Below are 114,466 nucleotides of genomic sequence, written 5' to 3' on the forward strand. Positions count from 1 at the left end.
ACAGAGCACGCTCCCGTCGTAAACGGTCCAGGTCTCGATCACCTCGTGGGGCTCGCCGGGGAAGGAAACCCGCTCCCAGTCCCGGCCGAAGTTCGTCGATTCGAACAGCGCGACCTCGTGGGAGTCGTCGACCCACGCCGGAGGCGCCTCCTCGCCGCCACAGAACAAGAGGGTTCCGTCGTGGACGAACACCCGGCGGACGTAGGAGTAGTCGTTCCCACGGTCGATGCGCTGCCAAGACCCGCCGGCGTCGGTCGTCCGCCAGAGCCCGCCCTCGCCGACCGCGTGGCCCAGCCCGAGGTTCTCGAGGTCGAGGTCGAGATAGCCGGTCGTCGCGAGCCAGACGTCCTCCGAGATCGGACGCACCTGGTGGACGTCGTCGACGATCGCGTCCCGGCCGTCGCGCCAGGTCCGTCCGCCGTCCCTGCTGACGTGGATCCCGCCGGCCTCCACGCCGGCGATCAGGTGGTCGGGCCGGCCGGGGACGGTCTCGAGGGCGCGAAGCCGGGCGTAGTGGGGATCGATCGGCGACTCCCAGTGGCCCCGGGAGGGGAGTTCTCGAAAGCCCTTCAGCTCCGACCAGGTCTCGCCGTCGTCGGTCGAACGATAGAGGTAGGGGTCGTTCGTGCCGGCGTACAGCGCCTCGCGGGTGGCGAGGATCGACCAGACCTCGCTCTCGCCGGCGTGCCAGAACCGATCGCCAAGCGGGACCTCCAGGTCCGCCCACGTCTCGCCGCCGTCGGTCGAGCGGTAGGCGCCGGTTTCGCTCGCGACGAACGTTCCTTCGGTATGCTCCCAGGACCGGACCGCCGTCACGACCCCGCAGTCGAGGGCTTCCTCGACCTCGTCGCGCTCGAATGGCACCTCGTCGACCCGGTGGAGGCCGTCGTCCGTCCCGATCAACAGTGACATACAGGTGTGTGACCGGGGCGCATAATAAGGTTTACCGCGCTGTAAAACACACCGTCGCGACGAGACCACGGACGGGCGATCCGACGGCCACGCCGCCACCGGACGCCGATCCATTCGAACACCGACTCCACCATGACCCCATCACAGCCGACGAGGCGCCCGACGGACGCAGCGTACGGAGACCGCGAGACGAAGTATCCCACCGAACTCCTGAACCTCCCCTGGATCGACGTCCACAACCACGCCCACACCCTCTCCTGGGACGACCGCGAGCGCTACGCCCTCGCGGGCTGTCGGGCGATGGTGATGGTCGCCTCGGGCTACCACTGGACCCCCTACAAGCCCGTCCGGGCCGCGGACGTCCGGTACCTCTGGGACGACGCGATCAACCGTCGCCCGGCGATCGAACGCGACCACTTCGTCGAGGCCAAACTCGGCCTGGGGATCCACACCGGCGTCCGGATCGAGAACCCCGACGAGTTGCTCGGGGCAATGGGGGACTATCTCGAACTCGAGGAGGTCGTCGCCGTCGGCGAAACCGGCGTCACGCCCAGCCAGCACGTCAGCCGCTGGGAACTCGACGAACAGCGCGCCGTCGTGGAGGCCCAGATGGAACTCGCGGCCGACCACGACCTCCCGGTCATCCTGCACACGCCCAACCAGTCGAGCGATTCCGGGCGGTCGTACCGCCCCGAACTGGGGACTCCCGGCTACGAGAAGAACCCGGGACTGGGCCAGGACCCCGTGATCGACGGCGAAAATCCGGCGCTAGAGGCGGTGAAGGTCGACGTCGAGGCCGCCCGGGACGCGGGCCTGGCCGAGAAGCGGGTGGTCGCCTCCCACGCCGATCCCAACAACACCGCATACCTGATGGAAGAGACCGACTGCTATCTGAGCTACACGATCGGCCACTCGTGGCTGATCGGCGTTGACGCCGGGGACGTCGCCGACGCCATCGAGGCGTACGGCCCCGACCGGATCATGGTCGACACCGACTGTGCGAACGTGCTCCGGACGGACCCGCTTGCGCTGAAGCGGGCGATCCTCGAGCTCTACCGCTACGGGATCGATCCCGAGGCGATCCGGACGGTAGTGCTCGAAAACCCCCGCGAGGTCTTCGGTATCGGGGGATGACACGGACCGCCGTCCGTCGGTGTCGGGGAGCCACGGCCTCGGAGTAGCCCCGGGAGGGAGGGAGGTCGGACCCGTGCGACCGGAAACGAGGTCGGTCCGCTCGCCACCGGGACCCCGACTGGCGCCTCCCGGCGCGTCGATCCTCGAGCGGAGGACACTACTCCCGGCAATCGGTCGCCGGCGATAGGCTGGTGACTCTCGCCGTTCAATGCCCCACCATTCACACGCACGTCTACTGAGCCGGGGTCGGAAACCGGTCTCGACGGTCGAGATGGGACCAAACGGACGGGGCGCGAGTGAGACTGCGTTTGCCATCCAAAACACTCACATGCGACCGACCGTCGTGAGCAACGAAAAAACGGATACCGGCTCGACTGCAAGCCGACAGCGGGTAGAGACTCGTGGATGACTCAGGATCCGATCGGGTCGCGGTCATGGAACAGATACCGACGCGAGACGTTCTCGATTCGTTGATCGAGGACGGGCTCCACGAGATCAATCGCGAGAGATCCGGGCTGTTGCTCTCGGGCTTTTCGGCGGGCCTCGATATCGGGTTCGGCCCGCTTCTGATGGCGGTCGTCCTGACCCTCTCGGAGGGATCGTTCGGCGACCTCACGACCGAGTTGGTGGTGGCGAGCATGTATGCGGTCGGCTTCATGTTCGTGATCCTGGGCCGGTCGGAACTGTTCACAGAACACACCACCCTGGCCGTGGTCCCGGTCCTCGACCGGAAGGCGTCGCTCGGCGAGTTGACCCGTCTCTGGGGGTTGGTGTATCTCGGAAACATCGGCGGCGGCCTCGTGTTCACCCTCCTCGCCGTGGTCTTGATGCCCGGACTCGGCGTCGTCTCGCCGGAGGCGTTCGAAACGATCGCGTTGAAACTCGTCACGCACGACTTACACTGGCTGTTCGTCGCCGGCGTCTTCGCGGGATGGCTGATGGGGCTGCTGGCGTGGCTGATCACGGCCGCACAGGGGACGCTGGCCCGGGTGGTGCTCATCTGGATCGTGACCGCTACGATCGGACTCCTCCACCTCCCTCACTCCATCGCGGGCAACGTCGAGGTGCTGTTCGGGGTGTTCATCTCCCCGGAGATCACGGTGCTCCAGTATCTCGCCTTTCTCGCCCTGTCGACGGCCGGAAACGCGTGTGGCGGCGCAGTGTTCGTCGGCCTGCTCAAATACGGTCACGTCGTTCGCGGGGCGAATTGAGACTCTCTCGCGCCTACAGAAACGGGAATCCACGATGTGCATAGTCAGGTCGCGCGTTTCCTCGGTTCACAAGTACGCTTTCGCGTGGAACGTCGGTGACCGCCACCGGTTGTGACCAACTGTATGCTGTTCGGCGCGTATAGCCTGTCATTGGGACCGTCCTCCCTGTCGACTACAGGCGTCAACGACGACGAGCCCTTCTCCCGAGGACGCCCCGGGGAGGGCCTCAGTAAAAACGGTCGTCGCTCGTCGAGTCGCCGATCCGGAACCGGGTCTCGATCGGATAGCTCTCGTAGCGCGCGAGCGCGACGTGGAGCGCGACTGCTACGGCAAGCAGCCCGAAGTTCCAGACCGGGGAGTCGTAGTAGATGACGTCGACGATCACCGGTTGGTTATAGATCGGCCAGAACGGGGTCAGCGGCGCCGCAATGTCGGGCGCCGAGAGGATGTCCGCGAACAGGTGGCTGAAACCGCCGACGAGCATCCCCAGCGTCGCGAACGCGAACGTCGTATCGCGGGTGATCGTCGTGCTTCTGATCCAGCGGTTCTCGTTGAATCGAACGGTGAGCCATCGGGAGGCGACCGCGCCACTGAGGACGCTTACGGCCCCGACGAACACGATCGTATGGGTCACCCCGTGGTGGGTAATCGGAAGCACCTGCCGGAGCACCAGATCGAGGTCGGGGAGCATCGCAGTCACCAGCGCAAACGCCGTGAACCCGAGGGCACCGCGCCGGCCCCAGAGGAGCCACGCCGGCGTCGCAAACAACAGCGCCATCGCAAAATGTCCGCTCACGTCGACCATCACGGTGGACGACTATAGGGACGATGATAGCCCTTGTGGCTCGGCCCCTGGGTTGTGGCCGGGTCACGTACAGCGAACGGAGAGCGACACGACCAGCGGCTCGTTCGACGTGGAGCGTACCCGGTCCTCGAGATCCCCGGACGACCCCCGGTCTCCGGTCGTCAGCGCCCGCCGGCGACAAGTTTATTACCATTGGAAACCACAGCTTCGATGTCGACCCCTCCGTTGGTCGACGCCACCGTTGCCAACTCACGTCACCCGCCCCCGATATGCTCACGCAGGGGGCGGTGATTCCGTCTCCGACCGGTTCTCGCCGAGCACCCGCCGTCGACGCCGGACCGACGGGTCACCGGTCGCGCCGTAATATCGAAGTGGGGCCGGCGAGAACGGAAAACGATGCCGTCACTGCTCGAGCGCTTACTGGGGACCGAGACGCCCGACGAACAGGTCGACCTCGAAGCCCGGCAAAACACGGCGGACGAGACGCTCGGCGATCTCCTCGCGCCCGGGGACTCCGGGGTCGAGGACTGTGGCGTGACCGGCGTCGCGGTCGTCAACGAGGGGCCCGATGGCGAGCCGGTCGTCGTCCCCATCGTTCGCTTCTCGCTGGGCGAGGACGTCGAGACCCCGGACATGGACCTCGTCTGGGAGCTCGTCGGCACCGCGATCGATGCCGTCGAGGCGGCCGACGACATCGACGACGAGATCGCGCCCGTCGCCTGGGGCGAGTGTACGGACTACCTTTCAACAGCGAGAGAGTCCCGCCGTTCACGGCGGGCGTGAATCGCGTAAGCTCCGGTAAGAAACCGCCGAGTTACTGCTGATCTTGAGTCTCCAACGCTTCAAGACCGGCTTCTAACACTTCTACATAGGCTTCTGACAAGTCCACATCATTCGCTTCTGCGTAGTCTTTGAGCCGTCCGTGCAAGCCGTGCGAAATGTCGATTGCTGGCCTCATTGGTATTTCCCGTATTTCTCGTAAGAGTTCTCGGCGTGGTGGGGATTCTCATCTTCACACTCTGAGCAGACGAACAGGTAACTTTCCGGTTCCGTGTCGTGCTTTTCTTTGAAGCGTTCGCGGGCCGCCTCTTGGTCCTCAAACAATCCAATCATGTCCACGGTCATCCAGTCGTCGCTGGTCTGCCCACAGATGTAGCAGGTTAGTGGCGTTTCAGTCGTCATGTCTCATAAGACTTATTTGACGTAGAGACGTAAAAAGAATTGTGGCATGAAGCGCACTAACACGTTCACCGTGCGACCGCTCTCTGACGATGGAGAGCAACTGCTACGGGACCTGTTGGACGCTTCCGCCGCTCTTTGGAACGAAGTCAACTACTAACGCCTCATGCGGTACAACGACGAGGACGAATTCGAGGGCGACGTATGGGACGCCGATACAGGCAGTCTCGAAGGCAAGTACAAAGGCGTTCTTGGCGCGTCCACCGCCCAACAAGTGATACGGAAGAACAGCGAAGCGTGGCGTGGGTTCTTCCAGAACAAGAAGAAGTTTTACGACGAGTCGAACACGTCGGTTACAGAACACCCCGAACCGCCGGGTTTCCGTGGCAACGAGGACGATGGACGCCAACTCAAGACTGTCATTCGCAACACGTCGTACACCGTTGAATGGGGCGACCGCTCCCGGCTTGAGATCCTTATCGGGAGCGAGTTGAAAGACCAATACGACCACACCGGACGTCTCCGGCTCGAAATCGCTGGCGACCCAAACTGGCCTGAGTACGACAAACAGGGTCGATTGGCCTGTGGTACGACGAGACTGGTTGCACGTTCAGGGCTTCGCAACCCGTGACTGTTTCTGCCGATACACGGGACACTCCACTGGCCTCAGAGAAGGCCGCTCTGGATATTGGTACAAACAATCTCGTCGCCTGTACCACCACGACCGGCGACCAATACCTGTACGAGGGTCGCGAGTTGTTCCATCGGTTCCGCGACACAACACGAGAAATCGCCCGGTTACAGTCGAAACTCGAAGAAGGTCGATACAGTAGCGAGCGTATTCGGCGTCTGTACCGCAAACGAACTCGTCGCCGCGACCACGCTCAAGAAACACTGTGTCGTGACCTGCTCGAACGACTGTACGATGAGGGCGTGGACACAGTGTATATCGGTGGCTTGACCGACGTTCTGGAAACCCACTGGTCGGTCGAAACCAACGCTAAGACTCACAACTTCTGGGCGTTCAAGCAATTCACCGAACGACTCGCCTGTACTGCCGAGGAATACGGTATCTCGATAGAGGTTCGGTCGGAAGCGTGGACGAGTCAGGAGTGTCCACAGTGCGGTTCGACAGACCGAACGACACGGCATCAAGACACGCTCACCTGTCCGTGTGGGTTCGAAGGTCACGCCGACCTTACAGCGTCAGAAACGTTCCTGAAGCGGCATACAGAGAAAGCAGTCAGGCCGATGGCACGGCCCGTGCGGTTCGAGTGGGACGACCACGAATGGTCGGGGAGACCACACCCTCACGAAAGTCCCGAAGAACAGCGCACAGACTCGAGTACCGTCCACCGCGACGGGAATGTTGCCTTCGAGGAATCGGCATAGCCGAGACTCCCACGGAGGAAACCCCGTCGTGAACGACGGGGAGGATGTCATAGCCGGACGACCAACGCGGCCCTCGTCGTCGGGGGGACGGCCGCCGCCGCGGGCGCCAGTGCGAGCGCCGCGAGCTGTGCCGGCGCCGGCGCGGCCGGTGGGACGTGCTGATACGGCTGACTACGAGGACGGAGATCCGTCCTCGGGACCGGTGACCCCGGCGAGATAGCCGAAGAACGCCTTCTTGCGGGCAGTATTAGGATCCCACCGGACCGGCGGCGACTGGTAGCCGTGCCAGTAGTCGTTGTGACCGGGGTCGAAATACCCCCACGAGGCTCCCGACTCGATGGCGGCGTCCAGATTACTGACCGAGCCGAACCCGAAGTGGTCGTCCTCGTTAAACACGATCGGCAGGGGCTCGTAGGACGGCCGGTCCCGTACCTCAGCAACCATCTCGCGGATCCGAGCCGGGTCATCGACGCCGTTGCCGTGCAACAGGACGACGTCCGAGGCGGCGACGACGTCGTCCGGTGGCACCGTTCCGCCACTGAAACTCGTCCCGACCGGGTAGCTGAATCCATCCCGTTCGATGGTACGGACGCGCTCGATCAGCTCGGCGACCCGTCCGACGTCGATGACGTCGTGGTCGTAGTGGATATCGCACTCATTGGCTACCTCGATCACGACGTTCGTGTATCCCTCGTCGAGGAGCCACTCGATGGCGCTGTCGACGGCGTTCGTTACCGCCGTCTCGTCTTCTAGCACGTCATCCTGGCCGAAGTAGAACAGCCCGAGGATCACGACCATGCCCAGCCGGTCCGCCCGGTCGAGCACCCGCCGCAACCGGTCGAGCCAGTCGGGTTTCAGGCTGCCGTCTGGCCGATAGGCCGAGACGACCCAGGGCTGGTCGCTCGAGTAGCCCTCCGGGCTGCCACACTGCAGATTGATGGTGACCGCCCGCAGTCCGTGGGCGTACCACTCCGGCATCGCGGCCAGAAACTCGCCGACGTTTCGCTCGGGATCCCAGGTGTCCGTGTCCGGATACGCCCAGTTGTCGACCGTCTCCGGGTTCGAATCGTCGAACAGGGCCTGAATCATTCGAGAGTTAAACAGGCGACCCTCGATCGATCGTCCCTCGTGGGTCCGTCCCTTGTAGGTCGGCGCGTCGTTGATCGTGACCGTCTCGCCCTCGATCCCGACTCGCGTGTGGCGGCCAGATCCGAACATACGTCTCGTCTCCCCGGGACCGTTGTATAGTTGTGGTCGGCCCGAGCACGGACTCGCCACGAACGCCCGTCGACCACGCGCGTATCGACGCGAGGGAAGGCACCGATGGGCGGGAGAACCGGCTAGCATCGATCGCAGCACTCGCCGGGCGGTTTCAGGCCGAGAAACTCCGCCAGCGGGTTTTCCTCGTCGTCCTCCCAATCGCGAACTGCCAATGGACGGAACTGATGACTCGACGCAGTGTGGAGTCGGCATCCGGGGCGTCGCGATGGCAATCGATACAGTCGTCTGGTTCCTGCTCTTCATCGCCGCCATCACCCTCGTCGGACTCATCGCCGGCCAGGCGGAAACCAGCGCGAACGGCGTCGATACGGAACTCGGCGGCAGCCTTGCTCTCGTGGCGCTGGTCCTCTGGCTCGGGTTGTCGGTCGGCTACCACACGCTCCTCGAGTGGCGCTTCGGCAAAACGATCGGCAAATACCTCGTCAGCGTCCGGGTGACGGCCAGCGACGGGTCGGCGCCGTCGTTGCGGGCGTCGTTCGTCCGGAACGTCCTGCGGCTCGTCGACTGGCTGCCCGCGTTCTACCTCGTGGGCATCGGGGCGCTCGTCCTCTCGGAGCAGCCGACGCGACTCGGCGACCGCCTCGGGAACACGCACGTCGTCCGCTCATGACATCCTCCCCGGGGTGAACGCCGGGGTTTCCTCGCGCTGGGAGTCTCGGCTATGCCGAGTCCACGGAGGCAACTTGCGGGTCTGTGTGCTCCTCGTTGGGACGGGGAGAGCGTGGTGGCTCCAGCCAGTCGTGGCTGTCCCACTTGAGGCACACGGGCCGTGCCATCGGCCGTGGTACGTCTGCTTCGTGGCGTCGGAGGAACGTCTCCGACGCGGTGAGGTCCGCGTGACCTTCGAAGCCGCAGGAACACGTTAGCGTGTCTTGGTGCCGAGTCGTGTCCTCCGTCGAACCGCACTGGGGACACGTCTGCGAAGTCCACGCTTCCGTCCGCACTTCGACGGTGATGCCGAACTCCTCGGCTGTACACGCCAGCCTCTTCACGAACGCACGGAACGCCCAGAAGTTGTGCAGCTTGGCGTTCGTCCGAACCGACCAGTGCGTGTCGAGTACGTCGGTGAGGTCGCCGACGTACACGATGGAAACACCCTCGTCGTACAGCCGTTCGGTCAGGTCTCGACAGAGCGCGTCCATCACGTGGTCGCGTCGTCGGGTCCGTCGACGGTACAGCGAGTCGATTTGCTTCGAACTGTACCGCCCTTCCCGAAGCTTCGACTGGAGTTCGGCAATCCGTTGGGTGGTCTCGCGGAACCGTTCGAACAGGCCGCGGCCTTCGTACAGGTACTGCTCGCCGGTCGAAACCGTACAAGCGACGATATTGTTCGCGCCGATGTCCAGAGCGGCGGTTTCGTCCGCCAGTGGTTGTGCCAGTCGAGAATTGTCGATTGTGACTGGCTGAAAGGCCCTGAACGTCTCGCTCACGTCGTCGTAATACAGTTCCAACCGGCTCTGTTTGTCGTACTCGTTCCAGTTCGGATTGCCCCGAACTTCGAGCCGGAGCCGCTCTTGGCGTCCAAGACCGTACTCCTCTTTCAGGTCCTGGCCGACCAGGATTTCGAGACGGGAGTATTCCCCCCACTCGACAGAGTACGACGTGTTGCGGATGTACGTCCGCAGTTCGCGGCCATCGTCTTGGTTGCCCCAGAAGCCGGGCTTGCCGTTGGCTTCGCCCTTCTCACGGAGTGCGAAGAACGAGTTCCACGCTTCGCGGTTCTTGCGTTCGATCTGTTGAACGGTCGAAGCGCCGAGCGTACCGCCATACCGTCCGCGGTACTCGTCGATCTCCCACACGTCGCCGTCCGGATCGTCGAAGTTGGTTCGGCGCTGGTAATTGATCTCGTTCCAGAGTGCGGCTGAAGCGTCCAACAGGCGGCGAAGTAACTCCTCGTCCGCGTCGGACTGAGGGACCACTTCGAACTCGTTGGTGCGCTTCATCGCTACTTCTGTGTACGAGCGAAACTAACATAAATATACGGGTTCTCGTAGGTACTGTGTCGAACCACGTTAACATCGAAGTGTCCGACGACGAACAGTACGAGCGCATCAAACGTGTAAAGAACGAACACGGTCTGACGTGGCGAGGGATGTTGATCCACGCCACCGACGACTTGGAGACTCCGGCCGGCGAGTAACCGGTGGTTTGTGTCGTCAAGTGACGCGATTCACGCCCGCCGTAAACAGTAGACGCCGATTCAAACTGAAAGCGGACGAAGTTCGACCTTCCCGCTACCCTCATTGAGGAAAACCGGAACAGACCCTCACAGAACGGATTCGAAAATTGAGGGATCGCCGCCGCTCGGCGGCGATCCCGAGCGTTACCACTCATCGGAGGCGTTTTGACCGGTTATCCCGGTCAGTGTGGCTCAGCCGCTATCCGTAGTCTGTCGAGAGAATAAACGTACGGAAGATTCGTGTCGAGAGTGGCGGTTTCTTCGGAATAGAACCGTTCACCAGGAGGACGTTCGCTAACACCCACAGGTTGTACAACGCAACGGCGAACAGGAAGTAGAACAACCGAACCGAGAACGTCGGCGCCGACGTTCTCGGCAGGAAATCACCGATCTGGCGATACGACGTTTCGATGCCCCAGCGGCGGCGGAACGCCGCCGCGTACGCTCTTGCTGTCTCAGGTTCTACGTCGAGGTTTGTGACGAACCAGACGTGATCGTCCTCGCTCGTTCGATGTGGCACAGCGAACACGGTGACATCAACCACTGCTGTCGGTGGCCGTTTTCGCTGCATTCGGTAGGCATCGACGACCGTCTCAGCGCCGGCGCTGAGACGGTCTTTCATTCCCTTACTTGGCCGTGCACGGACGATATAGTCGATCTCTAACTGTTCCAGTTCTGTAACGACGTGCACCTGGTAGAAGCCTCGATCGAGATAGACGTGTCTGATCGACACGTACTGGCGCGCTTCGACGATGAATGAGCGAACGGCTTCCTGCTTCGCACGGAAGCCGTTCGCGTCCAACGGGATTACAGCGAGAGTAAATCGAACACTGGGAGCGACGATACACAGCGTCGCAAAACAGTACGCTCGGGTCGTTCCATGATCGGGATAGGTAGTGAGAACGTGATCAGTAGCAGCTGAGCCGTAAAACTGCCACTCGTGAAGGTCGATCGCAACGTCAACACGAGAGGGAAGCAACCGGCGTGAGCGAAGAACCTCACAGAGACGGTCGCGGACGCCATCGAACTGAGCGTCGATGGCGCCCGCGGTGAGGCGTCGAAGATGATAGAGCAGCGATTTCGCGAGCGGGTTCCGAGCCGTCGACGTCACGTCGACCGGCTCGGATCGATCCAACTGGACAGTCTTGGCACCCGTGTTAGCGAATTCTTGAGTGAAGGCGATTCGAGAGAGGACTTGCTGGAAGTCCTCTCTCGAGTAGGATCCACAGGGATTGATACCAAAATCCAGTTCCGGATAGACGACGCGTGAGGCGGCACGACAGACCTGTTTTGCTTCGTCGGTGTCGACCATGCCGACGACTACGAACTGAACCGCCAGTTAGGTTCGGCAACTACTGTAAACGGCGGGACTCTCTCGCTGTTTAAGGTAGCCGGCCGCGGGGAGTCGAGGAGTCCGGGGAGGCCGTCCGTCTCGTCGAGCCGATGGCTCTCGATCACGGCGAGGAGTGGGTCGGAGGAAGCGGACGCCTGCTCGTTTCTCTTTCCGGGCCAGTAACGTTGCCCCAACCGTTTTATACATGTCATCGAATGTTGGTGTATGGGTTCCGAAGTCGGCGGCGAGCGAGGGTGTCCCAAGTGTGGCCACACGGAGACGGACGTCGGCGAGATCTCCACGACCGGCGGCGGGCTCTCGAAGATGTTCGACGTTCAGACGAACAGCTTCGAGGTGGTGTCGTGTACGAACTGCGGGTATTCGGAACTGTACCGGAACGCCACGTCCGGGTCGAGCGATATCGTCGACGTCTTTCTCGGGTGATGGCGGGTGCAGTGTTGGTCCTGTTCGGCGCCGTCGCGATCATCGCGCCCCTCGGTCTGTACCTGCTCGTCCGCGCCGAACACGACGACCGCGAGACGATGGGCCGCGAGGCCGCCGAGCGCGCCGCACGCAGGGACACTCCCGAGGACCAGCACGACTGAGCCGAGGACCAGCATGACCGAGTGACGACGGGCGACACGCTGCGTTGCGTCCGTCGAGACCGAAAGGGAGTTTCGTCCCCGATCCGGACGGTCCGTCTCCGACCCTATCAGGGGCGTCAGGAACAGGCCGTCGTTTAATGCAGTCCGGCTGTCTTGGTGGAATCGGAGAGCACTACATGCGCGAACTGCGGAACATCGAGGGGGTACATCCACGAGATCTCACGCAGCGTCAGCGACTGTTAGTGGGTTTCGTGATCGGTCTCGTCTCGGCCGTCCTCTTCCTGGCGATTACCTACAACTGGGGAATGCGAACGCTCGAGGACCGTCCCCAGTCGATTTTTCGATCGGTCCAGATAGTGGTTCAGGCATTGACGACGACGGGATTCGGTGGGGATGCGCCCTGGGCATCGCCGGGGATGAACGTGTTGATGACGATAATTCAGGTGAGTGGCGTCGTCATCGGATTCGTCACGCTGCGCGTCCTGGTCATCCCCCTGTACGAGCGGACGCCATTGAACCTCGAGGATCGGCTCACGAGCAAGTCCGACCACGTCGTCATCGCGGAGTACCGGCGTGACACCGACCTCCTCCTCGAGGAACTCGAGGAACTCGACGTCGGCTACGTCCTCCTCGAATCCGACGAGGAGGAAGCGAAACGCCTCTCGGACGACGGCTATCAGGCGATCAAGGGAGACCCCGAGGAGCGAGACGACCTCGATCGTGCGACGATCGAGCGAGCGTCGCTGCTCATCACCGACGCCGGCGACAACACCGCGAGCATCGTCCTGACCGCACTGGAAGCAAATGAGGACCTGCGCGTGATCAGTTTCACGGAGTCGACGCGCCGCGAGCGGGCGCTTGCGGAACTCGGCGTCGACCGAAGCATCCCTCCCCACGCGCTGATCGGCCGGCGGCTGGCGGAGAAAGCGACGCTCCCGGTCACGATCGACGAGCGGTCGGATGCGGACGATATCGACGTCCGTGAGATACTCGTCCGGCGGGATAGCCCGCTCCACGGCGCCAGGGTCGACGAGTCGCCGATCACGGCCCACCCGGATCTGACGCTGGTCGCCGGCTGGTTCGACGGCGAGTTGCGTCTCCCGCTCGCAGCCGACGACGAACTCACGCCGAACACGGTCCTGGTCGTCGCCGGACCCGAAAGCGAGATCGACGACGTGGCAAACGAGATCGCGGGCGGTCGCTCCCGGCGCATCGAGCGGTCCTCGACCGTCATCGTTGCCGGCTTCGGGGAAGGGGGCACCGCAGCCCTCGAGGCGCTTCCGGAAGACGTCTCGGTGACGACCATCGACGATTCGGCCGACCGGACGCCCGACATCGTCGGCGACGTGACCGAGCCCGAAACGCTTCACGACGCCGGTATCGAGGAGGCCTCGGCACTCATCGTGACCGTCGACGACGACTCGACGGCCCTGCTGACGATCGCTATCGCCCGCTCGCTGTCGAGCGAGGTGGAGATTCTCGTGCGTGTAAACGACACGGAGAAAGTGAGACCGGCGTTTCGAGCGGGTGCCGACTACGTCCTTGCCATTCAGCGAGTCTCGGCTCGACTGGTCGCGACGGAGGTCCACGGCGAACGAGTCATGGATCCGACGAGCCAGATCCGTCTCGTTCGGGCCGAGGGCGCTCCGTTCGCCGGGCAGCGACTGGAAGAGGCTCGCCGCAACACCGAGCGTGGATGGACCGTGATCGGCCTCTCGCGCGGTGGCACCGTCCACACTGACGAGCGAACCACCATCGAGGCCGACGACGACGTGTTCGTTGCGGGCAGCGACGCGGCGATCCAGGAGTTCGAGCGAACGGTCGACACTCCTTGATCCGATCCGAGACCGGACGGCTTCGGCGCGAGAGACGGGTCGCCGGCACGTACAGGCACCACGTTCTCCCCGCCGACTCCCGAACCATCGTGTGGATGACTCCGTCCGACACGGGAGATCGCGCCGAGGCGCACGTGCTGATGGAGTGGTCGTTGTGGGACCAGCGGGACGACGAGCTGACCGGTCGCCGCGTCAGGGTCGTCCCCCACGATGGTCCCCAGGGAGCGTGGAAGGCGATCCTCGAAATGCAACCCCACGCCGAGTGCTGGGTCGAGCGGGCCACGATCGGGTACGGGGACTCGATGGAGGAGTTCGTGGTCGACGATCCCTAGAGAGCGGTTTCACACCGCACGGACAGCGAGTCCCCCTTCGGGTCGGCGGGGTTCTCGTGGCCCTCCGCCGTCTCCCGGGAGAACGAAACGCGAGCGGGGCAGTGTCGTCAGCGAGCCGCCCGTTCGGTCGTGGCGCCGCCCCGGCCGGCCTCGCCGATCTGCTCGCTGGCGAGGACCTTGTTCGCTCGCCGGAGGCGCTCGGAGAGCGCCTGATGGGAGATCCCGAGTCCGGCAGCGAGGTCCTCCAGCGAGATCCGGCGGGGAACGTCGTAGTAGCCCCGCTCGTAGGCCTCGTTGATCGCCTCCTCCTGGGCGTCGGTAAGCGCCGCGGTCGCATCCAGGTCGGTGTTGTGGCCGGCCTCGACCATCCGTTTGACGTCGACGGTGATCCCCTGCTCTTCGAGTTCGCCCACGGCCGCAGAGAGGCGGTTCCGCTCGGGGAACAGGAGGCGGACCGTCCAGTTGCTGGCCGAACACTGCGCGTCGAGGATCGTCCCGTCGTTCGAGACGATCGCCGAGTACAGCTCACCGATCCCCGAAGCGTACTCGATGCGGTAGAGCCACTCGCCGTCGTCTCCCTCGGCCAAGAGGCAGTCGAACCGCTCGACCGACGGATCCCCCGAGAGGGCGCCCTCGATCTCGGCTTTGGGCTCACCGGCGACCCAGACCAGCGGCATCGTCTGCTTTGGTCCCTCGGCGACGACGCTTTTGATCCGCATCTCGAGGTCGGGCAGCGCCTCGAACGTCTCGGCGAGCGCGACGTCCCCGGAGGTAAGCGCGAGTTCGGTGACCGTCGTCACGCTGTCTCACCCCGGGTTCGGGGCGACCGATACGCGAGCGACACGTCGTGACTGCCGGCTAGTTGGGTATGAGTCATGGGAAGGCGGATAGGTTCCGGGCCGACACCGCGTGGCCACCCGGATCGATCCTGTCTTTCGATACACCACCCGCTCGGTTGCCTTGTGGCCTTGACTTGTCCGACAGTTTACGTCGGGTCCGATAGTCTGCATCGGGGACACCGAGACCCCGCCGCTCTCGGATCCGAACGGTAGCGTCGACGACACGCCAGAAACCGGGATGAAACGGGATGGAACGATCTCCACGACGCCTGGGCGTACCGAGAGCGACGGAGCCGACGGGAACGCCGGATCCGCTACCTACACACAGTCCACACGTCCCAGCCAGCGCCGAGGGTCGACCCCATCGCGAGCACCGGTCGTCCGCAGTGCCGGACGCCCGCCGTCCCGACTACTCGCCGTCGCGAGAGGCCGCGTCGGCGGGGCCGGTCGGTCCGGGCGCGTCCACGCCCTCCTTGACCGCCTGGGCCTGTTGTTCGAGCTCCTTTAGGTCCATCTCGGCTTCCGCGTCGATCTCGCCGATGATCTCGGCGATGTCGTCGAGCCCGATCAGCTCGCGGGTCTCCGCGTCGAACTCGAGGCTCTCCAAGCTCCCCTCGCCCTCCGCGACGTCGCTGCCCGTGAGGTGTTTGCCGTAGCGCCCGACCATCGAGGTCAGCTCCTGGGGGAGGACGAACGTCGTCGATTCGGACCGGCCGATCTCCCGTAAGGTGTCCATCCCCTGGTCGATGATCGCGCGCTCGCCCATCGATTCGGCGGATTTGGCCCGGAGGACGGTCGAGATCGCATCCCCCTGGGCCTCTAAGATCTGGCTCTGTTTTTCACCCTGGGCGCGGATGATGTTCGACTGCTTGTTCCCCTCGGCGCGCTCGACGGCGCTGCGGCGTTCGCCCTGGGCCTCAAGGATCGTCGCGCGCCGACTCCGCTCGGCGGAGGTCTGTCGTTCCATCGCACGCGTGACCTCCTGGGAGGGGGTGACCTCCCGGACCTCGACGGCCTCGACCCGGATGCCCCACTCGTCGGTCGGCTCGTCGAGTTCCTTGCGAATTCGGGCGTTGATGTGCCCGCGCCGGCTGAGCGTCTCGTCGAGCTCCATGTCGCCGAGCACCGCACGAAGGGTCGTCTGTGCAAGGTTCGACACCGCGCGCTTGTAGTCGTCAACCTCGAGAAACGCCCGTTTGGCGTCCATGACCCGGATGTAGATGACGGCGTCGGCGGTGACCGGCGAGTTGTCCCGCGTGATCGCCTCCTGGCTCGGGACGTCGAGCGTCTGGGTCCGGACGTCGAAGCGATGGACCGTCGAGACGAACGGCGGCACGACGTTCAGGCCCGGCTCGAGGAGCTTGCGGTACTCTCCGAAGACGGTGAGCGCACCGCGCTCGTAGGCGTCGACGAACGTCACCGTCTGCCAGATGGTGATGACAGCGAGGAGGAGGACGAGCGTGCCGACGCCGACGGCCAACTCCGCACTCTGTAACGGAAGGGGTATCACGTCAATCATTACCGCTAAAGAAAGGTCTCAGATAGATAACTCTTCGCCCCGTCTCGGGACCGGGACGCGGATTGGCTGAATCGAGGTGCTAAGCCCCCTTCCTCAGCGAGCGCCGACCGAACGGGAGGCGCGAGTAGGGCGGGGTAGTTCACATCTCGCGTGGGCGCTCGCGAGTAGACGACTGCCGGGCGCGAGGCAGGCCTCCGTGGCCAGCCGGCGACGCTGACCGCGAGGACACCACCAAGAGCAGCCGACGAGCCTTCTTCGACAGAACCGGGCACAACTATCGTTATATTGTGTGGGAACGTACAGTGTTCGAGGGATACCAATGGGAACCGATCCAAACGATTCAATCGATAGCGAGGACGACTCGCTCAATGACGACGACCCGATCGATGACGACGACGATCTCGAGGTCGAGACCGGCGGGTTCACGGACACCGGCGAGAGTGATTTCACCGAGTCCGGGGATGACCCGACCCGGGAGCGCTCGACGGTCGTCGGCACTGAAACCGGCCTAGACGAGAACGTGGCCGGGGCACTGAGCTATCTGCTCGGGCCCCTGACCGGGATCCTGTTTTACGTCTTGGAAGACGAGAACCCGTTCGTACGGTTTCACGCCGCCCAGAGCACGATCCTGTTCGGCGGCCTATTTGTGGTCGGGATCGTCCTCTCGATGACGACCGCGGTGTTCGCGATCATTCCGGTGCTCGGGTGGCTGATCTCGGCGGTCCTCGGGCTCGCCCTGCTCTTGATTACGCCCCTTGGATTCGTCGTGTGGCTGTTCCTGATGTACAATGCCTACACCGGAAACGAGTACGAAGTGCCATACGTGGGGCCGTACGCCCGGCGATACGCCCCCAGCGAAGCGGATCCCCTCGAGTCGGAGTTCTAGGGAAAGGGCTTGGCGGCCCCGAGACGGGGCCGAAAGGCGCTCGGTTTGAGCAGCCGATCGATTCTCCGGACCGGACGAGAGCGGATCGTCGGTCCGGAACTTACTCGAGGGCGTCCAGCAGGGGTCCCGGACCGTAGCGGATGACGTCGGTCGCCGGTGCGCCGATCTGGTTTTCGTACGCCTCGACGGCGGCTCGGGCGGCAGCCTCCTCGTCGATGTCAGAGGTGTCGAGGGCGCCCCCGAGGAGCTCGGTCGGGCTAATGGGGTCGGCGATCGAGGTGTACCATTCGACGTACCGATCGGCCGCGGGTAGTGGAACGGGCTCGAAGTTGTGATAACTCTCTCTGGTCGCGTCGTGGCAGAGCACGAGGTAGTCGGGTCGCGCGCCGTGGAGCAGGGCGATCGAGTCCGCGGCAAAGGCCGGGTGGACGATCGATGCCTGGCCCTCGACGACGAGAAGGTCGTGGTTCGCCCCGATCTCGACGACCAGTTGTTCGGCCGCGCCGGCGGCGAAATCGGCCTGGACGCGGTCGATGGCGATCCCGCGGCCGGTGATCGCGATCCCGGTCTGGCCGGTCGCGACGACGCCGGTCGAGATCCCCCGTTCGCGGGCGGCGGCGGCGAGTTCCATCGTCGTCGTCATCTTGCCGACCGCACAGTCGGTGCCGACGGTGAGGACGACCGTCGCGTCGACCTCCTCGGCGATCCCGCTCGCGACCGGGAGCTCCGAGGGAGGTTCTCTGAGTTCGTGGATCGTCGCGTCGTACTCGGCCGCGAGGGCCGCGAACTCCGGGTCCTCGCTCAACTGGTCGTGGAGCCCAGAGACGACGTCACAGCCGCGCTCGAGCGCCCGCACGATGTCGGCGCGCCACCGGTCGTCGATCCCGCCGCCGACCGGCGCGACGCCGATCAACAGCGCGTCGACGGGCTCGGTGACGTCGTCCATCGTCGCCCAAATCGGGGCGTCGGGGAGGTCGGGAAACGACTCGCGGGTCCGGGAGCCGGCGTGGTCGTGGGCGAGGACGGCCGCGATCTCGTAGTCGCCGTAGCGCATCACCCCCTCCATCGTCTTTCCGTTGTCGGGGTAGCCGCCGTGTGCGAGGATCGCTATCCGGTCGCCGAATCGCGAGGCTGGGGCCATATCGAACACTCGCCGTACCCGCACGTCAGTGTTGCCCGGCGTCGGCCGGTCGGAGGGCGCGAGCGTCCGTCGGTGCGTCCCCGCGGCGTCGGCGGGGGCTTGCCTGCGAAGCGCGAACGCTATTGTTCACGGACGTCCATTGACGAGGTCATGGACGAGTTCTTGGGAGAGTGCCCACCGGTGGTCGCCATCGGTCGTCAGCCCACGGAGCGACCCCGATGACGGACTCAGACCCGCTCGCCGAGGGCGACCTCACGACGGCCGAGAGCGTCGGCTCCGCCGACCGGGCCGGGGACGACCAGTGGCCGCCGTTTGCCATCACGGATTCCGTCCTCCGCCAGGTCGGCGGGACGCCGCTTGTGGCCCATCCGGCCGACGACGTGCTCTGTAAGATGGAGCGCCAGTCGCCGACGCTCTCGCACAAGGACCGACTCGCCGTGGGGATGCTCCTCGCCCTGAAGGATCGCGGCGAGTTGGCCGACGGGCAGCGGGTCGTGGAAGCCTCCTCGGGAAACATGGCCGGCGGCGTCGCACTGGCCTGTAACCGCCTCGGCCACCCCTGTACCATCGTCAGCCCCGAGACGGCCAGCCCGATCAAGATGGGGTTCGTCAAGGCCCTCGGCGCGGAGTTGATCCAGGTTCCCGCCGTCTCCCACGACGACGAGGACTACTACCAGAAACAGGCCGCCAGACGCGCCAACGAAAGCGACGCCCTCTATCTGAACCAGTACGAGCGGGCGTTGAACCGCGAGGTCCACGCCGCCTGGACCGGGCCCGAACTGTGGGCCCAGATAGAGGATCGCCCGGTGACCCACGTCGTCGCGGCGACGGGCTCGGGAGGAACGATCTCGGGGATCGGCGCGTACGTGGGCGCCCAGGACGACTCGATCCGGATCGTCGCCGTCGATGCCGAGCACTCGAACGTCAGCCGGGATTTCTACGGCCAGGAGCGAGAGGAGTACGAGACCGAGATCGAGGGGTTGGGCCAGTACCGGACGACCGAGGCGATCGAGTTCGACGCCATCGACGAGATGGTGTCGGTCGCCGACGACGACGCCGTCGCCCGTGCGAAGTCGGAGGCCGCCGACCACGGCCTGTTGCTCGGCCTCTCGAGCGGGGCGGTAATGGAGGTCGCCCGCTCGATCACGGCCGAGGACGACGATGCCTGCGTCGTCGCTGTCGTCCACGACGGCGCCGAACAGTACTTCCACCAGGTCGAGGGCTGGTGATGCTCGGAGTCCTGGGCGGGGTCGGCCCCGCCGCGACGGTGAACTTCCTCGAGACCCTGCTCGCGGTCACCCCTGCCGAACGCGACCAGGATCACGTCGAGTCGATCGTCTACAACGACCCGACGATTCCCGACCGGACCGAGGCGATCCGGGGGACCGACGACGTCGGCGACCAGTTGGTCGAAAACGCGAGGGCCCTCGATTCGATGGGCGTCGATTCGATCGTGATCGCGAGCAACCTCACCCACTACTGGTACGACGACGTCGCCGAAGCAGTGGACGCGGAGGTCCGCCACATGATCCGGACGACATGTGAGACCATCGGCGACCGCGAGTACGACCGCGTCGGGATACTCTCGACGACGACCGCCCGCGACGTCGGCCTCTACGAGGAGTTCCTGGACGGGGTCGAGGTGGCCTATCCCGAGCCGATGGAGCCGCTGATGGACGCGATCTATCGGTACAAAGCCGGCGAGAAACGGGCGGCCCAGTCGTCGATCGCAGGGCTCGTCGAGGCGTTGGCGTCGGAGGTGGATGCCGTCGTCCTGGGCTGTACGGAGTTCTCGGCCATGGAGTGGTCCCTGCCGGTGGCGACGATCGATCCCGTGGAAGTCGTCGCACAGGACGTGGTTCACGAGTTCGCTTCCGAACCGGTCGAATGAATTCATGGGTTCACCCAGTGTGCAGCCTCCCAGTCAGCTGCTTTCTTCGTGAGAACCTCCTATTGCAGCTGCTGATTCCATCCCTTGAGCAAGCTTGCAACACATACTTTACCTGATACTAAGAGAGAATACCAGTAATACTTAATTTGATTTGCTATTGGGCTGAAGTATAAATATTGTTAATATAATAAATAATATATAACCTTATTAGGAGGTCCTATGAGATCAGGATTTTACACCCGTGTTATCTTACGATACAGCCTATCTCTGGCTTCGCCCCATATAATTTATTTAGTATTTGGTATTTTCGCCCATGTTAATTCATTTGGATTTGACTTTGCGATTTATGATTGGTGATATAGTATTTGTTTTCAATATATGAGAGATATCGAATATGAACGATTATCCGCGCTATGTAGGTATCGTTTTTCATTCACCGGAGGTTACAGGCCCCATGGTCCATCCCGTATTATTATGTCATACTATCGACGTTGCCTTTTTATCACCTTCAGACCACTCTCTAGCAGGATGAATCGGGAAATCGCTCCAGGTATTCACTGGATTTACGAGGCGGGGTCGGATCGGACAGAGCAGTTCGAGTTGGCTGAGCGGAAACCGGATTGGTACGAGTCGGGGCGAGAAGCGTACGTTCCACAATGCGCTTACCTCATCGAAGGCGATAACGAGACGCTCCTATTCGACACGCTATCCCCTGCCAGTACTGACCAAATCCTCGATGCGATCGACGAACTCGTCGGAACTCGTGGCTTAGACTACCTTGTAGTCTCCCATCCAGACGTTCCCCACGCAGGAAACACGTATGCGATCCTTGAGGAACATCCCGAGACCACGTTAGTTGCACCGGCGTACGGCAATGATCACGAACTCTACAAACTCGACGAAAGTCTTCAGGTAGCGGAGGGTGATTCGATCGACCTCGGTAATCGTGTAGCGGAATTTCACGAGGCGACGTTCCTCGATGCACCAGTATCAATCTGGATGACCGAACAAAAGACCGGGACGCTCTTTCCCGTTGATTGGATGGGATTTCCCCACCTGGACGAGGAGGCCTTGCTTTTCGTTGACGAACTCGACGGAACGTTCGATGCGAGCCGCCTCGTCGAATTCCACGGACGCGTCTTGTTCTGGTACCAGTACGTAGATGTGGAAAAAACGAACGCCGAGATCGACAATCTCATCGAGAAATTCGATCCGGAAATCATTGCTCCTGCACACGGTCTGGTTATTCGTGAAAACGCATCGGAGTACATGGAATTGATGAAAGACGTGACCCGGACCATCGACAACCAGGGTCGGATTGGAACGTTGGGATAAGATCATGACCGTGTCAGTAACACCGACCGTCAAATGGGTCGCCCAGTGTTACGATCATAACGAGAAACACGAGCACGTCTCACTGTATCTCCTCGAGGAAGGAGACGACGTTGTTCTCGTCGATTCTGGTTCGTTTTACCATCGCGAGAAGATCACGAGTGAAATTGAAGCTGCAACCGATGGGAGTGGCCCCGACGCGATTATTCTGTCGCACTCCGATTATCCGCATGCCGGAAACGTTCGCTCGCTCGGTGGAGACACTAACGGAATCGAACTCGTTGCTTCTTCAGGTTCGCCGGAACAACAAGGTCTGCCGGATGCGAGAAAATGCAATATTGGCGACCGACTGAACGTGAAAGGACGAACCCTCAGCTTCATTGACCCACCGTTGGCCGACCGCTCGCATACGACTTGGATCTATGACCATAGCGACGGTGTCCTCTTTACCGCGGACGGCTTCGGAAACTACCACGAGCCGAATCAATGCGGTTTTATTTCTAGTGATTTCGATGGAATGATTCCGGCGGAAGAGATCTATGAATACCATCGTGACAATCTCGTGTGGCTCCGCTATGTCGACCCAGAGAAAATCGAGAAGGCTCTCGACAGTATCTTTACGGAATTTACTATAAACGCAGTTGCTCCGGTCCACGGCAACCCGATCATAGGCAAGGACGTGGACGTTTATCTGAGTCGTCTATATGATACGTTGTCTCGGATAGCGGCCGAGTACGATGTCGGTTGAGATTCAAGCCCCGTGTCGATCAGAATTGAGTGGAATCAGCCATCTCAATGAGTACGTGCTTACAGGTAGAATAGGGGTGATGTCATGGATATCCTCGACTGACATGGCCTCTGCAGCCAGCAGGCGGACGGTCTCTGGGCGTTGATCGGCCGTCCGGGGCACCGTAATCTTTTATTCCCAGCTTGTGGTATTCAATGGCATGCCGACGCAGACTGCGGTCCGGTCAGTCGAGGATCTGAACACGACAGTAGTGGACGCAGATTTCCATCTAACCGAAGGGATCGAAGAGATCCGGCCGTACGTAGACGGGCCGATGGAGAAGATGCTGGTCGGGAGCAGCAGTTACAGCGGCGGCGTCGACCCGTATCCGTCGTCGGGGGACCTGCATCCGTCGGTCGTTACTGGCCGGACGCGGGTGTTCAACGAGGAGAAGCTCGCGACGCCGGCGGATGTACGCGAGGGTATGGACCTTCTGGGGATCGATCGGGTTTCGCTAGATCCCGGAATCCAGCTTGCGCTCGGAATGGTCCACCACGACCAGGTGGCGGCCGCGCTCGCGACCGCCTACAACGAGTACCTGCTCGATACGTTTCTCAATGAGGACGATGCCCTCTACGGATCGGCCGTCGTTGCTCCACAGCGCCCCGACCTCGCCGCCGAGGAGATCGATGACCGCGCAGACGAATCGAGCGTGGCCGCGGTGTTTCTGCCCAGCGGCGGTGTGAACCCACCACTGGGGGACCGGCGGTACGACCCGATATATGACGCGTGTGAGCGCGCGGACCTTCCGCTATTGTTGCACAACGTCTCGGGCGGAGCGATAACCAGTTTTCCGATCCAACACCAAGCGTTCGGCCGTCACATGCCAACTCACGTGGTGTCACACCCGATGCAACACATGGTCAATCTCACCCACATGCTCACGACTGGCGTCCCGGAACGGTTTCCTGACCTCCGGATCGTCTTTCAGGAGGCGGGACTCGGCTGGGTACCCTACCTCGTGAACCGACTGGATTACGAGTACTACGGCCAGCGTCAGGACGCTCCAGTCCTGAAACGTCCGCCCAGCGAGTACGTCGACGAGCAATGTTACTTCACGAGCCAGCCGGTTGAGGGCATGGACAAACCGGGCTACGTGGCGCAGGTGATCCGTCTCATGGGCGGCGAACACAACCTCATGTTCGCTTCGGACTATCCCCACCACGACTTCGATCACGCCGACGACCTCCTCAGGCAGTTGACCGGCGAGTTCGACCGCAAGGCCATCGAGGCGATATTCGGGGGGACGGCCACGGAGGTGTACCGGTTCCGATGACCACCGACGAGACCGAACGCGGGCCGACCCGCCACTACGTCGTCGACGAAACGGATCTCGATGACGGGGACCGCATGCTCGTCGAGATAGAAGGCCGAGAGATCGGGGTGTTCAAGGTCGACGGCGACCTGTACGCGCTCGCCAACCACTGTGTCCACATGGGTGGTCCCGTCTGCGAGGGCCGGCTCATGGGCTATTTCACGGCTGATGATGACGGCGACCTTCGCTACGAACGCGATGGGGAAATCCTCGCCTGCCCTTGGCATGGGTGGGAGTTCGACGTCGAGACGGGAGAGCATATCGCGGGGTCAAAATACCGGCTCCCGACATACGATGTCATCGTCGAGGACGGCGAAGTCTACGTCCTTGCCTGACAGACTCGTCTCCCGAACTCTCGCTCGAACGGGTCCGCAGAGTTTCGCGAGACTGTGCAAGCCGGACCAGGGCGCGTGGGTTTGGAGCGTCACTCACCCTCTTCGAGCCAGTTTCGGATGGTTGACTCGAACGTCTCCGCGGTGGTCTCGAAGATCGAGTATCCCGCCCGGTGACGGCGGTGTCCGACCTCAAATACCGGCGTCCCGTCGGCTCGAACCTCCCAGCTATCGGCCGGTTCGGGGTCGAAACAGACGAACGTGATGTCGATGCCGTACTCGTCTTCGAGGCGGTCGACCACTTCGTGTTTCAGCGACCCGTCACTGAACCGCGGCGGCCGGTAGGGGCGGAGATCGTGTCGCTCGAACTCGGCGGCCGCGCGTCGCCACCAGCGCGGTCGCTCATCCTCGTCGTCGAACGCCTGTCGGTTCTTGGGGTCAACTATCGTCGATCACCTGCGCTGAGTTCGGTCGGTCCTGGCATAATTTTTGGGTCGCGTCGCAGCTCTCCAGAGTACGATGGAACTGACTCCGTGAGGACGGAGTCTCCGTTATCGATATCCGCCCGCGCCTGGAGGCGCCGGGGGATGTCAAGGAGATACCGAGCTTGGATTCTCCCGGAGCTTCTTGATGAACGAGTCCTCGAGCTCGACGTCATCGTAGGTCAGAACGTCATCCTGATCAATACTGGAGGTTACAGTCGCGCCGTCAAGCAGTTCGAACGGGACGTACCCGCACTCGCGGGCTCGTTCCGCCGCTTCCAGCGTCCCATAAGTGGTGTATCCCCCGCCCCCGTCGAGTTCTGTCCCGGGCTCGAGCGTTCGCTTAGCTGCACCCACGACCTCCGCGTAGCGCCCGCGGGGGGCGCCAGTCGGCTCGTTTCTCAGCATCGCGTTCGCGACGCTCACCGGTGTCTCGATTCCAGGCAGATGGTGGGGACGGTAGAAGAACACGTACTCGCCGTCGCTCGCGACGTAGAACCCGTGGCCACGGTTCTGGGAGAAATATTCCTGTACGGCCTGATTGGGCGTCCTCGCGACGACGAACATGCTCCAACTCAAATCGAGTTCCGTCGTCGAGCCGTCGGAGTAAAGCGAACTGATCGCCTCAACGGTGTTCGTTTGGCCGAGGACCCCACCGTCCTCTTTCAGACGAAGCGTTGTGGGCACTTCGTGGGCCTCGAGGGTTCGAAGGTGCATTCCCGGGACATCGGGTTCGAGACCGACCGCGTTCGCGAGCGCACAGCTTTCGACGGCGATCTTCGTCCCGTCCAGAAAGGAATTGTACATCCGCGGATTGAGGTCGTGTTCGTCGATAAACTCGTCATCGTACCCCCATCGCTCGAACACGTCGTCGGGGGTCCCGAAGCGATACTCGTCGACGTACATCGACCCGCGTCCGGCGGCCACGATATCCATTCCGATTGTGCGTGCCCAATCGCATAGTTCGACCATCAGGGCCGGCTGGTCGCCGTAGGCCAGCGAATACGTCACATCCTGCTCATCCGCGAGGGTAGCAAGCGCCGGGCCCACGACGGTGTCAGCCTCAACGGTGGCGTTTATGACGTGTTTCCCCTCGGCGAGCGCCGCGTACGCGTGTCGTGCGCCGACGTCGGGAACACCTGTTGCCTCGACGACGACGTTGACGTCGGTCTCGGCGAGCAGACGCCCATCAGAGAGGATCACACGCTCTCCCCGTTTGATGACGCGGTCGGCCTCGTCAACCGTTTCGGCCTCGATAACGGTCTCTTCGACGCCTGCTTCGGTGAATGTATCCGACGCTTTCTTCGGTTCGATATCGGCGATCGCAGCGACGGTCATGCCGGGGGCGCACTCGATCTGATCAGCCAGTTTCGTTCCGAACAGTCCGGCCCCAACGATGCCGACGCGGATGGGATCGTCGAGGGCCTTCAGTTTCGTGGGTAGGTTCAACATGAGTATGGGGTGAAGCAGCCTTCGTGGTCGTTGTGCTACGTGGCCGGTTTCGGGAGACGGGCGAGTTCGGAGGGACGTGATCGGTTCTACGCGGGAAGGGTGAACTCCTTTGCCGTAGTCAGCCGATCGACCTGCTCGTCCGACAACACCACCTCGCTCGCGTCGAGGTTCTCCTCGAGCTGTTCGACCGTCCGGGCGCCGACAATCGGCGCCGTGATGTCGGCATGGTGGGTCTGCCAGGCTAGCGCGACCTGTGCGGGCGACGCCTCGACCTCGTCGGCGACATCCAGCAGGACGTCGAGCGCATCGAAGTTCTCCTCGGTCAGGTAATTCTCCTCGAAGCGGGCGTCGACGGATGCAGTCGAGCTCTCCGCCGTGGACTCGCGAGTGTATTTCCCCGTCAGGAACCCCCACGCGAGCGGGCTCCACGGCACGACTCCAAGGCCGTATTCGCGACACATCGGCAGATAGTTCGGCTCGATTTCCCGATCAACGAGGTTGTATCGAGGTTGTGTGACGGTAAACGGTTCGAATCCCTCACGGCGAGCGATCTCGTTGGCCCGGACGATCTTCCACGCGTCGGGTTTTCCCGAGGAGAGCCCGAGGTAGTTCACTTTCCCGGACTCGACTAGCCCGTCCAGCGTGCGCATGACTTCGATCGCGGGCGTCCGGTCGTCCCAGCGGTGACAGTAGAGGAGGTCGATGTAGTCCGTGCCGAGCCGATCAAGACAGACGTCGATCTGGTTGCGCACGTGTTTCCGGTTCAACCCGCGACCATTGGGGTCGTCTCCTCGGCGGGGGCGGTGGATCTTGGTCGCGATCACGAACTCCTCGCGGTCGCGTTCCTCGAGCCAGTTGCCGATCCACTCCTCGGCACGCCCGTCGCCGTATTTGTCGGCCGTATCGATGAAGTTCCCGCCGTAGTCGGCATACGTATCGAGGAGCTCGTACGCACGTTCCTCGTCGACTTCGATGATTCCCTCGTCGGAGTCGTACCGTTCTTCGCCGTCGATCAATCGGCGTCCGAACCGCCACGTTCCGAACGACAGTTCGCTGACTTCGATGCCGGTCCGTCCGAGCGAGACGGTATCTAACGCCATACGTGTGGCATCAAACGGCAGAGTATTAAAACTACGTAGCGCGGCAATCACCACGATTGAAGGTTCTGTTTCGTTCACGCTCGTTCGACCGGGAGTAGCGTTATATGGGTGGTCCAAGAGATAACGGATGACATGCACTCACGAAGTTTGGTTATGGACGAACCAGGGACGCTCTCGGTTCGCGAGTTCGACGTCCCCGAAGTGGGCCCGAACGAGGTTCTCATCGAGGTAGAGCTGTGTGGCGTCTGTGGGACTGACGTCCATATGAACGAGGGTGGAATGCCTCTAGATTTTCCCGTCATTCCTGGCCACGAGTTCGCCGGGCGAATCGTCGAGACGGGAGAGGCCGTCGCCACTGATTTCGCCGGTGTCGCCGTCGAGGTAGGTGACGCGGTGACAGTCTGTCCGGGACGGGCCTGCGGAGAGTGTTGGTACTGCAACAACGTTCCCGCTCGTCCAACCGCCTGCCTCGATCGCACCGTCTACGGGTTCACCGGTACCGACCGTGAACCCACTCTCCGTGGCGGCATGAGCGAGTATGTTCTCATCGAGGGTAACGCCGACTTCTTCCGACTTCCGGACGATCTGGACATCGATTACGGCGCGCTCGTCGAACCCCTCGCAGTGGCGTCCTACGCTCTCGAGCAGAGTTTCCAGTCCGGCCTCCCGTTTGCCCGCGAGGGCTACGGCCCCGGACAGAGCGTGGCCGTCCAAGGCTCCGGTCCGATCGGCCTACTGACGGTCGCTACGGCACACGCCACCGGCGCCAGCGAGATCATCGCCATCGACATGGTAGAGGAGCGCCTCGAACTGGCTCGGAAGTTCGGCGCCACACGGACCGTCAACATCAGGGATTACGACGACGACGAGGCTCTGATCGAGGCAGTACGATCGAAAGGAAACGACGGGATCGGTCCGGACGTCGTCGTCGAGGCCGTGGGCCACCCGAGTGCGTTCGAACAGGGACTCAGGATGCCCCGCAACGGTGGCACACTCGTAGAGGTAGGTCACTTCGCGGATGCGGGAACCGCCGAGATCAACCCCACGTGGATCGTACAGAACGACATCTCGGTCGAGAGCAGCTACGTATACCCACCTGCGCAGTTCCGGACCAGCCTCTCGTTGCTCCAGGGTTACCGTGACGACCTGCCGTTTCTCGAGTTGTTCGACTATCGTGTGGATCTCTCGGAAGCCGAGAGCGCCTTCGAGGCACAAGCGACCGGCGACTCCTACCGCGCTACCGTTCACCCCTGAAGTCACGACGACCCAAACGAATATAACGGTGCGTGCATATTCGGGTGACTGATGCGCTCATTCGAAGGCAATGACGGACACGTCATCCTCCAGCTGCAACCGGGCGATAAAGCCCTCGAGTCGATCACGGAGACGATCGATGACCACGGAATCGATACGGGAGTCGTCGTTTCGGGAATCGGATCGTTGAACAAGCTCCACGTCCACTACGTCGTTCCCTACGAGGAGTTCCCGGAGTTCGCCGAGGACAACGACGACGTCGATGAGTACCTCCACGAAGAAGGGGCCTGGGAGGTCGGATCGCTGCAAGGTGCGATCGCCGACGGTGAACCACATCTCCACATTACGGCGTTCGAGGCCGAGAGCGGCCGGATGATCGCGGGTCACCTCGAACCGGATTCGGTGGTCCACGCGCTCATGGAGATCGTGATTCGTCCAATCGAGGGCCCCGAGTTAGCGCGCCGACCCGAAGAGATGGGAATCCCGATGCTCCAGTCGCGGTAGGTCACGATCGGTCGAGTTGAGTGAATCATCCATCGATTTCACCGGCAACGACCGCTCAGCGGTCCTCCTCCAGCGCCCGTGTGACTTCGATGAGGCGGTCGTCTCGCTGCCGCTTGACGTCCTCGGGAGACTCGTTGTAACTGAAAAATCCCGCTCCCTCCTCGACGCCGCCGCGGCCCTCCGCAAGGTAGTCGTCGAAAAGGTCCGAGACCGTCTCGGCGTTCGAGAGTTCGGGAATGAGGTCGTCACCGACCGTTTTGAAGAGTTCCAAGCCAGCGATGTCGACCGTCTCGAAGGGGCCGATGACGGCCGTTCTGCGGGCGTACCCGTCTCGGATGGCCGTATTGACGTCCTCGACCGACGCAACACCCTCTTCGACGATGTGTGCACATTCCCTGAGGACGGCAAACTGGACACGGTTCCAAACGAACCCGGGGACGTCACGGTGGACGATGATCGGCTTGCGCCCGACGGCCTCGACGAACGCGGCGAGCCGATCGACGGTTTCTTCCGACGTTGATTCGCCCTGAATGACCTCGACTGTCGGTAACAGATACGGTGGAAAGAGCCAGTGACAACCGACGACTCGATCGGCGAAAGGGAAGCCGGCCGCGATCTCCGTGATCGGGATCCCGGACGTGTTGGTCGCGAGGATCGAATTCGACGGAGCAGCGGCGGCAACTGTCTCGAACACCTCCCGTTTCATCTCGAGGTCTTCGGCGATCGTCTCGAGGACGATCTCGGACTCGGCGACCCCCTCCCGAGCGTCGAGGGTGAACGTAACGCCGTCGAGAACGGCCTCGGGGGACACCTCCATCATACCACGTTCGTTCAGGAAACGGACCGTCTCCCGGATTCGACTACGAGCATCGTCGAGATTCGACTGGCGGTGGTCGATGAGTGTGACGGGAAGGTCAGCCGAGCGGAAATGGACGACGAAACCGGCGCCCATCTGACCCGCACCGATCACACTGAGTTGTAAGTCTTGCATCCAGTGTCCGAACTCGGAGCTAGCGAACTTATAATGTGATGATGCTCCACCTCGATACGGAACCCCAGGCCGACCCTCTCTTGGGTACCTGAGGAGAGACGGGGTTGCCGACGGCGGGCATCACGGCGTGTCAGTCTCAGCGAGTTCGACGAGTTCGATCGGGAGACCAGGGGTGGAATCCGGCTCGACGAACGCTCGAACGTATGGCCCGAGCCCCTCGACCGGTTGGTCGTCGAACATCGGATAACCGGCGTTCGCAAGCGACGCTATTGCCTCCTCGATATCGGGGACGATGACGGCGAGATGATACGGCGATACATCAAGTAACTCGTCGAGCAACCCGTCGAGGTACGTTCCGCGCTCATCGCGGGCGACTACCTCGACCCGAAACGACGACCACTCGACGAACGCGACGTTAACCGCGCCGCCCACAGTCGTCGTCTCGCCAACAGTCCCGTCGAGGGCATCCCGGTAGAACCGGATCGTCCGATCGTACTCGGTGGTGACGTGACCGACGTGGTGTAACCCAGAAAGCATGCCGGGCTAACACAGTACCCCCACCACCAAGTGTTTTCCCTCGAATTCCGAGCTTCGGACGTGGACCGGAACTGGCGTATCGCGGTGGTGTAGGGTGTCTCGTCACTGTTCCCCTGAACCGGGAGGGTACAGCCCTCGACTCCGGCGTTCGGACGTTTCGGTCCCAATCACTGAGCCGGGTCGAACAGCGTCTCGCCCTCGACCATACGATCCTCGACGACGTCGAGGTCGAGGTCAACACCGAGCCCGGCCTCGTCGGGCACGGCTATGCAGCCGTCTTCGATGATCGAGTCCGAGCCCGCGAGTAAATCAGCCCACCAGTCTACGTCTCGAGCGTGATACTCCATGGCGAGGAAATTTGAGGCAGCGGCGGCGACGTGGGCCGACGCCATCGTCCCGATCGGCGAGGAGACGTTGTGTAGTGCCAGCGGGACGTAATATGCCTTGGCCAGATCGGCCATCTTCTTCGTCTCGAGCATCCCACCGGTCTTGGGAACGTCGGGGTGGAGTATATCGAGTCCCTGGTTTTCGATCAGCCGGCGGGCACCCTCGACGCGATAAACGTTCTCACCGGCAGCGATCGTCGTATCGGTGCTGTGCGTAACCTGAATCTGGACGTCGTGGTTCTCGGGGGGGACGGTGTCCTCGAGCCACCACACTGGATACGGCTCGATCGCCTTGGCCAGCCGTCGTATACTGTCGCCCGTCCAACTCCAGTGACAGTCGAAGGCGACGTCGGCGCGGTCGCCGACGCGTTCCGTTACGGCTTCGACGATATCCGTTCGATACTCGATTGCACGCGCGTTCAGATGCTTGTTTCGTTGGTCGAGCTCGTAGCGGTCAGTTGCATCCAGATCGAACTTCAGGGCGTCGAAGCCGTCTTCAACGACGTCTTCAGCAGCATCGGCATACGATTCTGGAGAGTAAGGATCGTAGTCGTCCGTGACGTTTGTCCGGCGGAGGTGCTCGCCAGCGTGACTATCACAGTAGACACGAACCTCGTCGCGGTGTTTCCCCCCCAAGAGCTGGTAGGCTGGCACGTCGAGTATCTTCCCCGCGAGATCGTGGAGCGCGATATCGATCCCCGATATCGCCGTCACTGCGATACCGTTCATTGCGCCGTAGTGGGCGAGTTGATCGAACAGTTCGGTACAGCGCGCGTCGATGTCGGTCGGATTCTTCCCGATGACGACGTCCTTGGCGTATTCGATGTAGGCGTCGGCCTTCGGCCCGAGCACTGCTTCTCCGGTTCCGGTTATGCCTGCGTCCGAGTACACTCTCACGAGCGTCCATTCGAAGTTCCCGGCGACTTTGGTCGTCTGTATATCCGTAATCTCTATGTCACGCTGATCGCTAATGCGCACCATGGGTGAATCACCCAGGGCGATCTAATAAAACTACCGTACGGTGTAGTTCCTGTACAATTCCTCTATAGTCTCGACATCGGTCTCCGAAAACGAGTCACGACTATCCGTCAGCGTCTATTTGCTGACTACGGGGAGCCAAGACCACGATCTGTTGTATTAACATCGTTCACCCAACACTATCCTTCACTGGAACCCGTGCTATTTACTATCTAGCAGTCGTAGCCCCGCTAGATACTCACCATGGAACTAGAGTATCCGACGCCAGCACAGGGACCACGAGTACTGATCTCACCGTCCCGAATGGTCGTCGGACGTGGCGCAGTAGAACAGGTCGGTGATTATACGACTCTGTACGGCGATACGGCGCTCGTCGTCGCTACTCGGGAAATTTACGATATCCACGGGGAGACAGTCATAGCCGAACTCGAAGCGAACGGTATCGAAGTAGTGCCGTTTGTCGACGTTCGTTCGGATCCCACTGTGGCGAACGTCGAAGATGCCTACAGCCGCTGGGAGACAGAAGGTTGTGAAGTAATCGTCACACTCGGTGGTGGCTCCTCGATTGACGTGGGTAAGGCCGTCGGCGTGTTGGCGGCGAACGAGGGGAGTATACGCTCGTTCGCTGTAGATGAGGCGGGCTATGGAGGAGTTCCGAACCCGACACCACCACTAATCGCAGTCAATACGACAGCGGGCACGGGTAGCGAGGCGACGCAAACGATCGTCTTGACCGATACCGAAACCACGACGAAATTCATTATCGTCTCAGAACATGTAGTCCCCGAGGTGGCCATTGAGGATCCAGTTCTCACCCTTTCGCTCCCCAAGAGCCATACAGCTTTTACTGGGATCGATGCCTTGACTCACGCCATCGAGGCGTTCGTTTCGGTGAAGACCTACAGCGTTCCGGACGACTACGCGCGCGCCGCGATCCGCCGAATCGCTCGGTCGTTCCCCACCGCGTGGGCGAACGGGGACGATATCGATGCACGCACGGACATGATGATCGGCCAGTTACAGGCTGGGCAGGCGTTCACGAATGCGTCCGTAGCCTTGGTCCACGGCATGGCACGCCCTCTCGGCGCACAGCTTCATATCCCTCATGGTCTCGCAAACGCGCTACTTTTGCCCTACGTCATGAAATTCTCTGCGATAGGGGCGCCCGAGAAGTACGCTGAAATCGCACGCATCTTCAACGTCGCAGATGAAGCAGACGCTGATCGCAAGGCTGCACTGGAGGCAGCAGATGCGGTCCGCGAACTGTGTACGGATGTCGGATTAGCGACGTACCTCGACGACTTCGGCGAGGTACCCGGCCGCGAGGAGTTCCTCGATGTGATCCCGGAAATGGCCCAAGATGCGATCGATTCCGGATCACCGGCGAACAATCCACGCAAGCCAACGAAGTCAGAGATCGAGTCACTGTTCGCCGAGGTGTATGATGACGCACTGGCGCCCGACAGTCCGCGTCGTTGCTGAGCGAACTGAGGGAATATCCGCCACCTCACGAACCGAAATTATAGGCTAGCTTCTGTTCGATAAGGTGCTGTCTTACGGGTTATATATCCCGCCAGGAGTGAACGGGCTCCCAGCCGAGCAGTTCGGTCGCCTTCTCGGTCGTGACGAGGCTCTCGTGGCCCGAAAACGGGCGCCGTATCTCCGCTCCGGGGTGGAACTCCTCGATCAGCTCCTCGGTCGGAACGTTCGTGCTCGTATCGGCGGCGGACGCCCAGAACGTTTCGTGGCCTTCGAACTCTGCTTCCACGGTTCGTACGGCGAGCCGGGCTGCATCGTCCACGTGGATGTAGGCAAAGAGGTCGTCACTCGGGCCGTCGGGATTCCACCCTTCCCGAAGGGCAGGGAGGGAGCGATCCGTTTCCGCGTACCGGTCTCGCAGCGAATCCGTCGCGCCCACGTAGGGGAAACGGACCGTTGCGATCGTCTCCGGCTCGCCCGAAAGCCGACCAAAGCCGTCGGCGATTTCCTCCGTTACGCGCTTTCCGAGCGCGTAGGGATCACGTGGTGTAGTGGGGTGGGCTTCGTCTACCGGGAGGTATTCGATCTCGGGCGGGACGTCCTGGAAGTTGAAGCCGAGCGCGTTGATGCTCGAAGCTAAGCAAGCCGCCTCCAGACCGAGCGCGGAAGCGGCCTCAAGGACGTGATAGGACGTCATGGCGTTGCTCGCGAAGGTCTCGGCGCCCGGGTGGTTCAACGGCGTTCTGATCGTCCCCATGTGGATCACGGCGTCCGCATCGACGTGGGCTAGCGCCCCATAGACGTCCCCGGAATCGAGGACGTCCGTCTCGACGTACTTGTCCGCGTTCGATTCCCCCGAGGGGCGGACGTGATCAAGGTTCGCGGTCCGGTAGCCGGCGTCGTTCGCGTTCGCGATGATGCTGCTCCCGATGAGGCCGCTGCCCCCAGTGACCGCAATGGTGTCGAGTGCCATATACTCTTCCTGGGGAGAACCCTATTAAAATTCAGCGTCGCCCATGTGGGACGTTCATTCGACCGTTGTGGACTCCGGCTCTCCCGGTACACCCGCCATCGGTCCTTACCACTCGGTGACGCTCCCGTCATCGCGACGCATCACCGGCGCGTCCCAGGCGTCCTCCGTCGCCATTTCCCGGACGAAATCCTCGTCCATATCGATCCCCAGCCCTGGCTCTTCGGGGAGGTCGATGTACCCACCCTCGTCGTAGTCGAAAACGGTCATGTCCGAGAGGTAGTTCGGAGTGCCCTCTTGGTGGACGATCTGTTCCTGAATGATCGCGTTGGGTGTGCAGGCACAGAGCTGCACGCAAGCCGCGAGCGCGACCGCGCTCAAGGGGGAATGTGGGGCGACCGCTGCATCGTACGTCTCCGCCATTGTTGCGATCTTTCGGGTTTCGGTGATTCCCCCTGCGTGCGCGACGTCAGGCTGGACGACGTCGACCACACCGTCCTCCAGCAGTGATCGATATTCCCAGCGGGAGAACATCCGCTCGCCCGTGGCAATGGGAATCGTAGTGTGTTGGGCGATCTCCGGGAGGAGGTGGTTCTTCTCCGGGACGACCAGTTCCTCGTAGAACAGCGGGTCGAACTCCTCGAGTTCCGAGACGAGGCGTTTGGCCATCTGTTTCGAGGGCCGGCCGTGGAAGTCAAGCATAATGTCGACCTCGTCGCCGACAGCTGTACGGGCCGCCCCAACCATCTCCCTGACGAAATCGAGCGACACACGATTGTCGAGATGTTCCCAGTTGACCCGGGGCCCGTTCTTGATCGCGGTAAACCCGCTCTCGACGCGCTCGCGAGCGGCCTCAGCCATCTCGTCGGGAGTGCTCCCACTGAAGTGTGCGTACAGCCGGATTCGTTCGCGGGCCTTTCCGCCGAGCAGCTCGTAGACTGGCACTCCCAGAGCCTTGCCCTTGATGTCCCACAGCGCGTGATCGATGCCCGAGAGCGCGCTCATGAGGATCGGCCCTCCACGGTAGAACCCGCTACGGTACATCTTCGACCAGTGATCCTCGATCGGGAAGGGGTCCTCACCGACGATATACGTCTCCATGAGCTTCTCGACTGCGGTCGCGGCCGTCTGGGCTCGACCTTCGACTATGGGCTCCCCCCAGCCGACGACTCCGTCGCTGGTTTCGACTTTGAGGAGGAGCGATCTCGGGGGGACTTCGAACAGTTCGTAATCGGTGACACGCATATCCGATAGTCAGTACTAGCCAGCATATATAGTCACGCACATATCGATACACAATAGAATCTCTTCTACTAATGAGTGAAGTGATGCCAACGACGGGTACAGAATCAACACGGGTCCTCGTTCGCCACCCAAGCGACGCTTGAACGTCGCTATCGTTATGAACCGATCCCCTAACTCCAGCACAGCGAGGGTGATAGCGATGAGGTGGACTCGAACGAATCCTCGATAGGCAGATCGGCGTTCGCTCTGGATGTTATAGGCGACGGACGGGGTGATCGAAGCGGAGGCGTGGCGAATCGATGAGGATCCACGATCACTCGTTGTCGGCGAGTCTCCGTTCGATGTCTCGGGCAGTAGTTCCCAGGGTCATCGCGAGGTCTTGTCTCATTCTCGGCGTGGACAGGCGATCCGGCGGTCCAGCGACATAGATCGACCCGAGAACGGTATCCGAGGAACTGATGGGTGTGGCGATGGAGTGGTAGCTTCGCTGTTGTTCCCCACATTCAAAGGCGACCCCACGATCGCGAATTACCTCCAGCTGCTCAATTAGCTCGGCTCGATCAGTAATCGTATCCTCAGTCAACTGGGGGAGTTCGTTTCGGTCCAGAATTTCGCCTCTCCGCTCTTTGGATAACTGTGAAAGAATCGCTTTTCCGGCCGCACTCGCGTGCAAATGATGGGAATTGATGAACGTGATGTCGTTCTTGGACGCGTAGTTACCCCGTGTGCGAAAGAGATCGATCCCTCGGCCGTTCTCTTCGATAAACAACCCAACCACATCCCCTGTGGCCCTCGCTAACTGCTCTACGTTGGTCTGGCCGACTCGATAGAGTCTGTATTCTCTCAACGTCGCGTCGTTCAATTCTACGAATTTTGCACCAAGGTCGTACGTGCTCCCGTCTTTTTTCACATATCCGATGTCGCGAAGCGTCGCGAGATGTTTATATACTGTGCTTTTCGGCATGCCGAGATCTTGGGCGAGATCCGTGACCCCTCCCCCGTTCAACCGCACAAGTCCGTCCAGTACTTGGAAGGACGTTTGAGTCGTTTTATTTTTCTGTGGATCAATCGTTCCCATGATCTATGGTACCATTACGGTTGGAGGGGTAAAAAACTGTTCATACCCTGTGGACACCCTCCTCACGTAATTGTACCAGCACAGACACCACCAGGGCGTCCGTTCATATAGTGTGGACAGCGTGGTGATCTCACGAACCACCATGATCAATAGTCTTCTCGGATAGAACGACAAGTGGATCGTTCCACGGGTCGTTTCGATTTGAATCACAGTCATATGCTTGTAATGGTGTGGCTACAGAGTTCCGTTCAGATCGTAACTTCGGCGAGGATACGGCTTCGTTGGGAGTGTTACCGGTTGGTATGAGGAAAGAGACCCGGAATTCGCTTCATCTGGAACGGGTGGGTGATCTCCATCCACCATGTGTGAATAATAATGATATCCAGTTTCCGGATGCGACCGTTTATACACTGTGAGTGAGTACCTGCCATCCACGTATGGAAGTAACCGATTACGAACTGTTCGAGATCCCCCCGGGATTGCTCTTTCTCAAACTGACCACGAGCGATGGCGAGACTGGGTGGGGAGAACCGACGAATCTCCCGTATTCACGAACCGTAAAGGCCGCGACCACGGAGTTGATGGAGAAGTATCTCCTCGGTGAGGATCCACTCCGGATCGGGGATCACTGGCAAGCGATGTATCGCGGCGGATATCATCGAGACGGCCCCATACTGATGAGCGCCATCGCGGGCATCGAACAGGCGCTGTGGGACATCAAAGGCAACCACTACGGTGCCCCCGTGTACGAGTTCCTTGGCGGTCAGTGTCGGGATCGGGTCCGTGTCTACCAGCGTATTGGCGGGGACCGACCGGAACACATCGCGTCGGAGGCCGAACGGGCAGTCGAAGAGGGGTTCTCCGCCGTAAAGATCGACGCCACCGAGAGATTAGCCCATATTGACGCACCGGCGGTCACGGATCACGTCCGCCAGCGCGTCGAAGCCGTCCAAGAGGCGGTCGGCGACGAGGTCGGTATCTGTGTCGATTTCCGTGGCCGCGCGTCGAAGACGATGGCACGGCGACTCGTAACCCATCTCGAGCCCTACGACCTGTTGTTCGTCGAAGAACCGCTCCGTCCCGAGGACATCGCTTCGTTTCCGGATCTGGCGAGACATACGGCTACCCCGCTCGCGATCGGCGAGCGGCTGTATTCTCGGTGGGACTTCAAGCCGCTGCTCGATACGGAACTCGTCGACGTCGTCCAACCGGACATCTCCCGAGCGGGGGGAATCTCCGAGAGTATGCGGATCGCCCAGATGGCAGAGACTTCGGGCGCGGCAGTCTCTCAGATCCGCCCGCGGAGTCCGCTCGCGCTTGCGGCGACGATCCAGGTCAGTGCCAGCATCCCGAACCATCTCATCCATGATTATGGCTTCCCGGGTCAAGAAGAGGTACACGACTACTTCGACTACTCGGCGTTCTCACTGGAGGACGGCTACGTCGACATTCCCGACGGCCCGGGGTTGAACGTCGACATCGATGAGGACCGCGTCCGTGAGTTGGACGCAATTGAGGTTGATCAGCCGTACCCCCTTCGACGCCACCCCGATGGCAGCGTCGCCGAGTTCTAGTGGTATCGGTTCGCTTCAGATGGACGACCCATCGAGCGTCGGTTCCAGACGCGAAGCGGACCGGTGGGTTCGTGACTGGATCGTTCATGTCGCTACGGCTGCGAACCCGCGTATTTCGTTTCGATAACCAACAACAGCTACACAATGCCGGAACGGAGCGACGCTTACAGCGTTTCGTAGCGGTCCCAGACTTCGTAGACGGAATCGCCTGAGCGAATGTCCTCACGGACGTGCTCTTCGAGTTCCATTTCCTCTTCGCCCCGCTCGATCACGTCATCGACGATCTCTGGCGGGATGACGGCGATCGATTCGTAGTCCGCCAGAACGACGTCGCCGGGGGAGATGGTTACGCCCTCGATCTCGACCGGGACTTCCGTTTCACGGAGGCTCACTCGCCCGAACGATTCGATCGAGCTGTGTCCCTCTGACCAGACGGGAAACCCATGATCCTCGATCATCCGGGAGTCGCGGGTTGCTCCATCGATGAGGGCGCCAGCGGCGCCTCGTTCCTGGGCGATGGTGCTGAGGAGTTCTCCCCACATACCGGACTTCGTGTCGTCGGGCGCTGCTCGGATGACGAAGTCCCCCTCACTAATCTCCTCGAGGTACTGTAACCCGAGTTCATCGCGAGGATCGTCGCCACGTTTCTCTTCATAGCCGATCTCGACGTATTGAGAGGTGTAGGCCGTTCCTACCGCTGGTTCTCGACTCCAGAGGGCGCGGATGCGCTTACACGGGATGACGTTATCGTCGATCCCCATCTCGTCGGTGATATCGTTGACCATCGCGCTGTGCAGGCCCTGTAGCCGATCCCGTTGGGTCTCCGTGAGACTCGTTGTCATCATATACCGTGTAGATGACCACCCATATATTCTTTCCGTTGGCAGCGATCTGCCCGTTCGCCGACACCCAAATCGTTATATAAGACTTGATCCACTGTCGAGGATATGGGAATCGACTTTACTTCCCGCCGAGAGCGAGAACCGGGCTTACTGATCGACTACTCCGAGACGACCGGCGACCTCGATGTCGAACGCGCGCCCGGACCGCGCGATCTCGAGATCACGGACATCCAGACGACGATGGTCGATGGAAACTACGACTGGACCCTCGTCCGCATCTACACCGATGCGGGCATCGTCGGCACGGGTGAGGCGTACTGGGGATCGGGCGTTCCACCGATCATCGAGTCGGCGAAGCCGTATCTCCTCGGTGAGAATCCCTTGGATATCGATCGCCTGTATACACACCTGATCCAGCGGTTCTCTGGGGAAGGATCACTGGCAGGTTCAGTCGTCACCGCAGTCTCGGGCCTTGAAATCGCACTTCACGACTTGGCGGGCAAGGTGCTCGACGTGCCGGCCTATCAGCTGCTCGGTGGCAAGTACCGCGATCACGTCCGTGTTTACTGTGACACCCACGCGGGTTCTCACGGCGCCGAGTCAGACACGGCGGAGTACCGGGACGAACACTCGCCTGAAGCGTACGCTCAGGCCGCGAAAGGAGTCGTCGATGACGGCTTCGACGCCCTGAAGTTCGATCTCGACGTCCCAAGCGAGTACGACAAGGATCGGATGAATCGTCATCTCCGCGATCCGGAACTACGCCACAAAGTCGACATCGTCGAGGCAGCCACTGAGGCCGTCGACGATGACATCGACGTCGCCTTCGACTGTCACTGGAGCTGGACGGGCGACAGCGCGTCGCGACTGGCGGAAGCCATCGAACCCTACGACGTTTTTTGGCTCGAAGATCCCGTCCCCCCGGAAAACCACGACGTTCAACGGACCGTTACCCGGAGCACCTCGACGACAGTCGCCGCCGGCGAAAACGTGTATCGAACACATGGCTTCCGGCGGCTCATTGAAGAAGAAGCCGTCGACGTGATCCAACCCGACCTTCCCAAGATGGGTGGGATGCGCGAGACGATGAAGATCGCTAACAAGGCCGAAACCTACTACATTCCCTTCGCGCTCCACAACGTCTCCTCGCCGATCGGGACGATGGCCGGCGCGCACACTGCCTGTGCCTGTCCCAACTTCCTCGCGCTCGAGTACCACGCCCGTGCGGTCGACTGGTGGGCTGATCTCGTGAATGAACCGATCATCGAGGATGGATACATCCAGGTTCCCGAACGCCCAGGGATCGGGCTGACACTCGATCTCGATGTCGTCGAGGACCGCATGGTTGAGGGCGAGACGCTCTTCGACGAGTCGTGATGAGATCTCCGTGGGATGATACCTCGTCTGTTCGCCCGCGGAATCACACGACCGGACGACCCTAGCACCGAGGCGAACATCCCCGTCGTGGCCACGGAAGAGAAGAGGTGAAACGCAGATGTCAATTATGGGAGGTTTGAAATGTGGTGGGGTTCATGAAGAGGTATGAACGGTGATCCTGACATCGTCGTCCTTCGTGGGGAAGCCCACGGCATCCCGATCTCCGAGTATGCCGCCGCCCTGCGCGAGCGGCTTCCGGAGTACGACATCGAACATGCAAAAACACCCCAGCAAGAACGGGAGCTCGTCGTCGACGCCCCGATCATTACTGGCGGGAGCATCACCGAGGAACTCCTTGATCGGGCTGAGAAGGCCCGCCTGTACGCGGCCGGCGGTGCCGGGGTCGGGCCAGCCACAGTGAGACCGTGCATAGAACGCGGGCTTACCGTTACGAATGCGTCGATCCATGGCCCGAACATCGCCGAGTACGTGCTCGGGACAATGCTTGGATTTTCGAGGAACCTGTATGAGGGGATGCGGCGCAACCAACGCCGAGAGTGGCGTCACTTTCAGGCACGAGACTTCACGGATAGTACCGTCACGGTAGTCGGTCTTGGCGCGATTGGGACGGCGATTGTCCAGCGGCTGTCGGGCTTTGAGGTGGAGACGATCGGCGTCCGATACACGCCCGAGAAGGGCGGCCCGACCGACGAGGTGGTCGGATTCGAGACCGACGCACTCCATGAGGCACTCGCTCGGACGGACTATCTCGCGCTCGCCTGTCCACTGACCGAGACCACACGTGGGCTCATCGATGCGGAGGCGCTGTCGGTTCTGCCCCCAGACGCCGTTCTCGTCAACATCTCGAGGGGGCAACTCGTCGAGACGGACGCGCTCGTCTCGGCGATCAGACAGAACCAGCTCCGGGGCGCAGCACTGGACGTAACCGATCCGGAACCGCTCCCCGAGGATCACCCGCTGTGGAACTTCGAGAACGTACTCGTCACGCCCCACATGTCGGGGCATACACCCGACTACTGGGTGCGGTGTGCGGAGCTCCTCACGCGGAACGTCCGACGGATCGAGGAGACCGGTGAGTTCGACGACTTGGAAAACACCGTCGAACTTACTTCCGACGGCGAGGTAGTGTTCACGTAGTCGTCGCGGACTCAGTATCCGGCTCCCTCGTACTCGAGGTTCGGGTTCGGACCGTATCCGAGTTCGTCGCGTCGCTCTCGGAAGCGATCGACAGCATCGGTGTATTCCGGATCGTCGATGAAGTTTCGTGTTTCGGATGAATCGCGCTCGAGGTCCCAGAGTATCTCCGGCAGCTCCTCACCGTAGTACTGGTACTTCAGATGATCCTGCTTGATCATCAAGTTCTGCCCATCGAACTGACTGACCGTCTCGTTTTGCCAGTCATCCTCGACCCCCTCTATGAGCGGGACGAGACTACGACTATCGAGTCCATCAGGAATCGGCAGGCCGGCCAGCTCGGCGAGTGTCGCGTATAGATCACACAGATTGACGTTCTTCTCGACCCGTCCAGAATCAAAGCGCTCGGGCCATCGGATGACAAGCGGAACGCGGACGCTTGCCTCGTAGAACTTCTTTTTCTCCCATACTCCGTGTTCTCCCAGCATCTCGCCGTGATCCGAGGTATAGATGATTATCCACTCTTCGAGGTTCTCGCCAGCGGCCTCCAGAGCAGCCATGATCCGCCCGAAGTAGTCGTCCACAGTTTCGACCATCCCGTAGTAGGCCGCTGTCGCCCGGCGCAACTCTCGTTCGGACGCGTCTACTCCCGGTTCAACGGTATATTTTCGGAGGAAAGAGTGATCGGGTGGCTCCTCGAGATATGGATCAACCCGGTTGAGATAGTATTCGAACTTTTCCTGGGTTGTAAAGAACGGGAAATGGGGCTGGATGAGACTGACCTTCAGCAACAACGGCCGCTCATCGGCCCGCTGTCGGTCGTAGTACGGGCTATTGAAATACTGAGAGATGTACTGCTCCGTGCCCTCGACCGAGCGTCGGTCCTGCACCTGTACACGTGAGTCACCGACACCCGCACGCTTGACCTCCTTCGAGTAGGACCACTTCCACTCGCTGCCCGGGTCGTAGTCCTTCTCCCATCGGTCGAAGGCATCCGGGTCTTTCTTCTCGAGGTACTTGTGATGGAGCGGCCGCTTCATCGGGGTCGGTCCGAGGCGCTTGCGCCATCCTTGCATCTGATCCCAGCCTTGGTGGTGGAGTTTTCCCGCGCAGGTCGTCATATACCCGTGTTCCGCGAAGTGACGGGAGAAGGTGTAGTATTCGGGGTCAAGATCATCCCAACCGAGACAGCCACACGTCCTGGGCAGTTCCCCGGCCATCAACGATTGGCGGGCCGGGACGCACACGGGCGATGGCGTGTAAGCGTTAGTGAAGACGGTCCCTGTCTCGGCGAGTGAGTCGATCGTCGGTGTTCGGACGGTCTCGTCGCCGGCGTACCCCAGTACGTCCGGCCGGTGCTCGTCGTCCATCAGGAACAGTATATTCGGTCGGTCCGGCATAGGTACCGCATAGCGCCGTCGCTTAAAAAAACTCCGGCAGCACCAACGCGAATCCGAATCGCGTACTCTCTCCGGCCAACTACGATCTCGCTTATGATTCCGACTCTAAACCCGATCCCAAGGGTTCACTCTCTATTCAAGATGTCAATACAAACGGATTGAGGATTATCGATTGTTACGCCTGCTCAACGATTGATTGGTATCTTCCAGTAGGTGAGACTCCGAAGCAGCCACATATCCTAGAAAAGATTTATTACCTTCTACGCAATCCTTCCAGATGGACATGGTAGATAATGACAGCCGAGACCGTATCGTATCACGCCGACCCTATCTCAAGCTGGTAGGTGCTGGTCTGGCGACGGGGCTCGCCGGTTGTGTCGGAGGGGATGGTGGGAACGGCAACGGTAACGGCAACGGAAATGGCAACGGTGGGAACGGTAACGGCAACGGCAACGGAAATGGTAACGGTGGGAACGGTAACGGCAACGGCAACGGAAATGGTAACGGTGGGAACGGTAACGGCAACGGAAACGGTGGGAACGGCAACGGCGGGAACGACAGCAACGAGAGTATGGACATCGAGGGCCAGAGTTTCTCCTTCTGGAGCGTCGACTGGTCCCAGTCCGAGGCCGCCGAAACCTACGTCGACGACACAGTCGAACAGTTCGAGAGCGATTCAGGTGCTACGGTCAACATACGGAAAGCCGAGAACCCGGCTGGAAATCAACAGGTATGGGTACAATCGTTCGAGAACAACGATTACCCGCACGTCTTTGAGGCAGGCGCAAACGTTGGGACCATGATCGATATGGGCGTCGTCAAATCCGTTGACGACTACATTGACTTCTTTAGTGACGAGTTCCGTGAGCAGTTCGAACCGTGGCTAGAGCCGTCCGCGGCGCAATTCAGAGGCACTGAAATGTCTCGAACGGTGTTGCCGATGTTCGGTGATGCGCGGTCTCCGATGGTCGCACGACGGTCGGTTTTCGAAGAGACACCGGGACTGTCCCCTGACGACTTCCCGCCGGAATCGTATGACGAATACATTGAGATGGCCACCACGCTCCAAGAGGACGGCCCGGTCGACTTCGGGACCCTGATCTTTGGCGCGGGCGGAGACATCCTTGACAACATGCTTCCAGTGATGGCCTATCACGAGGGTGGACCCATCGACGGCGCGATCTACACCGAGGACTGGGAAAGCGTCAACTTCTCCAACGACGCCTGGAAGGAAGCATTTACGAAATATTGTGAGGTCTACACCGAACATGAACTCTCACCCCCCTCTACGCCGAGTGCGGAGGACGAGCAGGTAGGGGCGTTGCTGCGCGAGCAACGAATCGGAATGGCGTGGCACGAACTATTCACTTTCCCGAACATCAGAGACCAAATTCCCGACCTCATTGACGACCTGATGTACGGGACGATGTGGGGATCCGAGGAGTACCCCGAAGCTATCGCCCGGGGCAATCTTTCGGGTTTCTGTTTCACTACCCCTCCGGACGGCGAAGACGCAGAGGAATGGGAGCAAGCCCAGCGCGCCGCTGCCCAGTACCTCGAACAAACCTATGGGTCCGTCGAGTACCAAGTTCGAGCGGCCCAAGACTACGGGCGTCTCCCGCTCCGCGAGGATTCCTGGGATGAAACCGAATCCACTGCCGAAGAGAACAACAACGTCGTCATTCCGACGATGTTCGAAATGCTCTCGACGATCCGTGACACCGAATTCTTCGGGCAGAACCACCCCCGGAACACTGCCGTAGTCTATACCGACGTGCCGCCGACCCTACAGGAAGCACTCACCGGTGACGTCTCTCCAGAGGAAGCGATGGAGAACGCTCAACAGGCCGCAGAAGAGCGGTTGAGTAGCTGAAGAGACTCGCTTCCACCCTCGGTTGAACCGCAACAACTAATACCCGTGTCAATCTTACCCATACAATATGAGCGTTTCATCAGTGTACCAGACGTATAAGAGCCAACTGTTCAATCGGTACCAGTCCGCAGGAACAACGTTCAGAGAAAACAGATTCGAGTATCTGCTGGTGATGCCGGCGTTGGTACTGATCGGTCTGCTCCTTTGGGTGCCCTTCATACGAGGCGTTTACATGTCGCTTTTTAACTGGCCACTGCTCGGCGAGAACGAGTGGATCGGGCTGGGCAACTACGAATTCCTGTTCGGTTGGGAGCCGTTCTGGACGTCGGTAAGAGTGACCCTGATCTATAGCATTAATACAGTAATCCACATGGTGCTAGGTGTCGTCGCCGCACTGCTGGTGTATCATATGAGAGGCGTCCCAAAAAAGCTGACCAGTGGGGCCTTTCTCATCTCGTATGCGATGCCGCCCGTCGTGACGGGCACTCTCTGGCTATATCTGGTTGATCCCGAGTTCGGCCCGATCATGACGCTGCTGGTTGATATCGGGATCCTTTCCGATCCGATATTCTGGAAATCGAGCGGGACCGCAGCCTTAGTCGTCGTCACCCTTGTGGCCGGCTGGACGTTCTGGCCGTTCGTCTTCCTAATCGTCCTCGCCAGCCGGGAAGGAATATCCAAAACGCAGTACGAGGTCGCGAGGATGTACGGCGCCAGTCGACTCCAGCAAACCCTGAAGATTACGCTCCCACAGTTGAAGTCGGCGATTCTCGTCGCGGTGAGCCTCAGACTCATCTGGAACTTGGCGAAGGTGTCACAGCCGTTCCAGATGACCACGGGTGGCCCGGGGTACGAAACCTCCGTACTCGGATTACTACTGTACAGGGACGCGTACTTCGCCGGTCAGATGGGTCGAGCGTACTCGGTAGGGATCATACTGCTCCTTATTACACTCGGGGCAGTAATGATCTTCCTCCGTGAATTCGAGCGCCAGAGCGGGGAGGTGGAGTTCTAATGAGCACCGCCTCTCGGAGAGCTCAACTGTCGGTATCCGATATCCTCTACAAGCTGTTGTTCTATTCGACGCTAGGAATGTTCCTGCTTATGGTTCTCGTCCCACTCATCCTGGTTATTTCGGCGTCCTTTCGGCCGCTGGTCGAGATCTATGCGACGGACGTCTACCTGATCCCAAAAGAGCCCACGATCCAACCCTGGATCGACGGTTACGAGGATCTCAGACCAAACCTACTCAACAGCCTATATATCGCGACCGGGACGGTCACCATTGCCCTGGTCGTCGCGATTCCTGGGGCGTACGCGTACGCCCGGACATCGTTCCCGTGGAAGAAACCGCTGTTCTACATCATCATTCTATCGCTGCTGTTTCCCCATGTGCTGCTCGTGATTCCGATCACGGATCTCTGGTACGACTTCGGTCTCTACAACACCTTACCCGGAGTATGGCTCGGCCATCAGACGTTCGTCGTTCCGTTCGCGATCTGGATCATGCGGGACTTCTTTCAGAAGATGCCGAGCAATCTCGAAGAAGCAGCCCAAATCTACGGCTGCACACAGTGGAGTGCGTTCGTCCGGGTCGTGCTACCGCTTGCGAAACCAGCGATCATCGCCGTGCTCTTTCTGGCCTTCCTGAACGGCTGGAACGACTTCCTGTTCGCGAACATGGTGACCGACAGCAGGGGACCGCAACCAGCAGTCGTCCAGCTTTACCAGACGATCAACGGCGGGAGCGGCGAGGCGACTGACTGGCAGCTGCTCATGTCGGAGTCGTTGATCATCGGCCTGCCGCCCGTCACCCTCTACCTGTTCGCACGGCGGTATATCTCGGAAGCGTTCGCCGTCAGCGCTTCGTAGCCGATCTGCTTCCATTTGTTTCAGGTGATACTCATCCGCTCTTTCAGTTGACCCAACAGAGTAGCTGACGACCCCAGATCAGAATCGTCAAACGATCAGTGTACAGTGTCTGAATCCGCTACGAGTCCAGAACGCGCTGGGTGGTTTTTTCCTTCGAAGTTTGGAAAGAAGAAATCCAATAAGTATAACCTCCCATGAGGGGATGTACCAATGGGATATGAGTTCATCACGAGACTCGCAAGAGATCAGTCCGGCAGAACAAACCCAAGAGCCGGCGCACTATATCGACATTAACGGTCTTCGAAAAACGTTCTCCAACGGCACTGTCGTTGCGGTGGATGACTTCAACCTTGATATAGAAGAAGACGAGTTCGTCGTCTTCCTAGGTCCCTCTGGGTGTGGGAAAACGACGACGCTACGGTGTATCTCGGGACTCGAACTCCCTGACGAGGGGGAGGTCATCCTCAACGGGAGAGACGTCACGTTTGACAAGCCAAAAGACCGGGATTTGGCGTTCGTCTTCCAGAATATCACGCTGTTTCCTCATATGACCGTCAGAGAGAACATACGGTTCGGTCTGGATATGAAGACGGACCTCTCGAAAGACGAAAAGAAACGGAAGGTTGAGGAAACCGCCGAGCTCTTGGACATCGCAGAAACGCTCGATCGTCAACCGACCGCTCTCTCCGGCGGACAACAACAGCGCGTCAGTATCGGCAGAGCAATGGTGATGGAACCAACTGCATTCCTCCTAGACGAGCCCTTCGCCAACTTGGACGCGAACCTCCGTGACCGAATGCAGACCGAGATCAAGCGCCTCCAGCGTGAACTCGGGAAGTCAATGATCTTCGTTACTCACGACCAAGAGGAAGCGATGACGTTAGGAGATAAGATCGTCATCATGGAGGACGGGGAGATCCAGCAAGTGGGAACGCCGTACGAGATCTACAATCAACCGAAGAACCTGTTCATCGCGAAATTCATCGGCTCACCGTCAACGAATATATTTGAGGGAACCGCCAAGATCAACGGTGAAGAAATATATATTGAAACCGATGATTTTGAAGTTAGGCTCCCAAACGTCCGGGCCTCGGAGTTTTCAGCTTCAAATGGTGATATGGTGTTTTTAGGTATTAGACCCGAGTACATGCACGTCGTGCCCAAGTCAGAAGGAATCTTCAACGCCGAGATCGATGTAAAGGAACTACATGGGGAACACGACGCAATCTACTTCACCGTAGGTGAGACGCCATTTACGGTAACAGAACCCCAAGGACAGGTTCAGGACACTGAACGCGTGAAAGGGGTTGACTTCGACACTGACAAAATCTGGCTGTTCAACGAGAGAGAAGAACGCATTCATTAGCAGGACTCACATCAGTGAAGAATAACAAGATATTACTTGTGCTATAGTTATGATATTTCTTAGACAAACTTGTGATCTTAGTAAGGGAGAGGCTTGTCAACAAATTCGGCGGTCTGAAGCTCAATAACTGAACTAGTTGAAGACCATATTTGCACTATATATCAGATTCTATATCAACAATATTTTTAGATATTTTCCTAATGCTGAAACAGACGCGGATATCCAGCTATAGTTTACTGGAGTGCCCATATTTAAAATGATTTTCAATACAAGGGATATGTGTGGTATCCTCCCGCACCTTGAGTGGTCACTGCAACACATAAATATCCAGAAATAACGTGGCGATCTAGTTCTCAGCCGTCGTCGAGATGCGTCGGGGTGACGACACCGGGCCGATCGAGCCTGAGACGGTCCCCGACTTCGACCTCCTCGATGGCGTGTGGGTACTCGAACGTCGTCGCCGCCGCCTTCAGCGCGCCGGGGTCTGCCTGGATCGACCGCCAGCGACGCCAGTGGGTGGGCACGAGTCGGTCGATACCGACGGCGTTGGCGGCGTCGATCACGTCCTGGGCGTCGTTATAGAGTTTGCGTCGGACGACCTCGCCGTCGTCACCCAGCCGGCGGGCGGTGGTTCCGTACGAGACCATTCCGAGATCCACGTCGAACTCGTCGCCGACCGCGTCGAACGCCTCGCAGGGACGGTTGTCCCCGCCGTGGAAGACGGTCCCAGTCGGCGTTTCGATGACGTAGGTGACGCTGCCCGCGGCGTCGGGGTCGTTCCCGCCGCGAACGTGGACGGTCAGCTCCCCGACCGCGACACTGTCGCCGGGTTCGACGGCGACCTGGCTCTCCTCGGGAACGTCGCTCACATCGTGGATGTCGTAGCACTCGGCCGGGGCGTGGACGGCACCACCGTGGTCGAGGAGCGGTCCGAACGAGGGCGGCCAGAAGTGGTCGCGGTGGTCGTGGGTACAGAACACGGCATCACACTCCTCGGCCCACCCCGGCTCCATCGGGACGGGGGGCATCCGTGCGATGTACTCGCGGTCCCGTTCGGTGCTGAAGTAGGGATCGATGTAGACGGTCGTCTCCGGCGTCCGGATGGCCCACCCGGTGACGCCAAGAAACCACAGCGAGACGCCCTCGACCTCGGCACCCTCGAGCTCCTCGCGGATCCACCACTCGCCCCAGTCGCTGGTGATCGTCATCGACACACCCGTCGAGTCGTCCCGTCGGTCTCCCCGCGTCGGGTCATAGAACAGCAGTTCGTACGGCTGTGCCTAAAGGTTCCGACGGCAGCGATCCTCACCGAGACTGTTCGCCCCACGCCGGCGCGCCATCGAGGCCCGACAGCGCATGGTCTCGAAGGTGTGGCACGCATAGCTCGACGAACGTCGTGAGATTGGCCGCAGCCGAGGGTTCATACCCGAAGATCACGCCCCGTTCGTCGGGCTGGTTGAAATGGAGGAGGATCAACTCGTCGAAGAGGTGAAGCGAACAGTAAAACGAGCCGACGTCGAAGAGCCGTTCTCGGTCGGTATTGCCGCGAGCCTCGTCCCTGAACGCCTGCACGACGTCCTCGCTGTTGGTATCCCAGTTTTCGACCTGTTCGTACACCGCCGTCTCGCCATAGAGGAACCGCCACCCCTCCGGGTCGTACTCGACCACCATATGGAGCGTGTCGCCGGTCTCCTCAAGCAGAAACTCGATCAGGTCAGCCTCACCGTCACTCATACGCCATCCCCTCGGTGGCGTTCGTCGGCCCAACGCGACGGCCCGTCTCGAGAAAACCCATGTCGTATAGTGAAAGTATAGCCATCAAAAATGTATCGTTCCCTGAAAAAACGGGCGGCCGAGCGCCGGCCACCAGTCGACCGGGAACGAGCGAGTCTCCGTCGAACGGATCCGGAGACGACGTTCGGATGCCGGAGCCAGTCAGAAGACGTATCACTCGGAACGAGGTAGTGGCTGGTATGAAACTGCGCCAGCCGACGGATTTCCTGATCCTCGAGGCGCTCGAAGAGAGAGGGCGCAACGTCGCGACGAACCTGCAGGCTCACACGGGCAAGAGCCGCCAGAACATCAACACCCGGCTGCCCGTGTTAGCGGACTACGGGCTGATCAGGAAGATCGGGCCCGCCGAACGCTCGGGCCTCTATGAGATCACCCCGAACGGAAAGGCCGCCCTGATCCACCGAGAGAAGTACGGCGAGGTAGACGACTTCGAGGCACTGCTCGAGGGGCCGACTGCGGAGATCGACGACCAGGCCGGCGCCGCCGGGTTCGCACGCTGTGAGTCCGAGGACGGTGACTCGGAGTAGCCTCCCGTCGTACACGTGGGGGCGACACCGCGTCGAAGGCGACCCCTTCTGACGAGTATATTGACAGGTTTTCGATATGATCTAGTGTGAGTTGGACCGGGTTTTCGGGAAGTAGAATCCCACAGACCCTCGAAACAGTTATCTCCTCTGGGAACCTATCAACTATACCAAGAGTATGAGTCGCGGACTCGTTCTCCCACCACACCACCATGCTTACCACAGCGTTCGAGTACCTCCGGACTAGCACCGACTGGGAGCGCACCGTCCTCATCGGCGGACTCCTCACCGTCTTCAGCTTCCTGCTGATCCCGGCGTTCGTCGTGATGGGATATCTCCTCGGCGTGTTCCGTGCGACGATGCACGGCGACACCGAACGGCCGCCCGTCTTCGACGACTGGGGAGCCCTGGCGGTCGACGGGCTGAAAGGCTACGTCATCGCCTTCGTCTACGGGTTGGTCCCTGCCGTCGTCCTCGGCGGGACGTTCGTCTTCGGGTTCGCCGGCCTCGCCTCCGGCAGCGACGCGGGCGCCCTGACCGGCGGGCTCGTCCTGCTTGCCGGCGGTCTCCTCACCGCTGGCCTCTGGCTCGCAGTGGCCTACGTCCTCCCCGCCGCGCTCCTGAACTACGCCGAGACCGGTCGTCTCGGCGCGGGGTTCGCCGTCGGTGACATTACCCCGATGCTCACGAACCGGGCATACATGCGGGCGTTCGCCTACGCCCTCGTCGCTGGCGTCGCCTTCGGCGTCGTCGCCGGGCTCTTGAACGTTGTCCCGGTGCTCGGGGCCATCGCGAGCGCGTTCGTCGGCTTCTACGTGGCCGTCACGGTCGCGTACATCTACGGGCGGACCTACGCCGAGATGCACGTCGTCGACGTCGCCGACGGGAACGCGATCGACGAGAACGCCGCGATCTGAGCGAGCGCTCCCGTCCTCGCTCGACTGGCTGCACCCTTTTGGAACTACCACACAATGACCGCTCATGAGACGATCCACGGACCCACGACCGATCCACAGGACCGAACTCGCCAGGAGATGCGCCCTCGAGGGACACCACCGTTCGCAGACTGGACGACGCGGCGAGGGCGGCGCGAGGAGAGCCTCGTGACCGGTCGACACGGCGATCAACGCGACGCCACCGGCCTATGATCGCAGTCGGCGTGACGCTGCCGACGGGACTCGGCCAGCTCGCGCTGCTCGCGGGCGCACTGGTCGGTGCCCTGGCCGCGTTCGGCTATGGACTCACGGAGCTACGGACGGCCTACCGAATGCACACGACGGCAGGCCACACCGTCGCGGACGTTGCCAACTACCCGGGACCGGTCGAGATCGAGGGCGTCGTCAGCGCGACGACCGAGGCGCTGGCCGCGCCGTTTACCGGCACCGACTGCGTCGTCTACGAGTACACGATCGAGGAGCTGCGCCGGGACAAAGACGGCGATCGGACGTGGAAGACGATCGATTCGGGCGAGAAACGAGTCCCGTTTCGCGTCGAGGACGACACCGGAAGCGTGCTGGTCGAGCCGGCCGGCGCGACCCTGCGCCTCGAGCACGAGCGCGTGGTCCGCTCACCGGTGGACGAGACGCCGCCCGCCGCGATCGGCGACTTCCTCTCGACGCTCGAGCTGGGTGGGTTCGGGATCGACCTCGGACGGGATCGCCGGTACATCGAACGCCGGATCGACGTCGGCGAGCCCGTCTACGTCTTCGGGCCGGCACGCCACGACCCGACCGCGAGCACGGCGGCCGGCGAGGTCAACGCGGTCATCGGCCACACACAGGAGAGGGGAGTCCGCGAGCGACTCGCCGATCGGCTCCTGGGTCGGACCCTGTTCGTGCTCGCCGACGGGAGCGAGACAGCGGCGCTGTCCCGGACCCTCAAGGGGGCTCTAATCGCCGGACTTCTCGGCGTGTTCGTCCTTGTCGTCACCGGAGTCGTCCTCACGTAGCGAGAAAGGAAATCGACAGCACGAATCCACGCAGTCAAGTACCCCGCCCTAACGCTCGCCTACGGCTCGTGTTTGGTGACGGGGCTTGTCTTCGCGGTGGGCCAGCCGGTACTGGCGATGTAATTGACCGTCGCCTCGCGCTATGTGTCTTCGGGGCGTAAACCGTCTGAGAAGGGGCCAACAGCACTCTTAGCGGATCGCGTCGAAAACGCACTCGAGTACCTGCCTCGAACTCACACCCTCGGCTCGTTGCCTCCTCGGACGACCGTCTCGAATACGGGCCTCATGAGATGTCGGTGTCGGCAGCCGACCGGAACGATACTGGTGTCGGAGGTTCAGTTCGGACAGTCCATCCCTCTTCGCGTCTCCGTCGTTCCGTGAACCCGTATCGGCGTGAGTGTGATGCCCATTCAGGGCTGGGGAACGTACTTATCCGGGCCGGCCATCCAATCGCCTGGACTCGTATGCAGTGGATACCACTGACCGACAGGATACGCCGTCAGTAAGCGGTTCGCGCGACCGCCCGTTGGAGGGCCGTAGCGAGCTGCGATCGATGGCGTGGAGAGAACCCATGGACGATGCCGAACTACTCCGTCGAGAACGCCGTGCCGCACGTGAAGAGCTGGTCCGCAAGCGATCCCGCGACGATGAACAAACGGGACCAGCCACCACGGGAAGCCGACTACCGCTCATGCCCGACCGTGACGACGAGTTCCTCCGGTTGTCGTTGATGAGCGTCGACGAACTCGAGTTGCACGTCGAACGGCTCGACCGCGACCTGGTGGACCTCGAAAACGGATTCGACGAAATCGAGGAGTGACGTGAGTGCTGTTAGTTCGAACCCCTCCTCCCGGGCGGGGTGAGATCGACAGTGACGGTCTCGGTGTCATCGTCGATCGAGACGGTGGTCTCACCGGAGAGGCCCCCCTTCTCAGCGGTGATCTGATAGTCACCTTTGAACCCACGCGTGGTGTACCGGCCGCCACAGTCGGTTTCGCCGCGCTCGTCGGTCCACCACTCGTCGAAGACGAGTTCCTGGAACTTCTCGCCGTGGGGCCGCACCGTCCAGTCGTCGTTGTAGTACGCACCGGTGGGCCGCCAGTGATCGCCGGCCCAGAAGCCCCAGGACATGACGCCTTCGACGGCCTCGTGGCTGAACGACGCCGTCAGGAAGTCCCGAAGGAAGTCGGTTTGCCACTCGACCAGCTCCTCGTTCTCACGACTCTCGATCTGGATGTCGAACTCGGTGATCAGGATCGGCAGCCCGAGGTCGCCGTACATGTCGTAGGTTTCGAGCAGCTCCTTCGGGGGCGTCACGTTCCCGTTGGGCTGCTGGACGTGGCCCATGAAGCCGACCCCGTCGACGGGCGCCCCATCGTCGAGGAGCCGTTCGACGAACTCGTAGTGCGGGTCGCGGAAGAAGTCGCCGGCGACCGCACCCATCTCGTTAGTGTACAGCTCGCCGTCGGTCGCCTCGGCCCCCGCGTTCCACCACTCGAGGACGGCGTCCCAACCGAGGTCGGCCCCGTCCTCGGCGCGGAAATTGGGCTGCCAGATGGGGTGGTTGTGCATGTCCCACTCGGTGACCAAGTCTCCGACGTCGGTCGCGTGGTTCTGGATGCGCTCGGTGACGAGCTGGCGGAGTTCTTCGTCCGAGAGCGAGTCGGGATCGTCGATCGACATGCCGCCGCCGCCGTCGGTGCCGTACTCCTCCCAGAGGAGATAGTGTCCGCGGGCCGGGATATCGTGTTCCTCGAGCCACTCGAGCGTCTCGATGGCGCCCTCCTTGCTGTCACCCCAGGGACCCAGGAAGGAGGGGTACTTCAGCCCGTTCTCGATGACGGCCTTGTTAAAGTCCTCGAGGAACGTGTCCCGGTAGCGCTCGTCGTTCTCGCTGTCGCCGAGGATGTGACTCACCGAGACGGCACTCCCGAAGTCGAACGCGTGGTCGGCCATCTCGATGTCGACCGTGGCACCGTTCATCGGCTGGCCGCCAGGATTGCGGACCTCGACCTCGAAGTCCGTCTTCCGGATCTCCTCGATGCGTTCGTGGGCGGCCTCGCGCCATGATGCGTCCTCGGAACGACCATCGTAGGTTACTGGGTCCTGCGCCGCTGCAGCCGGCATTCCTCCTGCTGTCGTGCCGACGCCAAGCGTTCCGAGTACACCGAGTGTCTGCAGGTACCCACGGCGATCGATCGACAGGGTGTCTCGTTGGCTCTCCGATCCGGACTCCGAACGCGATTCGTTATCAGTCATGGATTTTTCCTATGGTTACTGTGGCTTATACTCACGAATATCAATATATGGGTACGAGATGATGTTTCCGGGTTGGGAATAGACCCGTTATAGTCGTGCTTCCAGGTCGGTGACGACCGCCTCCGTGCCCGCGTTACCACCGAGGTCTAGCGTTCTAGGTGCGTTGGGGTCGGCCAGTTGCTCCTGGACGGTTTCGCGGAGTCGAGCCGCCGGAGCGGCTTCGCCGAGGTGCTCGAACAGCATGGCGCCCGAGAGGACCGTCGCAAGGGGGTTTGCAATCCCCTCGCCGGCGATATCCGGGGCGCTCCCATGAACTGGCTCGAACATCGACGGCGCCGTGCCGTCGACGTTGAGGTTCGCCGATGGCGCCAGGCCCATGGTGCCGGCGATTATCGCGCCGAGATCGGTGAGGACGTCGCCGAAAAGATTCGAGGTGACCAGGACATCGAACTCCTCTGGTCGCCTGACGAGGTCCATCGCTGCCGCGTCCACGAGCAGGCGCTCGACCGTGACGTCCGGGTACTCCTCGGCAATGTCCGCGACGACCTCGTCCCATAGGACCATTCCGTAGGCCTGAGCATTGGACTTCGTTACGTTGGTCAGGTTCTCTTCGCGCTCGCTCGCGGCCTCGAAAGCGGCGCGAACAACTGTTTCCGTCCCCTCGCGGGTGAACACAGCACTCTGGACCGCCAATTCGTGGTCGAACCCCTGATGCTCGCGACCGCCGACATCGGCGTACTCACCCTCAGTGTTCTCCCGGAAAATCACGAAATCGATATCGCCGCCCTCGTAGCCCCGCAGCGGGCTCTCGACGCCCTCGTACAGTACAGACGGTCGCTCGCAGACGCGCTGATCGAGCCGCTTACGAATCGGGAGCATGAGACCGCGGAGAGTCACGTGGTCGGGGATCTCTGGATGGCCGACGGCACCCAGTAAGATAGCGTCGTAGCCACGAAGCGTGTCGACACCGTCGGCTGGCATCATTGATCCCTCCTCGAGGTATCGCTGGCTTCCCCAGTCGAATCCAGTGTAGGACAGGGAGACGCCCTCACGGTCCGCGGCCTCGTCGAGCAGCGGTCGTACAGCCGACACGACCTCCGTTCCAATACCGTCCCCTGGGATCACTGCGATGTTATATGCCATTTCTCGCCATACCCAACCGGGCCGCAAAAACGTTCCGGCGATCAGCCGGCGGTTGCGTCGAACTGCTCAAACGTCGTGTCCACCCCGACATTGGGGTAGCCGTGAGCGACAGCCTCGCCAGTTTGCGCGTCGAACAAGTGACTATTCCCTTCGGTGAATCCCACGATTCGGTCGTGTGGAGGATGTCAACGAGCACGAAAAACGGACAACGGATCCCTCTGCCGTTCGTGAAGAACGAGCTATCGGCTTCTTGCCAACGAGAATGTGGAGGGTACGACAGTAACACCGCCAGATGGCCGCGAGTGAGCGATGGCTCTTGACATCCATCGAACGCGGGCTTTACCGTCCAGGCGCTGGTATTGACGATTCCTCCGGAGACAGCTATCGTCTCCGGTAGGTCCTTGAGTGGGTGTTTCTCAGACGGATCGCCAACGATCGCTCGAAGATGGACCCGCCAGTAGTGAACTGCGAGAGCAGACCGCGTTCGGGTAGGGTGGTTGTTCGTGGAGCGTGGTGACCCTATGGCAGTTGTGGCCCCGTGGACGCCAGCTGTCCCCGTGGCGTCCGTGTCGGTCGACGACGTTTCACCCGTCTTCTTGAGCGTGGTGCCCCGACGGTAGGCTGCCTTGGTGGCTCTGTCGAGGCGGGTGGTTTCGGATTCGCAGTCGGCAAGGCGGGAGTCGAGGGGTCTCGACGTGGGCCTCAAGGTCGGTAACGCGGTCGGCGAGCTAATCGGTTTGCTGACGGAGGGCCTCGTTTTCCTGGGCTACACACCCAGCGGATACGTTTACATAACGGGGCACCGTATTATGTCTATGAGCCAAGTGGCGAGTCGGATCGTTCGGACGCTCCACGACGAGCCTCACCTCGAGGGGCGACGACTCACGGTTCGATTTATCAAAGAACAGGTCGAGGATCGTGGTCTCGACCCACGGACGGTCGCTGATCGCCACGACCTAGATGTTGCCGATGTCTACCGTGCCCTCACGTATTACCACGATAACCCGGCGGAACTGCGCACGGTCGAACGAAACCGGGAGGCTGCAATTGCCGAGCACGAGGACCGGACGACCGATCCGGCTGCCGTTCGTGAGGAATGAGCTACCGGCTGCTCGCCGATGAGAACGTGGAGCTTGCGACGATCACATACCTGCGAAAACTTGGCCACGATGTCGAACGAATCGGTGACTCAGCCGACCTCGACTTTGGATCGAGCGATGACGAAATCGCTGCATATGCCCGTCGTACTGACAGGCTCATCCTCACCCAAGATGACGACTTTTTCACTTCAATGGACGTCGAAGAGACGGCCGGCGTGTTGTTCCAGACCGACGGGACGCTATCGGCACGAGAAGTCGGCGACATCGTTGACGAGCTGTCCCGATATCTCGATCAATTGGACGTCACGCTCGAGTACGTGACCGACGATTGGTTGTAAGACGGATACCGGAGCTACACCAACTTACGGACGGCCTCGTCCATGGACAGCTGTCGTCTCCGAACACACGCTCCCGGGGGGTCCCTCGCGGTGATCGCTGACGATCGCTCTTATCGCTTGGACCCACCCGTGAACGGGTGGGGTTCCGCTGTTATTTTGTCTCACTCGTCAGCCACTGCGCCCCCTATCAAGCCTCCAATGAGCCCACAGACGATGTTCGCGACGAACGCGCTTCCAATGAGAAGGAGACTAACAGCCCCGACAGCGACGAGAACCTCGTCGCGTTGGAGGAGGTCTGCCAGCACCGGCTCACCGCTGGCAATGAGCCCACCCATCCCCGTGAGTGATACCACGAGAACCATCCCGACGAACGGAATGGTCGCAACGACTCCCGACATGCCACCCACCAATGCCCCGGAGCCAGCACCCCGGCGATGAACCAGTCCACCGGCAAACGCGCCAGCCATGATCCCGAGGAAGTACACCGGAAAGAACTCGGCCGCGATCACCAGAGCGAACACGAACCCCAGTATCCCACTGAGGAGCGTGTTGAGCCAGAACCGCCCCGCTAACGTGGTGGCTCTAGCTGACGTCTCATCCTGGGCCGTCGACTCCGTCCGGGCGTCTGTCGTCGCTGCCGACGCTGTGCTCTCCGCTTCCCTGGTCATGTGCGTCTCGTCGGGATCGGTCCGGTCCGTGTCCGGGTCGATAGTTTCCCCATGGTGCTGCTCGGCCACCGGTATCTCGTCCCGGAGCGACGTCCCACAGTCGGGACACTCCGTTGGCCCCCCCGGGAGGTCCACCCCGCATGTGTCACACTGTACCATATCCTTCGTGTATCGTGACGCTCTCACGGGAAATACTTCACTATAGTACCATAAGCTACCAAATCAGTCATCCCCCGTCCCGGTGTTGACATCCACACTGTCGGCCTCAATGCTCCCCATATCGGGCGTGGTCCGTTCACCCCGGATAGACTGGACCTTGCCCAGCGCGATGGCGCAGATGTAGATTCCCACGGCCACGAGGACGATGACCCCACCGGCCGTGACTCCGCCGTAGTAGGCGACGGCGATACCCAACAACACTGCGAGCTCCGCGAGGACGACCGAAACAACGAGCGATTCGGAGAAGCTTCGGGACACTTGGGTCGCGCCCGCGACTGGAACTACGAGCATCGCAGCGACGAGGATGACGCCCATGATCTGCATCGCGCCGACGACGACCATCGCCGTCAGCATCACCATCACCCGGTTGTACCAGTTGACGGGGATGCCGGAGACGGCGGCTGCGGTCTCGTCGAACGTCACGTACAGGAGCTGGTTGCGCGTCACGGCCACCGTCCCGACGATGACGGCAAACAGCACCAAGAGGATGGCCGCACTCTGGGGCGACACCGTCGAGAGGTTGCCAAAGAGAAACTGGTTGACGCCGACGGCGAGTCCGCCCGCATTGAGGCTGATGAGCGTCGTTCCCAGCGCGAACCCCGTCGACAGGACGATGGCCATCGAGACGTCGTTATAGGCGTCCGTGACTTCGGAGATGAGCTCGATGAAGAGCGCGGCGATCATCGCCACGACGACGGCGGTGAGATATGGTGATACTCCGAGGTCGATGACGGCGTTCAGGAACAGCCCGATGGCGACCCCGGCGAACGCGGTGTGAGCCAGCGCGTCTCCGATGAGTGCGAGCTGTCGGTGGACGAGGAACGTCCCGATGAGCGGCGCCATCACGCCGACACAGAGCCCAACGAGTATCGCCCGGTGCATGAACCGGTACCGCGGGTTCAGCATCTCCAGACCCGTCACGTAGTACACCCAGTCCATCAGCCAGTACCACTGGTCCAAAACCCACAGGAGGACGCCGAAGACGAGGTCGCCGGCGGCGCCGAGCCAGCTTTGCAGCGGGAGCATGAGCGACGGGTCTACGATGGCGAGCACGCTCGCTCCGAGCGTGGCCGCGACGTCCACGCTCATCCGTCGACCTCCCCGAGAAACCTCGCCTCGGTTCCAAACGCCCGTGCCAGCGCGTCGCTGTCGACGAACTCGTCGGTCGGGCCGTCGAAGTAGACCTCGCGGTTCAGGCAGACGACGCGGTCGGCGTGCTCGACGACCGCCCCGAGATCGTGTTCGATGAGGAGGACGGTGATACCCTCGGCGTGGAGCGCCGCCAGTAGATCGTAGAAGGCGTCGACCGACTCGGCGTCGACGCCGACGGTCGGCTCGTCCAGGACGAGCAGGTCGGCCTCGCTCGCCAGCGCCCGCGCGATGAACGCACGCTGGCGCTGGCCTCCCGAGAGCTGTGTGACGCGCCGGTCGGCGAACCCGCTCATCCCGACGGTCGCGAGCGCGTCGTCAACGATGGTCCAGTCCGCGCTCGACAGGCGGCCAAACCCCACGTGTGGGAACCGCCCCATCTTCACGACCTCGCGAACGGTGATCGGCATCTCCTTCGTCGCGCTGGCTTGCTGGGCGACGTAGCCGACCCGCTCGCCGTCGTCGAAACGGGCGGCGCGCTCACCGAACAGATGGGCTGTGCCCCTGTCAGGCTCACGCAGGCCCACCATCAGCTGCATCAGCGTCGACTTACCAGAGCCGTTCGGCCCCACGATGGCGACGTACTCACCGGGGTCGATCGTCAGCGAGACGTCCTCGACCACGGGTGTTGCCGTGTAGCCGAAGGTGACCTCCGAAACGTCAATGACCGGCTCGGTCGCTGGGGCGTCCGACTCCATCGTGGTGGGCGTCTGCTCAGCTGTGCCGGCTGCGCTCCCGGAATCGGTGTCGTGTGTGCTCATATCGGTTCGAAATTTCGCCACTGTTCTAGCCAGTCCTCCGACGGAGCTGCGTCCTCGGGTGGTTTGTTGCCGAGGACGATCTCGAATGTCGGCATGTTGATGTTGTACGCGATCTCTTCATACCCCCAGTTCTCCGCGACCCAGTCTTCGCGGACGCCGGCGTATGGCGTCACGGGGAAGTACGCCTCCACAGCCGTCTCGCGGACGAGCTGCTGGGCCGGGCGTTGGGACTCAAAGACCCCGTTAGCGATGTACGTGATCTCGTTCTCTCGGATGATCTCCGCCGCTTCGCGTACGTCCTCGGGTTTGACGTCGTTGCTCGCCGCCAAGTTCGTCACTAACGGCCGCATCTGCACGCCGTAGCGCACTCCAATGTACTGGAACGCGTTGTGCGCGGCCAACTGGACGATATCGCGCGTGGATCGATCGAAGACGGCCTCGTAATCCGCGTCGATTCGGTCGAGCACATCGGTCTTGTACGCCTCGGCGTTCTCGTGGACGGTGTCGACGTGCTCCGGGACGATCTCGGCGAATCCGTCGGCGATGTTATCGACGGATTGCTTCGCGCGTCGAGGATCCAGCCAGAAGTGGGGATCTTTCCCGCGATTCTCCCCCACCCCCTCCTCCTCGCGGTCGAGGGACAAGGCGAGATCCGCTAGATCGATGCCCTCCCGGACGTTGATGAGTGCCGTCTCGACATCGTCGGCCGTGATCGTTTGGATGGCGCGGTCGGCCCAGGGTTGGAACTCGTCCCCGACGTGGATGAACGCGTCCGCCTCGATGATGCGCTGGGTGATATCAGCGTTGGGCTCCCACCCGTGGCCATGCAGTCCCGTCGGGACGAGGTTCTCTACCGTCAGCGGGGTCCCGTCGGCGATCTGCCGGCCGAAGTCGAAGAAGCTGAAAAACGAGGCCACGGCGACCGGCCCGTCGCTCCCATCGTCACTATCACTCCCGGTCTCTACCGGCGCGCTCGGCAGTGCCGTGCATCCGGCCACTCCCGCCAGCACCGCCACACCGCCTGTACGAAGCGCGTCCCGTCGCGTCACTGCTCGCCCGTCAGATATCTCGTGTGACATGGTTATCAAAACTCTGGATTAGCCGTATCTAATTCTCAATTTGCTACGCCCACATATATAGATTATGGGCGTGGAAACGTGGTAGATGAGGTGAATGACCGCCAGAAGCGTACTGTCTTGTTCGCGTGGGTAGAGGCTGCTCTACACCTGTCGGCGAGAAGGCCGTGAGCAAGTATTGCTTCCGAACGACCCGACAGTGGGCCGGCTCCCTCTCGTTCACCGAAGCTCGGATGGTCTTTCGCCCGCGCGCGCAGGGATCATCTTTCTCGCAGGCGTTCAATCGTCCCCGTATAACTTATCTATTTGGGGAATAGACCACTTTTAGGTAACGAATGGCTCAAGAAAACGATTACAGTGCCGGACATATCCAAGTATTAGAGGGATTAGAGGCCGTCCGTAAGCGGCCAGCGATGTACATCGGCTCACCCGACTCACAAGGACTGCACCACCTCGTATACGAAGTGGTCGATAACTCGATCGACGAAGCACTAGCTGGCTACTGTGACAATATCACCGTCTCAATCCACGATGATGGCTCAGTAAGTGTCGCTGATGATGGCCGGGGAATCCCCGTCGACACCCACGGAGAGTACGATCGGCCCGCTCTCGAAGTCATCATGACCGTCCTACACGCCGGCGGCAAATTCGACAATAAGTCCTACCAGGTTTCCGGTGGTCTCCATGGTGTCGGTGTCTCAGTCGTTAACGCCCTCTCGGAGCGTCTTGAAGCTGAGATCAAACGAGATGGTGGCGTCTTCCAGCACGCATTCGAATCCGGCGAACCCATTGGCGACATGAAACGGCTTCGTGACATGGCACCGGACGAACAAACGGGAACCAGGATCCAGTTTTGGCCCGATTCGGAGGTCTTCACGACCACGGAGTTCTCCTTTTCGACGCTCTCGAACCGGCTCCGGGAACTGGCCTTCCTCAATTCGGGAGTCGCGATCACCCTCTGGGATGAGCACAAGGATGCCGAAGAGAGCGACCCTGTCAGCGAAACCTACGAATACGACGGAGGCATCCGAGAGTTCGTCGAGTATCTGAATGAGACACGGTCAGTAATGCACAAAGACGTGATCTACTTGGAAGATACGGAGCAGAACGTCCAAGTCGAGATCGCGATGCAAGCCACTGAGGAACCCCAAGGCTCGATCCATGCCTTCGCGAACAACATCAACACCCGTGAAGGCGGCACCCACCTCACCGGGTTCAAGACCGCGCTAACACGGTGTGTCAACGACTACGCGGGCGAGAACGATCTGCTCTCGGATCTCGAGGAGAATCTCCAGGGCGAGGACATCCGGGAAGGCCTGACGGCAGTGATTTCGGTCAAACATCCCGACCCCCAGTTCGAGGGCCAGACGAAGACAAAACTCGCTAATGGCGAGGTACGAGGAGTCATTGAAAGTGTCATCCATGAAGGTATTAGCACCTACTTCGAGGAACATCCCGATACTGCTCAGGCGATCGTGATGAAAGCCGTCGAGGCCGCGAAAGCACGGAAGGCCGCGAAGAAAGCCGAGGAGCTCACGCGCCGGAAGTCCGCGCTCGACTCGACGTCGCTGCCCGGAAAGCTGGCGGACTGCCAGACGAAAGATCCCGAGCGAGCCGAGTTGTTCATTGCGGAGGGGGATTCGGCAGGCGGCAGCGCCAAACAGGCTCGCGATCCCGAGTTTCAAGCAGTCCTCCCCATTCGGGGGAAAGTGCTCAACGTCGAGAAACACCGGTTGGACCGCATCCTCGAGAACGACCAGATCCGGAACATGATCACCGCGATCGGCGCGGGGATCGGTGACGAGTTCGACGTCGCCGACGTCCGCTACAAGAAGATCATCATGGCGACCGACGCCGACGTCGACGGCGCCCATATCCGGACGCTCTTGCTGACCTTCTTCTACCGGCACATGCGCCCGCTGCTCGAGGGCGGTTACGTGTACGCGACCCAGCCGCCGCTGTACCGCATCCGGTATCGCGGCGAGACCTACGACGCGATGACCGACGCCGAACGCGACGAGATCGTCGAAGAGAAATGTAACGGCAACCCGACCCGCGTCCAGCGGTTCAAGGGCCTCGGCGAGATGAACCCCGAACAGCTCTGGGAGACGACGATGAATCCCGAAAACCGCATCCTCAAACGGATCACGATCGAGGACGCCGCCGCCGCCGACAAGATGTTTTCCGTGTTGATGGGCGACGCCGTCGGCCCGCGAAAACAGTTCATCAAGGATCACGCTCCCGAAGCCGAGTGGATCGACATATAGCCAAGTGAATTATTTTCCGTCTGAAAGCAGAAGCCACCGAGAGGAATCCTCCCGTGTCCGTGTTGGTCTCGGACACTACGCGCAGATTCACTACCAGCCGCACACGACCTTGTGCGGCTGGATTTCGTTAGCTATCCGTGTTATTCGATCGTCGCATAGATTGGCGAACTCCAGGCCATGCCACCATCTTCCTGAATGACCCGGGCGTAGTACGCATGTTCACCGGACGACTGGTCCGAGAGATCGAACTCGAGCTCGACATCCGTCTCGGTGGCTTCGCCAACGCGCCGAACAGCGAGCTGGACGCCGAGATACTCCTCGATCTCGACGATCATCTCGTCGTCGAGTTCATCGAGTTCGAACGTTTCGTCGAGGAAGGGCACGCTGAACGCCAGTTTGGCGTCGTCAGGCGCATCGAGATCGACTTTGATGCCGAGGTAGTTGCCCGAGATCGTGCTGTCCCACTCGATGGCGTTGCTCGAGACGCGAGTGATACCCTGATCTGGATGATCGAAGCCGAACTCGGTCGCGTCGTTGATGATCCCCTTCGAGAGTGAGAGCGAGCCGTCGGCCTGGAGAACCTTGTGTCGGTTCTTTGAACGGGCACCGCTCCAGGTGAACTCGAGGAGGTCGTTTCCGTCGGTGAGGTCGACGGAGTCGATCATCTCCGCACCGTCGAAGAGATCGATGCGCTTGATCGGAGAGGTTCCGTAGGCCTCGACGGAGAACGGGGCGGCAGAATCGACCGTGACGTCTGCACCCATGTCGTTCCCGTCGAGATCGACGTCGAGCAGCATCCGCTCGCCAGTCGTCCCGTACGCGCGTCGCTCCGAGAGCGACTCCCAGAGGGAATCTCGGTCTAACGCCTCCATTTTGGCACCCATCAGTCCGCCCTTCACGTTGAAATCGGCCGCCTGGAGGTTCGCCTTTTCGTCCACTTCGAACTGGCTGGTCGGCCGTGCAGCCCCGAGTCGGCCAGTGTGGTCGTCGCTTCCACAGCTGAAGCCGACCTTGTAGCCGCGCTCGATCGCTTCGTGGCCGAGCCACTCGAAGACGCCCCAGATGGAGTTGATCTCGACGAACGTCGTCAGATCGGTATCGATCGTGTCCGGATCGCGGAGCCGGGCGGGACGGCCACCCTGGTGTGGGAAGATCAGGACGTCATCGCGACCCTCGTAGTAGTCGTAGAGGTTTTCGATCGGGTAGACGCCCTCGTGTTTGTTGAATCCCTCACCGTCCTGCCAGCTCCCGCTGGCGACGAGTGGTTCGTCTACGTTCCGATAGTAGACGTTCTGGTCACCGCCGGAGACGGTGTTCGAAGACCACTCGTTTGCCAGCAGCGTCACGTGCTCGCCGGGTTCGTGGTAGGTTTCGATCGCGTCTTTGATCTCCTCCCAATACTCTTCGTCGACCTGGAAGTCGTTTGCACAGTGGGAGCTAAAGTCGAGCATCCCCTCGTTGCGTGCGAATTGGAAATACTCGTCGATGGTTCCCGTACCGACGGTCTTCCCCGACTGGCCGTGAATATCACCCCAGTAGATCGAGTGTTCGCTCTCGGGATCACAGCGAAGCGGGTTTGACGTCTGACTCCAGTCGCGATCGGCGTCGCTTACGGTGACGCGGTGGACGCCTTCAGAGCTGAATTCGACCGGGATAAACGTGACCGGTCCATCGGCGTCGACGGTGCCGACGAAATCGGCCTCGTCGTCCGAGAGCTCGACCTCGAGCGTACTCGAGAAGTCGCGGGCGGTGTTTCCGAAGTAATCGAGTGCACGCACGACGATCTCGGTCTGTTCGCCGGGCTGAACCACCGACGGCGCAAACACCTGTAGCGACGTCGGTTCGCCGGCGAAGATCTCGTACTCCAGTTCGTCGAGGGTGACGTAGTCGCCGGTTCCCTGCATGTCGATCTGGAACATGAAGTGGAACGCGGTTTCCGGAAACGACTGGATACGGTGGCCGGGGCTGCCCTCGGATCGATCACCGTACGTGATCGTGACTTCGTCGCCTTCCTCGAGGTAGCCGTCGTAGGTGTCGATAATGACGTTGTCGCCCCACGGTTTTGGGTTCTGGTAGTAGCGGTCCCATCGTCCCTCGACGGTCGCCTCACCGGTGGTCGACACCGTACAGTAGTTCGGTTCCTCGGGTTCGTCGAACTGTGGTCGCCCCCAGTCGCTGGTCTGGTTGGTCGAGACCTTCATTCTCGTCCCGTCGTCGAACCCGAACTGGCCAACGGTGTACGTGATGGTCCAGGTTTCGTAGGCCCCGGCGGTCACCTCGTCGGTCGAGATGTCGACGGTGCCATAGTGCTTCTCGATTTCTTCTTCTGTTGTCTCCTCTTCGCCGAACAGCTCTTGTATACTTCCACTCATTATCTTCTATTTCCGAATGCCCTTCCCGGACATTCCACTCGCTCGTGCCCGTCCCCTCATATTAAGCTTTCCACAAGCGTCAACATAATCTCTCAATATATCGTGTATTACACTCTAAATCCGGTGTGAATACCACATATGGAGTGTTAACCGGCCTCGATCGAAATTGTTGGACGCCCCCTTATGTATCCGATTGGGCAGAATGGTGATGTTATTATGGAATAAGGGGGATAGGAACACATATGATTACAAAGATTGACCGAATCTATATGATTCATGCCCTCACAACACTTTTACGGGACATATGCCACTGATGATTCGTGCCAACAGATCGCACCCCCTGCGCTGACGAACGAACCGACTCATCAATTGCAGCTGAAGATCGAACCACGGTACACTCCGAATCAACGCGGGATGATTCTCCGCGCGGACTCCCCACGCGCCGGCAGTTCTTCGGCGCAGTAGGCGCCACCGGGATCGGACTCACGGCTGGCTGCACCAGCTCGATCACTGGCGGCAGTTCGGACGAAACGATCACTGTCGGATACCAGCAGTTCGGTACCCCCTACTGGTCCGAACTACTCGTCAAGAACGGCGAACTCGCCGAGGAGTACCTTCCGGACGGATACTCGGTCGAATGGCAGACTGCACTCCAGGGCTCGGTCATCGGGAACCGGATGGTGTCCGGAGAGAACGAAATCGGGTACAACGGCGATATGCCGACGATCATGGCGATCATCAATGAGGACACCCCGATCTCGATGACCGGTCTCTCGGCCTGGTCGTGGGGCCAACAGTGCAACCTCGTCATCACTCCCACGGACCGAGATTTCGATGGTCCACAAGACCTCGACGGGATGAACGTCGGCATCACGACCGGATCGTGTACGCACCGGTTCTGGCTGGACGTCGAGGAGCGAGAAGGGATCTCCGCGGAGATCACCGATACGGACATCAACACGATCCTTGCCGAGATCAGGGAAGGAAACCTCGACGCCGGACTGATGTGGGAACCGAATCCCAGCATGGCGGTCACCCAACAGGAGGAAGCGAACTGGTTCTTCACGGGTGCGAGGTACAACGACCCCGATATGGGTTCCGTCTCGATGACCGACGAGTTCATCGAGGAAAACGAAGACGCCGCAATCGCGTACATGAAAGCGGAGCTCGAGGCCAAACACATCTTCGAGGACGATCAAGAGCGAGCAGTTGAGCTCATCGGAGAGGAACCCGATCTCGAGGATTATGACGCAGAGACGATTGAAGCGTCCATCTACGAGCCTATCGACGCCAACGAGGAAGAGGTCAACAAGATGGAGTTCGCAACGGATATGCGTCAGATCGAACCGATCGACGTCCACATCAAGGAGACGGCCGCGAACTTCCTCGTCGACCAAGGCGAAATCGAACGAGCGCCGGAAGAGGACGATTTCAACTGGGATATCCTCGACGCCGCAATCGAGGAACTGGAAGACGAAGGCGTCGACTGGGATCCGACTGACGAGGAGGTTACGACGGAATGAGTATTTCCGATTCAGTCGGGGAGAAATGGCTCGGGGTGTCCCAGCAGCTGCCGTCGCTGCCGGCGCTGCCACGGCCCGTCTACAAAGGAGTATCCATCCTGCTCTTTCTGGGGGCGTGGTGGCTGTTCGTTGCGATCGAGTTCCTGGGGTTTCGCTTGATACCGACCCCGATCGAAACGATACGGGCACTCGTCGAGTCCATCCAAGGAGCTCCCCTCACCTCGGGCGGCCAGTCGTTGTATACCCACTCCTACTACACGATCATGCGCGTCGGATTGGGAATCGGACTCGGCATCTGTACCGCGATCCCGCTCGGGTTGCTGATCGGTTGGAGTGACCTGTTCGACAGATATCTCCTCCCCGCGTTCGAGGTCCTCCGGCCGATTCCCCCCGTCGCATGGGTTCCGATCGCGCTGATCGGATTCACGAGCGAGCTGATGAGCATCGTCTGGGTCGTCTTTGTCGGGGTCTTCTTCCCGATCCTGATCAACACGATCGACGGCGTCAAAGACATCGAGACCGATTACGTGCGTGCGATCTACAGTCTCGGCGGAAGCAGGATCGATCTCTTCAGACACGTCATTGTTCCATCAGCAATCTCGTCGATGGTCACAGGAACAGTGATCGGAATCGGGATCGGTTGGATTGCCGTCGTCGCTGCGGAAATGATCTCCGGAAACTACGGGGTTGGCTATGCGACGTACCAGGCGTATCGCGTGATGGATACCCAGACCGTGGTCATCGGGATCATCATCCTCGGCGCTTACGGCGCGCTCTCGAGTGCGTTCGTCTCGCTGCTTGGGCGTCGACTGACTCCATGGGAACGACTTGAGAGCTAAGACGATGTGTACGCCAACTTCCCAGACCCGCGCAAAATCGAACTCGAAACCGGCTCCCAGTCTCAGCCATCCACTGACTGTCCAACCCGTACACGAGCGTGATGTGATCGTCGGACGGGCAGAATCACGATCGAAATCACCGGTATCGGTCAGAAACATGACAATCGAATGTAAACGATGACCGGACAACAGCACGAAACGACGGAAGAAACCGAATCCACGGCCCAACAGGGATCGGTACTACTCGACGAGGTGACGAAGGTCTACGATCCGGACGGCGAACACGTCGTCGCCGTCGACGACGTGGATCTCAGGATCGACGCTGGTGAATTCATTACCGTGCTTGGCCCCTCAGGCTGTGGCAAGAGCACCCTGATGAACTGTATCGCAGGCTTTCTCGAACCGACATCCGGTCACGTCTACGTCGATGGCGATCGAGTTGAAGGCCCGTCGGAACGCCGCGGCGTCGTTTTTCAGGCAAACCGATTGCTCCCATGGAAGACGATCGAGGAAAACGTCAACCTCGGGCCGAAGATGCGTGGCGAACTCGTCGAGGGGCGCGCGAGCGAACTGCTCGCCGAGATGGGCATCGAGGGGACGGAAGATCAGTACCCGACGGAGCTCTCCGGGGGGATGCAACAGCGAGCCGAAATCGCGCGCTTGCTCGCGAACGACCCGGATATCATGCTGATGGACGAGCCGTTCAGCGCGCTTGACGCGCTGACGAAGGAGATCATGCAAGAGATGCTCCTCGAGATCTGGGAAAAAGACAATAGAACGGTCGTCTTCATTACGCACGACGTCTCCGAGGCGATATTCCTCGCCGATCGCGTCGTCGTCATGAGCGCCGCACCGGGTGAGGTAAAAGCCGACATCGAGGTCGACATCCCGCGGCCACGAAACCTGGACGTAACGACGACCGATCGGTTCAAAGAACTCGAACGGGAGGTCCTCGAACTGATCCACAGCGAAGCCAGGGAAGCCATGGGTGGCGCCTGATGAGTGCCGTATCCGGCTTCACCCGCCCGTCGGTCCTCGATCACGCCAATGTCGTCGTCTCGATCCTCGGGCTCGTCTTCGTGTGGTGGCTCCTTGCCGTGAACGGAGCTATCAACAGCCTTCCGGGGCCTTTGCCCGCGGTCGACGCGATGGTCTCGATGCTCCCTACTGCAGAGTTTCACTCATCCGTGATTGCCAGTCTGAGACACGTGTTCGTCCCATATCTGGCTGCAACCGCTCTCGCCGTCCCGCTCGGGGTCGCGATCGGTCTGAGCCTCACGTTCCGAGATCTCGTCTTCCCATCGCTCGAAATGCTCCGACCGGTCCCGCCGATCGCGTGGATCCCCATCGCGATCCTCGTTCTGCCGACCACACTGGCGAGCATCATGTTCATTACGTTCATGGGCGCCTTCTTCCCGATTCTACTGAACACGATCCGAGGCGTCGAGCGGGTCGAACCGGATTACGTCAAGGCCGTTCAGTGCCTCGGCGGAACCAGGCGTGACGTGCTGCGACAGGCTATTCTCCCGGCGGCGTTGCCGTCGATTCACACCGGCCTCGTCATCGGGATGGGCCTCGCATGGGTCAACCTGGTCGCAGCGGAGATGATCGCCGATGCCGGTCTCGGACGGCTCATCTGGGTCGCCTACACGACCGGGAACTATGCGAACATCGTCGCCGGCGTCATCTTCGTCGGACTCCTGGGATACGCCTCCTCAACCCTCGTTCGGTGGATTGGACAGCGACGGATGAGTTGGAACGTGGAGACGTCGTCATGAGAACCGATGGCAAAATTCGCTCGACGGGACTCGTTTCTCCCACGGAATCCGGGGCGCTTCGACTGCTCACACGGGCTCGAGCCATACTCCCTCCGATCGCGTTTCTCGCAGTGACCACAGTATTGCTCTCGATGACCGAATCACTATCGGCGACCACGGGTTCCGTTCCACTGCCCAACGGATTCAGTGCCACAACTGATACAGCACCACTCGAGATTGCGGGCACATCGACACTCGCCGTCCTCGGATATGTCGACTTCGGTATCGCACATCTGTACGTGCCAGCAGAGTCACTGCTCATGGTCGTAGCTGGCGTATTCCTGGTCTCTCGTGGACGGACTGGAACAGTCGCCGGTATCGCCCTCGGTGGCTGTGCTGCTGGAACACTGGTCCTTGTCATGGGATGTCCATGCGGATCCGGATCAGCAATGGCACTCCGGGCGCTCCTCTCTTGATATCGAATCCGTCTCTTTGACACCCTCTCCGCCCTGAACGGCGAGGCTTTGGGCCTGGTTCAACGTAGCGCCACACAGAACACGCTCATGAGATCCATGTCTTCCCTCTCGGGTGTATATACAGAATTGTAATATCGCCTGCCTTGTCGCGAAGCCACTCACGGGCAGCCATTCCCACCCGCTGTTTTTTCGTTTCGCTTTCTTCGCTCTCGGCGAGAGGGTCAGCAAAGAGATAATTGTTATTGGAGACGAGTATAAAGAAGGTATCTACCGAATCTGGGAGCGAGTGGAGCTTTTCAAACTCTCCAAGCAGACTATTCTCGTCTGTATTCAGAATAGACTGGAGTTCTTCCAGATCCATCTTCAATAGCTCATCACTATTCACGGAACATGTGGTTGGTGGATAGCACTTATTTTTGATGAATTTGATCCCGAATGCAGTAGCCAGATCATCGTTACTAAACCGCTTTGACCCCGACCGAACCCATTCGACGGGGTTGTTCACTGTTCCGTTGAACACGATGATGTCGAATTTCGTTCTCTTCCCAACGCTCGCGTTAAGTCGGACCCGTTCGATTTCTCCCCGCTCTTGGAAGCGTTTCTCGACAACGTCTTTATACGACTGTTTGTATGACTTCGTGTCTCCAACAAGGCGTGGGTTCTGAACCGTAGCCATCTCTTCTCCACGTTCCGCTAACGTGTCGACTAACGAGTTGTATAGATGAACGCGGAGATCCGCCTCTGTTCCAAATTCAATTGGATACTTAATGAATTCATCAGCAAGCTGCTCGACTATTCCCCCGTATTCAACACCCATCACTTCCATAAGTGGGAACGACACGATAACAGTTGGGGTGGAGGGTGTCGAGAAGATCTCCACAAGCTCCAGTTCGAGTGTTTGGATGACTTTACCTATTGGTACCGGTATCTCACGTCTCCGTTCTGAGGACTCTATAGCTCAGTCATCCAGAGTGGAAGGGAACGTGTCGGCAATCCGCCCATATAATAGAGCGGGAGGTAGTGACATCCACACTGTCAACTGCACTGACAGAGACAGTCTGTTGGTCGGCATCCTCATCGGTTTCGACCCGAACTGGGAACTCGACGTCTTGCTGCGTAGCGTACGTTTCATACCCCAGTGAAACGGTCTCTGTCTCTCCAGGGCCAATGGTCACAGATGTACTGTCTACCTGTTCGGGCTCCTCACCGACGATTAGCCGGACCTCCTGTGACGCTTCACTCTCTCCGGTGTTCTCGATCTGTGAGGTAACCTCCAAGTACTCACCGCCTTGAACGGGATCAGTTATCCCGAGAATCGTCACTTCGAGTGTTCCCTCTCCATTAGCAGGATCATCGCCTGCATCACCAACCACTTCGACCGTCTGTTCGTCGTCATCGCTATCAGTCTCGACCCGAACCGGGAACTCGACATCCTGCTCAACCGGGTAGGTTTCGTAACCGAGAGTTATGGTTTGGGTCTCTTCAGGGCCAAGCGTGACAGAGGCGGCATCCAGTTGATCCTCTCCAACCACGAGTGCAATAGACTCGGTGACTTCCGTGTCCCCGGGATTTTCGATTTGAGCGGCTACTCCAAGGTATTCGCCTGCTTCAACCGGGTCGTTTGTAGCACTGATAGTTACGTCTACGGTGGCCCCGTCAGCTTCGACTTCGATGAATGCATAGTCATACGGTGGACTGGAGTAGTACAACCAGTCTGCGTGGCCGCCTGATTCGACGAACTCGTACGTCTCTGTCCCAGTCGAATCGTGGTGGGGAATCGCAACTAGAGCTTGACTTGAACTGAGCGGTTCATCCAGTTCAATCTCAACGGGTTCATGGGATCCGGGGTCGAGATACTCCGAGGCACCAACAACTGTTCTGCTCATAGACTCGTGCTGTAAATTCCACTCGTCGGCTGGTGGCGAGAGCATACTGTCCTCACTACCGTCGTAGACTGCGACGAATCCACCGTGAGAGAGCGAAACAGAATCGGCGATTACCAGCTCGCCGTCGGACGGTTGATCGGCGAATGTAATGCTGGCTTCTGGTCGTTCTCCTGTGCCATATTCGACACATCCTTCGATGGATTTCTCGATCGGATTATCTACATCGTGATCGATTTCGTCAGACGGAGACATCGGGTCTATGTCGGTCTCTTCAGAGAGCCGTACGTAGTCGATATAGAACAGCGTTTCAGATGAAACGTCAATGGCCGAGGTGCCATCGTCTGAGAGCAGGTCACTACCGTAGTGATGATTTGACGTATCCGTTGCACCGGATAGATGAGAGGCCTCAAGATGAACTCCTTCAAACTTCCCGGTGATCTCGACTTCGGCGCAACTGTGGAACTCGACGGGTGGCTCTTCGCCCGCCGCTTGTTCGTCTTCGTCAAGCTCAGTCTGGACTGGTTGAACACTGCTAATTCCTGGAGCCGAGGTAATCACTCCCGTTTGGATTCCCGTTCCAGCAGCAGCAGCCGTCGTTGCACCCAGCAGCGTGAGTAGCTTGCGACGGTTTACTTTCATTCCTATACTAAACTCTCTGTGAGTGTCGCGTCCACCGTTTTTCAGTGATACAATGCCACATACCAAGGCTTACAGTAGCAAATTATATAATATGTCTTCGCCACAGTAGTGACTATCATAAGTTGTTACCATATATTGCGAATCTCTATCATTTGAGAACCTCATTTGAGAACCTTGGAAAGGTGCTTTCCCATCAATTATCAATGACGATCCGGCCGCATTCGAGTATGTTAGTGGGTTCGTGAGGAGCGTCTGGATCCTCGCTCGAGGGTCGGTGTGGGTCCGTGGACGGCCTCAGCCGTGGACGCCAGCTGTCTCCGGGGGAGCGTCGGTCAGTGCGGATTCGCCTGGGATCGCGGCGTCCGCAGGAAGGACGAGCCGGCGTGGGCGAGACGACTAGGTGGGTGGATCACTCGCAATCTCGACATCGGTTCCGCCACATTCCGTACACGTATCGTCCTGCCACGGTACGGATTGATGGATCAGTCGCGGTGCGTCACATTCGTTGCAGTATCCGTCTTTGGCTATCTTGGACATGGCCCCCACCACTATCGTGTTATCTTCCGTGTCCGAAGCCCACGTCACCGACTGACGCGGACGACAGAACTAATCTAGTGGGCCATACGCATAATTATTTGGACGTCAATGGACATGACTGATCGATATTGTCCAACAGTCGTCGGAAGTGTCGAGGCTTCCGGTCGAGATCATAGCGATCGGAACTGCCTCGTGGGGTGGAGCCGGCTCGAGTGACAGAGACGCCACTCCGGTGGGTCGAATGACGATAGCGGCTTGTGAACTACCAGAAGTTGTCAATACGTTTTAAGTTTGGGTCCGCAAAGCTCCAGAGAATGAGAGGGGAAACTCGGAAAGCGGCCATCTCGAGATGGAGAGACGTTCTGCAGAGCGGCTGTCCGGGCCGGGCTGTGGGACATCACGTACGATCCAGGTGGGATCGACCGTTCGAGGGGCTCGACGGAGAGAGGAGCCAATGGACGAGTTGAGCGCGATCCAACGGGACCTCTTGGTCGTGCTCACGGGATTCGATGGCCCCTCGGGCCAGCTGCTCAAAGCCGAACTCGAGGAGTACTACCAGATCGAACTGAACAATTCCCATCTCTAATTCGAACCTCGAACGGCTCATCGAGGCGGGGTTCGTCGAGAAAGGCGAGCAGGACGGCCGGACGAACTTCTATTTCCCGGGAGAAAAGTGTTAGAATAGGAGGGGTCAATCACACCATATGCACGATCGTAACGGCCTGTCCAAGCCGATCCGATGGGGCGTGATTGGCTGTGGCGATGTTCTCGAACGGAAGAGCGGTCCCTCGTTCCACCAATCCGAACGAAGTTGCATTCAGACTGTTGTCTCCAGCGACGGCGAGTCGGCCGCGCGCTATGCGGAGATCCACGACGTGTCGGTCGCCACCGGTGACGCCGAACAAGTCATGACGGACCCCGAAATCGATGCCGTCTATATCGCGTCGCCGCCCGATACCCACGAGGAGTTTACCGTTGCCGCAGCCGAGGCTGGTAAACCGGTCCTCGTCGAGAAGCCGATGGGCCGTAGTGTCACAGAGGGGCGTGGCATGATCGATGCCTGCGATCGGGCTGGTGTCGAATTGTTTGTCGCGTACTACCGGAGGTTCCATCGTCATGTCGAGGAAATACGGTCGCTGCTCGCGGAGGGACGGATCGGTGAACCGGTGTGTGCCATTGTCAACTACGCACACCCGCGACCGAACGACAGCGGATGGCGCGAAATGCCCGAGATCAGCGGCGGGGGCTGGTTCGTTGACGCGACCTCTCACCGCGTCGACCTCCTCTGTCACCTGCTGGGGGCGCCGACTGAGGCAACCGGTGTCGTCCGCTGTGATGACGGAGACAGTCAAACGGAGACGGCCGTCTCCCTTTCGCTCTCTGTCGCGGATGGTGTCTGTTGTACAGTTACGAGTGATTTCGTCGGCGCGGGTTCGACCGACCGCTTCGTGATTCGAGGCACGGCGGGTTCGATCGTCGCCGAAACGCTAGACAGCGGCGATTTTACCTACGAGGTCGCAGGAGAGTCGGGGAGCGTCGCATGCAACCAACCAGAAACGACACATGGGGGCCTCCTCGACCACGTCGAGGCCGTCCTTTTGGACGGGAAGACGAACCGCTCGACCGGCCGGGACGCCATTCAGACAGAAGCGATCTTGGACAAGTGCGTCCGGAGTGTGTACGCAGACGCGATCCCGACGACCGTGTGGGATGGATCGTTTCCTCTGACCGACTGACACACGGGTGCTGTCGGCTCTGTTGGTACACTCGTAGTGGACCTCTGTCCACGGTCCGTCAACGAACGGGTACTCGTTGGTCTTGCGGCAAGTTCCAATAGTTGTCAGTCGACTATCGAAACGGCGGATGCGACGCCCGTCACAGATGTATCCCGTTCGCTCAAATCCGGTTACTCGTGATGGCATAGAAATAACACTTGGGGCCGTACTGATCGGTGAAATTCGTGCCTTCTCTGTTGTGATCGAGCAACTCGCCGGGCGTCCCTCGTGGTGATCGCCGACGATCGCTCTCGGGTAGACCCACCAGTAGTGGACCGCTAGAGCAGACCGCGTTCGGGTAGGTTGGTAGGTTCGTGAAGCGTGTTGGCCCTTGCTCGAGAGGGTCTCAGTCCGTGGACGCTCTCAACAGGCAGTAGCGAGGAGTCCCCTTCCTCACCGAGCGGCAAAGCCGCGAGTAGGGAGGGAAGGAATCGCGTTGCGAAGGTGGGCGAAACAGTTAGTATCGCCCGGTTCGTCGTCCTCTGTCGTCCGAAGCGGGCTTCAGACAGCCCAGCAATGGGTGCCGAACCAACACGTCGGTGCGGGAAAGGTTTGGTTCCTCGCTCCGGACGGGCCGTCGTCAACCGGCCCCGAAGGACGGACCGACGACGCGACCGCTCCGAGCACGCTCGACTTGCCGCGACGTCGCCGAGGTCACGTCCAATTTCATTGCCTCTGCCGACCGACCGCACCGGCACACAAGTCGGTCCGGGACCACAACTCCCGACCGAAGCCACGCAAGCCCCGTCCGCAGAACGCCGAAGGCGTTCAGGGCAGGGTAGTTGACCTGCGACCGTCAGCTGTCCCCGGACTGTCGTTCGAGTGGGTCTTAGTTGACTCGTGTCTCCCAGCGCGACAGCACCTCCCAGACGACCCGTGTCGGATTGAGCGAGGACAACGTGTACGGCTCGTAGGTGTAGGCGTCCGTCTCGTCCGACCGTTCCTGTACGTGTCCCCACTCCTCGACGTGGTCCTGTGGGTGATGGTGCCAGCCGACATCACTCGTACCATCACTATAGTGAAACGAGAACTCCGGTGGGGCCTCGGGCGTCTCGCCCGCGAACCAGCTGACGGTGAACGTCGCTGTCTCGGCGTCGATCTCGGCACGATCCGTCGCGATCTCCCCGATGACTCGTGTGTACGCTCCCGATGGGAACCCACGAACTGCAGAGATCGCCGGATGGCGTTCGAGTTCGCGTTGGATTCCACGAAGTGCCCGATGTGACGTTTCGCCCGGGTCGTACGACCCTGGCCCTCCGGCTCCAGGCATATCAGGCCGAGGCGCGATCCGGCCGACTGTACGCCCCGTAGTTCTTGATCGCATCCTCGACGAGACTGAGGCGGTAGCGACAGAGCTCCCAGTCGTTCGCGGTCTCTCGGAGCTCCCGCGTTTCTCGTGCGGTGGCGGTATCGCTAGCCAGGGCCCGGAGCTCGTTCGGCGAGTCGATGCCATACGTCTCGCGCCACCCCTCGATCCGCTCTTGGAGGTCGGCCTTGCGCTCGATGAGGTCGTCCTGGTCGTGGGACTCGAGGAGATCACGGATCGTTTCCATCCGCGTATGGAGCGGATCCGGCGCGTACAGCGTCGTTCCATCACGGCCGGTCGTCAACAGGACGTTCAGATCGACGAGCCGTTCGAGATGGTCCCGTGCGGTGTTCTCGGCGACGTGTGCCTCGTCGGCGATAGAGGACGCCGAACGGGGGTGTGAGACGGTTCCCGCCGCCGATCGCACGCGATCAAACGCGCTCGTGTGTGCTTTCCACGCTTCGGTACCCGGTGCATCCTCGCTCATACCTGCTCGTTCGCGATAGAGCGCAATAAATATACTTGTAGGCCGAATAATTGAGTTTAATCTCTCCACGCCCTGCATGTAACGCGAGTCTCGAGTGGGGCCGGGGTGGACGTATCTCGGTGGAATCGATCGATTGGATGGTTCCGACAGCGTTCGGACGCAGCGCCAGCGAACCGAGATGGTCCTCGATCGACGGTGTCGCTGATCCGGATCGGTACGCCGGACTTCCTCCGATACGATTCTCTTGTAGTCCTATATGCTTAGGCCCCAGCGTTATTCGGCTGTCACCCGAAGCACGGATGTCGGCTTGCTTCCCGTTGGCCGGCACCTTCCCACCCCACCCACCACTCACTCGCGTCACACCGCTGCTCTGCTTTTCTCGGGGCGGCGCAGGCCCGTGATCGATACGGAAACGCGATCGAGGCCATTCTCCTGTATGGCAGCGTCGCCCGAGGGACCGAACGAGGTGCCGATTCCGACGTCGATCTCCTCGTCGTCGTGAGCGATGCTGTCGATGCCTCATCCCTCGAGGACCGCCTCCGTGATCTCGCCTCCGACATCGAACTTAACCGCGGCGGCGTCCTCTCCGTGCTCGTGCTCTCGGAATCTGACGTCGATGCGCAGACGGACCGCCCGTTTTTCGCGGCAGTGCAGCAGGACGCGACCCAACTCCATGGGTGAAGACGGGGACACCGATGCACGGCGAGAGTTGGACCGTGTACGGGAGCAGTCGGGATCCGCTCCGATCGGGCCGGTCACATCTCTCAGATCAGTCGTACTGACTCCCCGGCATCATCCCCGATGATGTCCGCAACGCCATAGACGAACACGTCATCCGCATAGCCGCGGGCAGCAACGCCACGTTCGATTCCGTTTCGTGCCGGCTTTTGACATCCCCCACACGACTGAAGTCGTGGGATTCCTCGCGCTCGGGGCCGGTCACGCTGACCACCCCGACGGAGGCAACTTCCCAACCCCAGTGGTTGGTCCCGGTTTGTAGGCAGTGCGTCGAGGCGATGAACGCATGGCAACGTCAGTCCGAACGCGTTCGGACTGCCTCGCTAACACCCTACGGGCGGTGCCATCAGCCACACTCAATCGGGCAGGGTTGCTTTTTGTTGATGGGGACCCCAATCCAACCCCAGTTTTCCCAGTCGAGTTAGACTCATAAACGGCCCCAGAGTGCCTAAGTCTTGCGGTTTCGAGTCTCTGCCTACCGCTTAGACCCACGACTGAAGTCCTGTCTCTTACCCACAAATCGAGCCAGTCTACTGAGAGAACGGGATCAATGAAAGCGACCGAAATACCGGATATGTACGGGCCTATCCACCCTTGGAAGGTGATTTCGACGAGCTCACTCACCCGCGTTCATCCATCCCCACCGTCGATATCATCGTCCGAATACCCTCCTCATCTCGATCTGGTGGTCAAAAATCGAGGCCGAGAGGGTCTGAAATGCTCGCGTGGAACGCCGCGAACTTGTGGGTAAGAGACAGGACTGAAGTCGTGGGTTTCCGCTTAATTCGTGTCATCCGTAAGGACGACCACGGCGTCTACTGCGTGGTCTCGTACGTACTCGATGGCCAGCCCGGCAAGGATCGTATCCGTTTTCTCGACATCGTGTTCGGCCTAGCCCGTCTCGCTTGCGATCGTTCGCCGGGCGATATCGCTCGCTGCAACGGCATCCCCATCGGTCGGCGCCGGTGGCTCGATAATCTCGGCCCAGCCCTCGTCACGTGCCGTCCGAACACGGTCCGTTTCTGGCCCGCCGAGTTCGTCAACGAAACGGCGAGGGAAGTTACACACGACACCGGCCTCTCGGACGGCGCTGCGAAACCGAGCGTACCGCGGGTTCGAGGGCGCACCGATCGCGAAGAAGACGTTCGCATCGACGAGCGCGTCTCGATCGGGTGACAGCGGTGTCTCGTGGCTCATTCGATACCTCAGTCAGGAGGATCCGTCCGTGCGGGATCGTCTTCGGTGTCATCGAGGTCGGGGACCTCGATCGTGTCGGCGACATCCGGGAAGAGGTGCCCGAAGAACGGATCACGCTCGCGGCCGAGGACCAGCGCCGGTCTGAGCGCGTAGATGATCATCATCGCCTCCGTGTCGCGAACGTCGATATCGGCGGCAACCATCCGCTGGGTCGTCTCTCCCGCGAAATGCAACCCGGCACCTCGCAACGCGGCGACGAGTTTCCCGATCCCGTAGCGGTCGCCGAAGTAGGCGACGTCCTCGTCGATCTCTTGGAGCGCGGTCGCATGGAGGACGGTCGGCGTGATGACGATCGGGGCATACGGCTCGACGACAGCGATGGGATCGGCCGTCAGCTGCTGGGGGCGAGTCGACTCGTCGCGGTCGACCAGCCCGAGATCAACCAGCCGATCGATATACTCGTAGGCCGTCGATTTGGAGATCTCGAGCCCCTCGACGACCTCCGGGGGCGTCACCCGCCCCCAGTAGCAGACATAGACGTACACCCGTGTCACTGCGGGCTGGGTGAGTAGTTCGACGACCGTTTCGAGTTTCGGGGCGTTTTGGGCGAGCGTCGCCGGGTCGAGTGCCTCCTCACTCATGGCGTCACGGGGTGGTGGATTCGGCATGTCGATACCGCCGTCCGGTCGGAGACGGTCATCGCCGAGCATACAATGTAGTTCGAAGTCCATGGACTTCAGACTTCAGGCGCAAGAGCCATTGGATCCTCTTCAACGCCAGTCAGTGGATCTTGACTCCGGTCAGACAGTATTCATCGACTGCTGGTTCCAGGGATCCGTGGACAGCTGTCGTCTCCGGTAGGGCCTCGAGTGGGTGTCTCTTAGACTGATCGCCGACGATCGCTCTCAGGTGGACCCGCGGGTAGTGGACCGCTAGAGCAGACCGCGTTTGGGGAGGGTGGTGGGTTCGGGGAGCGTGTGGAGCCTCGCTCGAGGGCAGGTGTAGGCTCGTGGCGCCCTCAGCCGTGGACGTCAGCTATCTGCAGTCGACGACAGTGTCAGTTGCCCCATCGCGGAGCACTATCGAGATCCGATAGCGTCCGCTTTCGAAGTCGTGGGACACACAGTTCGACGAAGGTGGTGAGATTGGCCGCAGCCGAGGGGTCATAGCCGAAGATCACGCCCCGTTCGTCCGGCTGATTGAAATGCAGGAGAACCAACTCGTCGAAGAGATGAAGCGAGCAGTAGAACGAACCGACGTCGAAGAGCCGTTCTCGGTCGGTATTCCGGCGGGCGTCCTGTCTGAATGCCTGGACGACGTCGTCGCTGGTCGCGTCCCACTCCTCGATCTGACCGTACACTGCCTCCTCGCCGTACAGAAAGTGCCACCCATCGGGGTCGTATTCGACCACCGTACGGAGCGTGTCGCCGGTCTCTTCGAGGAGGAACTCGATCAGGTCGGTCTCGGTGTCGGTGTCACTCACTCGTCAGCCCTCCACTGGCGGGCGTCGAGCCAACGCGGTGTTCGCTTTCGAGAGAACACATACTCTGTAGTGAAAATAGCGCCACCAAAAAGGTATCGGCCCCTGACAAGATCCGGGATGCACAGTCTGAGTTGGTTGGTTCAACCGGCACTGCTCTCAGCGGGGGAGGGCCGTTATCTCCCCCTGAACACGGCGCCGAGGTATGCGAGACCTCAATCCGCGAGATCTGACCGTAGCTCGGGATTAGGTGGGTGGATCACTCCTGATCTCGACATCGGCCCCCCCACAGTCCGCACACGTGTCGTCCTGCCAGGGCACCGACCGATGGACCGTTCGTGATGCATCACACTGGTTGCAGTATCCCTCTGTAGCGATCTTTGACATTGTCCCCACCAGTGGGACGACCGTGTCGCCCCGCTTCTCACCAGGGGCCTGTGAAGCATTAGTGTATCTCGTGCACACCGTGCAGGGGGTGCAGTGACAGGGAGACCAGGCGCAATGCCGGGCCTGTGGGCCGTGGATACGCACCGTCACTCAAGCGGACGGAACGCCTCTCGGTGCTCAGCGTAGCTGTTCTCGGCCCAGTCCATGACGACATCGGATTCACTCTCGACCAGCGCCCGGGGAAAGCCTCGATCGTCTTTGACCCCGATGTGGACCAGCTCGTCGTAGATGCCCAGAAAGTATTCGATCTCGTCATCGGAGACGAACAGCGAGACCGAGTCTGACTCGATCAGGGCGGCAAGGACGTGTTCATAGCGGTCATCCGAACGGACCGTGTCCGCGACGTTCGCTGAGACGACGAGCTCGTAGCTCCGGTCGTCCGTGATGCTCTCCGAGAGTTTACGGAGGTGAGTCAGCCCCGACCAGGGGAGGAGACACCGAAACGTGGTCGTCTCTTGGAGCACCGCAACGTGGCGATTGACGGGTGCGTACGGATCGTGTCGATCACCAGTGATGATCTCGGCCCCAGCGAGGTGATCGAGCTCGAAGTCAAGGACGCCATCGGGAAGCCACTGGAGGACCGGGCGTAATCGTTCGACGGTCGTCATCGTAGTCATGAGCGTCGAGAGTTCCCCAGCCACGACCGTTCCACGGGCGGTTACCTCGTACGCGGTTCGGGTCGGATCGTACGAAACGTAGCCGTGGCGTTCGAGCGCGTCGAGGTGGCGGCCGATCGTCGTCCGGGACGCATCGATCTGGCGTCGGAGGTCAGGTGTGGCGCACCAGCCGGCCTCATCGATGGTCTGCAGGAGCCGGGCACGAACGGGTGAAGACGTCAGGAACCCGACATCGTCGATCGCGTCGGTCATCGTTCAGTGGGGATCCATCACCTGTTCGAGTGGGTCGGCTGTCTGTCGATACTTCCGATATCGATCCTCAGCCCACGCGTAGACGTCGTCGTCCTCGGTTTCCAGAAGGGCTCGGGGCCGGCCGTCTTCGTCGACCACCGAGAGATGCACCGTCTCGTCGTACAGTCCGACGAAATACGGAATCTCATCGTCCGAGCGGCGTACCTCGACCTGACCCGTCCGGAGCACGCGCTGCATCTTCTCTCTGTACCGTGGGTGTGAGTCGAAGAGCTCGGCGATTTCGGGGCCGACGATCAACTCGACCGAGACGTCATCGTTCGTCTGGAGCATCTCGAAGGAGGCTTCCATTCCACGCTCACCGACGATGGGGAGAGCGAACCGGTGGGTTTCGGTCACTTCCATCAACTCGACGTGTGCGTCCTCGGGAGCGTACGGGTTCGCCTGGGTCGCGACGATCATCGTCGCGTCCGCCAGACGCCACAGCAGCGGCGGGTCGAACTCGCCTGGCGGGGCCCACTCGAGAAACGGCTCGAGCGCCCGTGTCGCTGCGACGGTCTCGACCAGTTCGAAGAAATCGCCGGCGACGACCTCGCCGATCCGTGTGAGCGCGACGTCGTCGTGATCCCGTTCGATGAATCCTCGCTCCTCGAGGGCCTCGAGGTTGCGCCCGATCGTCGTCCGGGAGCAGTCGAGACGGTCCCGGAACGTGGCTTTCGCGACCCGTCTCGAGTCGGCCTCTCGAAGGAGTTCGAGCATGTTGACTCGGGACGCGGAGTTCGCTAGAAAGCCGATCTCCTCGATCGCTTGTTGGTCCCCCACAGTGTCCCCCATTAGTGAGGCTGTGTGACAAACAGGTAGTTAATCGTTGTGGCAGGTCAGATGGCACCGTTAACTTAGGCAGACGTTCCAGGTCCATGCGAACTGCTTGAGCCAGTTATTCGTCGTTGAAACGGTGGCTCCAGTGAACGAGGCGTAGAAGGTTTCGATCCGGCGTTTCAGCTCTTGGATCCAGCGTTCGACGCGATTTCTCACGCTATGGCGACGGACGATGTGCATGATACCCAGCGGGGTGAAGACGGGGCCGTGCTGGCCCCGTCTGTCACCACGATCGATGAGAAGCGCCCAAACAGCTCGACGAGTTCCGTCAGGAACCGCCGAGTTGTCAACGTATTTTTCGACGGTGCAACCGACGCGTGCAATAGGTGACGTGTTTCGGGATCGACCGCCGCGAACAGCGTGAACTCCTCACCTCCTTGGCTGACCGCCGTCTCGTCCATCAGCACGACCGCCGGCAGGTCGGCGGCCGGCCGCCGACCAGCCTCTGTCAATCGCTGATCGAATTTCTGAATCCACCGCCAGACTGCCACGTGAGACCGCTCGATACCGAGCCATCCGGGCACCCGCGAGACCTTTCGAAGACTCACCCCGTGATTGTACAGGAGGATCGCCAGCTCCACGGCCTGGCGATCCGTCCGCTCGCGCTCGAAACACTCACTCTCGTCCAGAACCTCAGTCAGGTCGGGAAGGCTTGGTTGCATCAACTCCACTAGGAGACGAACTTTCCCATCCTTGTCGCTAATCCTATTTTCGCGGTTCAGTTGAGAGGCGGTTCGAGGTTGTTTTTACGGTTAGAGTGGAAGGCTCCCCGTAGCGTCTATGCCGTTTCAGCGGTAGTGGGTTCCCGCGCTGGCTCCACAGTGGAGCGTATCGAATCGGTGACGCATCCCCAGTTTGGCACTCAAAACCGATAGACTGCACTGCTCTCCAATAGATCGTGCTACACGTTCAGATTAAACCGGGGAAGCAGGACAAAGTTAACACTGCCGGTGAGGCAGCCATGTCCCCCTGGAGACGGCGTCAAGGTATGCGAGACCTCGATCCGCGAGACCTGACCGTAGCTCGGGACTAGGTTGGTGGATCACTCCTGATCTCGACGTCCGTCCCCCCACAGTCCGCACACGTGTCGTCCTGCCACGGCACTGATTGATGGATTAGTCGCGGTGCGTCACACTGGTTGCAGTATCCGTCTTTGGCTATCTTTGACATGGCCCCCACCATTGTGCTTTCGCACGTCGTGTCCGAAGCCCACGTCATCGGCTGACGCGGATGTCAGAACTGATCTAGTGGGCCATATGCATAATTATTTGGACATCAATGGGCATGACTGATGGATATTATATAACGTTCGTTGGGTGGCGGTGGGGAAGAACTCGACGTCACACAAACGGAAACCGACCACTAGCGGAGTAGAGACGTCGATGGCGGAGACGGCGGTTGTGCGTTCGTCGGCTATGGCGATCTCGAACTACCGATAGTTGTCAATACGTTTTAGGGAGGGGCTGCAAAGCCCCAGAGAGGATGAGAAAACCGGGGATTTCGAGAGCGGCACTCTCGAAGGGGAAATATGGAGGTCACGTCCTGCAGAACGGTTGTCCGGGCCAGGGTGGTGACCACCGCTCGTATCGAGACACACGAGAGCAGGAATCGGAGGGAGCGATCGGAGGTGGGATCCGATGGATGGCGTGAGTGCGTTCCAACGGGATCTCTTGGTGGTGCTCGCGGGGTTCGCCCGTCCATCGGGGCAGACGATCAAAGCCGAGCTCGAGGAGTACTACCGGACCGAACTCAACGATTCTCACCTCTATTCGAATCTCGAGCGACTCGTCGACGAGGGGGTCGTCGAGAAAGGGGAGCTCGACGGCCGGACGAACTTCTATGCGCTCACCGCTGAAGGCGACGATGCGCTCGGCGAGCGCCGACAGTGGGAGCGCCAGTATATGGATGGCTGACTGGAGCACGCCCCACCCGACGAGCCGATCGATTCGGTGGGAGCGTCAGTATACCGACGGCTGACCCGGCGGCCAGCGCCCGGGGAGGCACCCGGAGGGCTCTGTACGCATACTGATCGTGACCGCCGCCGAGAGAGCGGGGCCTCGGGAGGCCGAGGAGTCACTGCCCTGCGAGCAGGGACCGACACCGCGCCGCGAGCAGTCGAGCAGGGAGATCGTCGTCGGGGGCATAGACGAACTCGGCTGCGCTATCGGCAAGCAGGTGATCGATGAACGGGCGTGAAACCTGCGAGGAGACGATCACCGTCGGATACCCGGCATAGACGATCCGAAGCTGCTCGTAGAGGTTCTGGAGTGGCGCCTCGATCGCATCGTCGGCGACGACCACACACTGTGCGGCATCGAAGTCCGCACGCTCGTCTGTGACTGCTACCGTAGAGACGGTTTGCTCTACGGCAAGCGTGGGCTCTGCCCGTGCAGTTTCCGTGAGAGCTCGAGCGGTATCCGTTTCGTCTCCGACGAGTGCGATCCGAACGGGATCCATCCTGTTCGACCGGATACGCACCCGATTCTATAAAATGAAAGTGATCTGGAGGACGCTGATTCGATGACCATCGAGTCGGGGTTGGCCGCCCATAACGCCCTCGGACGTCACGATCTCGGCCATACTGACCGGTAGGACCGCGCCCTCTAACCGAGTTGTGCTCGTTGGATGGGTGCTCTCTTCTTGCTCAGACCGTCGCCGGATCGATGCGGTTCACGATCCCATCGAAGTCGTCGTCGAAACTCATGACGCCGTCGAGATCGTGCCGTCGAGAGAGCGCAACGGTCGTTGCGTCGGTGAAACTCAGCGCCTGATCATTGTACTGCTCGAAGATCTCGACCGCATCAGTGAACACGGCCGTGGACACGTGGAGCAACTCGTAGACCCCTGGATACTGTTCGACACCCCGGAGCTTGTCCCCGAGGTGTTTCGCTGGCGTGAACGAACCGCCTCGTGTGAGCGTCAGCGTGACCGCTTCGTCGTAGATGTAGTCGCTCACGTATGGCTGGCCGAACTCGCCGTCGTAGACGGCCTCGAGTGCCCCAGTGGCGCCGTCGTGCCTGGACGCGTCGCGATCATGATCTGCATACAGGACACCCGTATCGACGAGGATCGTCATCCGTATAGAACGTCGTCGATGTCCGATTCGTCCGTCTCGACGCCCGACCGGAAGCGATCCCGGCGCATGGCGTCTTTCTCGGCGTCCGTGAGCGGAACGGTCGCCTCCCGGAACGAATCGATGACAGCGTCGCGCGATTCGTACGCGTCGTCGATGAGACGTGTCAGAAGGTCTTGCTGCGTAACCGTCTTCCCCGTCCGTAGCCGGATCTCCGCCTGGAGTTCCTCGAGGCGTGATTTCGCGCCCTCGTCGACCTTGACTGCCGTCGCCATAGTTGTCGGTTACGGTCGAAACTTAGTAAACGTTTCTACCAGCAGCACGTACAGCTCCAGGCCCCCCAATTGCGGACGACGGTCTCGACGCCGAACGACGCCCCTCGAGGTTGGTGACGCGGTCGACGAGGTGATCGGTTTGCTGACGGAGGACCTCGTTTTCCTTGTCTACACACCCATCGGATACGTTTACACAACCGGGCACCGTACGATGTCTATGAACCAAGTGGCGATCCGGATCGTTCGGACGCTCCACGACGAGCCTCACCTCGAGGGGCGACGACTCACGGCTCGATTCATCAACAAACAAGTCGAAGATCGCAGTCTCGACCCACGGATGGTCGCTGATCGCCACGACCTAGATGCTGCCGATGTCTACCGTGCCCTCACGTATTACCACGATAACTCCGCGTGAATCGACTATTCGATCTGTACGGCGAACTCTACGCACAGTACCACGGCTATCGCTGGTTCGCCGAGGCGGAGTTCCATGTCGACCTCGAAACCTTACTCGGCTTTCACCCGAACGGAACGGACGTCCTCGAGATGTCGGTCTTGAGCGATCGTAGCGGAGAGGAGCCCTTCGAGACGGATGCCGAGGAGAGAGATCTACTTACACTCGACGAGATGGCGGAGCAATACGCCGAGTTGTATGCCCACCAGTGGTCGGAAATGACTGTTGATCTATGATAATCGTGTTATTGCGAGGGAGAGACAACGACTGACATCGATTGGGAGTCTTTTTTTATCACATCTCCCGTTCTCACGCCCCCTACTCAATCCGGGCAGTCCTGGGCCTGTGGACAGCTGTCGTCTCCGGTAGCTCCTCATGCGGGTGTCCCTCGTGGTGATCATCGACGATCGCTCGAGAATCGACTTGTGAGTAGGGGACCGCTGTTGACGGCCGGATTAGGTGTCCAGAGGAGCGATCACTCCCTCTGAAGCCACTCATACCATTCGCCGAGATCGACCAGCTCGTTTGCAAGTTCTTCGATCCCATACTGTTCGAGAACTGCCTCAACAGCTCGAGCAAGTCCTTCCGGATCCTCATCCGGGCGACCTTGATCGTAATAGAGGAGGACGCCTGCATGATCGAGTTCTTGATCGAGCTCTTCGAAATCCTTCGCATTGTTCGAGAGGAGGAGTACATCGTTCGTCCGACACCACTGCAGAAGGTCCTGGTCGGTGGTTCGTTCACCGAACTGGTCTTTCGCCTGGTGAATCTCGTACCCGCGTTCCCGAAGGACTCGCTCGAACACCCGACTGACGTGTTCGTCGAGTAGGATCGACGGCTGCGTCACGAAATCGGCTCTTTGGGTTTGATCGACGAGTCCCGAACGCGTTCGAACGCGGCTGCGTTGGCTCGATCAGCCGCTCGCATCTCTTCGGGATTGTCGTAATAGTACGAGAGTGCCTCGTACACTGACGCGAGCGAGCAGTCGAATTGATCGGCGACGTACGCCGGTGGATGCCCGGCGTCGATCACTTTGCTGGCGACGTGGCGGACGGCGATCCGGGTCCCCTCGATCCGCGGTTCCCCGCCGAGGACCTCCTTGTCGCTCGTGATCGTCATATGATCGACTACGGGGTGGCTTCGTTTATACCTTCTCACACCTTATCTGTTCCAGTCCACTGGACAGCTGTCGTCTCCGGACACACGCTTCCAAGAAGTCCCTCGTGATGATCGCCGACGATCGTTCTCGGTGGATCCGTGAGTAGTCGACCGCTAGGGACGACCGCATTCGAGGTGGGTTGGTGGGTTCGTAGAGCGTGTTGACCCCGTTGGAGAGAGATTATAGGTCGATGGGCGGCCTCACTACGCGAGAGCGCTCACGGGAAGGCCGATCAAATCAGGCCAAAATCGGTTGCACTGTCGTCGTCGTCACTTCCGGTCTCGGTATCTTCGTGGTCGGGCTCATCCTCTGGCCCGGCGATCGCTCTCGCTTCCCCCAGGGGGCGCTCTTCACCGCTCTCGGAGCGGTCTGATTTTGATGGCGACACTGCGTCCGCTTCGTCCGGCGCTGCCTCCTCGGCTGTGGATGCTGTCTCGTATCTCTCGATCCCGCTGGTGTCGGTCACGTACTCGTCGCTCACGTCACCAGTCTCGGGATCGTACATGAGGAGGTCTGCGTCCAGGCCGCGATCGTCGTGGGGCACGATCGCGATCCGGAACGCTTCGGGCTCGGGGACGGCGTCGTACCCGTACTCGGTAAACAGCACGTCGGGGATCAGCGGCTCGTACACCCACGACCAGTCCTCGGTCAGTTTGGCCTTCGAGCCATAGACGCGTTCGAGCGTGCCGTCGATCTCTACAGCATAACCCTCCCGGTCGGCGTGGTAGTAGACGATCGCCGGGGCGTCCGCAAGATCGCGTTCCCGGAACTCATCGGCGTCGTCGAACTCGATGACTGTCTTCCCACCGCCACGTTCCCGACAGACGATCGTCTCGTTCGGGTATTCGACCCATTCGGTCGTCACGCCGCCCTCCACTACCGCGAACATGTCAGGCTCAGAGTCGAGGCGGTCGGGGTTCATCGTGAGCCGATTGCGTGTGTAGAACTTCCGGCGTGCATCGTCCGGGATCCGCGTCGATGTGAACGGCGTCGCCTCCGTTTCGACCCCGAAGATCCCTCCCAATGTTTCGGCCTTCGCGGTCAGCCCCTTGTCGCCGCCGTCCTCGACGACGAACAGGAGTTGCTCGGGGCCGGGGGCTTTCGCGGCGTTCTTGATCGGCCCCGCCGGCTTCGTGAGCCCCTTCGACTCGACCTCGATATAGAACGTGCCCGTCCCCGAGAGCGCGAGAATCTCCTCGTACTCTCCCTCGAGACGGGTTCGGAGCAGCTGCTCGCGCTCGTCGTCGGTGAGGTCGCCGAGGCCGTCGGATGGCAGGACGTCCGGCGGAACCTCGCCGACGGCGTCGGGAAGCTCGTCGCCGTCCTGGGTCGGCAGCTCCATGTCGTACCCCAGGCACGTCCCCCACTCGTACACTTGGCGGAGCATGAAGCGGTGTTCGTCCACACCGCCGGAGCCACCACTCCCGGTCTGGAGCCCGATCATCTCTCGACCCTCGGACGTGACAGTGACTTCGAGCCCGTCCGACGTCGAGCGCTGGCTGATCGCACCGACCGAGGCGAGGCGCTCGATCATGTTCGAGGCTGGCCGCGATTCGAGACCGGTCGCCTCGCCGATCCGTTCGCGGGCCTCCGTCGACGATATCGCCGAGGCGTCCTCGCCGGCACGGATGATCGCGTCGTAAACCGCCTTCACCGCACGCTGGGCCGTCTCCGTGTCGTCGACGGCCATTGGCTCCTCGACGTCGGGAGCCGCGGTGTTCTCGAGGCCGACCTCCTGGGCGCCGCGGGATTGGCCCGTGTCGGCGAAGAACATCTCGTCCATGATCTCACGCCCCGACTGGCGCTCCACGCCGTAGTCGTCGATCGACTGCTGGATGAGATCGAACGCCTCTTCGATCGTGTGCAGCGGCGGATACGGCGGCGTGAGCTTCGCCATAAAGGAGTCCTCCTCGTGGCGAAGCTTCGTCTGGGCGTGGTAGTCGGGAATCTGCGTGAGATCGTCGGGGTCCTTCCCACCGAATCGCTTGGCGAGGGCGCTGGCCTCTGCGGGGAGCAGCGGGTTCAGCGACACCAGGGTATTACAGTTCGAGAGGATCGCCTGTTGGGCGCTCTCGTCCAGCTGGTGGAGCGTCTGCGTGGCGAGCATCAGGCTCAGCCGCTTCGAGCGCGCCTTGGTGAGCATCGTGTCGATCTGGGAGGCTTCGGTGAGGACGTCATCGCACTCGTCGATCATCAGAAAGTACGGATCGTACTCGGCGCCCGTGTCGTCGACGCCGGCGAGTTCCCGGACCTTTCGCTCCGATTCGGGAACGCGGTCGGTGACGCAGGTCCAGACCCGCCGCATGACCGCCGTCGCGACCATCGTCTGGGCCTCGCTGGGCAGGTCGTTTTTCACGATCACGATCTTGCCCTCGTTGACGGCTTCAGCGATCGAGACGTTGCTCTCGCGCTGGGCGATGATCTGACGGGTCATCGGGTTCTCGACCCAATCCTTGAGCCGGCCGATCAGCGGATCCAGGTCGCTGTCGGAGAGTTCGTCGGCGATCCGGCGCGTAAATCCCTCGAGGAAGAGGATATCATCGTCGTCGATCTGGTCGTCGATCAGGCCCGCGTACTCGGCGCGGTTCTCCTCGTCGAGGAGCGTGTAGTACAGCTCGATCGGGGTGAAGTCCCGCGGGTGACGGACCATGCCGCGGACCATCGTCTTCATGATCCGGTCCATCCGCGGCCCCCAGTATTCGCCGGCGGCGATGAGGTTCTTGAAGTCGTCGACGATCCCCTCGATCTCTTCGTCGAAGCCGGGTTCGTCGGGGCCGTGATAGGTCGCGAAGAGATTGAAGCCGACCGTTCGATCGATGTAGTCGTCACCGGGCGCGATGTAGATCACGTCGTCCCACCGATCCTTCGGGACCCGTCGGAGCAGGTCATAGATGTCGTCGCCCTTCGGGTCGATCACCGTGATCCCGTGGCCGGCATACATCAGCGCCACGGCGTCGTTGTACATCTTCGTCGTCTTCCCCGTCCCCGTCGAGCCCCCGTAGAAGACGTGGCGAAACAGCCGGTCGAACTCGACCGGAACCTCCCGACCCGTACTCTCGGAGACGCCGATCCAGAGCGGCTGTTTGGGTTCGGCCTTCGCGTTCTCGATCATCGCCCGGGGCCACGCCCCCGCGAAGGCTTCGACCTCTTCGGAGACGGGATCATACCGGTTGATTTGCCACTCCTTGTTGTTGATCAAAACTGGCTTCGAGGGGTCGTCCTCGCCCTCGATCCGTGCGCCGAACTTCTCAGTCTCGGATTCGCTCTGGGTCTCGGAAAACGGGTTCAGGCTCATGCTTCGGCCTCCGTGTCATCGTCCGCAGTCAGTCGGTCGTCCGGTTCATCCTCCCGTTCGTCGACGAGGCCATCGAAGCCCTCCGGCTCTCGCTCATCCGGCGGCGTCCAGGTCGGCCCGATCGCGTACGCCCAGTCGTCGGCGGTGTGTGATCGATCGGGGTCGTCCCAGTCGACGGTCTCGGGAACCTGCCAGTCAACGAATCGGGGCGCGTCGGCGGGGACATCGCCGGAATGAGAGGTCAACGACCAGTCGACGTCCTGGGTGTTGATCGTCTCGTTCGGGATATGCATCAGCCCCGCCGCGGCCCGGACGCCCATGATCATCTTCCGATCAGCGCGCTCGCGAGCAAACGCCCGGTTCAACGTCTTCCTGAGTTTTGTGTCCCACTGCGGGCAGATCTCGAAGCCCTGCTCGGTGGCGCTCTCGTAGTAGCCGTCGAACATCTGGGCCGTCTCGTCGACACGAGCGATCGCCTGGTCGGGGTCGTCGCTCACCGCCAGAATGCGAACGTTCAACCGAAATCCCTTCTCGCCGCGCTGTTCGCGAACGATTTTCGAGGCCTTCCGGTCTTTTTCGGAGGCCTCGCGCGCCTCGCCCTCGAGGGTGCTCTCGTCGGGCTTTGCTTCGTATTTCAGCGCGTCGACCAGGCCGAACTCTTTGGTCGGGTTCTTGAGTTCGTCGGCGACGTCGTCGATCGACGTTCCGAACAGCCCACCTTTCCACCAGTCGCCCGGTGCCGGCTCGAAAATCGTTTGGACGGCGATATCGGAGACGACGTCGCTCTCACGTTCGCCGATCATCTCGGCGGTGATCGAGCCGTAGGGATCGTTCTCGAAGCCCTCGATGTCCATATGTCGGATCGGGTAGAGATGTTTCCCGTCCGTGCGTTTCCGGAGCTTGAGGACGGCCGCGGCCACGTGGCGTCCCTCTTCGAGCGGCAGGAGCCCTGGATGGGGGTGCTCACTGACGTTGACGTGGGCGTTCGGATAGAAGGTCTCGAGTTGGCGCTCGATCTGACGCTGGGCTTTCTCCGAGCCCATCACGTACTGAAAGCCGATCCGACCGTTGATGTTCCGCATTTCAAACGAATGCGTCGGAACGTCCCGCGAGCCGATCACCGGGAGGCCCTTCTTGCCGGCCGTGTGGACCGCCGTCAGGAGGTCGATCGCGTTCGTGATCCCACCGCCCTCTTTGTTCGGCTGGATCGAGACCGAGTGGCGGGCTGGCGTTCGTTCGTACAGCCGCTCGATCCGATCGGCGTCGAGTTCGAGCGTCCCGTAGGGCGAGCCGATCCCCAGCTTCCGTTTCGTCCCGCCGATCGCCCGGTTGCCGAGGCCCATCTCAGGACCACCTCCAACCGTGGCGAGCCCAGATCTGTTGGGCCAGATCCTCGGTCAACGCGAGTGTCGCCACGAACATGGCGAAGCCGAGCATCAGGACACTGAGTGCCCCGAACCAGAAAGCCACGTACGCAAAGGTGTCAGCGACCGCCGCGTCTCCGGCAGTCTTGGCCGATACATACGTCACCCAACTGGCGATCGCCGCGAAGCCGGCAATGACCCCGGCCGGGTAACATGGCCGTGCGAAGAACGTGAGAATCCGAACGAACGCGCTCCGTCGGGTCGAGCGCGTCACTTCGACCACCTCCAGTTGCAGACGTCGTCGTGTGTCTCGAGGTACTCGCGGTAGTCCTCGCCGTGGGTCGAGGGATCGTACATGAGCGCGACCGACTCGCGGGGGTTCATGTCCCGGTCCATCCGAACACGGGCCGGGAAACAGCCCTCGTCGTCGACGCGGAGCAGTGCCTCGGAGAAGCCGTCGGCCTTGTTCCCTTTCTGGAGGCCGGCGATGATCTCCCCCTCTTCCTCGGTGAGCCCGAGCTTCTTCGCCCACTTCTCGTTCATGCCCTCGACGAACTGATAGATCTCCATCGAGGAGAGCTCCATCATCGTCTCGGCGTTGTCCGTCATGTGGACGTTGCCGTCGCTGTCGGTGCCGAAGAAGTCCTTGTGACTCTGGGTGCCGGCACCGATCGAGAGGTCCCAGTGGCGGTGGTGGCGGTACTTCTGGGAGAGGGACTTGACGGTCATGTCGTCCCGGAGCAGGTAGTGGAACTCGTCACAGAAGATCATCCCCGGCTCCGGCCTCGCTTTCACCTCGTTGTAGAGGAGATCGAGCAGCAGGTGCATCATGAGGCCGCCGCCCTCTTCATCGCCCTCCTTGAGTTGGAGGTCCGCCCACACGAAGTCCGTCTCCGAGAGGTCGACCTCCGTCTGGTGGGCGAGGTGTTCGAGGTGGCCACCCTCTTTGAACGGCTCGACCTGGTTGTTGATGATATCGGTGGCCTTCGCCTCCCGGTCTTCGAGCTGGCGCTCGTTGCCGGGATCGTCGACGAACGCGGACGCGTCGTCGGACATCTCCCGGATCACGTCGATGACGTCGAGGACCGTGGGGGAATTGCCATCATACCCCTCTGCCTCGCGGTGTTCGGCCGCGTGGGTCTTCGGATCCGTCCCGATCCCCTTTCGCTCGCCGGCTTCCTTGATCGCCTGGTTCCAGACGGCCCGCTTCTCGGAGAAATCGAAGTTCTGTGTGTTGTAGTAGAGCTCGACGAAATCGAGATTCGAGTCCACCCACTCGGTGTAGGGGGCATCCCAGCCGATCACGTCCAACTTGTCTTCGGGTGTCGGGGAGATGTCGAACGGATTGAGGTTGGTGGAGCCGACGACGATCCGCTCGCCGTCAAAGATCTGTTGGAGGTTCGCGAACTCCTGGAGCGGGTCAATCACCGCCATGAACATCTCGGGATTGCTCGTCTTCTGGCGCCAGAGCACTTCGCTCGACGTCACGGTCTTGCCGGCGCCGGTTTTCCCGACGATCATCCAGTTGTAGCCTGCGTCCCGCTTGTAGATATCGACGGAGAGCGGTTCGTTCGTCGCCATGTTCTCGCCGATGTCGATCCCCGTCGGATCGTACAGGTTCTTCGTCGTCCAGGCGTTCGTCGTCGCCAGCCCGTCCGCTCGGATCTTCACCTTCTGGTCGATTTTGTCCTGACAGGCCGGCGCAAGCGTCTGGTGGCCCCGGTCGTGGTTCCGGTGGAGCACGGTAACGTCGGCGCCTTCGTCGGCGAGTTTCGAGCGGATCGATCGGATCGCCCGCTCGATCGCGTCCGGGCGACGTGATTGGACCTCGATGTAGGTCTGGGCCTCGAACATATCGTGCCCGCTCGCCAGAAACGACTGAAGCATCGCCTGCGCTTCCTCCTGATCCTCCCGGTAGCGCTCGCCGAACATCGAGAGCTTCGAGTTCTCGACGCGCTCGGCTTTACTCTCGAGGGCGTCCTCGAGGTCGGCCAATTCCCGCTCGGCCTTCTCCTGGTCGAGGACGTCGATATGCGTAGTGACGTTCGTCGCGACCTCCGCATCATCGAACCGGAGGACTGTCTCAAGAATGCCCTGTGGGGGATCTTTCGGCCACGAGGAGATGAACATCGTCGCCGAGTGGAGTTCGTCGTCGATCGTGACGTAGGAGCCAGTCGATCGGTCGAACGACTCCGGCGCGAGCAGCGACTGGAACTGTTCGTCGAGTTGCTCCTGGGTGGCGGCGACCTCCGTGACACCAGGGGAGCGATCGGGAAAGCCCGAGCCCCACTCACCACCAGTGTCGTTGTCGAGTGCCTCGCCCCCGTCCGTGCTGGCTTCGGTGGCTGCTCCCTTGCTGCTCTCGGTGGCGTTCGCGGTCGGTCCCCGTTCATCCGTCGCGGCGGCGAACTGGGCGTGTTTCTCGGCCGTTGCGAGCCGCGAGTGTGTGCGCGAGAGCGTCGTGGTTGGGTCGCGCTCGGCCTCGGCGTCCAGGTGGGCGTACGTGAGCTCGTACTCGGGATCGCTCGCGTAGTCTCGGTCGGCTTCCGTGTCGATCTTCGTCGAGGTCGCTTCTTCGGGGACGGGAACTGGGTTCTGCCGGACGAGCGAGGTGTAGTCGGCGTGGGCGTAAACATTGGCCGCCTGGTAGTGATCGGCAGCGACCTGGGCGAGCTTCTCGCTCGGGATCGTGGTCGCCCGCACGCCCTCCAGGCGCCGGATCGCGTCAGTGAGCGTGTCGAGGCGGTTCTCGAGGAGGTCGATCATCTCTGGGATGTGTTCGCCCGATTTCCGCAGCTGGTGGAGTTTGACGTTCGTGTACGCCCGGCCGACGAGCGGGATCGACGTCAGGCCACCCTCTATGTCGTCGCTGGAGACGACGTCGGCGGGTTCGACCTCGACGATCACGTACGGATCGACGACCAGTGTCGAGAGGTCGTACGTCGAGACGACGTCGGCACGCTCCTCGCAGAGGTCAGCATGGACCTTCATGCCGAACGGAAGGTCCTCGTAGGCGATCTCGCCGGGCTGGGCGAGGCCGTCGCCAGTGGTCACGATCTCGTCGTGGCGCTTGCGGTAGCGCTCGATCCGGGGCGTGTAGTCGACCATCCGCATATACTCCGAGACCTGGATCGAGCCCGAGAGCGCCGTGTTCAGCACCTTCGCATAGATCTCGGCTTGGCGTTGCCAGGCGTCGTCGCTCGCCGTGACCATGTTCGCCGGCGAGATCTCGATGGCGCCGACGATCGTTCCCTCGTCGGTTTCGAGTGCCGGAGTGGCGCTGTATGCGCGCTCGAACTGGACGATGTCTTGGGAGCGCAGCAGCCGGTCCTCCTCGTCGGCCTTCTCCTCGGGTGCTCCCGAGCCGCCGACGAACGGGATCGCGTCGACGCCGGGCAGGCGCGCGAGACGCCCGAGTATCGAGTCGTTCGTCGGCTGTGCGATGCCGGACTCTGTGGGATTTCTGTCGTACAGCATGGTCTGTTGCTGGGTGGTGAAGCGGACGATCGTCTCCGTGTACTCGAGGGCGGACTGCCAGGGCTCCTTCGCAGCGATGAATCCGAGCCCAAGGGCCGCCCACGCGACCGCAAGCGCGTAGAAGGGAAGCCGCCCGCCAGGCGGGACGGCCTGTCGGGCGATGAACCAGATCGTCGCCGTCGGCAGGAGTACGGCCCCGAGCTCGAGTTTGCTCACACCGAGAACGACCTGATCTCCCGAGGCCCCACCGAACACTTTGTAGTCGATCCCCTCGCTGTCGTGCGTGGACTCGTCAGTCATCGTCGATCACCGTCGAGCGGTTGTTCGTTCGGTTGTGGTGCGGTGTCGGCTTCGAGCCAGTGCCCTTGTGGTTCGTTCGCTGGCGCTGGGCAGGGGTGACACCGGTACTCATCGACCGGCTTCGTCTGTGGACTCCGCCATCAGTTGCTGGTTTCCGTGAGTAGGGTGCGACCCTCGCCTGGTTCCGAGACGGCGCCGGGTCGGACTGTTCGTTCGAGCCCCGCGAGAAACGCGACCGGACGCGAGCGTAGGCGCCGGCCGCACGGCTCTTTGCGGAGATTCCAGGGTTGGCGCCGCCAGACTTGAGGCGACGTTCGGCGTGGCGTGTTCGTGAGTCTCTCGAGGGTTCGGCCGCGGTCGCGTGGCCACTCCGATTCTGTGTGTTCGCGAATGCGCTACTGGCGGTCGAGGCCATAACGCCCCGCATCGACATCCCGATGAGCCCGAACGAGCCGCTAATGGCGATCGGGAGTCCGACGGCGATCAGGAATATTCCCATCGTCATCGCGAAATTGACCAGCCCGGACGAGTGGAACGTCCACTCAAGTTCGTAGGCCGCCCGAAGTAGCACCGCAGTCGGCCAGTTCCACACTAGCAGGCCGTACCACTGCCAGATAAAGAACGAGCCAGTCTGTTTCACGCGCCGGTGGCCGCCCCAATAGGCGAGTAGGAACAGCGCGGGCAGGACGATCGGGTAGAGGAACAACAGTATATGACGGACCGCGTGCATCGCGAGTAGCGCGATACTCGTCGAGCCACTGATGATCGACAGCCCCAGCATCGCAGCAAGGGGACCACCAGCCGCCGCCCGGTCCTCGGTCATCACTTCCTCACCGGTGGGGAGGAAATGCTGTGTCACGCCGTCCGAGAAGGCATGCATCAACGCAGCGAACTCCCAGGAAGCGACGATCAGGAACACCGCCAGCGCTGCAGACCCAATAACGGAGACCATTCGGCGCTGTGTAAACGCCGAGAGTGCCGGACCCACTAGCACGGTCAGGGCCATCAAACCAACGACCGCGCCGATAAGAGGGATGACGAACTCAAGGTAGACCGAGTTGTAGAGGTTCGTATAGATCTGTGCCGAGAATCCTCCTGCCCCGTTTTGTTCGTTCTCGGCTTGGTCCACTTCCGCCGCCGTCTCGGCGTCGACCGGGGTTCCCAGAATACCCCAGGCACCATCGTTCTCAATCGTCGGCGTCCCGAGGAGTTGATTCACGACGTCGTCAATCAACTCGACCATCGTCGTCTGGAACTGATTCGCAATCCATTCCCATGCGTTCTCAAGGGTCTCTTGGATCGACGGCACGGGGTTCGATGGAGTGATGCCGTCGAGGAGTCCACCAGCCCCACCACCGTCGCCACCTCCCGATTCGTTCGCGCTTTCGTTGTCGCTCCCTGGCATTACCGGGTCGCCGCCAGGGAGACCGGACCCATTTTCGCTCCCATTGTCTTGGGCCGCGACTACGCCGGCAGCAGGCGACCCCGCAAACGCGGCAAACCCCAGGCTGGCGACTAGCGCGACTACGAAACAGACGAGCACGGCACCTCGGAGCGATCGGCGGAGGCGCATTCGTGCACCCCCTAAAGGAATGGCGAGCAGCCCTCGGCGATTCCCGGCCCACCGACGACGCCGAAGGCGAACTCAATGAACGTCAAGATGAATACGAAGCCGATCACTCCGACGATCACGCCGACGATCATCAGATTCCCCGTCGCCGTTGCGCCGGTGAACAGCGGGAACGCCCGGAGCACCAAGCCGATCAAGGCGACGATCACGAGGAGGCCGACGACGAACTGCCAGAGCATGACTTGGGTATCGGCGATCAGTAGACCGATTCCCTCATCACAATAGCTCTGGGCCGCCGCCGGGTTGCTCGCCACGACGATCGCAACGGCACCAACCAGGAACGCTTTCGCCGCCGGCACCATCCGATCGCCGAGTTCAGTGACATTCCGATGGGCACCCTGGAGCACCGCGAGGACCCACAGCACTACGCGAGCAGGGAAGGAGTGTTTCGGTTCACTGTCTGTGACATTGTCCTTATCCAAGGTTTTATTACCCGTCATGGTAATTGCTAATACTAATGGCACCCATCGTGAGCAGTGCCCACCTCATTTCTGAGCACGTCTCAGATGAGGTTGCCATAACAGACTATTCGTTACGTAGACAATAAAACTGTCGGCGAGAAAGGTTCTCTTTCTGTTCAGCGAGAATCTTTAAGGAAGGGGCGGGGAAACCCAGGCTATTGTGTCTCCGATTTATGCTATGGGGTACCGGCTGGCCGGTTCCGGTGGTTTCTGTGGTTGACCACTCGACAGGCCGGGACGGGAAGACGAAAGCGATTAACATCGAAGTGCCAGGCGAAGACCAGATGCGTTACGTATCGGTCGAGATGCCACCCGATCAGTATGAGATGCTTGACGACTTGAAAAGCGAGTACGGAATGACCTGGCGCGGCCTCCTAATGCATTCTCGCCGAGAGTTGAACGGTCTCCCAGAAGGCGACAGTGTTGACGAGATGGGGCAGTATGAACTCGTAAACAAGACCCGCCAGCGCCACGGTCTCACCTGGAAGGGGATGCTGCTGTTTGCCGGTCGCGATCTCCGACCCGAGGAATAGCATAGGAACCCTGGACCACGCCTAAACCCTAAACAGCAGTGAGATGGAATTGAACTATCACGATTGGGATCTTTAGTGAGATCAACGCCATGTCGGCGCGCATCCTCACAGGCGGAACTATCGTGCTGGGCCTGCTCCAGTTCGGCCAGTGGGGTATTGCCTTCCCAGTTGTACTCGTCGCCGCCGGGGCCGTCTTCTGGAGATACGCCAATGAACCTCATACCAGTAGACGTATCTCCGTCGGGGAATCGTCGGTGGGTTCTGGTTCCTCACTATCATGCTTGCGATTGGCCACGGGGTCAGCGACTGACGTACCCAGACGAGATACAAACCCGGCACCAGTCTGACCCCATATTGACATCAGTTAGAAACAACCAGGTACCAGTCGGATATTGGTTAGCGCCAGGACTCGCCGTTGAGCGTGAGATTTTCGAGCAGATCGGGACCGACACCACCGATGAGTTCCCCAGCGGTGCCTTCCCACCCGACCGTGTTGATCGCAACATCCCGGACCTTTAGCGAGTTCGTGTACGGCGAGACGTAGATCGCGTCGGTGTCCTCACGGAGCGTGATGGTGGTATTCTCCACCACGGCCGGTCCGGCCGGCTTTGCACCCCCCTCACCTCGAGTTCCGATGCCGTATGTTCCACCCCCACCGCGTCCATCGGCGATACCGATGTCGATCTCACAGTTTCGGACGAGTTGCGGGCCGTCCTGGAACAAGATCCCTGTCTGCGGCAGATACACCCCTTCGGGGTCCTTCTCGACTACACACAGGCAGTTCTCTATCGTCGTTTGTCCGTATGGGCCATCACGAGCTTCCTGCCAGTCAGTCGTGCCGTCCAGCCACTCTACCGGCTCCCAGTTATTCCCGCCGTTCGTTCGGATCTGGTTACTCCCGCCGTTCGCGACGATGCACTCGGAAACGATCTTCCGTCCCGACCCTCCTCTGACGTAGATCGGACTCCCCGGCCACGGGCCGGTGACGATATGCCTGAATATCGATGTTCCCGCCTGATCGGGGTGGCCCACAATGCCCTGTGTGCTCCAAGACTGGCCGAAGGGGAGCCGCTCGGTGTGGCCCCCGTACCGGCGGGTCGTTCGCGTGTTGATCGTATCTCGAAAGTGGAGTCCGCCACCGCGCATATCAATCGAATCGACGAACACGACTGACTCTGGCGAGGCCGCTGCGACACGCAGATTTCCGTGTGTCCCGAGCGAGTGGGTCCCGTTAAAGACGATATTCCGAATCTCACTCTCACCGCCGACAAAGGCGTTCAGCGCTTGCATTCCTGCGTTCTCGTGCCATGCCCAGTCGAAGATGAACCCGCCGAAGAGGATGTCCTCGATGGGGTTTGTCGACGTTCCGAGGCGGAACATCATCGTCCCGCCCTGGTACTCGCCCTGGAGAACGAGATGGCTGTTAATCGCCTCGACCTTGCCGTGCCGAATGACCGCATTCTGGCCGATCAAGCCGACGTTGCTCCCGCTCGTGCGCCGGAACTTGCGATTCATCTTGTACTCGCCCTCGGGAAGCACGATCAGCGTGTCATCGCCCCACGCTGATTCCAGAGCCTCGTTCATCGGTTCCTCGCCAGTCGGATCGGCACCGTAGTCCTCGACGAGATTCACAACACCGGCAAACCGGTCCTTGACCTCGGACGGGTCGATCGACGGAACGACATTCAAACCACCTAACGAGACGCCCGCCTGGTGTTGTTGCTGCTGGGTAGCCGCTCCACCGGTTCCATCTCCCATCCCCATGCACCCAGCGAGCGAGGTGGCTCCACCGAGGAGGCCCACCGACACGCCACCTCGAACCAGTTCGCGCCGCGTGAGTGAGCGCTTCATGTTAGCTCACTCTACCTTCAGAATATTATTCGTTTTCCCGCTCGTCCCAGAACCCCCCGAGCCCGACCTCTTCGCGGGTCTCCTCGAGAAACTCCGCCACCTTGCGGAGATCATCCACCAGGAGATCCTGCTTCTCTTCGATCGTGTCGACGCGCTCCTCGAGGTTCCCCACCCGGACCTCGAGATCGTCGTCACCGGCGCCGGCGTCGGACCGTCGGTTGACCTGCTGTTCGAGCGAGCCGATCCGACCCTCGAGACGGTCGAAGCGCTTGCGGACTGTGCGCTCTTCTGGGAGCGACATTCCGTAGTCCTCCTGGGCCGCTGTGAGGACCTCACGACCTCTCTCAGTAATTCGATACTTGAACCCCTCCCGTGGGAGTGGGTGGCTACCGTCTCCACGCCCCTCGTCGACCTTCTCAACGAGGCCAGCGCCGATCATCTTCTGGTAGTGCTGGTTCACAATCTGAGCGTACAATCCTTCGACCGCGCCAGTCACCTCGGGAGTCCGCGCTTCGCCGTTCAGGTTCCGGAGCGCCGCAAGTGATTTGTACTGTTTTTGTGTTAGGTCGCGGGCAATCTCCCAGGGCTCATCGGTCTCGTCCATACCCCCTATCACGCCCATTCAATCAAAAATCTTTACTGGAATTTTACTTCCAAATCGAGTTACCGACAGTATCTAGCCCGGTGAACCCCCCCACGTCGGGAACTGCGTGGATGGGTCCAGGAGCACCAGCCAGAACGACTATCAGATATGATAGGGGAAGAGAGGAATCCCACCGAGCTACAAGAGAGGGATCATGAGCAGTGCGGCGCGAAGCCACCACCAGAGAGGAGGTCACACCGAGACAGACCAAGAGAAAATCAGGCTCCTCAAAGAAGGGTAAATGAGTGTGCTTGAGCAGCGTGAGATGAGTTCCGATAACAGCGGAAATGATGGGGTGGGCACCGGCCTGAACTGGCTGTCAACTATCATAGAAAAATGGACTATCAGACCATGCTGTGAGCAGCGATAATTGACTATCAGGCCGAGCTCTGAACACCGGATTTCAGATGATCTTCAGCAGTCCAGGACGACCTCCCAGAGCGCCCAATCAGGGGGTTGGCCTGACTACAGCAGGACTGACTATCCACTGAGCGAGCGCGGAGCGAAGCGAAGCGCGAGCGTCAGTCGGGTGCCGTGGAAGACGATGGTCAGCGGGGGGCCGGTCGGCAAGGAGAACGGGGGTGGGAGGGGACGATCCGCTACAGTGCCTCGACCGAGGTTTCAATGTCGTCGACCTGGGCCTCATCGAAGTAGAACATCCTGCCACCCTCGACGACGTCGCCCTCTAGGAGCAGGTCGACGTTGGCAGTGAGGCTGCGAGTGGCCGTCTGTACAAGGGTGTCAACGGCGATGATTTCTCCACCGAGCTCGTCCGCGAGCGTCTCCGGATCGTCGTACCAGTGAGGTTCAGGGTTGGGCTCGTGGCCGGTAACTGCAACGAAGCCGAGCACGGAGTTCGGCGGCACGATCTCTACGCTCTCCCCGGCCGCGAGCGGAAAGTTGGCGTGCCAGTCGCTCTCGTCGGAAGGGTGTTGGAGGAAGTTGGCCCCGCCGTCGTCGTCCTCGAGAGGAAACTCCTCGTGGAGCTTCTCGCCGAGCACGCCTAGGCGGGTCAAGGCGCCGGGACCGTTGCCGGTGTTCTCGATCTCGATCAGGAGCCTCGTGATGTCGTCTTCGGGGACCCGGACGTCAACGATCTCCAGGGCGGGCTTGATAGTCAGTTCATGTTCGTGCTCTGCACCGGCGTCATCGGTCGCGACGAGTGTGAGATCCCCTGGTGTGTATATCCCCCGGATGTCCTTGTTGTCGTGTTGCACCAGTTGGATCGAGGTACGGTATTCGCCCCCCTGGAGGGTAGCCTGGTTTACGAGCTCGCCGTCTCGGAGTAGCTTCACCTCTCGGATCGAAGAGTCCTCCGTGAACTCGATATCAAGGGCGAACTCGTTGACAGCGGTCTCCACGAAGACGCCATCCTTCTCTCCCTCGCCGGAGCCGAGACAGCCCGCGAGCGCGGCCGTCGCAAGCATCGTTCCAGCAGCGCCGAGATATTGTCGGCGATACATACACTCATCTTCACGAACCAGAACGAAGAAAGTTTCGCTGAGTTGTGAATAGGCGCGAGCCGTCGTCTACAGGTCCTTCGCGGCCCGCTTCAGCATGATGTTGATTTGGCGGTCACTATGGGGGTCCGGCACCGAACCATCTCGTCGGTCTGCTCGCGATCGAACCTCGCGATCGAACAGGGCGAGGTTAACGTCGTCGGAGACGCGGTGCTGGAATGCGCGCTCGTTGCTGCCGAGGTTCCCGATTGCCTGCCACTGTGAGGCCATCCCCGTCAGGAGGACTCGCCTGTTCGGGAGGTCGTTCAGCTACTGAACCGTATGCAGCGAGTCCTTCGAGTCGAGGCCAAACTCGTCGACGCCGTACGAGTTCCTTGGACTGGTCTCCCATCGAAGCGCTTTGGGAGTGGATCTATGAAACCGGACATCGAGATGCTAGCCCGTGGACAGCCGTCGTCCTCGGTGGCTTCTCGGTAGGGTGTCCGTCGTGGTGATCGCCGACGATCGCTCTCGGGTAGACCCGTAAGTAGTGAACCGCTAGAACGGACCGCGTTCGGGTAGGGTAGTGGGTTCGTAGAGCGTAGTGACCCTGGCTCGAGGGCAGGTGTGGGCCCGTGGACGGCCTCAGCCGTGGACGTCAGCTGTCCCCGGGGCCTCTGTGTCGGTCCGTGCTGTTTCCCCCGGGATCTCCGCGTCCGCGGGGAGGACGATCCGGCGTTCGCTGTACTGTAAGCCGTTCTTTCGTTCCTGCTTTCGGTGGATCGCCAGCCGGTTCTTCGAGAGCTCGAGTAAGGCGTCGATCGTCCGGGAGACGAGCTTCTTGGCGTAGCTCTCGCTCGTGCCCGGCTCCTGGCGACGGATCCAGTGTTTCAGGTCGCTGGCTTTGACCGAGGCCTGGACGGCCTTCGAGCCCCGTCTCCATGGATCGTCCCCGACGGTTTCGTCGGTTCGGGCCTTCCAGAGCTGGGCGGCCAGCCGGGTGGGAAGGGCGTTGGTCGTCGAGCGGAGCATGTCCGCGTCCATGCGTGCGAGTTGCTGGATCGGGAGGAGGTCGCCGTGGGCTAATGTGGTGGCGCCGCCACGCTCGAGGGGATCGCGTTGCTCGGGCAGGCGAACGTAGGTGCCGTCCTCTTTGGTGATCCGCTCGACGCGGTCGCCCGCGACGTCAAGGTCTGTGGGCTCGACGTTCGAATCGTGGAGGTGGGCGCCCTTCTCGAGTTCGCGGGCCTGGAGTTCGGCGACGCTCTCTTTGAGCGTGGCCCCTCGGCGGTGGGCCGCCTGTGTGGCCCGGTCGAGGCGGGTCGTCTCGCTCTCGCAGTCGGCGAGGCGGGACTCGAGGGTTTCGATGTGGGCCTCGAGGTCGGTGACTCGTTCGTCGAGGCGGTCGTTTTCCTGGCGGAGGGTCTCGTTTTCCTTTTTCAGTCGGTCGTTAGCTTCGTGGGAGATGGTGTCGGTCGTGGGGAGGTCGTCACGGTTGGAGTTCTGGCGGGCCTCGAGATCGGCGACCCGTTCAGCCAGACGCTCGTTTTGCGTGCGGAGTGCCTCGAGTTCGTCCGCGAGCGCGTGGTCGGTCATCGGTCGGGGCCCTCCTCACCGTGGTCGCGGTCGTCGGCTCCGAGGAGCTCCTCGCGGGCGGGCGTCGTCAGCTCACAGTCCTCGTCAAAGAGGGCAACCTGCGTGACGGGTTCGGTCCCGACCGGGCGCCAGTCCGCACCGGTCCACTCGAACTCGGCGCGCAGCCACTGGTCGTCCGTCTCTTGGGGGACGAAGACGGTCGTGCGCGGCTGGCCGCCCTCAGGGGTGTAGCGGACGTCGAAGCCGGCTTTGGTTGGGTCGGTCATCGGTGCTCGCCCTCCGGGGCGGGGTTGGTTCGTGAGACGAGCGACTGGAGTTCGCAGTACGCGCGTTCGATATCACCCGGCGTGACGGGGCGCTCGAGTTCGAGGGTGAGGTGGGTGGGGATTCGGCGGGTTCGGATCGGGGTCGGGTACTCGGCCCACCCGCGGACCGAATGGACGTAGGTGATCCACTCCGGGACGTCCCGGTCGTCGTACTCGTCTAAGTGTTCGGTGTGGCGGCTCGGGCCGTGGACGCGGATCCAGGGCTCGTCGGTGTGGTCGGGGTGGAACGCCTCGGGGGCGTGTCGGGTGACGTAGATTGTGTTCGTGATCCGGTCGTAGTGATGGTGGTCATCTTCGGTGTCCTGACCGACGTAGTCGTAACTCGAGGCGGGTCGGTCGAAGAGGACTGACTGTGCATCCGTAGCCGAAACCGTTTCTTGCGTGGGTTGTGTAGTCGTCATTTGCTGGACTCTCCAGCACGGAGGTCGGTGTCTCAAGCACCGGCCTCAGATTCTCTGAGGCGTCCGTGCCTACCACACCCTTGTCTTAGAGCCTATTAGTAGTTTTGTATCATTACTATATACCCATACTAGAAACCAATACAAAGATACTTGTTAGTGGATGACGTGTGGTTTAGTACGAGCGTCACCAACTGACGCTCATGCCATCGGAGGAGATCGATTTGAATCCAACAGACAACGCGATTCTCGATCGATTGCAGGAAGGGCGAGGATCACCGTCCTACATCGCCGAAAAGGAGGAGTATAGCCGACAGAACATCACGAACCGACTCGGGCGACTCGTAGAACATGGTTACGTCGAAAAGCTCGCACCAGGATTGTACGAACTCCAGAACGACCCCAGAGAGGAGTAGTTCACAGGAGAACGACGAGGGCGATGAGTAACGAACACTACCGAGAGAAGTGTCTCAGTGCGAAGGGGGAGCAGTGTATCGAGTGTGATGCTACGACCCGAGTCGTCGTCCATCATACCGACGGCGACCGAACGAACAACGATCTCGACAACCTGGTTCCTCTGTGCCGGAGTTGTCACTCGAGCGTCCACGCAGCCGGTGAGGGATTCGAACACTGGACGGAGCAACTGCCGGAACTAGCGATCCGGAGAGGCTACATAAGTGACGTGACGGAACATGGATGCGAGATACTTCGCGAGTTTAAAACCGAAGACGACCGGGTGAACCCGCTGCTCATTCGCCAATTGACCGGACTCCCAGCCACGACGGTACGGACAACCATTGACCGACTTTGTCGATGGGGGTACGTTCAGCAGGTGACGCGAGGACTCTACGGAATCACCGAGAGCGGGAGAGACATCGTTCTCGAGGCACATGAAGCGAAGTAAGTACGACGAAGCGGGCTCGCGAGGATATGAATGGCAGAAACGCTCCGACGAAATCAAAGAGCGCGACGGGAACGTCTGTCAGCGGTGTGGTGACCACAACGGAAACTACGATCATTTCCCGCTCGCGATGAACACGCACCACATCGTGTCCGGAAAGTACCTGCCCAAAGAGGATGCGCGGATTGATCTCAATCTCGTCACTCTCTGTAGTACCTGCCACGGACGTCTTGAGGGAGCACACATCGAGAGACAGCTCGCCGAAACCGGACGTGACGACGCACTCGGAATTGTCGAGTTTCTGAAAGGGCGACGTCGAAACGTTCACGGGATTGCACGCGAACTCGATCTCCCCGAGGAACGGGTAGAATCGCTGGTCGATCACCTCGAACGGATGTGCTGTATAGGCCATATCCAAGGGCGAGTGTATCGGGCCATCTGTCCAGCAACGGCCCACGCTACCGCTGTGAAATACGAGAGACACCGAGAGCAGGGAGCGGACCGAGCGCCTTAGCCGAAATCGACAGGCTCCAATTCTTGTCGGTGAACCGATCGTTCGTCGAGATGTAGACCGTCTCGATCCGGTCGTCGGTCTCGAGCTGCTCGAAGAGTCGGTCGATCACGGTCGTCTCACTGATCGGGAGAACCATCTTAGGCAGATCCTTCGTGATCGGCCACATGCGGATCGCACAGGCCCCTCGCGGGGACTAGTGAACCGGTATCCCACACGAAACGTATATCTCAAACTATAGTGACTGTCCTAGTCAGCCGAACCTTATTTGTAGGATGGTGGTGTGGAGTGAGACGAACATCGATTTCGAGAGAGAGTCGGTTCCGATACTATGTACATAGGACCAATCAGAACATGAGTACCAGCCGCGATCGAGTGAGTGACGAGACGTCGGGGACTGTTCTGGCACACGAAGAGGGGGGAGCCAAGGAACGGACGATCGAGACCGACGCGACCGAAGCCGACGAGCTTCTCGTCGGGCCGGAGAGCGAACGCGAGCCGACGATCAGCATCGTGATGCCGACGCTCAACGAAGAGGAAGGCGTCGGCGAGTGTATCACGCGGGCGAAACGGGCAATCGCCGAGCTCGGGGTCCCGGCCGAGATCATCCTGAGCGACAGTTCGACTGATCGAACACCCGAGATCGGCCGCAAGATGGGCGCGACCATCGTGACGCCGGACGAGCCCGGCTATGGCTACGCCTACCGGTACGCCTTCGATCGTGCTCGAGGCGAGTTCATCGTCATTGGGGACGCCGACACGACCTACGACTTCGAGAAGATTCCCGAATTGCTGGATCGGTTAGAGGAGACCGGTGCCGACATGGTGATGGGCAGTCGATTAGAGGGCGAAATCAAGTCCGGAGCAATGCCGCCGTTGCATCAGTACATCGGGAACCCGCTGTTGACGAAGTTCCTGAACGCGTTCTATGATGCAGGAGTCAGCGATGCGCATAGCGGCTTTCGGATCATCCGGCGGAGTTCATTGGAGTATCTGGACCTCAAGAGCGACGGGATGGAGTTCGCCAGCGAAATGATCATGGAAGCCGGTGCCAAGGACATGGTGATCGAGGAGGTGCCGATCACGTATCACGAGCGCGAGGGCGAGGCGACCCTCGAGAGCTTCAAAGATGGGTGGCGCCACGTCCGGTTCATGCTGGTGAATGCGCCCGGATACCTGTTTTCGGCTCCAGGTGCAGCCCTTTCTGGGATCGGGTTGCTCGTTATGATACTGGCAGTCATCGGGGAGTCGATCAACGGCGTTACCCCGGGTGTGCACTCGATGATCGCCGGGAGCCTGCTGACGATCGTCGGTTACCAGATCGGGACGCTTGGGGTTTTCGCAGCGGTTACGAGCGATCCGATTCAGAAACCCGAGGATCCGATCACGGAACGAATTACTGGGTCGCTCTCGCTGGAACGCGGCGCAACGATCGGTCTGGTGATCTTCACTGCTGGCGGGCTCTACGCTGGGGTACTGCTCATAGAGTGGATTTCAGGCGGGTTTGGAACGATGGAGTTTACGATCGGCTCTCTCGTTGCCTTTACGGCGATCATCATCGGTCTACAGACCGTGTTTTCGTCATTCTATCTCAGTGCACTGAGGGAGTTATAAGATCTATCCGATCGAGGTAGCTCAATACATAGGAGTACGTGAAAGCATGAAGCTCACCGTGCTGGTTGTCAGGTGTATCTATTTTCTGCTTCGTAGGACCGCTAGCCGAGAGCTGATTTCGCAGGTTTCACTGGTGTAGCCACTGATGGGAAACCGCAATACTGCGGCGGTTTCTACGGACGCTCATCTCGAAAAACCATAACACCGATTTTGCTGGTGACTCAACAGCAGCCAACGATGGACGAGGAGTCAGCTCAACGAGTTCGAACTCTTTGACGTGTGCGAAGCTGACGAGGTCTACGTCACCGCTGGTGAGAAAGGACTCGAAGACGAGGATGGGAGTCCGCGCGAGCGCGGGCTCTCAAAAAGGGGCGCGGAACCTTCGAATCAGACAAACCGCCAGTATTGACACTCGTCCGTCGCTCCGACGGACGAGTTCGGTTCCTCGTCCGCGAAAATCTCGAAGAGGTCGACGAAGACATTGCCGAGTACGGCGATGAGACCGTCATTCTCTGTACTGATCAGTACAGCATCTACGACGGAATCGACGAGTACGACGAGATTGATAGCCATTTAGCCATCAATCACGACGACCACTACGTCGTAGGTGATGCTCACACAAACAGCTGTGAGAACCGCCATAGCTTCCTTCGCAACTGGTTGCGAAGGTTTCGAGGGGTCTCAAAACACCACTTACAGGGCTATCTGAACTTCCTGGGCTATCTCCTCAATACCGACGACTGGTTCGAGAAAATCATAGGTACTGACTTCTACACATGAGCGTTCGGAGATTCCCACGAGGAAAACGATCTACTAGGAGAGTCACGCAACGAGAAAAACTATGAACTCTTCTGCTGATCCCTATCAGAGGGAAACAGTGGAGTGAGCCGACGCATAATTCTTGATGAGGAGGCTTTGGTGTGCACAGCCGTCGTCTCCTCATTCGTCTCGCAAAGAAGTCTCGATAAGTCGCCGCTGTCACGCGATTCGTCTCCTAACTAAAGACGGATGCCGAAAAGCACTCGCTCCGTATTGATCGGGCTGTTGGAGGCGATTACACAACCTATTTCCACGGGGAGGAACTTTCGACAGGGTCCGAATCTTTCCTGCCCGATAAACCAACAAGATTCATCGTCCGAAACGGAACGGACTCGGAGATTCTGCTGAACTCGGCGTCCATCAACACGCACGTCTGAGGAACAGTCATTCGGACCGGAGCACTCAAATACCTGCCATGAGTTTGGAAGACTATGCGCCTCTCGAAGCTCTATCTCTCCCTTTGCTTATTGAGTTTTAGCACGATGGTCATCGGCGTCCATCAAACTGAACGCTTTTTCCCCTGGGTTCATGGTTTTGTCCTTGTCGTCGCCGTCGCCGGAGTCATCCTGGCTTCCTCACGTCGGATGTTGTTGGCTCCTACTCTCGGGGTGATCGTCGCGGTGGCGGTCTCGGTCCGCTTGTTTCTCTATTTATGGCCAGCCTCGATGATCGGAATGGACCCGGACAAATATGCTGCTGGGGTCAATCACGTGATGCAGACAGGTGGGATGAATGTTGTCGCGAGAGATGTCTCGACCTATGGCGTGCTGTCGGCATTTTACTACACTAACGCGATCACGTCAATCGTTTCGGGATTTGAAAGCAAGACTGTCCTTATCGCGATCCCGCTGACGGTCGGGTTAATGCTCCCACTCACCGCCGCGGCACTTGCGAACCGGACAGTGAGTCGAGGCCATCGTCCACTCGCAGCAGGTATATCAGCCATCCTCGGAGGGACCGCCGCGGTTGGCGTACAATTCGGTTTTTGGCCTGTTGTCCAAGTGCTTGCGGTCCTCCTTTGGTGTGCGGCACTCATCCTCTTGATCCAGTTGTTCGATGCCGGCGACCAGGACGCGCTCTACGGCCTCCTTGTCGTCCTCACTGCGTCAATGATCGCACACAAGATCTCGATGCTAATTCCTGTCCTGGTCGTCGGAGCGGCTGTGCTGCTCTACTGGGCGAGAGGGTGGTTCGGGGGATCAGCCCGCGGGATCGCTCGATTCAGCACGTCACAGGTTGGCGTCCTACTGTTGGTCCTGGCAGCGGGGCTGTTCGTTCAGTGGGGGCTGATGACGGTGTTCCTTCGCGGAGCGATCGTCTCGAAACTCATCCCCCTCTTGGCTAGCGGGTTATCCATCGCGCCGGCAGACGCACCCACGCTTGCAGCAGCGCCGGCGAACTCTGGCATCACCGGGATCCTTATTCGGAGAGCTGACTTTCTCGTGTTGCTTCCTGTGGTCTCGCTCGCTGGCCTATGGCTATGGGTTCGTGATCGGACGCTTGGATCCGCCCTCCTCATCGGGGCTGCTGCAGTCCCAGTCATTCTCACGGCGGTCTCGATTGTCGGCTTGCAGGTTGCAGCTCCATCGCGTATCGTCCTTTTCGGCATCCCTGCTTTCGTCGCGCTCCTCGGAGTCGGTACTTCGGCTCTATATCAGCACGAGGGGCGTAGGGGCCAAGTTGCAGCGTTAATCCTCGTTCTGGTCCTGGTGGTTCCGCAGGCCGGATCAGCCGCTCTTGCACCGGATTACAACGGAGAGCCTCGTGAATACTTAACAGAAGGAGAGACCTCCGCGAAGACTTTACTGCTGGAGTATTCGGAGTCGCCTGTCGCGATGGACTTCTTTTACGCTCGTGAACAGGTTGATGTGGAGGCCGCCGACGCGACACACAAGCCCGGCCTTGACCCCGTTCCTGGCGTCACGGAGCTGAATGATCCGCTCCTGAATGGGACATTGGGAGACAGCTCTCACGAAACCCTCCTCCTCCGCGAACGGGCTGATATAATTCGCTTCAGCCAGGGAGGATACCGACTCACGTGGGATCCAACACGGGATATGAGTAATTCCACACGACACAACAGAATCTTTGATAATAACCACGCTGTAGGATTCAGTAAAAATGAAAACGCTTGACTGGAATTCAGTCCTCCTAGAGGTCATATTAACCGTCTTATTAACGACAATAGTATCTGTCTCGCCCTGGTATCGAGTTCCCTCGGGACAGGCAGGCTTCTACGCCCTGCTGGCGTTGTTCGGGTTATCGGTCATGGTTGTGGTTGTGGTCCATTGGTGTTCGGTTAAGCCGAGGAACCAAGAGACTGCGCTCTGTTGACGAAGTTATCGCTGTAGACCGCGTAGGGAGAGGTTGTGCTAACGGAACTCTCCCCAGACCTCATTCGCCGCCGGTTGACTTCCCCCTTTCCAGCAGAGCTCGTTGAAGGCATCGCGCACGAGCGCGATGCCGTCCAACGTCACCGGAAAATCGACATCACGATGCTCGTCTGGTCGCTCATCTTGGGCTTCGCCGTGGACGGCGAAACCCGCTCTATCGCCGCGTTTCAGCGCGCCTACCAAACTGCGACCAACCAGATCGTGGTTCGCTCCAGCTTCTACGACCGATTGACGCCGGAACTCCGTGACCTCCTGAGCGACCTCCTCGCGCATGCGCTCGAGGAGGTCGCAGCTCCTCACACGATCGCCCCGCAACTCACCCAGTTTCGGGACACGATGATCGCCGATGCAACTGTGTTCAGGTTGCATCGGCTTCTTACGACGTTTCCAGCGACTCAAGAGGATCAATCTGGAGCACAGCTGTACCTCGTCTACAACATGAGCAAGCGGACGCTCGCACAGTTCAATCTCACTGACGAACGAACCCATGAAAGCAGCCAGTTCCGTACTGGGAACTGGCTGCGTGGGCGGCTGTTCCTGCTCGATTTCGGGTTCTACAGTTATCGTCGGTTCGCGTTGATCGATGAAAACGAGGGCTACTTCGTGAGCCAGTTGAAGACGAACGCCAATCCACGAATCGTAGGCGAGCGACGAAAATGGCGCGGGCGCGCCATTTCCTTGACTGGGACCCATCTCCAAGACAAGCTCTCGAAGCTCACACGCAAGCATATCGACGTAACCGGTGAGTTCGAGTTCAAGCGACGGCAGTATGGTGAGAGCCGGTCATCAGCTACCACTGAGTTCCGCGTCGTCGGTGTCCTCATTACGGACAACGACGACTACCATCTCTACGTGACGAATCTCCCGGATGAGTTCACCCCAGTGCAAGTAGCAGCACTGTACAGCCTCCGATGGAAGGTTGAATTGCTGTTCCAGGAGTTGAAATCACGGTACGGACTGGAGAAGTTCGAGACAGGTAATGAAGCGATTGCAGAGTTGCTCGTAATGGCGGCTCTTCTGACGCTCACGGTCAGAAGAGCCTTGTTTGCGGTGTTTCAGGAGATTGATCCCGATGTTGAGTATCCAGAAGAACGCTGGGCGACCGACCGATAATGACTAAGATAATTTTTGAAAGTCAAGAAACTTCTCACACCACTTCTTTGCAAAGCTGATTCGTTGCGTTATTTTCTCGAACGTCTCTTGAACGAGTTCTTTGAACTCGTCTTCGTTCTCAACGACGATCGGTGCCATTGTCCACTTGAGAAAGTCCCAGACTTTCTCGATTGGGTTGAGATGCGGCGATCCTGACGGGATGAAAATCAGGTCGATTCCCAGTTGATGGGCGCGCTTGCGCGTGTACTGACAGATATGTGCTCCGTGCTTGTCCAAGACGAGCAGAATCCGCTTGCCGGGATTCTGCTCGCGCACCTCCTCCAAGACGCCACAGATCCGCTCCTTCTTTTCGTCTTCCGTGAACGTCACGTGACTCTCACCGTTCAGTGCGTAGAACCCAACCGCAGAGTCGTGCGTTTTCACCAACGGCCGTTCAATGTGCGGGTCGTCGACGTACCAGACACGGCGCGAATTATCGTACGGCTGTGGTTTCGACGCGTCGAAGAATCCAAGGACAGTGCCGCCATCAGTACAGACATCGTCGTCAACGACCCAGCCGTCTCCGTCTTCTCCCTCGCGTTTGTTGTGTGGCTGCTCGTCCTCGTCGAGCGCGTCATCGACGCGCTCTTCGAGAATCTCATCTGGGTTCTCAGGCCGACTAGGTCGCTTTGGCCGTGGTTTCGCGTATGACAGACCTAGCTCCCGAAGGAACGTCCCGAGATAATTCGGACTGTACTCGACACCGAACTCTTCCTGAAGCAGATGCTGAATTTCCTGTGATTTCCAGGGCTGGCCGTCACGGAGCATCTCGACCAGGTCTTCTTGTTCGTCTTCGTCGAGTTTTCGGGGGCCGGCCGCCCCCGAAACTCGGCATCAGTTCTTTGAGCCCACCTTCATTCCAGGCTTCTGCCCAGCGATCACCGGTGGCCGCCGACCTGCCTTCCCGGTCGGCGGCCTCCGGAATCGAATCACCCTGATAAAGGTTTTTCAGGAACCCGAGACGCCGAAGTCGGTGATCGTCTTCAGCCTCACGCAGCAATTCGTCGATCTCCTCTTCAGACAGGTGATGCTTGATCTCCTTGCGACGTGAGCGTTCCATGAACGACAGTCGGCATTAACTCACAAAAGTTTTCGTACTCATTAAAGGTCGGTCGCCCAGCCAGTGCTTGCAGAACTCGCACTTTCTCTCGGCCATCCCCCACCGAACCTTCCCGAAGTAGTGCGTCACGAGGCACGCCAACCAGAGAGATCACGCCTCACCTTGAACAAACGGGTGGCTCAAGCCATCAACACGGAGATATGGCCTTAACCGAACACAGATGCCATCATGAGATAAGGTTAACGCTACCTCTAAAGAACGATATAGCGTTCTGGTCGTTGAACAGGTACATTTTCCATCACAACAAGGCATCGCGGCTACAGTGACAACGTACCATGTCCACAGAAACCGACACGGACCTCTTCCGAGGCCCGAACGCACAGATTAACAAACCCTCTCTGACCTGAAGGTCTGGCAAACGTCGTCAGCAAGCCGACTCACTGAAAATTGCCGCAACAGGTCCTCATCTACTGTCTGCCTGCTGTTCGAAGGAGAGTTAATCACCGACTTTGCAAGTGCCTCCGGTGGGGCGAGAGTAAGGTCATCAAGATCATCACTTAGTTCAGGCAGGATCCCTACCGGCGTGCTGACGACCGAGCACGATGCGGATAGTGCCTCAAACACGACAGTGGGGTAGGATTCGGTCGTCGACGTAAGAAGGACAATATCGCATAGAAGCATTGTTTTGAGTGCCTCTTCGTGAGGACACATTCCCAGAAAGTGGACACGATCCTCCAACCCGAGCTTATGGGCTTTGGCTTCAGCAGCTTCTCGTTGGTGGCCATCGCCGACAATGAGCAATTCGTGTTCATCCGAAAGTTCCGAAAATGATTCAATGGCCAGTGACGGTCGTTTGAGCTCAGAGAGGCGACCGACAAAGGCAAGAAGGGTTGAACTCGACGAAACATCGTACTCGTCGTATAGCTTCTGCCCCCATTCCTCAATACCCCTTGTCGCAGCATTCAGCGCTTCGCTGTTGACAACCCCGTGAGCAAGCTTCACATCTGAGTCTGGATTCAATCTCGCTATCTGTTTCCTTATATCAGGATTCCGTGAATATACGACGTTGCCCATGAACATTCGGAAATTTATCTGTTCAAATAGATACAACGGATTCGAAAGTCGCTCATTGGACGA

At 60.4% G+C, this 114,466-nt stretch carries 104 protein-coding genes and 9 pseudogenes (2 of these 113 only partly in view); 53 read left to right on the forward strand and 60 right to left on the reverse strand.

All coding sequences use genetic code 11. The features are described from left to right. On the reverse strand, window positions 1-912 hold the 5' portion of the coding sequence (locus tag DVH23_RS09000; protein WP_114577114.1) for a sialidase. Its footprint begins 132 nt before the window's first position; the window shows 912 of its 1,044 coding nt (coding positions 1-912); its start codon is at window positions 910-912; the stop codon falls past the left edge of the window. A gap of 132 nt (window positions 913-1,044) precedes the next feature. Between DVH23_RS09000 and DVH23_RS09005 the strand changes: the two genes are divergently transcribed. Together DVH23_RS09005 and DVH23_RS09015 are read left to right on the forward strand one after the other, a co-directional pair. Beyond that, the gene (locus DVH23_RS09005) at window positions 1,045-2,046 is read left to right on the forward strand and encodes a TatD family hydrolase (protein WP_114577115.1); all 1,002 of its coding nucleotides are present in this window, start codon (window positions 1,045-1,047) and stop codon (window positions 2,044-2,046) included. 434 nt (window positions 2,047-2,480) lie between these two features. Then, window positions 2,481-3,257, forward strand: a complete 777-nt coding sequence (locus tag DVH23_RS09015; RefSeq protein WP_114577117.1) for a formate/nitrite transporter family protein — start codon at window positions 2,481-2,483, stop codon at window positions 3,255-3,257. Between the two features lie 226 nt (window positions 3,258-3,483). Here the strand turns inward: DVH23_RS09015 and DVH23_RS09020 are convergent, their stop codons facing one another. Continuing rightward, window positions 3,484-4,062, reverse strand: a complete 579-nt coding sequence (locus DVH23_RS09020; RefSeq protein WP_114577118.1) for a metal-dependent hydrolase — start codon at window positions 4,060-4,062, stop codon at window positions 3,484-3,486. Between the two features lie 396 nt (window positions 4,063-4,458). Here DVH23_RS09020 and DVH23_RS09025 point away from each other — a divergent pair, with 396 nt between their 5' ends. Continuing rightward, the gene (locus tag DVH23_RS09025) at window positions 4,459-4,845 is read left to right on the forward strand and encodes a hypothetical protein (protein WP_198667889.1); all 387 of its coding nucleotides are present in this window, start codon (window positions 4,459-4,461) and stop codon (window positions 4,843-4,845) included. A 171-nt stretch (window positions 4,846-5,016) separates the two neighbouring features. Here the strand turns inward: DVH23_RS09025 and DVH23_RS09030 are convergent, their stop codons facing one another. Then, window positions 5,017-5,244, reverse strand: a complete 228-nt coding sequence (locus DVH23_RS09030) for a hypothetical protein (RefSeq protein WP_114577119.1) — start codon at window positions 5,242-5,244, stop codon at window positions 5,017-5,019. A 46-nt stretch (window positions 5,245-5,290) separates the two neighbouring features. On the opposite strand from DVH23_RS09030, the pseudogene DVH23_RS09035 reads away from it, so the two are divergent. After that, window positions 5,291-6,633 (forward strand): annotated as a pseudogene (locus DVH23_RS09035) (RNA-guided endonuclease InsQ/TnpB family protein). A 171-nt stretch (window positions 6,634-6,804) separates the two neighbouring features. Here the strand turns inward: DVH23_RS09035 and DVH23_RS09040 are convergent. Then, a complete protein-coding gene (locus tag DVH23_RS09040) occupies window positions 6,805-7,851 on the reverse strand; it encodes a hypothetical protein (RefSeq protein WP_114577120.1) in 1,047 nt (348 codons plus the stop codon). Window positions 7,852-8,065: 214 nt separating this feature from the next. Here DVH23_RS09040 and DVH23_RS09045 point away from each other — a divergent pair, with 214 nt between their 5' ends. After that, window positions 8,066-8,524 (forward strand): RDD family protein, encoded by a 459-nt coding sequence (locus DVH23_RS09045; RefSeq protein ID WP_114577121.1) that lies wholly within the window; start codon window positions 8,066-8,068, stop codon window positions 8,522-8,524. A 49-nt stretch (window positions 8,525-8,573) separates the two neighbouring features. Here the strand turns inward: DVH23_RS09045 and DVH23_RS09050 are convergent, their stop codons facing one another. Beyond that, on the reverse strand, window positions 8,574-9,857 hold the full coding sequence (locus tag DVH23_RS09050) for an RNA-guided endonuclease TnpB family protein (protein ID WP_114577122.1): 1,284 nt from the start codon (window positions 9,855-9,857) through the stop codon (window positions 8,574-8,576). A gap of 56 nt (window positions 9,858-9,913) precedes the next feature. Here DVH23_RS09050 and DVH23_RS24205 point away from each other — a divergent pair, with 56 nt between their 5' ends. Beyond that, on the forward strand, window positions 9,914-10,054 hold the full coding sequence (locus DVH23_RS24205; protein ID WP_198667890.1) for a hypothetical protein: 141 nt from the start codon (window positions 9,914-9,916) through the stop codon (window positions 10,052-10,054). Between the two features lie 238 nt (window positions 10,055-10,292). Here DVH23_RS24205 and DVH23_RS25150 read toward each other — a convergent pair whose 3' ends face one another. Then, on the reverse strand, window positions 10,293-11,405 hold the full coding sequence (locus DVH23_RS25150) for a transposase (RefSeq protein WP_114577123.1): 1,113 nt from the start codon (window positions 11,403-11,405) through the stop codon (window positions 10,293-10,295). A 246-nt stretch (window positions 11,406-11,651) separates the two neighbouring features. Here DVH23_RS25150 and DVH23_RS09060 point away from each other — a divergent pair, with 246 nt between their 5' ends. The 4 genes from DVH23_RS09060 (at window position 11,652) to DVH23_RS09070 (ending at window position 14,198) form a co-directional block, all read left to right on the forward strand. Continuing rightward, a complete protein-coding gene (locus DVH23_RS09060) occupies window positions 11,652-11,870 on the forward strand; it encodes a zinc ribbon domain-containing protein (RefSeq protein WP_114577124.1) in 219 nt (72 codons plus the stop codon). Beyond that, the gene (locus DVH23_RS24210; RefSeq protein WP_198667891.1) at window positions 11,870-12,031 is read left to right on the forward strand and encodes a hypothetical protein; all 162 of its coding nucleotides are present in this window, start codon (window positions 11,870-11,872) and stop codon (window positions 12,029-12,031) included. The genes DVH23_RS09060 and DVH23_RS24210 overlap by 1 nt, the downstream gene beginning before the upstream one ends. Window positions 12,032-12,207: 176 nt before the next feature. Further along, the gene (locus DVH23_RS09065) at window positions 12,208-13,866 is read left to right on the forward strand and encodes a TrkA family potassium uptake protein (RefSeq protein ID WP_114577255.1); all 1,659 of its coding nucleotides are present in this window, start codon (window positions 12,208-12,210) and stop codon (window positions 13,864-13,866) included. Window positions 13,867-13,961: 95 nt separating this feature from the next. Next, window positions 13,962-14,198 carry a hypothetical protein gene (locus DVH23_RS09070; protein WP_157972364.1) on the forward strand — a complete coding sequence of 79 codons (237 nt, stop codon included), beginning with the start codon at window positions 13,962-13,964 and terminating at the stop codon, window positions 14,196-14,198. Between the two features lie 107 nt (window positions 14,199-14,305). Here the strand turns inward: DVH23_RS09070 and DVH23_RS09075 are convergent, their stop codons facing one another. Both DVH23_RS09075 and DVH23_RS09080 read right to left on the reverse strand, forming a co-directional pair. Continuing rightward, complete coding sequence (locus DVH23_RS09075; RefSeq protein ID WP_114577126.1) at window positions 14,306-14,998, reverse strand: helix-turn-helix domain-containing protein; 693 nt, start codon at window positions 14,996-14,998, stop codon at window positions 14,306-14,308. Between the two features lie 448 nt (window positions 14,999-15,446). Continuing rightward, window positions 15,447-16,556: an SPFH domain-containing protein gene (locus DVH23_RS09080; protein WP_114577127.1), complete on the reverse strand. Its 1,110-nt coding sequence runs from the start codon at window positions 16,554-16,556 to the stop codon at window positions 15,447-15,449. Between the two features lie 319 nt (window positions 16,557-16,875). Here DVH23_RS09080 and DVH23_RS24215 point away from each other — a divergent pair, with 319 nt between their 5' ends. After that, window positions 16,876-17,442 carry a DUF4870 domain-containing protein gene (locus DVH23_RS24215; protein ID WP_198667892.1) on the forward strand — a complete coding sequence of 189 codons (567 nt, stop codon included), beginning with the start codon at window positions 16,876-16,878 and terminating at the stop codon, window positions 17,440-17,442. Between the two features lie 100 nt (window positions 17,443-17,542). Here the strand turns inward: DVH23_RS24215 and DVH23_RS09090 are convergent, their stop codons facing one another. Continuing rightward, window positions 17,543-18,583 (reverse strand): DUF1611 domain-containing protein, encoded by a 1,041-nt coding sequence (locus DVH23_RS09090; RefSeq protein ID WP_114577128.1) that lies wholly within the window; start codon window positions 18,581-18,583, stop codon window positions 17,543-17,545. Between the two features lie 218 nt (window positions 18,584-18,801). On the opposite strand from DVH23_RS09090, the gene DVH23_RS09095 reads away from it, so the two are divergent. The 6 genes from DVH23_RS09095 (at window position 18,802) to DVH23_RS09120 (ending at window position 24,243) form a co-directional block, all read left to right on the forward strand. Continuing rightward, window positions 18,802-19,812 carry a PLP-dependent cysteine synthase family protein gene (locus DVH23_RS09095; RefSeq protein WP_114577129.1) on the forward strand — a complete coding sequence of 337 codons (1,011 nt, stop codon included), beginning with the start codon at window positions 18,802-18,804 and terminating at the stop codon, window positions 19,810-19,812. Continuing rightward, on the forward strand, window positions 19,812-20,474 hold the full coding sequence (locus DVH23_RS09100) for an aspartate/glutamate racemase family protein (RefSeq protein ID WP_114577130.1): 663 nt from the start codon (window positions 19,812-19,814) through the stop codon (window positions 20,472-20,474). Before DVH23_RS09095 ends, DVH23_RS09100 begins: the two co-directional genes overlap by 1 nt. A gap of 528 nt (window positions 20,475-21,002) precedes the next feature. Further along, entirely contained in the window at window positions 21,003-21,809 is an 807-nt protein-coding gene (locus DVH23_RS09105; protein ID WP_114577131.1) for an MBL fold metallo-hydrolase, read from the forward strand. Window positions 21,810-21,813: 4 nt separating this feature from the next. After that, the gene (locus DVH23_RS09110; RefSeq protein ID WP_114577132.1) at window positions 21,814-22,554 is read left to right on the forward strand and encodes an MBL fold metallo-hydrolase; all 741 of its coding nucleotides are present in this window, start codon (window positions 21,814-21,816) and stop codon (window positions 22,552-22,554) included. A gap of 199 nt (window positions 22,555-22,753) precedes the next feature. Further along, entirely contained in the window at window positions 22,754-23,869 is a 1,116-nt protein-coding gene (locus tag DVH23_RS09115; protein WP_114577133.1) for an amidohydrolase family protein, read from the forward strand. Further along, entirely contained in the window at window positions 23,866-24,243 is a 378-nt protein-coding gene (locus tag DVH23_RS09120) for a Rieske (2Fe-2S) protein (protein WP_114577134.1), read from the forward strand. The genes DVH23_RS09115 and DVH23_RS09120 overlap by 4 nt, the downstream gene beginning before the upstream one ends. Before the next feature lie 89 nt (window positions 24,244-24,332). On the opposite strand, the gene DVH23_RS09125 is transcribed toward DVH23_RS09120, so the two are convergent. The 3 genes from DVH23_RS09125 to DVH23_RS09135 all read right to left on the reverse strand — a co-directional run bounded on the left by DVH23_RS09125 (window position 24,333) and on the right by DVH23_RS09135 (window position 27,274). After that, on the reverse strand, window positions 24,333-24,542 hold the full coding sequence (locus tag DVH23_RS09125; protein WP_114577135.1) for a hypothetical protein: 210 nt from the start codon (window positions 24,540-24,542) through the stop codon (window positions 24,333-24,335). A gap of 288 nt (window positions 24,543-24,830) precedes the next feature. Continuing rightward, window positions 24,831-26,174 carry an NAD(P)H-dependent oxidoreductase gene (locus tag DVH23_RS09130; RefSeq protein ID WP_114577136.1) on the reverse strand — a complete coding sequence of 448 codons (1,344 nt, stop codon included), beginning with the start codon at window positions 26,172-26,174 and terminating at the stop codon, window positions 24,831-24,833. Between the two features lie 86 nt (window positions 26,175-26,260). Then, a complete protein-coding gene (locus DVH23_RS09135; RefSeq protein WP_114577137.1) occupies window positions 26,261-27,274 on the reverse strand; it encodes an aldo/keto reductase in 1,014 nt (337 codons plus the stop codon). A gap of 153 nt (window positions 27,275-27,427) precedes the next feature. On the opposite strand from DVH23_RS09135, the gene DVH23_RS09140 reads away from it, so the two are divergent. Further along, complete coding sequence (locus DVH23_RS09140) at window positions 27,428-28,528, forward strand: zinc-binding dehydrogenase (RefSeq protein WP_198667893.1); 1,101 nt, start codon at window positions 27,428-27,430, stop codon at window positions 28,526-28,528. A 51-nt stretch (window positions 28,529-28,579) separates the two neighbouring features. Beyond that, window positions 28,580-29,032, forward strand: a complete 453-nt coding sequence (locus DVH23_RS09145) for a PPC domain-containing DNA-binding protein (protein WP_114577139.1) — start codon at window positions 28,580-28,582, stop codon at window positions 29,030-29,032. 55 nt (window positions 29,033-29,087) lie between these two features. On the opposite strand, the gene DVH23_RS09150 is transcribed toward DVH23_RS09145, so the two are convergent. The 3 genes and pseudogenes from DVH23_RS09150 to DVH23_RS09160 all read right to left on the reverse strand — a co-directional run. Then, window positions 29,088-30,023, reverse strand: a complete 936-nt coding sequence (locus DVH23_RS09150) for a 3-hydroxyacyl-CoA dehydrogenase family protein (RefSeq protein ID WP_114577140.1) — start codon at window positions 30,021-30,023, stop codon at window positions 29,088-29,090. 120 nt (window positions 30,024-30,143) lie between these two features. Beyond that, window positions 30,144-30,560 carry a VOC family protein gene (locus DVH23_RS09155; protein WP_114577141.1) on the reverse strand — a complete coding sequence of 139 codons (417 nt, stop codon included), beginning with the start codon at window positions 30,558-30,560 and terminating at the stop codon, window positions 30,144-30,146. A 167-nt stretch (window positions 30,561-30,727) separates the two neighbouring features. Next, a pseudogene (locus tag DVH23_RS09160) lies at window positions 30,728-31,906 on the reverse strand (mandelate racemase/muconate lactonizing enzyme family protein); the annotation flags it as partial. A gap of 321 nt (window positions 31,907-32,227) precedes the next feature. Between DVH23_RS09160 and DVH23_RS09165 the strand changes: the two are divergent. Continuing rightward, a complete protein-coding gene (locus DVH23_RS09165) occupies window positions 32,228-33,406 on the forward strand; it encodes an iron-containing alcohol dehydrogenase (protein ID WP_232833723.1) in 1,179 nt (392 codons plus the stop codon). Window positions 33,407-33,485: 79 nt separating this feature from the next. On the opposite strand, the gene DVH23_RS09170 is transcribed toward DVH23_RS09165, so the two are convergent. The 3 genes from DVH23_RS09170 to DVH23_RS09180 form a co-directional block, all read right to left on the reverse strand. After that, window positions 33,486-34,376, reverse strand: coding sequence for an NAD(P)-dependent oxidoreductase (locus tag DVH23_RS09170; RefSeq protein WP_114577144.1), 891 nt, complete (start codon window positions 34,374-34,376; stop codon window positions 33,486-33,488). A 105-nt stretch (window positions 34,377-34,481) separates the two neighbouring features. Continuing rightward, entirely contained in the window at window positions 34,482-35,618 is a 1,137-nt protein-coding gene (dgoD, locus tag DVH23_RS09175; RefSeq protein ID WP_114577145.1) for a galactonate dehydratase, read from the reverse strand. A gap of 313 nt (window positions 35,619-35,931) precedes the next feature. Beyond that, window positions 35,932-36,696: an IclR family transcriptional regulator gene (locus DVH23_RS09180; RefSeq protein WP_114577146.1), complete on the reverse strand. Its 765-nt coding sequence runs from the start codon at window positions 36,694-36,696 to the stop codon at window positions 35,932-35,934. A gap of 437 nt (window positions 36,697-37,133) precedes the next feature. Between DVH23_RS09180 and dgoD (DVH23_RS09185) the strand changes: the two genes are divergently transcribed. Beyond that, window positions 37,134-38,270, forward strand: coding sequence for a galactonate dehydratase (gene dgoD / locus DVH23_RS09185; protein WP_114577147.1), 1,137 nt, complete (start codon window positions 37,134-37,136; stop codon window positions 38,268-38,270). Window positions 38,271-38,434: 164 nt separating this feature from the next. Here the strand turns inward: dgoD (DVH23_RS09185) and DVH23_RS09190 are convergent, their stop codons facing one another. Further along, window positions 38,435-39,112, reverse strand: coding sequence for an RraA family protein (locus tag DVH23_RS09190; protein WP_157972365.1), 678 nt, complete (start codon window positions 39,110-39,112; stop codon window positions 38,435-38,437). Between the two features lie 105 nt (window positions 39,113-39,217). Between DVH23_RS09190 and DVH23_RS09195 the strand changes: the two genes are divergently transcribed. Both DVH23_RS09195 and DVH23_RS09200 read left to right on the forward strand, forming a co-directional pair. Next, window positions 39,218-40,489, forward strand: a complete 1,272-nt coding sequence (locus DVH23_RS09195) for a mandelate racemase/muconate lactonizing enzyme family protein (protein WP_114577149.1) — start codon at window positions 39,218-39,220, stop codon at window positions 40,487-40,489. Between the two features lie 165 nt (window positions 40,490-40,654). After that, complete coding sequence (locus tag DVH23_RS09200; RefSeq protein WP_114577150.1) at window positions 40,655-41,647, forward strand: D-2-hydroxyacid dehydrogenase; 993 nt, start codon at window positions 40,655-40,657, stop codon at window positions 41,645-41,647. An 11-nt stretch (window positions 41,648-41,658) separates the two neighbouring features. Here the strand turns inward: DVH23_RS09200 and DVH23_RS09205 are convergent, their stop codons facing one another. Then, entirely contained in the window at window positions 41,659-43,044 is a 1,386-nt protein-coding gene (locus DVH23_RS09205) for a sulfatase-like hydrolase/transferase (RefSeq protein WP_114577151.1), read from the reverse strand. Between the two features lie 571 nt (window positions 43,045-43,615). Between DVH23_RS09205 and DVH23_RS09210 the strand changes: the two genes are divergently transcribed. From DVH23_RS09210 to DVH23_RS09225, 4 genes are all read left to right on the forward strand, one after another. Beyond that, window positions 43,616-44,917 carry an ABC transporter substrate-binding protein gene (locus DVH23_RS09210; protein ID WP_157972367.1) on the forward strand — a complete coding sequence of 434 codons (1,302 nt, stop codon included), beginning with the start codon at window positions 43,616-43,618 and terminating at the stop codon, window positions 44,915-44,917. 67 nt (window positions 44,918-44,984) lie between these two features. Next, complete coding sequence (locus DVH23_RS09215) at window positions 44,985-45,932, forward strand: carbohydrate ABC transporter permease (RefSeq protein WP_114577153.1); 948 nt, start codon at window positions 44,985-44,987, stop codon at window positions 45,930-45,932. Between the two features lie 89 nt (window positions 45,933-46,021). After that, entirely contained in the window at window positions 46,022-46,789 is a 768-nt protein-coding gene (locus tag DVH23_RS09220) for a carbohydrate ABC transporter permease (RefSeq protein WP_157972368.1), read from the forward strand. Between the two features lie 217 nt (window positions 46,790-47,006). Then, window positions 47,007-48,155 (forward strand): ABC transporter ATP-binding protein, encoded by a 1,149-nt coding sequence (locus tag DVH23_RS09225; RefSeq protein WP_114577257.1) that lies wholly within the window; start codon window positions 47,007-47,009, stop codon window positions 48,153-48,155. Between the two features lie 353 nt (window positions 48,156-48,508). Here DVH23_RS09225 and DVH23_RS09230 read toward each other — a convergent pair whose 3' ends face one another. Beyond that, window positions 48,509-49,363, reverse strand: coding sequence for an MBL fold metallo-hydrolase (locus DVH23_RS09230; RefSeq protein WP_114577155.1), 855 nt, complete (start codon window positions 49,361-49,363; stop codon window positions 48,509-48,511). 97 nt (window positions 49,364-49,460) lie between these two features. After that, window positions 49,461-49,889, reverse strand: a complete 429-nt coding sequence (locus tag DVH23_RS09235; protein WP_114577156.1) for a hypothetical protein — start codon at window positions 49,887-49,889, stop codon at window positions 49,461-49,463. 239 nt (window positions 49,890-50,128) lie between these two features. Between DVH23_RS09235 and DVH23_RS09240 the strand changes: the two genes are divergently transcribed. The 4 genes from DVH23_RS09240 to DVH23_RS24995 all read left to right on the forward strand — a co-directional run bounded on the left by DVH23_RS09240 (window position 50,129) and on the right by DVH23_RS24995 (window position 53,241). Beyond that, on the forward strand, window positions 50,129-50,476 hold the full coding sequence (locus tag DVH23_RS09240) for a winged helix-turn-helix domain-containing protein (protein ID WP_114577157.1): 348 nt from the start codon (window positions 50,129-50,131) through the stop codon (window positions 50,474-50,476). A 209-nt stretch (window positions 50,477-50,685) separates the two neighbouring features. Then, a complete protein-coding gene (locus DVH23_RS09245) occupies window positions 50,686-51,390 on the forward strand; it encodes a DUF4013 domain-containing protein (protein WP_114577158.1) in 705 nt (234 codons plus the stop codon). 227 nt (window positions 51,391-51,617) lie between these two features. Further along, a complete protein-coding gene (locus tag DVH23_RS09250) occupies window positions 51,618-52,421 on the forward strand; it encodes a GIDE domain-containing protein (RefSeq protein ID WP_114577159.1) in 804 nt (267 codons plus the stop codon). Between the two features lie 691 nt (window positions 52,422-53,112). Beyond that, a complete protein-coding gene (locus DVH23_RS24995) occupies window positions 53,113-53,241 on the forward strand; it encodes a hypothetical protein (protein ID WP_255565234.1) in 129 nt (42 codons plus the stop codon). Window positions 53,242-53,252: 11 nt separating this feature from the next. On the opposite strand, the gene DVH23_RS09260 is transcribed toward DVH23_RS24995, so the two are convergent. Then, window positions 53,253-54,680, reverse strand: a complete 1,428-nt coding sequence (locus DVH23_RS09260; protein ID WP_114577161.1) for an endo-1,4-beta-xylanase — start codon at window positions 54,678-54,680, stop codon at window positions 53,253-53,255. Window positions 54,681-54,767: 87 nt separating this feature from the next. Beyond that, window positions 54,768-55,823, reverse strand: coding sequence for an isocitrate/isopropylmalate dehydrogenase family protein (locus tag DVH23_RS09265; RefSeq protein WP_114577162.1), 1,056 nt, complete (start codon window positions 55,821-55,823; stop codon window positions 54,768-54,770). An 815-nt stretch (window positions 55,824-56,638) separates the two neighbouring features. On the opposite strand from DVH23_RS09265, the gene DVH23_RS09270 reads away from it, so the two are divergent. Beyond that, entirely contained in the window at window positions 56,639-56,923 is a 285-nt protein-coding gene (locus DVH23_RS09270; RefSeq protein WP_114577163.1) for a DUF433 domain-containing protein, read from the forward strand. Beyond that, window positions 56,920-57,261, forward strand: a complete 342-nt coding sequence (locus DVH23_RS09275; protein ID WP_114577164.1) for a DUF5615 family PIN-like protein — start codon at window positions 56,920-56,922, stop codon at window positions 57,259-57,261. Before DVH23_RS09270 ends, DVH23_RS09275 begins: the two co-directional genes overlap by 4 nt. 161 nt (window positions 57,262-57,422) lie before the next feature. Here DVH23_RS09275 and DVH23_RS09280 read toward each other — a convergent pair whose 3' ends face one another. The 4 genes from DVH23_RS09280 to DVH23_RS09295 all read right to left on the reverse strand — a co-directional run bounded on the left by DVH23_RS09280 (window position 57,423) and on the right by DVH23_RS09295 (window position 61,107). Further along, a complete protein-coding gene (locus DVH23_RS09280) occupies window positions 57,423-57,998 on the reverse strand; it encodes a hypothetical protein (protein WP_157972369.1) in 576 nt (191 codons plus the stop codon). 153 nt (window positions 57,999-58,151) lie between these two features. Beyond that, window positions 58,152-59,237, reverse strand: a complete 1,086-nt coding sequence (locus DVH23_RS09285) for a metal ABC transporter permease (protein WP_114577166.1) — start codon at window positions 59,235-59,237, stop codon at window positions 58,152-58,154. Continuing rightward, on the reverse strand, window positions 59,234-60,058 hold the full coding sequence (locus DVH23_RS09290) for a metal ABC transporter ATP-binding protein (RefSeq protein WP_114577167.1): 825 nt from the start codon (window positions 60,056-60,058) through the stop codon (window positions 59,234-59,236). The genes DVH23_RS09285 and DVH23_RS09290 overlap by 4 nt, the downstream gene beginning before the upstream one ends. Continuing rightward, entirely contained in the window at window positions 60,055-61,107 is a 1,053-nt protein-coding gene (locus tag DVH23_RS09295; RefSeq protein ID WP_114577168.1) for a metal ABC transporter substrate-binding protein, read from the reverse strand. Before DVH23_RS09295 ends, DVH23_RS09290 begins: the two co-directional genes overlap by 4 nt. A 362-nt stretch (window positions 61,108-61,469) precedes the next feature. On the opposite strand from DVH23_RS09295, the gene gyrB reads away from it, so the two are divergent. Continuing rightward, window positions 61,470-63,401, forward strand: a complete 1,932-nt coding sequence (gene gyrB, locus DVH23_RS09300; protein WP_114577169.1) for a DNA topoisomerase (ATP-hydrolyzing) subunit B — start codon at window positions 61,470-61,472, stop codon at window positions 63,399-63,401. Between the two features lie 140 nt (window positions 63,402-63,541). Here the strand turns inward: gyrB and DVH23_RS09305 are convergent, their stop codons facing one another. Beyond that, complete coding sequence (locus tag DVH23_RS09305) at window positions 63,542-65,773, reverse strand: hypothetical protein (RefSeq protein WP_114577170.1); 2,232 nt, start codon at window positions 65,771-65,773, stop codon at window positions 63,542-63,544. 320 nt (window positions 65,774-66,093) lie between these two features. On the opposite strand from DVH23_RS09305, the gene DVH23_RS09310 reads away from it, so the two are divergent. From DVH23_RS09310 to DVH23_RS09325, 4 genes are all read left to right on the forward strand, one after another. Then, window positions 66,094-67,296, forward strand: a complete 1,203-nt coding sequence (locus tag DVH23_RS09310) for an ABC transporter substrate-binding protein (RefSeq protein ID WP_114577171.1) — start codon at window positions 66,094-66,096, stop codon at window positions 67,294-67,296. After that, on the forward strand, window positions 67,293-68,135 hold the full coding sequence (locus tag DVH23_RS09315) for an ABC transporter permease (protein ID WP_114577172.1): 843 nt from the start codon (window positions 67,293-67,295) through the stop codon (window positions 68,133-68,135). The genes DVH23_RS09310 and DVH23_RS09315 overlap by 4 nt, the downstream gene beginning before the upstream one ends. 177 nt (window positions 68,136-68,312) lie before the next feature. Further along, window positions 68,313-69,134: an ABC transporter ATP-binding protein gene (locus tag DVH23_RS09320; protein ID WP_114577173.1), complete on the forward strand. Its 822-nt coding sequence runs from the start codon at window positions 68,313-68,315 to the stop codon at window positions 69,132-69,134. 98 nt (window positions 69,135-69,232) lie between these two features. After that, window positions 69,233-69,913: an ABC transporter permease gene (locus DVH23_RS09325; RefSeq protein WP_232833725.1), complete on the forward strand. Its 681-nt coding sequence runs from the start codon at window positions 69,233-69,235 to the stop codon at window positions 69,911-69,913. Window positions 69,914-70,453: 540 nt separating this feature from the next. Here the strand turns inward: DVH23_RS09325 and DVH23_RS09330 are convergent. Both DVH23_RS09330 and DVH23_RS09335 read right to left on the reverse strand, forming a co-directional pair. Further along, window positions 70,454-71,185, reverse strand: coding sequence for a hypothetical protein (locus DVH23_RS09330; protein WP_114577175.1), 732 nt, complete (start codon window positions 71,183-71,185; stop codon window positions 70,454-70,456). Between the two features lie 145 nt (window positions 71,186-71,330). After that, entirely contained in the window at window positions 71,331-72,959 is a 1,629-nt protein-coding gene (locus DVH23_RS09335) for a hypothetical protein (RefSeq protein ID WP_157972370.1), read from the reverse strand. Between the two features lie 925 nt (window positions 72,960-73,884). Here DVH23_RS09335 and DVH23_RS25000 point away from each other — a divergent pair. After that, window positions 73,885-74,016: a hypothetical protein gene (locus tag DVH23_RS25000; RefSeq protein WP_255565235.1), complete on the forward strand. Its 132-nt coding sequence runs from the start codon at window positions 73,885-73,887 to the stop codon at window positions 74,014-74,016. A 118-nt stretch (window positions 74,017-74,134) separates the two neighbouring features. Beyond that, window positions 74,135-75,166: a Gfo/Idh/MocA family protein gene (locus tag DVH23_RS09340; RefSeq protein WP_114577177.1), complete on the forward strand. Its 1,032-nt coding sequence runs from the start codon at window positions 74,135-74,137 to the stop codon at window positions 75,164-75,166. Window positions 75,167-76,034: 868 nt separating this feature from the next. Here DVH23_RS09340 and DVH23_RS09345 read toward each other — a convergent pair. Together DVH23_RS09345 and DVH23_RS09350 are read right to left on the reverse strand one after the other, a co-directional pair. Then, window positions 76,035-76,475 carry a hypothetical protein gene (locus DVH23_RS09345; RefSeq protein ID WP_198667895.1) on the reverse strand — a complete coding sequence of 147 codons (441 nt, stop codon included), beginning with the start codon at window positions 76,473-76,475 and terminating at the stop codon, window positions 76,035-76,037. Window position 76,476: 1 nt separating this feature from the next. Beyond that, window positions 76,477-76,998, reverse strand: coding sequence for an ArsR family transcriptional regulator (locus DVH23_RS09350; protein ID WP_114577178.1), 522 nt, complete (start codon window positions 76,996-76,998; stop codon window positions 76,477-76,479). A gap of 411 nt (window positions 76,999-77,409) precedes the next feature. Between DVH23_RS09350 and DVH23_RS09355 the strand changes: the two are divergent. After that, a pseudogene (locus DVH23_RS09355) lies at window positions 77,410-77,679 on the forward strand (nucleotidyltransferase domain-containing protein); the annotation flags it as partial. An 846-nt stretch (window positions 77,680-78,525) separates the two neighbouring features. On the opposite strand, the pseudogene DVH23_RS09360 reads toward DVH23_RS09355, so the two are convergent. From DVH23_RS09360 to DVH23_RS09385, 6 genes and pseudogenes are all read right to left on the reverse strand, one after another. Next, a pseudogene (locus tag DVH23_RS09360) lies at window positions 78,526-78,933 on the reverse strand (hypothetical protein); the annotation flags it as partial. An 8-nt stretch (window positions 78,934-78,941) separates the two neighbouring features. Then, entirely contained in the window at window positions 78,942-79,664 is a 723-nt protein-coding gene (locus tag DVH23_RS09365) for a helix-turn-helix domain-containing protein (RefSeq protein ID WP_232833727.1), read from the reverse strand. A 326-nt stretch (window positions 79,665-79,990) separates the two neighbouring features. Next, window positions 79,991-80,416, reverse strand: coding sequence for a hypothetical protein (locus DVH23_RS09370; protein WP_114577181.1), 426 nt, complete (start codon window positions 80,414-80,416; stop codon window positions 79,991-79,993). Between the two features lie 530 nt (window positions 80,417-80,946). Further along, window positions 80,947-81,729, reverse strand: a complete 783-nt coding sequence (locus DVH23_RS09375) for a winged helix-turn-helix domain-containing protein (RefSeq protein ID WP_114577182.1) — start codon at window positions 81,727-81,729, stop codon at window positions 80,947-80,949. A gap of 3 nt (window positions 81,730-81,732) precedes the next feature. Then, on the reverse strand, window positions 81,733-82,560 hold the full coding sequence (locus tag DVH23_RS09380; protein ID WP_114577183.1) for a winged helix-turn-helix domain-containing protein: 828 nt from the start codon (window positions 82,558-82,560) through the stop codon (window positions 81,733-81,735). A gap of 197 nt (window positions 82,561-82,757) precedes the next feature. Then, the gene (locus tag DVH23_RS09385) at window positions 82,758-83,267 is read right to left on the reverse strand and encodes a hypothetical protein (protein WP_157972371.1); all 510 of its coding nucleotides are present in this window, start codon (window positions 83,265-83,267) and stop codon (window positions 82,758-82,760) included. A 975-nt stretch (window positions 83,268-84,242) separates the two neighbouring features. On the opposite strand from DVH23_RS09385, the gene DVH23_RS09390 reads away from it, so the two are divergent. Further along, window positions 84,243-84,518 (forward strand): PadR family transcriptional regulator, encoded by a 276-nt coding sequence (locus DVH23_RS09390; RefSeq protein WP_114577185.1) that lies wholly within the window; start codon window positions 84,243-84,245, stop codon window positions 84,516-84,518. 160 nt (window positions 84,519-84,678) lie between these two features. Here DVH23_RS09390 and DVH23_RS09395 read toward each other — a convergent pair whose 3' ends face one another. From DVH23_RS09395 to DVH23_RS09410, 3 genes are all read right to left on the reverse strand, one after another. Continuing rightward, on the reverse strand, window positions 84,679-85,062 hold the full coding sequence (locus DVH23_RS09395) for a hypothetical protein (RefSeq protein WP_114577186.1): 384 nt from the start codon (window positions 85,060-85,062) through the stop codon (window positions 84,679-84,681). A gap of 187 nt (window positions 85,063-85,249) precedes the next feature. Then, entirely contained in the window at window positions 85,250-85,681 is a 432-nt protein-coding gene (locus DVH23_RS09405; protein WP_114577188.1) for a type II toxin-antitoxin system VapC family toxin, read from the reverse strand. After that, a complete protein-coding gene (locus tag DVH23_RS09410; RefSeq protein WP_114577189.1) occupies window positions 85,678-85,953 on the reverse strand; it encodes a hypothetical protein in 276 nt (91 codons plus the stop codon). Before DVH23_RS09410 ends, DVH23_RS09405 begins: the two co-directional genes overlap by 4 nt. A 217-nt stretch (window positions 85,954-86,170) precedes the next feature. Here DVH23_RS09410 and DVH23_RS09415 point away from each other — a divergent pair, with 217 nt between their 5' ends. Both DVH23_RS09415 and DVH23_RS09420 read left to right on the forward strand, forming a co-directional pair. After that, a complete protein-coding gene (locus tag DVH23_RS09415; RefSeq protein WP_198667896.1) occupies window positions 86,171-86,368 on the forward strand; it encodes a hypothetical protein in 198 nt (65 codons plus the stop codon). After that, on the forward strand, window positions 86,365-86,643 hold the full coding sequence (locus DVH23_RS09420) for a hypothetical protein (RefSeq protein WP_114577190.1): 279 nt from the start codon (window positions 86,365-86,367) through the stop codon (window positions 86,641-86,643). The genes DVH23_RS09415 and DVH23_RS09420 overlap by 4 nt, the downstream gene beginning before the upstream one ends. 239 nt (window positions 86,644-86,882) lie before the next feature. Here the strand turns inward: DVH23_RS09420 and DVH23_RS09425 are convergent, their stop codons facing one another. The 8 genes from DVH23_RS09425 to DVH23_RS09460 all read right to left on the reverse strand — a co-directional run bounded on the left by DVH23_RS09425 (window position 86,883) and on the right by DVH23_RS09460 (window position 97,997). Beyond that, window positions 86,883-87,254: a DUF5615 family PIN-like protein gene (locus DVH23_RS09425; protein WP_114577191.1), complete on the reverse strand. Its 372-nt coding sequence runs from the start codon at window positions 87,252-87,254 to the stop codon at window positions 86,883-86,885. Beyond that, window positions 87,251-87,526: a DUF433 domain-containing protein gene (locus DVH23_RS09430; RefSeq protein ID WP_114577192.1), complete on the reverse strand. Its 276-nt coding sequence runs from the start codon at window positions 87,524-87,526 to the stop codon at window positions 87,251-87,253. Before DVH23_RS09430 ends, DVH23_RS09425 begins: the two co-directional genes overlap by 4 nt. Window positions 87,527-87,798: 272 nt before the next feature. After that, a complete protein-coding gene (locus DVH23_RS09435; protein ID WP_114577193.1) occupies window positions 87,799-90,861 on the reverse strand; it encodes a type IV secretory system conjugative DNA transfer family protein in 3,063 nt (1,020 codons plus the stop codon). Continuing rightward, window positions 90,858-92,204, reverse strand: a complete 1,347-nt coding sequence (locus tag DVH23_RS09440; protein ID WP_114577194.1) for a hypothetical protein — start codon at window positions 92,202-92,204, stop codon at window positions 90,858-90,860. Before DVH23_RS09440 ends, DVH23_RS09435 begins: the two co-directional genes overlap by 4 nt. A 1-nt stretch (window position 92,205) precedes the next feature. Continuing rightward, window positions 92,206-92,508: a hypothetical protein gene (locus DVH23_RS09445; protein ID WP_114577195.1), complete on the reverse strand. Its 303-nt coding sequence runs from the start codon at window positions 92,506-92,508 to the stop codon at window positions 92,206-92,208. Continuing rightward, complete coding sequence (locus DVH23_RS09450) at window positions 92,496-96,002, reverse strand: VirB4 family type IV secretion system protein (RefSeq protein ID WP_114577196.1); 3,507 nt, start codon at window positions 96,000-96,002, stop codon at window positions 92,496-92,498. The genes DVH23_RS09445 and DVH23_RS09450 overlap by 13 nt, the downstream gene beginning before the upstream one ends. Beyond that, on the reverse strand, window positions 95,995-97,407 hold the full coding sequence (locus DVH23_RS09455; RefSeq protein ID WP_157972372.1) for a hypothetical protein: 1,413 nt from the start codon (window positions 97,405-97,407) through the stop codon (window positions 95,995-95,997). The genes DVH23_RS09450 and DVH23_RS09455 overlap by 8 nt, the downstream gene beginning before the upstream one ends. Before the next feature lie 179 nt (window positions 97,408-97,586). Next, the gene (locus DVH23_RS09460) at window positions 97,587-97,997 is read right to left on the reverse strand and encodes a hypothetical protein (RefSeq protein WP_114577198.1); all 411 of its coding nucleotides are present in this window, start codon (window positions 97,995-97,997) and stop codon (window positions 97,587-97,589) included. A gap of 308 nt (window positions 97,998-98,305) precedes the next feature. On the opposite strand from DVH23_RS09460, the gene DVH23_RS09465 reads away from it, so the two are divergent. After that, window positions 98,306-98,626, forward strand: coding sequence for a hypothetical protein (locus DVH23_RS09465; RefSeq protein WP_157972373.1), 321 nt, complete (start codon window positions 98,306-98,308; stop codon window positions 98,624-98,626). Window positions 98,627-99,022: 396 nt separating this feature from the next. On the opposite strand, the gene DVH23_RS09470 is transcribed toward DVH23_RS09465, so the two are convergent. From DVH23_RS09470 to DVH23_RS09500, 7 genes are all read right to left on the reverse strand, one after another. Further along, complete coding sequence (locus DVH23_RS09470; protein ID WP_232833728.1) at window positions 99,023-100,165, reverse strand: hypothetical protein; 1,143 nt, start codon at window positions 100,163-100,165, stop codon at window positions 99,023-99,025. A gap of 337 nt (window positions 100,166-100,502) precedes the next feature. Next, entirely contained in the window at window positions 100,503-101,081 is a 579-nt protein-coding gene (locus DVH23_RS09475; RefSeq protein ID WP_114577201.1) for a hypothetical protein, read from the reverse strand. 638 nt (window positions 101,082-101,719) lie between these two features. After that, entirely contained in the window at window positions 101,720-102,547 is an 828-nt protein-coding gene (locus DVH23_RS09480; protein WP_157972374.1) for a hypothetical protein, read from the reverse strand. A 102-nt stretch (window positions 102,548-102,649) separates the two neighbouring features. Next, window positions 102,650-102,850, reverse strand: coding sequence for a hypothetical protein (locus DVH23_RS24565; RefSeq protein WP_232833729.1), 201 nt, complete (start codon window positions 102,848-102,850; stop codon window positions 102,650-102,652). Between the two features lie 354 nt (window positions 102,851-103,204). Next, window positions 103,205-104,155 (reverse strand): hypothetical protein, encoded by a 951-nt coding sequence (locus tag DVH23_RS09490; RefSeq protein ID WP_232833730.1) that lies wholly within the window; start codon window positions 104,153-104,155, stop codon window positions 103,205-103,207. Next, complete coding sequence (locus DVH23_RS09495) at window positions 104,152-104,421, reverse strand: hypothetical protein (RefSeq protein ID WP_114577203.1); 270 nt, start codon at window positions 104,419-104,421, stop codon at window positions 104,152-104,154. The genes DVH23_RS09490 and DVH23_RS09495 overlap by 4 nt, the downstream gene beginning before the upstream one ends. Then, complete coding sequence (locus DVH23_RS09500; RefSeq protein WP_114577204.1) at window positions 104,418-104,882, reverse strand: hypothetical protein; 465 nt, start codon at window positions 104,880-104,882, stop codon at window positions 104,418-104,420. The genes DVH23_RS09495 and DVH23_RS09500 overlap by 4 nt, the downstream gene beginning before the upstream one ends. A 200-nt stretch (window positions 104,883-105,082) precedes the next feature. Here DVH23_RS09500 and DVH23_RS09505 point away from each other — a divergent pair, with 200 nt between their 5' ends. The 3 genes from DVH23_RS09505 to DVH23_RS09515 all read left to right on the forward strand — a co-directional run bounded on the left by DVH23_RS09505 (window position 105,083) and on the right by DVH23_RS09515 (window position 106,294). Next, window positions 105,083-105,295 (forward strand): winged helix-turn-helix transcriptional regulator, encoded by a 213-nt coding sequence (locus DVH23_RS09505; protein WP_114577205.1) that lies wholly within the window; start codon window positions 105,083-105,085, stop codon window positions 105,293-105,295. A 23-nt stretch (window positions 105,296-105,318) separates the two neighbouring features. After that, entirely contained in the window at window positions 105,319-105,783 is a 465-nt protein-coding gene (locus tag DVH23_RS09510) for an HNH endonuclease signature motif containing protein (RefSeq protein ID WP_114577206.1), read from the forward strand. Window positions 105,784-105,910: 127 nt separating this feature from the next. Continuing rightward, the gene (locus DVH23_RS09515; protein ID WP_232833736.1) at window positions 105,911-106,294 is read left to right on the forward strand and encodes a hypothetical protein; all 384 of its coding nucleotides are present in this window, start codon (window positions 105,911-105,913) and stop codon (window positions 106,292-106,294) included. A 31-nt stretch (window positions 106,295-106,325) separates the two neighbouring features. Here DVH23_RS09515 and DVH23_RS09520 read toward each other — a convergent pair. Then, window positions 106,326-106,460 (reverse strand): annotated as a pseudogene (locus DVH23_RS09520) (NDP-sugar synthase); the annotation flags it as partial. 185 nt (window positions 106,461-106,645) lie between these two features. On the opposite strand from DVH23_RS09520, the gene DVH23_RS09525 reads away from it, so the two are divergent. The 4 genes and pseudogenes from DVH23_RS09525 to DVH23_RS09540 all read left to right on the forward strand — a co-directional run. Then, the gene (locus DVH23_RS09525; protein ID WP_114577208.1) at window positions 106,646-107,905 is read left to right on the forward strand and encodes a glycosyltransferase family 2 protein; all 1,260 of its coding nucleotides are present in this window, start codon (window positions 106,646-106,648) and stop codon (window positions 107,903-107,905) included. A 253-nt stretch (window positions 107,906-108,158) separates the two neighbouring features. Further along, window positions 108,159-108,685, forward strand: a pseudogene (locus DVH23_RS09530) (IS1595 family transposase); the annotation flags it as partial. A gap of 521 nt (window positions 108,686-109,206) precedes the next feature. Further along, window positions 109,207-110,859 carry a hypothetical protein gene (locus DVH23_RS09535; protein ID WP_114577209.1) on the forward strand — a complete coding sequence of 551 codons (1,653 nt, stop codon included), beginning with the start codon at window positions 109,207-109,209 and terminating at the stop codon, window positions 110,857-110,859. A gap of 234 nt (window positions 110,860-111,093) precedes the next feature. After that, window positions 111,094-112,218: pseudogene (locus DVH23_RS09540) on the forward strand (IS4 family transposase); the annotation flags it as partial. Between the two features lie 15 nt (window positions 112,219-112,233). On the opposite strand, the pseudogene DVH23_RS09545 reads toward DVH23_RS09540, so the two are convergent. Beyond that, window positions 112,234-113,329, reverse strand: a pseudogene (locus tag DVH23_RS09545) (IS630 family transposase). Between the two features lie 45 nt (window positions 113,330-113,374). On the opposite strand from DVH23_RS09545, the pseudogene DVH23_RS24570 reads away from it, so the two are divergent. Then, window positions 113,375-113,539, forward strand: a pseudogene (locus tag DVH23_RS24570) (IS4 family transposase); the annotation flags it as partial. Between the two features lie 174 nt (window positions 113,540-113,713). On the opposite strand, the gene DVH23_RS09550 reads toward DVH23_RS24570, so the two are convergent. Then, window positions 113,714-114,466, reverse strand: the 3' portion of a protein-coding gene (locus DVH23_RS09550; protein WP_114577210.1) for a glycosyltransferase. The gene runs 399 nt beyond the window's last position; the window shows 753 of its 1,152 coding nt (coding positions 400-1,152); its start codon lies beyond the right edge, outside the window; its stop codon occupies window positions 113,714-113,716.

It is taken from the genome of Saliphagus sp. LR7, assembly GCF_003344565.1.
GTDB classification, from domain to species: Archaea; Halobacteriota; Halobacteria; order Halobacteriales; family Natrialbaceae; genus Saliphagus; species Saliphagus infecundisoli.

Coding starts and splice junctions, on each gene's coding strand:
- DVH23_RS09180 (WP_114577146.1), bottom strand. CDS start 36,696: ATGGGAACGATTGATCCACAGAAAAATAAAACGACTCAAACGTCCTTC.
- DVH23_RS09500 (WP_114577204.1), bottom strand. CDS start 104,882: ATGACGACTACACAACCCACGCAAGAAACGGTTTCGGCTACGGATGCA.
- DVH23_RS09030 (WP_114577119.1), bottom strand. CDS start 5,244: ATGACGACTGAAACGCCACTAACCTGCTACATCTGTGGGCAGACCAGC.
- DVH23_RS25000 (WP_255565235.1), top strand. CDS start 73,885: ATGGACGAGTTGAGCGCGATCCAACGGGACCTCTTGGTCGTGCTCACG.
- DVH23_RS24565 (WP_232833729.1), bottom strand. CDS start 102,850: ATGGCCTCACAGTGGCAGGCAATCGGGAACCTCGGCAGCAACGAGCGC.
- DVH23_RS25150 (WP_114577123.1), bottom strand. CDS start 11,405: ATGGTCGACACCGACGAAGCAAAACAGGTCTGTCGTGCCGCCTCACGC.
- DVH23_RS09140 (WP_198667893.1), top strand. CDS start 27,428: ATGGACGAACCAGGGACGCTCTCGGTTCGCGAGTTCGACGTCCCCGAA.
- DVH23_RS09480 (WP_157972374.1), bottom strand. CDS start 102,547: ATGCTTGCGACGGCCGCGCTCGCGGGCTGTCTCGGCTCCGGCGAGGGA.
- DVH23_RS09435 (WP_114577193.1), bottom strand. CDS start 90,861: ATGAGCCTGAACCCGTTTTCCGAGACCCAGAGCGAATCCGAGACTGAG.
- DVH23_RS09395 (WP_114577186.1), bottom strand. CDS start 85,062: ATGGATCCCGTTCGGATCGCACTCGTCGGAGACGAAACGGATACCGCT.
- DVH23_RS09145 (WP_114577139.1), top strand. CDS start 28,580: ATGCGCTCATTCGAAGGCAATGACGGACACGTCATCCTCCAGCTGCAA.
- DVH23_RS09275 (WP_114577164.1), top strand. CDS start 56,920: ATGAGCTACCGGCTGCTCGCCGATGAGAACGTGGAGCTTGCGACGATC.
- DVH23_RS09190 (WP_157972365.1), bottom strand. CDS start 39,112: ATGACAACGAGTCTCACGGAGACCCAACGGGATCGGCTACAGGGCCTG.
- DVH23_RS09015 (WP_114577117.1), top strand. CDS start 2,481: ATGGAACAGATACCGACGCGAGACGTTCTCGATTCGTTGATCGAGGAC.
- DVH23_RS09320 (WP_114577173.1), top strand. CDS start 68,313: ATGACCGGACAACAGCACGAAACGACGGAAGAAACCGAATCCACGGCC.
- DVH23_RS09090 (WP_114577128.1), bottom strand. CDS start 18,583: ATGGCCCCAGCCTCGCGATTCGGCGACCGGATAGCGATCCTCGCACAC.
- DVH23_RS24995 (WP_255565234.1), top strand. CDS start 53,113: ATGCCCGACCGTGACGACGAGTTCCTCCGGTTGTCGTTGATGAGCGTC.
- DVH23_RS09070 (WP_157972364.1), top strand. CDS start 13,962: ATGACTCCGTCCGACACGGGAGATCGCGCCGAGGCGCACGTGCTGATG.
- DVH23_RS09005 (WP_114577115.1), top strand. CDS start 1,045: ATGACCCCATCACAGCCGACGAGGCGCCCGACGGACGCAGCGTACGGA.
- DVH23_RS09490 (WP_232833730.1), bottom strand. CDS start 104,155: ATGACCGACCACGCGCTCGCGGACGAACTCGAGGCACTCCGCACGCAA.
- DVH23_RS09345 (WP_198667895.1), bottom strand. CDS start 76,475: ATGCCTGGAGCCGGAGGGCCAGGGTCGTACGACCCGGGCGAAACGTCA.
- DVH23_RS09265 (WP_114577162.1), bottom strand. CDS start 55,823: ATGGCATATAACATCGCAGTGATCCCAGGGGACGGTATTGGAACGGAG.
- gyrB (WP_114577169.1), top strand. CDS start 61,470: ATGGCTCAAGAAAACGATTACAGTGCCGGACATATCCAAGTATTAGAG.
- DVH23_RS09245 (WP_114577158.1), top strand. CDS start 50,686: ATGCTTACCACAGCGTTCGAGTACCTCCGGACTAGCACCGACTGGGAG.
- DVH23_RS09510 (WP_114577206.1), top strand. CDS start 105,319: ATGAGTAACGAACACTACCGAGAGAAGTGTCTCAGTGCGAAGGGGGAG.
- DVH23_RS09535 (WP_114577209.1), top strand. CDS start 109,207: ATGGTCATCGGCGTCCATCAAACTGAACGCTTTTTCCCCTGGGTTCAT.
- DVH23_RS09475 (WP_114577201.1), bottom strand. CDS start 101,081: ATGGACGAGACCGATGAGCCCTGGGAGATTGCCCGCGACCTAACACAA.
- DVH23_RS24215 (WP_198667892.1), top strand. CDS start 16,876: ATGGGAACCGATCCAAACGATTCAATCGATAGCGAGGACGACTCGCTC.
- DVH23_RS09235 (WP_114577156.1), bottom strand. CDS start 49,889: ATGAGTGACGGTGAGGCTGACCTGATCGAGTTTCTGCTTGAGGAGACC.
- DVH23_RS09430 (WP_114577192.1), bottom strand. CDS start 87,526: ATGACGATCACGAGCGACAAGGAGGTCCTCGGCGGGGAACCGCGGATC.
- DVH23_RS09415 (WP_198667896.1), top strand. CDS start 86,171: ATGAACCAAGTGGCGATCCGGATCGTTCGGACGCTCCACGACGAGCCT.
- DVH23_RS09215 (WP_114577153.1), top strand. CDS start 44,985: ATGAGCGTTTCATCAGTGTACCAGACGTATAAGAGCCAACTGTTCAAT.
- DVH23_RS09205 (WP_114577151.1), bottom strand. CDS start 43,044: ATGCCGGACCGACCGAATATACTGTTCCTGATGGACGACGAGCACCGG.
- DVH23_RS09495 (WP_114577203.1), bottom strand. CDS start 104,421: ATGACCGACCCAACCAAAGCCGGCTTCGACGTCCGCTACACCCCTGAG.
- DVH23_RS09455 (WP_157972372.1), bottom strand. CDS start 97,407: ATGCCAGGGAGCGACAACGAAAGCGCGAACGAATCGGGAGGTGGCGAC.
- DVH23_RS09150 (WP_114577140.1), bottom strand. CDS start 30,023: ATGCAAGACTTACAACTCAGTGTGATCGGTGCGGGTCAGATGGGCGCC.
- DVH23_RS09290 (WP_114577167.1), bottom strand. CDS start 60,058: ATGAGCACACACGACACCGATTCCGGGAGCGCAGCCGGCACAGCTGAG.
- DVH23_RS09020 (WP_114577118.1), bottom strand. CDS start 4,062: ATGGTCGACGTGAGCGGACATTTTGCGATGGCGCTGTTGTTTGCGACG.
- DVH23_RS09315 (WP_114577172.1), top strand. CDS start 67,293: ATGAGTATTTCCGATTCAGTCGGGGAGAAATGGCTCGGGGTGTCCCAG.
- DVH23_RS09115 (WP_114577133.1), top strand. CDS start 22,754: ATGCCGACGCAGACTGCGGTCCGGTCAGTCGAGGATCTGAACACGACA.
- DVH23_RS09040 (WP_114577120.1), bottom strand. CDS start 7,851: ATGTTCGGATCTGGCCGCCACACGCGAGTCGGGATCGAGGGCGAGACG.
- DVH23_RS09060 (WP_114577124.1), top strand. CDS start 11,652: ATGGGTTCCGAAGTCGGCGGCGAGCGAGGGTGTCCCAAGTGTGGCCAC.
- DVH23_RS09170 (WP_114577144.1), bottom strand. CDS start 34,376: ATGGCACTCGACACCATTGCGGTCACTGGGGGCAGCGGCCTCATCGGG.
- DVH23_RS09380 (WP_114577183.1), bottom strand. CDS start 82,560: ATGGGGGACACTGTGGGGGACCAACAAGCGATCGAGGAGATCGGCTTT.
- DVH23_RS09305 (WP_114577170.1), bottom strand. CDS start 65,773: ATGAGTGGAAGTATACAAGAGCTGTTCGGCGAAGAGGAGACAACAGAA.
- DVH23_RS24210 (WP_198667891.1), top strand. CDS start 11,870: ATGGCGGGTGCAGTGTTGGTCCTGTTCGGCGCCGTCGCGATCATCGCG.
- DVH23_RS09525 (WP_114577208.1), top strand. CDS start 106,646: ATGAGTACCAGCCGCGATCGAGTGAGTGACGAGACGTCGGGGACTGTT.
- DVH23_RS09225 (WP_114577257.1), top strand. CDS start 47,007: ATGAGTTCATCACGAGACTCGCAAGAGATCAGTCCGGCAGAACAAACC.
- DVH23_RS09065 (WP_114577255.1), top strand. CDS start 12,208: ATGCGCGAACTGCGGAACATCGAGGGGGTACATCCACGAGATCTCACG.
- DVH23_RS09100 (WP_114577130.1), top strand. CDS start 19,812: ATGCTCGGAGTCCTGGGCGGGGTCGGCCCCGCCGCGACGGTGAACTTC.
- DVH23_RS09260 (WP_114577161.1), bottom strand. CDS start 54,680: ATGACTGATAACGAATCGCGTTCGGAGTCCGGATCGGAGAGCCAACGA.
- DVH23_RS09405 (WP_114577188.1), bottom strand. CDS start 85,681: ATGACGATCCTCGTCGATACGGGTGTCCTGTATGCAGATCATGATCGC.
- DVH23_RS09385 (WP_157972371.1), bottom strand. CDS start 83,267: ATGCAACCAAGCCTTCCCGACCTGACTGAGGTTCTGGACGAGAGTGAG.
- DVH23_RS09350 (WP_114577178.1), bottom strand. CDS start 76,998: ATGAGCGAGGATGCACCGGGTACCGAAGCGTGGAAAGCACACACGAGC.
- DVH23_RS09155 (WP_114577141.1), bottom strand. CDS start 30,560: ATGCTTTCTGGGTTACACCACGTCGGTCACGTCACCACCGAGTACGAT.
- DVH23_RS09210 (WP_157972367.1), top strand. CDS start 43,616: ATGGACATCGAGGGCCAGAGTTTCTCCTTCTGGAGCGTCGACTGGTCC.
- DVH23_RS09195 (WP_114577149.1), top strand. CDS start 39,218: ATGGGAATCGACTTTACTTCCCGCCGAGAGCGAGAACCGGGCTTACTG.
- DVH23_RS09045 (WP_114577121.1), top strand. CDS start 8,066: ATGGACGGAACTGATGACTCGACGCAGTGTGGAGTCGGCATCCGGGGC.
- DVH23_RS09450 (WP_114577196.1), bottom strand. CDS start 96,002: ATGACTGACGAGTCCACGCACGACAGCGAGGGGATCGACTACAAAGTG.
- DVH23_RS09410 (WP_114577189.1), bottom strand. CDS start 85,953: ATGGCGACGGCAGTCAAGGTCGACGAGGGCGCGAAATCACGCCTCGAG.
- dgoD (WP_114577145.1), bottom strand. CDS start 35,618: ATGCGTGTCACCGATTACGAACTGTTCGAAGTCCCCCCGAGATCGCTC.
- DVH23_RS09340 (WP_114577177.1), top strand. CDS start 74,135: ATGCACGATCGTAACGGCCTGTCCAAGCCGATCCGATGGGGCGTGATT.
- DVH23_RS09365 (WP_232833727.1), bottom strand. CDS start 79,664: ATGGACTTCGAACTACATTGTATGCTCGGCGATGACCGTCTCCGACCG.
- DVH23_RS09230 (WP_114577155.1), bottom strand. CDS start 49,363: ATGACGATCACCAGCGACTGGGGCGAGTGGTGGATCCGCGAGGAGCTC.
- DVH23_RS09120 (WP_114577134.1), top strand. CDS start 23,866: ATGACCACCGACGAGACCGAACGCGGGCCGACCCGCCACTACGTCGTC.
- DVH23_RS09220 (WP_157972368.1), top strand. CDS start 46,022: ATGGTTCTCGTCCCACTCATCCTGGTTATTTCGGCGTCCTTTCGGCCG.
- DVH23_RS09080 (WP_114577127.1), bottom strand. CDS start 16,556: ATGATTGACGTGATACCCCTTCCGTTACAGAGTGCGGAGTTGGCCGTC.
- DVH23_RS09095 (WP_114577129.1), top strand. CDS start 18,802: ATGACGGACTCAGACCCGCTCGCCGAGGGCGACCTCACGACGGCCGAG.
- DVH23_RS09440 (WP_114577194.1), bottom strand. CDS start 92,204: ATGGGCCTCGGCAACCGGGCGATCGGCGGGACGAAACGGAAGCTGGGG.
- dgoD (WP_114577147.1), top strand. CDS start 37,134: ATGGAAGTAACCGATTACGAACTGTTCGAGATCCCCCCGGGATTGCTC.
- DVH23_RS09250 (WP_114577159.1), top strand. CDS start 51,618: ATGATCGCAGTCGGCGTGACGCTGCCGACGGGACTCGGCCAGCTCGCG.
- DVH23_RS09135 (WP_114577137.1), bottom strand. CDS start 27,274: ATGGCGTTAGATACCGTCTCGCTCGGACGGACCGGCATCGAAGTCAGC.
- DVH23_RS09330 (WP_114577175.1), bottom strand. CDS start 71,185: ATGGGTGTTGAATACGGGGGAATAGTCGAGCAGCTTGCTGATGAATTC.
- DVH23_RS09105 (WP_114577131.1), top strand. CDS start 21,003: ATGAATCGGGAAATCGCTCCAGGTATTCACTGGATTTACGAGGCGGGG.
- DVH23_RS09165 (WP_232833723.1), top strand. CDS start 32,228: ATGGTCGTCGGACGTGGCGCAGTAGAACAGGTCGGTGATTATACGACT.
- DVH23_RS09285 (WP_114577166.1), bottom strand. CDS start 59,237: ATGAGCGTGGACGTCGCGGCCACGCTCGGAGCGAGCGTGCTCGCCATC.
- DVH23_RS09130 (WP_114577136.1), bottom strand. CDS start 26,174: ATGTTGAACCTACCCACGAAACTGAAGGCCCTCGACGATCCCATCCGC.
- DVH23_RS09025 (WP_198667889.1), top strand. CDS start 4,459: ATGCCGTCACTGCTCGAGCGCTTACTGGGGACCGAGACGCCCGACGAA.
- DVH23_RS09050 (WP_114577122.1), bottom strand. CDS start 9,857: ATGAAGCGCACCAACGAGTTCGAAGTGGTCCCTCAGTCCGACGCGGAC.
- DVH23_RS09390 (WP_114577185.1), top strand. CDS start 84,243: ATGGATGGCGTGAGTGCGTTCCAACGGGATCTCTTGGTGGTGCTCGCG.
- DVH23_RS09240 (WP_114577157.1), top strand. CDS start 50,129: ATGAAACTGCGCCAGCCGACGGATTTCCTGATCCTCGAGGCGCTCGAA.
- DVH23_RS09270 (WP_114577163.1), top strand. CDS start 56,639: ATGAGCCAAGTGGCGAGTCGGATCGTTCGGACGCTCCACGACGAGCCT.
- DVH23_RS09505 (WP_114577205.1), top strand. CDS start 105,083: ATGCCATCGGAGGAGATCGATTTGAATCCAACAGACAACGCGATTCTC.
- DVH23_RS09375 (WP_114577182.1), bottom strand. CDS start 81,729: ATGACCGACGCGATCGACGATGTCGGGTTCCTGACGTCTTCACCCGTT.
- DVH23_RS09515 (WP_232833736.1), top strand. CDS start 105,911: ATGAACACGCACCACATCGTGTCCGGAAAGTACCTGCCCAAAGAGGAT.
- DVH23_RS09110 (WP_114577132.1), top strand. CDS start 21,814: ATGACCGTGTCAGTAACACCGACCGTCAAATGGGTCGCCCAGTGTTAC.
- DVH23_RS09200 (WP_114577150.1), top strand. CDS start 40,655: ATGAACGGTGATCCTGACATCGTCGTCCTTCGTGGGGAAGCCCACGGC.